This window comes from Liquorilactobacillus sucicola DSM 21376 = JCM 15457, from assembly GCF_000612445.1.
GTDB classification, from domain to species: domain Bacteria; phylum Bacillota; class Bacilli; order Lactobacillales; family Lactobacillaceae; genus Liquorilactobacillus; species Liquorilactobacillus sucicola.
On sequence record NZ_BALC01000001.1, the window covers coordinates 1 to 115,343 of the forward strand.

104 protein-coding genes, 18 tRNA genes, 9 pseudogenes, 1 riboswitch and 2 other annotated features (1 of these 134 running past the window's edge) are annotated in these 115,343 nt (G+C 38.5%); of the genes and pseudogenes, 113 read left to right on the forward strand and 18 right to left on the reverse strand.

What is annotated here, in order from left to right:
• Positions 1-66 precede the first annotated feature (66 nt).
• From JCM15457_RS00005 to JCM15457_RS00105, 21 genes and pseudogenes are all read left to right on the forward strand, one after another.
• Positions 67-142, forward strand: a tRNA-Thr gene (locus JCM15457_RS00005).
• A 6-nt stretch (positions 143-148) separates the two neighbouring features.
• Positions 149-220, forward strand: a tRNA-Gly gene (locus JCM15457_RS00010).
• Positions 221-233: 13 nt separating this feature from the next.
• Positions 234-319, forward strand: a tRNA-Leu gene (locus JCM15457_RS00015).
• Between the two features lie 17 nt (positions 320-336).
• A tRNA-Arg gene (locus JCM15457_RS00020) sits at positions 337-410 on the forward strand.
• A 7-nt stretch (positions 411-417) separates the two neighbouring features.
• Positions 418-491: transfer RNA gene (locus tag JCM15457_RS00025), tRNA-Pro, on the forward strand.
• Between the two features lie 39 nt (positions 492-530).
• Positions 531-604 (forward strand) — tRNA-Met (locus JCM15457_RS00030).
• Between the two features lie 21 nt (positions 605-625).
• Positions 626-699: transfer RNA gene (locus JCM15457_RS00035), tRNA-Ile, on the forward strand.
• Positions 700-749: 50 nt separating this feature from the next.
• Positions 750-839 (forward strand) — tRNA-Ser (locus JCM15457_RS00040).
• Between the two features lie 12 nt (positions 840-851).
• A tRNA-Met gene (locus tag JCM15457_RS00045) sits at positions 852-925 on the forward strand.
• 4 nt (positions 926-929) lie between these two features.
• Positions 930-1,003: transfer RNA gene (locus JCM15457_RS00050), tRNA-Asp, on the forward strand.
• Positions 1,004-1,039: 36 nt separating this feature from the next.
• Positions 1,040-1,112: transfer RNA gene (locus JCM15457_RS00055), tRNA-Phe, on the forward strand.
• 10 nt (positions 1,113-1,122) lie between these two features.
• A tRNA-Gly gene (locus JCM15457_RS00060) sits at positions 1,123-1,193 on the forward strand.
• 15 nt (positions 1,194-1,208) lie between these two features.
• Positions 1,209-1,296: transfer RNA gene (locus tag JCM15457_RS00065), tRNA-Ser, on the forward strand.
• 6 nt (positions 1,297-1,302) lie between these two features.
• A tRNA-Glu gene (locus JCM15457_RS00070) sits at positions 1,303-1,374 on the forward strand.
• A 13-nt stretch (positions 1,375-1,387) separates the two neighbouring features.
• Positions 1,388-1,461: transfer RNA gene (locus JCM15457_RS00075), tRNA-Met, on the forward strand.
• Between the two features lie 4 nt (positions 1,462-1,465).
• Positions 1,466-1,539 (forward strand) — tRNA-Asp (locus tag JCM15457_RS00080).
• A gap of 124 nt (positions 1,540-1,663) precedes the next feature.
• A riboswitch (SMK box riboswitch) is annotated at positions 1,664-1,745 on the forward strand.
• Positions 1,743-2,933: a methionine adenosyltransferase gene (gene metK / locus JCM15457_RS00085; protein WP_034986421.1), complete on the forward strand. Its 1,191-nt coding sequence runs from the start codon at positions 1,743-1,745 to the stop codon at positions 2,931-2,933. It overlaps the preceding riboswitch by 3 nt.
• A 69-nt stretch (positions 2,934-3,002) precedes the next feature.
• Positions 3,003-3,223, forward strand: a binding site (T-box leader).
• A 65-nt stretch (positions 3,224-3,288) separates the two neighbouring features.
• Positions 3,289-5,703 (forward strand): leucine--tRNA ligase, encoded by a 2,415-nt coding sequence (leuS, locus tag JCM15457_RS00090; protein WP_034986423.1) that lies wholly within the window; start codon positions 3,289-3,291, stop codon positions 5,701-5,703.
• Positions 5,704-5,885: 182 nt separating this feature from the next.
• Positions 5,886-7,232 carry an amino acid permease gene (locus JCM15457_RS00095; protein ID WP_034986426.1) on the forward strand — a complete coding sequence of 449 codons (1,347 nt, stop codon included), beginning with the start codon at positions 5,886-5,888 and terminating at the stop codon, positions 7,230-7,232.
• A gap of 285 nt (positions 7,233-7,517) precedes the next feature.
• Positions 7,518-9,190, forward strand: a pseudogene (locus tag JCM15457_RS00100) (putative polysaccharide biosynthesis protein).
• A gap of 11 nt (positions 9,191-9,201) precedes the next feature.
• A complete protein-coding gene (locus JCM15457_RS00105; RefSeq protein ID WP_034986428.1) occupies positions 9,202-9,915 on the forward strand; it encodes a pseudouridine synthase in 714 nt (237 codons plus the stop codon).
• 99 nt (positions 9,916-10,014) lie between these two features.
• Here JCM15457_RS00105 and JCM15457_RS00110 read toward each other — a convergent pair whose 3' ends face one another.
• Positions 10,015-10,866 carry an NAD(P)H-hydrate dehydratase gene (locus JCM15457_RS00110; RefSeq protein ID WP_034986429.1) on the reverse strand — a complete coding sequence of 284 codons (852 nt, stop codon included), beginning with the start codon at positions 10,864-10,866 and terminating at the stop codon, positions 10,015-10,017.
• A 139-nt stretch (positions 10,867-11,005) separates the two neighbouring features.
• Between JCM15457_RS00110 and pepV the strand changes: the two genes are divergently transcribed.
• Both pepV and JCM15457_RS00120 read left to right on the forward strand, forming a co-directional pair.
• The gene (pepV, locus tag JCM15457_RS00115) at positions 11,006-12,406 is read left to right on the forward strand and encodes a dipeptidase PepV (RefSeq protein WP_034986431.1); all 1,401 of its coding nucleotides are present in this window, start codon (positions 11,006-11,008) and stop codon (positions 12,404-12,406) included.
• Positions 12,407-12,640: 234 nt separating this feature from the next.
• Positions 12,641-12,886, forward strand: coding sequence for a hypothetical protein (locus JCM15457_RS00120; RefSeq protein ID WP_034986432.1), 246 nt, complete (start codon positions 12,641-12,643; stop codon positions 12,884-12,886).
• Positions 12,887-13,172: 286 nt separating this feature from the next.
• Here the strand turns inward: JCM15457_RS00120 and JCM15457_RS00125 are convergent, their stop codons facing one another.
• Positions 13,173-13,463, reverse strand: a complete 291-nt coding sequence (locus JCM15457_RS00125) for a hypothetical protein (protein ID WP_152537246.1) — start codon at positions 13,461-13,463, stop codon at positions 13,173-13,175.
• 171 nt (positions 13,464-13,634) lie between these two features.
• Between JCM15457_RS00125 and JCM15457_RS00130 the strand changes: the two genes are divergently transcribed.
• Positions 13,635-13,916: a hypothetical protein gene (locus JCM15457_RS00130; protein WP_034986436.1), complete on the forward strand. Its 282-nt coding sequence runs from the start codon at positions 13,635-13,637 to the stop codon at positions 13,914-13,916.
• A 7-nt stretch (positions 13,917-13,923) separates the two neighbouring features.
• Here JCM15457_RS00130 and JCM15457_RS00135 read toward each other — a convergent pair whose 3' ends face one another.
• From JCM15457_RS00135 to JCM15457_RS00145, 3 genes are all read right to left on the reverse strand, one after another.
• The gene (locus JCM15457_RS00135; RefSeq protein ID WP_235725488.1) at positions 13,924-14,373 is read right to left on the reverse strand and encodes a universal stress protein; all 450 of its coding nucleotides are present in this window, start codon (positions 14,371-14,373) and stop codon (positions 13,924-13,926) included.
• 148 nt (positions 14,374-14,521) lie between these two features.
• Complete coding sequence (locus JCM15457_RS00140) at positions 14,522-14,800, reverse strand: hypothetical protein (protein ID WP_051993200.1); 279 nt, start codon at positions 14,798-14,800, stop codon at positions 14,522-14,524.
• Between the two features lie 468 nt (positions 14,801-15,268).
• On the reverse strand, positions 15,269-16,030 hold the full coding sequence (locus tag JCM15457_RS00145) for a gamma-glutamyl-gamma-aminobutyrate hydrolase family protein (protein ID WP_187325780.1): 762 nt from the start codon (positions 16,028-16,030) through the stop codon (positions 15,269-15,271).
• A gap of 563 nt (positions 16,031-16,593) precedes the next feature.
• On the opposite strand from JCM15457_RS00145, the gene JCM15457_RS00150 reads away from it, so the two are divergent.
• A complete protein-coding gene (locus JCM15457_RS00150; protein ID WP_034986440.1) occupies positions 16,594-18,114 on the forward strand; it encodes a gamma-glutamylcysteine synthetase in 1,521 nt (506 codons plus the stop codon).
• Between the two features lie 314 nt (positions 18,115-18,428).
• Positions 18,429-18,953: a YagU family protein gene (locus JCM15457_RS00155; RefSeq protein ID WP_034986442.1), complete on the forward strand. Its 525-nt coding sequence runs from the start codon at positions 18,429-18,431 to the stop codon at positions 18,951-18,953.
• 216 nt (positions 18,954-19,169) lie between these two features.
• Here the strand turns inward: JCM15457_RS00155 and JCM15457_RS12250 are convergent, their stop codons facing one another.
• The 3 genes from JCM15457_RS12250 to JCM15457_RS00165 all read right to left on the reverse strand — a co-directional run bounded on the left by JCM15457_RS12250 (position 19,170) and on the right by JCM15457_RS00165 (position 21,154).
• Entirely contained in the window at positions 19,170-19,352 is a 183-nt protein-coding gene (locus JCM15457_RS12250) for a tryptophan-rich sensory protein (RefSeq protein ID WP_338040119.1), read from the reverse strand.
• A gap of 822 nt (positions 19,353-20,174) precedes the next feature.
• Positions 20,175-20,759: a TetR/AcrR family transcriptional regulator gene (locus JCM15457_RS00160; RefSeq protein ID WP_081778142.1), complete on the reverse strand. Its 585-nt coding sequence runs from the start codon at positions 20,757-20,759 to the stop codon at positions 20,175-20,177.
• A gap of 311 nt (positions 20,760-21,070) precedes the next feature.
• Positions 21,071-21,154, reverse strand: a tRNA-Leu gene (locus tag JCM15457_RS00165).
• 174 nt (positions 21,155-21,328) lie between these two features.
• Between JCM15457_RS00165 and JCM15457_RS00170 the strand changes: the two genes are divergently transcribed.
• The 6 genes and pseudogenes from JCM15457_RS00170 (at position 21,329) to JCM15457_RS00195 (ending at position 26,324) form a co-directional block, all read left to right on the forward strand.
• Positions 21,329-21,625 (forward strand): hypothetical protein, encoded by a 297-nt coding sequence (locus tag JCM15457_RS00170; protein WP_034986446.1) that lies wholly within the window; start codon positions 21,329-21,331, stop codon positions 21,623-21,625.
• 52 nt (positions 21,626-21,677) lie between these two features.
• A complete protein-coding gene (locus JCM15457_RS00175) occupies positions 21,678-22,124 on the forward strand; it encodes a universal stress protein (protein WP_034986447.1) in 447 nt (148 codons plus the stop codon).
• A 59-nt stretch (positions 22,125-22,183) separates the two neighbouring features.
• Positions 22,184-22,516: a hypothetical protein gene (locus tag JCM15457_RS00180; RefSeq protein ID WP_034986449.1), complete on the forward strand. Its 333-nt coding sequence runs from the start codon at positions 22,184-22,186 to the stop codon at positions 22,514-22,516.
• A gap of 159 nt (positions 22,517-22,675) precedes the next feature.
• Positions 22,676-23,101, forward strand: coding sequence for a hypothetical protein (locus JCM15457_RS00185; RefSeq protein ID WP_034986451.1), 426 nt, complete (start codon positions 22,676-22,678; stop codon positions 23,099-23,101).
• Positions 23,102-23,537: 436 nt separating this feature from the next.
• On the forward strand, positions 23,538-24,992 hold the full coding sequence (locus tag JCM15457_RS00190) for an APC family permease (protein WP_034986453.1): 1,455 nt from the start codon (positions 23,538-23,540) through the stop codon (positions 24,990-24,992).
• A pseudogene (locus JCM15457_RS00195) lies at positions 24,982-26,324 on the forward strand (aspartate aminotransferase family protein). Before JCM15457_RS00190 ends, JCM15457_RS00195 begins: the two are co-directional and overlap by 11 nt.
• Before the next feature lie 375 nt (positions 26,325-26,699).
• Here JCM15457_RS00195 and JCM15457_RS00200 read toward each other — a convergent pair.
• Positions 26,700-27,257, reverse strand: a complete 558-nt coding sequence (locus JCM15457_RS00200; RefSeq protein WP_051993201.1) for a nucleotidyltransferase family protein — start codon at positions 27,255-27,257, stop codon at positions 26,700-26,702.
• Positions 27,258-27,437: 180 nt separating this feature from the next.
• On the opposite strand from JCM15457_RS00200, the gene JCM15457_RS00205 reads away from it, so the two are divergent.
• The 28 genes and pseudogenes from JCM15457_RS00205 (at position 27,438) to JCM15457_RS00340 (ending at position 58,438) form a co-directional block, all read left to right on the forward strand.
• Positions 27,438-28,664, forward strand: coding sequence for an acetate/propionate family kinase (locus JCM15457_RS00205; RefSeq protein ID WP_034986455.1), 1,227 nt, complete (start codon positions 27,438-27,440; stop codon positions 28,662-28,664).
• 167 nt (positions 28,665-28,831) lie between these two features.
• The gene (locus tag JCM15457_RS00210; RefSeq protein WP_034986456.1) at positions 28,832-29,035 is read left to right on the forward strand and encodes a hypothetical protein; all 204 of its coding nucleotides are present in this window, start codon (positions 28,832-28,834) and stop codon (positions 29,033-29,035) included.
• A 311-nt stretch (positions 29,036-29,346) separates the two neighbouring features.
• Complete coding sequence (gene purE, locus JCM15457_RS00215; RefSeq protein ID WP_034987404.1) at positions 29,347-29,811, forward strand: 5-(carboxyamino)imidazole ribonucleotide mutase; 465 nt, start codon at positions 29,347-29,349, stop codon at positions 29,809-29,811.
• On the forward strand, positions 29,804-30,925 hold the full coding sequence (gene purK / locus JCM15457_RS00220; RefSeq protein WP_034986457.1) for a 5-(carboxyamino)imidazole ribonucleotide synthase: 1,122 nt from the start codon (positions 29,804-29,806) through the stop codon (positions 30,923-30,925). Before purE ends, purK begins: the two co-directional genes overlap by 8 nt.
• A 14-nt stretch (positions 30,926-30,939) precedes the next feature.
• Positions 30,940-32,236 (forward strand): annotated as a pseudogene (purB, locus tag JCM15457_RS00225) (adenylosuccinate lyase).
• A gap of 276 nt (positions 32,237-32,512) precedes the next feature.
• Positions 32,513-33,241: a phosphoribosylaminoimidazolesuccinocarboxamide synthase gene (gene purC, locus JCM15457_RS00230; protein WP_034986458.1), complete on the forward strand. Its 729-nt coding sequence runs from the start codon at positions 32,513-32,515 to the stop codon at positions 33,239-33,241.
• Complete coding sequence (purS, locus tag JCM15457_RS00235) at positions 33,234-33,482, forward strand: phosphoribosylformylglycinamidine synthase subunit PurS (RefSeq protein ID WP_034986460.1); 249 nt, start codon at positions 33,234-33,236, stop codon at positions 33,480-33,482. The genes purC and purS overlap by 8 nt, the downstream gene beginning before the upstream one ends.
• Positions 33,482-34,168, forward strand: a complete 687-nt coding sequence (gene purQ / locus JCM15457_RS00240; RefSeq protein WP_034986462.1) for a phosphoribosylformylglycinamidine synthase subunit PurQ — start codon at positions 33,482-33,484, stop codon at positions 34,166-34,168. Before purS ends, purQ begins: the two co-directional genes overlap by 1 nt.
• A complete protein-coding gene (gene purL, locus JCM15457_RS00245; protein WP_161633655.1) occupies positions 34,168-36,393 on the forward strand; it encodes a phosphoribosylformylglycinamidine synthase subunit PurL in 2,226 nt (741 codons plus the stop codon). The genes purQ and purL overlap by 1 nt, the downstream gene beginning before the upstream one ends.
• Entirely contained in the window at positions 36,369-37,823 is a 1,455-nt protein-coding gene (gene purF / locus JCM15457_RS00250; RefSeq protein WP_034986464.1) for an amidophosphoribosyltransferase, read from the forward strand. The genes purL and purF overlap by 25 nt, the downstream gene beginning before the upstream one ends.
• Complete coding sequence (purM, locus tag JCM15457_RS00255; RefSeq protein WP_034986466.1) at positions 37,823-38,860, forward strand: phosphoribosylformylglycinamidine cyclo-ligase; 1,038 nt, start codon at positions 37,823-37,825, stop codon at positions 38,858-38,860. The genes purF and purM overlap by 1 nt, the downstream gene beginning before the upstream one ends.
• A gap of 11 nt (positions 38,861-38,871) precedes the next feature.
• Complete coding sequence (purN, locus tag JCM15457_RS00260) at positions 38,872-39,456, forward strand: phosphoribosylglycinamide formyltransferase (RefSeq protein ID WP_034986468.1); 585 nt, start codon at positions 38,872-38,874, stop codon at positions 39,454-39,456.
• Positions 39,457-39,459: 3 nt separating this feature from the next.
• Complete coding sequence (purH, locus tag JCM15457_RS00265) at positions 39,460-40,998, forward strand: bifunctional phosphoribosylaminoimidazolecarboxamide formyltransferase/IMP cyclohydrolase (RefSeq protein WP_034986470.1); 1,539 nt, start codon at positions 39,460-39,462, stop codon at positions 40,996-40,998.
• A gap of 19 nt (positions 40,999-41,017) precedes the next feature.
• Positions 41,018-42,283, forward strand: coding sequence for a phosphoribosylamine--glycine ligase (gene purD / locus JCM15457_RS00270; RefSeq protein ID WP_034986472.1), 1,266 nt, complete (start codon positions 41,018-41,020; stop codon positions 42,281-42,283).
• A gap of 114 nt (positions 42,284-42,397) precedes the next feature.
• Entirely contained in the window at positions 42,398-43,993 is a 1,596-nt protein-coding gene (locus tag JCM15457_RS00275; protein ID WP_034986474.1) for a putative polysaccharide biosynthesis protein, read from the forward strand.
• 298 nt (positions 43,994-44,291) lie between these two features.
• Complete coding sequence (locus tag JCM15457_RS00280) at positions 44,292-45,200, forward strand: LysR family transcriptional regulator (RefSeq protein ID WP_034986476.1); 909 nt, start codon at positions 44,292-44,294, stop codon at positions 45,198-45,200.
• Between the two features lie 217 nt (positions 45,201-45,417).
• Positions 45,418-46,813, forward strand: a pseudogene (locus JCM15457_RS00285) (MATE family efflux transporter).
• A 102-nt stretch (positions 46,814-46,915) separates the two neighbouring features.
• Entirely contained in the window at positions 46,916-47,122 is a 207-nt protein-coding gene (locus tag JCM15457_RS00290; protein WP_034986478.1) for a hypothetical protein, read from the forward strand.
• Positions 47,123-47,171: 49 nt separating this feature from the next.
• Positions 47,172-47,242, forward strand: a tRNA-Gly gene (locus JCM15457_RS00295).
• Positions 47,243-47,546: 304 nt separating this feature from the next.
• The gene (argS, locus tag JCM15457_RS00300; RefSeq protein WP_034986479.1) at positions 47,547-49,247 is read left to right on the forward strand and encodes an arginine--tRNA ligase; all 1,701 of its coding nucleotides are present in this window, start codon (positions 47,547-47,549) and stop codon (positions 49,245-49,247) included.
• A gap of 332 nt (positions 49,248-49,579) precedes the next feature.
• Positions 49,580-50,290: a Crp/Fnr family transcriptional regulator gene (locus tag JCM15457_RS00305; RefSeq protein ID WP_034986481.1), complete on the forward strand. Its 711-nt coding sequence runs from the start codon at positions 49,580-49,582 to the stop codon at positions 50,288-50,290.
• Between the two features lie 65 nt (positions 50,291-50,355).
• The gene (gene argR, locus JCM15457_RS00310) at positions 50,356-50,826 is read left to right on the forward strand and encodes an arginine repressor (protein WP_034986483.1); all 471 of its coding nucleotides are present in this window, start codon (positions 50,356-50,358) and stop codon (positions 50,824-50,826) included.
• A gap of 97 nt (positions 50,827-50,923) precedes the next feature.
• Positions 50,924-53,051 (forward strand): annotated as a pseudogene (locus tag JCM15457_RS00315) (PBP1A family penicillin-binding protein).
• 77 nt (positions 53,052-53,128) lie between these two features.
• Positions 53,129-53,467: a YlbF family regulator gene (locus tag JCM15457_RS00320; protein WP_034986485.1), complete on the forward strand. Its 339-nt coding sequence runs from the start codon at positions 53,129-53,131 to the stop codon at positions 53,465-53,467.
• Positions 53,468-53,655: 188 nt separating this feature from the next.
• Positions 53,656-54,858: a metallophosphoesterase family protein gene (locus JCM15457_RS00325; protein ID WP_161633649.1), complete on the forward strand. Its 1,203-nt coding sequence runs from the start codon at positions 53,656-53,658 to the stop codon at positions 54,856-54,858.
• Between the two features lie 3 nt (positions 54,859-54,861).
• Positions 54,862-55,536, forward strand: a complete 675-nt coding sequence (locus JCM15457_RS00330) for an AAA family ATPase (RefSeq protein WP_034986487.1) — start codon at positions 54,862-54,864, stop codon at positions 55,534-55,536.
• A 37-nt stretch (positions 55,537-55,573) separates the two neighbouring features.
• Positions 55,574-57,442 (forward strand): ATP-binding protein, encoded by a 1,869-nt coding sequence (locus JCM15457_RS00335; RefSeq protein ID WP_034986489.1) that lies wholly within the window; start codon positions 55,574-55,576, stop codon positions 57,440-57,442.
• A 27-nt stretch (positions 57,443-57,469) separates the two neighbouring features.
• On the forward strand, positions 57,470-58,438 hold the full coding sequence (locus JCM15457_RS00340; RefSeq protein ID WP_034986491.1) for a 3'-5' exoribonuclease YhaM family protein: 969 nt from the start codon (positions 57,470-57,472) through the stop codon (positions 58,436-58,438).
• Between the two features lie 194 nt (positions 58,439-58,632).
• Here the strand turns inward: JCM15457_RS00340 and JCM15457_RS00345 are convergent.
• The 3 genes and pseudogenes from JCM15457_RS00345 to JCM15457_RS00355 all read right to left on the reverse strand — a co-directional run bounded on the left by JCM15457_RS00345 (position 58,633) and on the right by JCM15457_RS00355 (position 60,425).
• Positions 58,633-59,510: pseudogene (locus JCM15457_RS00345) on the reverse strand (peptidylprolyl isomerase PrsA).
• Between the two features lie 168 nt (positions 59,511-59,678).
• Entirely contained in the window at positions 59,679-59,990 is a 312-nt protein-coding gene (locus JCM15457_RS00350; protein WP_034986492.1) for a hypothetical protein, read from the reverse strand.
• 6 nt (positions 59,991-59,996) lie between these two features.
• The gene (locus JCM15457_RS00355; RefSeq protein WP_034986495.1) at positions 59,997-60,425 is read right to left on the reverse strand and encodes an HIT family protein; all 429 of its coding nucleotides are present in this window, start codon (positions 60,423-60,425) and stop codon (positions 59,997-59,999) included.
• A 136-nt stretch (positions 60,426-60,561) separates the two neighbouring features.
• Here JCM15457_RS00355 and JCM15457_RS00360 point away from each other — a divergent pair, with 136 nt between their 5' ends.
• The 4 genes from JCM15457_RS00360 (at position 60,562) to trmB (ending at position 64,195) form a co-directional block, all read left to right on the forward strand.
• Complete coding sequence (locus JCM15457_RS00360; protein ID WP_034986497.1) at positions 60,562-61,302, forward strand: ABC transporter ATP-binding protein; 741 nt, start codon at positions 60,562-60,564, stop codon at positions 61,300-61,302.
• Positions 61,292-62,365: an ABC transporter permease gene (locus JCM15457_RS00365; RefSeq protein ID WP_081778144.1), complete on the forward strand. Its 1,074-nt coding sequence runs from the start codon at positions 61,292-61,294 to the stop codon at positions 62,363-62,365. The genes JCM15457_RS00360 and JCM15457_RS00365 overlap by 11 nt, the downstream gene beginning before the upstream one ends.
• A 206-nt stretch (positions 62,366-62,571) precedes the next feature.
• Positions 62,572-63,366 (forward strand): phosphotransferase family protein, encoded by a 795-nt coding sequence (locus JCM15457_RS00370; RefSeq protein ID WP_034986499.1) that lies wholly within the window; start codon positions 62,572-62,574, stop codon positions 63,364-63,366.
• Positions 63,367-63,532: 166 nt separating this feature from the next.
• Positions 63,533-64,195 (forward strand): tRNA (guanosine(46)-N7)-methyltransferase TrmB, encoded by a 663-nt coding sequence (gene trmB / locus JCM15457_RS00375; RefSeq protein WP_034986501.1) that lies wholly within the window; start codon positions 63,533-63,535, stop codon positions 64,193-64,195.
• Here the strand turns inward: trmB and JCM15457_RS00380 are convergent.
• Positions 64,181-64,507 (reverse strand): membrane protein, encoded by a 327-nt coding sequence (locus tag JCM15457_RS00380; protein WP_034986503.1) that lies wholly within the window; start codon positions 64,505-64,507, stop codon positions 64,181-64,183. The genes trmB and JCM15457_RS00380 overlap by 15 nt on opposite strands.
• A 127-nt stretch (positions 64,508-64,634) precedes the next feature.
• Between JCM15457_RS00380 and JCM15457_RS00385 the strand changes: the two genes are divergently transcribed.
• The 28 genes and pseudogenes from JCM15457_RS00385 to JCM15457_RS00520 all read left to right on the forward strand — a co-directional run bounded on the left by JCM15457_RS00385 (position 64,635) and on the right by JCM15457_RS00520 (position 89,610).
• Positions 64,635-64,982, forward strand: a complete 348-nt coding sequence (locus JCM15457_RS00385; RefSeq protein WP_268870097.1) for a thioredoxin family protein — start codon at positions 64,635-64,637, stop codon at positions 64,980-64,982.
• Positions 64,983-65,176: 194 nt separating this feature from the next.
• Positions 65,177-65,796, forward strand: a pseudogene (gene ytpR, locus JCM15457_RS00390) (YtpR family tRNA-binding protein).
• A 110-nt stretch (positions 65,797-65,906) separates the two neighbouring features.
• The gene (locus JCM15457_RS00395) at positions 65,907-68,279 is read left to right on the forward strand and encodes a DNA translocase FtsK (RefSeq protein ID WP_034986507.1); all 2,373 of its coding nucleotides are present in this window, start codon (positions 65,907-65,909) and stop codon (positions 68,277-68,279) included.
• Positions 68,280-68,360: 81 nt separating this feature from the next.
• Positions 68,361-69,692: a UDP-N-acetylmuramate--L-alanine ligase gene (gene murC / locus JCM15457_RS00400; protein ID WP_034986509.1), complete on the forward strand. Its 1,332-nt coding sequence runs from the start codon at positions 68,361-68,363 to the stop codon at positions 69,690-69,692.
• 189 nt (positions 69,693-69,881) lie between these two features.
• Positions 69,882-70,364: a MaoC/PaaZ C-terminal domain-containing protein gene (locus tag JCM15457_RS00405; RefSeq protein WP_051993204.1), complete on the forward strand. Its 483-nt coding sequence runs from the start codon at positions 69,882-69,884 to the stop codon at positions 70,362-70,364.
• Positions 70,364-71,068 carry a Bax inhibitor-1/YccA family protein gene (locus JCM15457_RS00410; RefSeq protein ID WP_034986511.1) on the forward strand — a complete coding sequence of 235 codons (705 nt, stop codon included), beginning with the start codon at positions 70,364-70,366 and terminating at the stop codon, positions 71,066-71,068. The genes JCM15457_RS00405 and JCM15457_RS00410 overlap by 1 nt, the downstream gene beginning before the upstream one ends.
• 147 nt (positions 71,069-71,215) lie before the next feature.
• Positions 71,216-73,897, forward strand: coding sequence for a DNA polymerase I (gene polA / locus JCM15457_RS00415; RefSeq protein ID WP_187325781.1), 2,682 nt, complete (start codon positions 71,216-71,218; stop codon positions 73,895-73,897).
• Between the two features lie 15 nt (positions 73,898-73,912).
• Positions 73,913-74,740, forward strand: a complete 828-nt coding sequence (mutM, locus tag JCM15457_RS00420; protein WP_034986516.1) for a DNA-formamidopyrimidine glycosylase — start codon at positions 73,913-73,915, stop codon at positions 74,738-74,740.
• Positions 74,741-75,340, forward strand: coding sequence for a dephospho-CoA kinase (gene coaE / locus JCM15457_RS00425; RefSeq protein ID WP_034986518.1), 600 nt, complete (start codon positions 74,741-74,743; stop codon positions 75,338-75,340).
• Positions 75,341-75,379: 39 nt separating this feature from the next.
• Entirely contained in the window at positions 75,380-75,868 is a 489-nt protein-coding gene (nrdR, locus tag JCM15457_RS00430) for a transcriptional regulator NrdR (protein ID WP_034986520.1), read from the forward strand.
• Positions 75,869-75,903: 35 nt separating this feature from the next.
• Positions 75,904-77,292: a replication initiation and membrane attachment family protein gene (locus JCM15457_RS00435; RefSeq protein ID WP_034986522.1), complete on the forward strand. Its 1,389-nt coding sequence runs from the start codon at positions 75,904-75,906 to the stop codon at positions 77,290-77,292.
• 27 nt (positions 77,293-77,319) lie between these two features.
• Entirely contained in the window at positions 77,320-78,249 is a 930-nt protein-coding gene (gene dnaI / locus JCM15457_RS00440) for a primosomal protein DnaI (protein ID WP_034986524.1), read from the forward strand.
• 310 nt (positions 78,250-78,559) lie between these two features.
• Complete coding sequence (thrS, locus tag JCM15457_RS00445) at positions 78,560-80,509, forward strand: threonine--tRNA ligase (protein WP_034986526.1); 1,950 nt, start codon at positions 78,560-78,562, stop codon at positions 80,507-80,509.
• Positions 80,510-80,582: 73 nt separating this feature from the next.
• Positions 80,583-80,715 (forward strand) — a sequence feature (ribosomal protein L20 leader region).
• Between the two features lie 45 nt (positions 80,716-80,760).
• Positions 80,761-81,260, forward strand: a pseudogene (gene infC, locus JCM15457_RS00450) (translation initiation factor IF-3).
• Positions 81,261-81,289: 29 nt separating this feature from the next.
• A complete protein-coding gene (rpmI, locus tag JCM15457_RS00455) occupies positions 81,290-81,490 on the forward strand; it encodes a 50S ribosomal protein L35 (protein ID WP_034986528.1) in 201 nt (66 codons plus the stop codon).
• 152 nt (positions 81,491-81,642) lie between these two features.
• Entirely contained in the window at positions 81,643-82,002 is a 360-nt protein-coding gene (rplT, locus tag JCM15457_RS00460) for a 50S ribosomal protein L20 (protein WP_034986530.1), read from the forward strand.
• A gap of 159 nt (positions 82,003-82,161) precedes the next feature.
• Positions 82,162-82,695: a YqeG family HAD IIIA-type phosphatase gene (locus JCM15457_RS00465; RefSeq protein ID WP_034986532.1), complete on the forward strand. Its 534-nt coding sequence runs from the start codon at positions 82,162-82,164 to the stop codon at positions 82,693-82,695.
• A complete protein-coding gene (yqeH, locus tag JCM15457_RS00470) occupies positions 82,688-83,806 on the forward strand; it encodes a ribosome biogenesis GTPase YqeH (RefSeq protein ID WP_034986533.1) in 1,119 nt (372 codons plus the stop codon). The genes JCM15457_RS00465 and yqeH overlap by 8 nt, the downstream gene beginning before the upstream one ends.
• Before the next feature lie 67 nt (positions 83,807-83,873).
• The gene (locus tag JCM15457_RS00475) at positions 83,874-84,134 is read left to right on the forward strand and encodes a YhbY family RNA-binding protein (protein ID WP_369384600.1); all 261 of its coding nucleotides are present in this window, start codon (positions 83,874-83,876) and stop codon (positions 84,132-84,134) included.
• Between the two features lie 30 nt (positions 84,135-84,164).
• Complete coding sequence (locus JCM15457_RS00480) at positions 84,165-84,794, forward strand: nicotinate-nucleotide adenylyltransferase (protein WP_034987419.1); 630 nt, start codon at positions 84,165-84,167, stop codon at positions 84,792-84,794.
• Positions 84,787-85,383: a bis(5'-nucleosyl)-tetraphosphatase (symmetrical) YqeK gene (gene yqeK, locus JCM15457_RS00485; protein ID WP_034986535.1), complete on the forward strand. Its 597-nt coding sequence runs from the start codon at positions 84,787-84,789 to the stop codon at positions 85,381-85,383. The genes JCM15457_RS00480 and yqeK overlap by 8 nt, the downstream gene beginning before the upstream one ends.
• Before the next feature lie 15 nt (positions 85,384-85,398).
• Positions 85,399-85,755, forward strand: coding sequence for a ribosome silencing factor (rsfS, locus tag JCM15457_RS00490; RefSeq protein WP_034986537.1), 357 nt, complete (start codon positions 85,399-85,401; stop codon positions 85,753-85,755).
• 3 nt (positions 85,756-85,758) lie between these two features.
• Positions 85,759-86,499 carry a class I SAM-dependent DNA methyltransferase gene (locus JCM15457_RS00495; protein ID WP_034986539.1) on the forward strand — a complete coding sequence of 247 codons (741 nt, stop codon included), beginning with the start codon at positions 85,759-85,761 and terminating at the stop codon, positions 86,497-86,499.
• A 13-nt stretch (positions 86,500-86,512) separates the two neighbouring features.
• The gene (locus JCM15457_RS00500) at positions 86,513-87,661 is read left to right on the forward strand and encodes a nucleotidyltransferase (protein WP_034986541.1); all 1,149 of its coding nucleotides are present in this window, start codon (positions 86,513-86,515) and stop codon (positions 87,659-87,661) included.
• A gap of 79 nt (positions 87,662-87,740) precedes the next feature.
• On the forward strand, positions 87,741-88,274 hold the full coding sequence (locus JCM15457_RS00505; RefSeq protein ID WP_034986543.1) for a YceD family protein: 534 nt from the start codon (positions 87,741-87,743) through the stop codon (positions 88,272-88,274).
• Positions 88,275-88,361: 87 nt separating this feature from the next.
• The gene (gene rpmF, locus JCM15457_RS00510; protein ID WP_034986545.1) at positions 88,362-88,541 is read left to right on the forward strand and encodes a 50S ribosomal protein L32; all 180 of its coding nucleotides are present in this window, start codon (positions 88,362-88,364) and stop codon (positions 88,539-88,541) included.
• A gap of 164 nt (positions 88,542-88,705) precedes the next feature.
• Positions 88,706-89,296, forward strand: a complete 591-nt coding sequence (yihA, locus tag JCM15457_RS00515) for a ribosome biogenesis GTP-binding protein YihA/YsxC (RefSeq protein WP_034986547.1) — start codon at positions 88,706-88,708, stop codon at positions 89,294-89,296.
• Positions 89,297-89,310: 14 nt separating this feature from the next.
• Positions 89,311-89,610, forward strand: a complete 300-nt coding sequence (locus tag JCM15457_RS00520) for a nucleoside triphosphate pyrophosphohydrolase family protein (protein ID WP_034986549.1) — start codon at positions 89,311-89,313, stop codon at positions 89,608-89,610.
• A 192-nt stretch (positions 89,611-89,802) separates the two neighbouring features.
• Here the strand turns inward: JCM15457_RS00520 and JCM15457_RS12480 are convergent, their stop codons facing one another.
• Positions 89,803-89,934 carry an SPJ_0845 family protein gene (locus JCM15457_RS12480; RefSeq protein WP_268870085.1) on the reverse strand — a complete coding sequence of 44 codons (132 nt, stop codon included), beginning with the start codon at positions 89,932-89,934 and terminating at the stop codon, positions 89,803-89,805.
• A gap of 220 nt (positions 89,935-90,154) precedes the next feature.
• On the opposite strand from JCM15457_RS12480, the gene JCM15457_RS00525 reads away from it, so the two are divergent.
• From JCM15457_RS00525 to uvrC, 3 genes are all read left to right on the forward strand, one after another.
• Positions 90,155-91,615: an ABC transporter substrate-binding protein/permease gene (locus tag JCM15457_RS00525; RefSeq protein ID WP_034986550.1), complete on the forward strand. Its 1,461-nt coding sequence runs from the start codon at positions 90,155-90,157 to the stop codon at positions 91,613-91,615.
• Entirely contained in the window at positions 91,608-92,345 is a 738-nt protein-coding gene (locus JCM15457_RS00530) for an amino acid ABC transporter ATP-binding protein (protein WP_034986552.1), read from the forward strand. The genes JCM15457_RS00525 and JCM15457_RS00530 overlap by 8 nt, the downstream gene beginning before the upstream one ends.
• Before the next feature lie 159 nt (positions 92,346-92,504).
• Entirely contained in the window at positions 92,505-94,277 is a 1,773-nt protein-coding gene (gene uvrC, locus JCM15457_RS00535; RefSeq protein WP_034986555.1) for an excinuclease ABC subunit UvrC, read from the forward strand.
• Between the two features lie 123 nt (positions 94,278-94,400).
• On the opposite strand, the gene JCM15457_RS00540 is transcribed toward uvrC, so the two are convergent.
• Entirely contained in the window at positions 94,401-95,312 is a 912-nt protein-coding gene (locus tag JCM15457_RS00540) for a cation diffusion facilitator family transporter (RefSeq protein WP_034986557.1), read from the reverse strand.
• 364 nt (positions 95,313-95,676) lie between these two features.
• Here JCM15457_RS00540 and obgE point away from each other — a divergent pair, with 364 nt between their 5' ends.
• Together obgE and JCM15457_RS00550 are read left to right on the forward strand one after the other, a co-directional pair.
• A complete protein-coding gene (gene obgE / locus JCM15457_RS00545; RefSeq protein ID WP_034986559.1) occupies positions 95,677-96,990 on the forward strand; it encodes a GTPase ObgE in 1,314 nt (437 codons plus the stop codon).
• 46 nt (positions 96,991-97,036) lie between these two features.
• Positions 97,037-98,938, forward strand: coding sequence for an acyltransferase family protein (locus JCM15457_RS00550; RefSeq protein WP_034986561.1), 1,902 nt, complete (start codon positions 97,037-97,039; stop codon positions 98,936-98,938).
• Between the two features lie 91 nt (positions 98,939-99,029).
• Here JCM15457_RS00550 and JCM15457_RS00555 read toward each other — a convergent pair whose 3' ends face one another.
• Positions 99,030-99,314: a hypothetical protein gene (locus JCM15457_RS00555; RefSeq protein WP_034986564.1), complete on the reverse strand. Its 285-nt coding sequence runs from the start codon at positions 99,312-99,314 to the stop codon at positions 99,030-99,032.
• 231 nt (positions 99,315-99,545) lie between these two features.
• On the opposite strand from JCM15457_RS00555, the pseudogene rnz reads away from it, so the two are divergent.
• The 7 genes and pseudogenes from rnz (at position 99,546) to JCM15457_RS00585 (ending at position 105,357) form a co-directional block, all read left to right on the forward strand.
• Positions 99,546-100,485 (forward strand): annotated as a pseudogene (gene rnz / locus JCM15457_RS00560) (ribonuclease Z).
• A gap of 14 nt (positions 100,486-100,499) precedes the next feature.
• Positions 100,500-101,309 (forward strand): SDR family NAD(P)-dependent oxidoreductase, encoded by an 810-nt coding sequence (locus JCM15457_RS00565; RefSeq protein WP_034986566.1) that lies wholly within the window; start codon positions 100,500-100,502, stop codon positions 101,307-101,309.
• A gap of 26 nt (positions 101,310-101,335) precedes the next feature.
• On the forward strand, positions 101,336-101,689 hold the full coding sequence (locus JCM15457_RS00570; RefSeq protein ID WP_051993205.1) for a lipopolysaccharide assembly protein LapA domain-containing protein: 354 nt from the start codon (positions 101,336-101,338) through the stop codon (positions 101,687-101,689).
• An 11-nt stretch (positions 101,690-101,700) separates the two neighbouring features.
• Positions 101,701-103,398 carry a single-stranded-DNA-specific exonuclease RecJ gene (recJ, locus tag JCM15457_RS00575; protein ID WP_235725494.1) on the forward strand — a complete coding sequence of 566 codons (1,698 nt, stop codon included), beginning with the start codon at positions 101,701-101,703 and terminating at the stop codon, positions 103,396-103,398.
• On the forward strand, positions 103,395-103,934 hold the full coding sequence (locus JCM15457_RS12255) for a single-stranded-DNA-specific exonuclease C-terminal domain-containing protein (protein WP_235725496.1): 540 nt from the start codon (positions 103,395-103,397) through the stop codon (positions 103,932-103,934). Before recJ ends, JCM15457_RS12255 begins: the two co-directional genes overlap by 4 nt.
• Positions 103,935-104,030: 96 nt before the next feature.
• Entirely contained in the window at positions 104,031-104,549 is a 519-nt protein-coding gene (locus JCM15457_RS00580; RefSeq protein ID WP_034986567.1) for an adenine phosphoribosyltransferase, read from the forward strand.
• Positions 104,550-104,691: 142 nt separating this feature from the next.
• Positions 104,692-105,357: a potassium channel family protein gene (locus tag JCM15457_RS00585; RefSeq protein WP_034987423.1), complete on the forward strand. Its 666-nt coding sequence runs from the start codon at positions 104,692-104,694 to the stop codon at positions 105,355-105,357.
• A 3-nt stretch (positions 105,358-105,360) separates the two neighbouring features.
• Here JCM15457_RS00585 and JCM15457_RS00590 read toward each other — a convergent pair whose 3' ends face one another.
• Positions 105,361-108,012: a YfhO family protein gene (locus tag JCM15457_RS00590; RefSeq protein ID WP_034986569.1), complete on the reverse strand. Its 2,652-nt coding sequence runs from the start codon at positions 108,010-108,012 to the stop codon at positions 105,361-105,363.
• 262 nt (positions 108,013-108,274) lie between these two features.
• On the opposite strand from JCM15457_RS00590, the gene JCM15457_RS00595 reads away from it, so the two are divergent.
• The 7 genes from JCM15457_RS00595 (at position 108,275) to JCM15457_RS00620 (ending at position 113,578) form a co-directional block, all read left to right on the forward strand.
• A complete protein-coding gene (locus JCM15457_RS00595) occupies positions 108,275-110,338 on the forward strand; it encodes a peptidoglycan D,D-transpeptidase FtsI family protein (protein WP_034986571.1) in 2,064 nt (687 codons plus the stop codon).
• A gap of 134 nt (positions 110,339-110,472) precedes the next feature.
• Entirely contained in the window at positions 110,473-110,622 is a 150-nt protein-coding gene (gene rpmG, locus JCM15457_RS11810; RefSeq protein WP_081778145.1) for a 50S ribosomal protein L33, read from the forward strand.
• Positions 110,623-110,675: 53 nt separating this feature from the next.
• The gene (locus JCM15457_RS00600; RefSeq protein WP_051993206.1) at positions 110,676-111,257 is read left to right on the forward strand and encodes a 5-formyltetrahydrofolate cyclo-ligase; all 582 of its coding nucleotides are present in this window, start codon (positions 110,676-110,678) and stop codon (positions 111,255-111,257) included.
• A complete protein-coding gene (locus tag JCM15457_RS00605; protein ID WP_034986572.1) occupies positions 111,238-111,897 on the forward strand; it encodes a rhomboid family intramembrane serine protease in 660 nt (219 codons plus the stop codon). The genes JCM15457_RS00600 and JCM15457_RS00605 overlap by 20 nt, the downstream gene beginning before the upstream one ends.
• A gap of 33 nt (positions 111,898-111,930) precedes the next feature.
• A complete protein-coding gene (locus JCM15457_RS00610) occupies positions 111,931-112,143 on the forward strand; it encodes a YqgQ family protein (protein WP_034986574.1) in 213 nt (70 codons plus the stop codon).
• Positions 112,144-112,158: 15 nt separating this feature from the next.
• The gene (locus tag JCM15457_RS00615; RefSeq protein WP_034986576.1) at positions 112,159-113,115 is read left to right on the forward strand and encodes an ROK family glucokinase; all 957 of its coding nucleotides are present in this window, start codon (positions 112,159-112,161) and stop codon (positions 113,113-113,115) included.
• A gap of 52 nt (positions 113,116-113,167) precedes the next feature.
• On the forward strand, positions 113,168-113,578 hold the full coding sequence (locus JCM15457_RS00620) for a rhodanese-like domain-containing protein (RefSeq protein WP_034986577.1): 411 nt from the start codon (positions 113,168-113,170) through the stop codon (positions 113,576-113,578).
• Positions 113,579-113,653: 75 nt separating this feature from the next.
• Here the strand turns inward: JCM15457_RS00620 and JCM15457_RS11815 are convergent, their stop codons facing one another.
• Positions 113,654-113,830, reverse strand: coding sequence for a DUF3042 family protein (locus JCM15457_RS11815; RefSeq protein ID WP_081778147.1), 177 nt, complete (start codon positions 113,828-113,830; stop codon positions 113,654-113,656).
• Positions 113,831-113,966: 136 nt separating this feature from the next.
• Here JCM15457_RS11815 and miaA point away from each other — a divergent pair, with 136 nt between their 5' ends.
• Together miaA and JCM15457_RS00630 are read left to right on the forward strand one after the other, a co-directional pair.
• Positions 113,967-114,896 carry a tRNA (adenosine(37)-N6)-dimethylallyltransferase MiaA gene (gene miaA / locus JCM15457_RS00625; protein ID WP_034986578.1) on the forward strand — a complete coding sequence of 310 codons (930 nt, stop codon included), beginning with the start codon at positions 113,967-113,969 and terminating at the stop codon, positions 114,894-114,896.
• A 6-nt stretch (positions 114,897-114,902) separates the two neighbouring features.
• Positions 114,903-115,343: the 5' end (the start) of a methionine gamma-lyase family protein gene (locus JCM15457_RS00630; RefSeq protein ID WP_034986579.1), read on the forward strand. It continues 822 nt past the right edge of the window; only the first 441 of its 1,263 coding nucleotides appear in the window; the start codon lies at positions 114,903-114,905; its stop codon lies off the right edge, out of view.

Below are 115,343 nucleotides of genomic sequence, written 5' to 3' on the forward strand. Positions count from 1 at the left end.
ATATTTGACAGCAATGTATATATATGGTAAGATAATTAAGTCGTTTGTGATGGCAAACGTAAGTTTGCCGACTTAGCTCAGTTGGTAGAGCATCTGATTTGTAATCAGAGGGTCGGGCGTTCGAATCGTCTAGTCGGCACCATATTATGCGGAAGTAGTTCAGTGGTAGAACATCACCTTGCCAAGGTGGGGGTCGCGGGTTCGAATCCCGTCTTCCGCTTGTCAATGTTTTTGCCGGGGTGGCGGAACTGGCAGACGCACAGGACTTAAAATCCTGCGGTAAGTGATTACCGTACCGGTTCGATTCCGGTCCTCGGCATTTTCATTTATTACATTGCACCCATAGCGCAATTGGATAGAGTGTCTGACTACGAATCAGAAGGTTGTAGGTTCGACTCCTACTGGGTGCATATTTATCGGGAAGTAGCTCAGCTTGGTAGAGCACCTGGTTTGGGACCAGGGGGTCGCAGGTTCGAATCCTGTCTTCCCGATTAGATGAGAAAACATCTTTTTCTTTGATTAAATCAAATCGCGGTGTAGCTCAGCTGGCTAGAGCGTCCGGTTCATACCCGGGAGGTCGGGGGTTCGATCCCCTTCGCCGCGATAAGTCATTTATATAGAACTTGGACCTTTAGCTCAGTTGGTTAGAGCAGACGGCTCATAACCGTCCGGTCGTAGGTTCGAGTCCTACAAGGTCCATTGTGCTGGTGTATTGATGTATGTCAGGTATGATTGGCGCTTTAATTTATGGAGGATTACCCAAGTCTGGCTGAAGGGAACGGTCTTGAAAACCGTCAGGTGGGTAAAACCACGCAAGAGTTCGAATCTCTTATCCTCCTTTTTAATATTATCGCGGGATGGAGCAGTCTGGTAGCTCGTCGGGCTCATAACCCGAAGGTCGTAGGTTCAAATCCTTCTCCCGCAATTATGGTCCTATGGTGTAGGGGTTTATCACGCCTGCCTGTCACGCAGGAGATCGCCGGTTCAAATCCGGCTAGGACCGCTTATAGTTAAGATGTTTTTGATTATATTTACTTATGGCTCGGTAGCTCAGTCGGTAGAGCAATGGATTGAAGCTCCATGTGTCGGCAGTTCGATTCTGTCCCGCGCCATAAAAATTATGCGGGTGTAGTTTAGTGGTAAAACCACAGCCTTCCAAGCTGTTGTCGCGAGTTCGATTCTCGTCACCCGCTTATAAGTGACAACATGGAGAAGTACTCAAGTGGCTGAAGAGGCGCCCCTGCTAAGGGTGTAGGTCGCGAAAGCGGCGCGAGGGTTCAAATCCCTCCTTCTCCGTTTTTTGACCCGTTGGTCAAGTGGTTAAGACACCGCCCTTTCACGGCGGTAACATGGGTTCAAATCCCGTACGGGTCACTTTAATAATTATCGCGGGATGGAGCAGTCTGGTAGCTCGTCGGGCTCATAACCCGAAGGTCGTAGGTTCAAATCCTTCTCCCGCAATTATGGTCCTATGGTGTAGGGGTTTATCACGCCTGCCTGTCACGCAGGAGATCGCCGGTTCAAATCCGGCTAGGACCGCTTGGGTATTTTTAAGTAGATGCTGTCGATACATACGTATGTGTGTGTTGACAGTTTTTTCGTTTATATTAATTAATTGATCCATATCAATGTTTTAACGAATGATAAGATGTGTTAGAATAAAACATGTTACAGCACATTCCCGATAGGATTCATTTGTGTGAAGATGCCTTGTAACCAAATTATTGAATGGGGGAATTATCGTGTCAGAAAGACATTTATTTACATCGGAATCTGTTTCTGAAGGACATCCAGATAAAATTGCTGATCAAATAAGTGATGCTATCCTAGATGCATTGTTGGAGAAAGATCCTGATGCACGTGTGGCTTGCGAAACAACGGTTACCACAGGTTTAGTGGTTGTTGTAGGTGAAGTTTCTACCAGTGCATACATTGATATTCAGAAAGTTGTTAGAAATACTATCAAGGAAATTGGCTATGTCAACAATAAATATGGTTTTGACGGTGATAATTGTGCCGTGATGACGTCTATTGATGAACAGTCACCAGATATTGCACAAGGTGTTGATCAATCGCTCGAAAGGCGTGAAGGTGAGGCTGATCCTCTAGATCAGATAGGTGCTGGAGATCAGGGGATGATGTTTGGGTATGCTATCGATGAAACACCTGAATTGATGCCCCTGCCGATTTCTTTAAGTCATCAACTGATGCGTAAAATTGCTGAGATTCGAAAAAATCATGGTTTAGATTACTTAGGACCAGATGCTAAAGCTCAAGTTACTGTTGAGTACGATGAAGATAGCAAGCCAGCACGTGTGGATACTGTGGTTATCTCAACACAACATGATGCGGATGTAAGTCTAGAAACGATCCGTAAAGATGTAGTTGAAAAAGTTATTAAAACAGTTATTCCGGAAAAATTCTTGGACGATAAAACGAAGTATTTCGTTAACCCGACTGGTCGGTTTGTTGTTGGAGGTCCACAAGGTGATGCAGGTTTAACTGGTCGCAAGATTATTGTTGATACTTACGGTGGTTATGCGCATCATGGTGGTGGCGCATTTTCCGGTAAAGATGCTACTAAGGTCGATCGCTCCGCAAGTTATGCTGCTAGATACATAGCTAAAAACATTGTTGCGGCTAAGATTGCTTCACAGGTTGAAGTTCAGTTAGCATATGCTATTGGTGTGGCACAACCGGTATCAATTTCAGTTAATTCCTTTGGGACATCAAAAATTTCTGAGAAAGATCTTCAAATTGCTATTCGAAAAGTCTTTGATCTCAGACCAGCGGGAATTATTGAAATGCTTGATTTGAAGAGACCAATTTATAAACAAACTGCTGCTTACGGTCATTTTGGGCGAGCCGACGTAGATTTGCCGTGGGAAAAGACTGACAAAGTGGATGAACTGAAAAAAGCTTTGGAATTGTAGTTTTTACTAAAACAAGTTTTCTAATAATAGCAACTTGCATTTTAAAGCTTGGTTTGCTACGATAATGTAAATAAAACGCTAATAAGGATTAGTAGGGGAGATTGTTATTTCAGAGAGTGTACGTTTGGTGCAAGTATACATGGCAGTCGTTCTGAACTCACCTTTGAGTTTCTTGTTGAAACCTAGTAAATGAGAACGGGTATTTCCGTTAAAAAATAGAGCGCCAGTGACAGATTCAATTTTGGCTGGAATTTAGGTGGTACCGCGAGTCTTTTTTTCTCGTCCTATATGAAGTTTTTGATAGAACTTCTATAGGACTTTTTTGTTTAACTTTATGAAGGGAATGAACAAAACAATGGCTTATAACCATAAATTAATTGAAAAGAAATGGCAACACTACTGGGAAACACACAAAACATTTAAAACTACGGAAAATCCTAAACGCAAGAAGTTCTACTCACTGGATATGTTTCCATATCCATCAGGACAAGGGTTACATGTGGGGCATCCTGAGGGATATACAGCGACAGATATTATTGCACGCATGAAAAGAATGCAGGATTACAATGTTTTGCATCCAATGGGTTGGGATGCATTTGGTCTTCCGGCAGAACAGTATGCGCTCAATACTGGGCACTCACCACGCAAATTTACTAAAGAAAACATTAATAATTTTAGACGACAAATCAAGTCGCTTGGCTTGTCATATGATTGGGATCGCGAGATTAATACGACGGATCCTTCATATTATAAGTGGACACAATGGATCTTTGAAAAACTTTTTGAAAAGGGACTTGCTTATGAGGATGAGGTTGCTGTTAACTGGAGTCCAGATCTCGGAACAGTTGTTGCCAATGAAGAAGTTATTGATGGCAAGACGGAACGCGGTGGTTTTCCGGTTGTTAGGAAACCGATGCGGCAATGGGTGTTGAAGATAACGGCTTATGCGGATCGTTTGATCAAGGATTTAGACGATGTTGATTGGCCAGAAAATATTAAAGAACAACAACGCAACTGGATTGGTAAGTCTGTAGGGGCAAGTATTCGTTTTAAGGTTGCTGGTCATGAGAATAAGGAAATAGAGGTTTTCTCTACTCGTCCAGACACAATTTTTGGAGCAACTGCGCTTGTTTTAGCACCTGAGTTGGACATCGTTAAAGAATTGACAACAGCGGAACAAAAGCAGACTGTAGATGCATATATTCAAAAAGTTTTGCATAAGTCTGATTTGGAAAGAACAGATTTAGCAAAAGAAAAAACAGGTGTTTTCACAGGAAGTTATGTAATCAATCCTGTCAGCGGAGAGAAAGTTCAATTATGGATCGCTGACTACGTGCTTGCTACATATGGGACAGGTGCAGTAATGGTTGTACCTGCGCATGATAGCCGGGATTATGAATTTGCATCCAAATTTGATTTGCCGATTATCCCAGTTATCGAAGGCGGCGATGTTACTAAAGAAGCATATACGGGTGATGGAGTTCACATAAATTCGGGCTTTTTGAATGGGTTGAACAAGGATGATGCTATTAAAGCTATTATTGACTGGCTGAAGGAACATGGGGTTGGCGATGAAAAGGTCAACTATCGGTTACGTGACTGGCTTTTCTCCCGTCAGCGTTATTGGGGGGAGCCGATTCCCGTCATTCACTGGGAGGATGGAGAAACATCTCTTGTACCTGAGGATGAGCTTCCGTTGAGACTGCCACAGGCAAAAGATATTAAACCTTCGGGCACTGGAGAAAGTCCATTAGCCAATCTTGATGATTGGATCAATGTTGTCGATAAGAATGGTCGCAAGGGCAAGCGTGAGACTAACACTATGCCGCAATGGGCCGGCAGTTCATGGTACTTCTTACGTTATGTTGATCCGCATAACCAAGGTGCAATAGCAGATTATGATAAATTAAAGGAATGGATGCCTGTTGATTTGTATGTTGGTGGTGCAGAACATGCTGTGCTTCATTTATTATATGCACGTTTCTGGCATAAGTTCTTGTATGACATTGGTGTTGTTCCTACGAAAGAACCATTCCAAAAGCTGGTAAATCAAGGAATGATTTTAGGAGATAATCATGAAAAAATGTCTAAGTCCAAAGGCAATGTCGTCAATCCAGATGATATTGTTGAAGAATTTGGTGCAGACACACTACGGTTATACGAAATGTTTATGGGGCCATTAGATGCTTCGATTGCTTGGAGTGAAGATGGATTAAATGGAGCCAATCGTTTCATAAATAGGATTTGGCGGCTGATCATCGACGATGAAGATCACCTGCGCGATCGAATTACAACTTTAAATGATGGCCAGCTTGAACGTGTTTATAACCAGACAGTGAAAAAAGTGACAGAAGACTACACAGCAATGCATTTTAATACAGCTATTTCACAGTTAATGGTTTTTGTTAACGAGGCATATAAAGTTGATGCACTGCCGCTTGAATACATTGAAGGTTTCGTTAAGATGATTTCTCCAGTCATACCGCATGTTGCAGAGGAATTGTGGACCAAGTTGGGACATGTTGGAACTATCACTTATGAAGCATGGCCGACTTTCAATCCAGAAAAACTGATTGAAGATACGATTGAGGTAGTAGTTCAAGTAAATGGTAAAGTAAAGCAGCATTTACAAATTACTAAGGGAATTTCAAAAGAAGAATTAGAACAAAAAGCACTAACTGACGAAAAAGTTAAGAAGGCTATCAGCGGTAAAGATGTCAAACGAGTTATCGCTGTTCCTGGAAAACTTGTCAACATCGTTGTTAAATAAACCTTTTATGAAGAACTGTATTGAAGAAGATCAAGCATTTTTTGTAATGCTGGTCTTTTTTTGGTGGCAAAGAAAGTAAAATTTGGTTTGCAACCGAGACGTAAGTTTTATACAATTAAAAATACATGTTATTGAGCTTTAGGTATATTAACTTTTTTTAATCTAGGAGGAATATTAAAGATATGAAGAACGAACTTTCGCGGGCTTTAACTCATCGCCATGTGCAGATGATAGCAATTGGCGGTGCAATAGGAACCGGCTTGTTTCTTGGTTCGGGAACCGCGATACAAAAGGCTGGTCCAGCAATAATTCTAGCATATCTAATTGCTGGTATTATCTGTTTTTTCATGATGCGTGCAATCGGTGAGCTGGTGCTTTCAAACACGAAATTAACCTCATTTATCGACTTCGTACGTGTTTACATGGGTGACGGATGGGAATTTGTGATCGGTTGGACATATTGGCTGTGCTGGGAAAGTTTGGCTATGGCAGATCTAACGGCTAGCGGTATTTATATTGGTTACTGGTTTCCCTTTATTCCTCAATGGGTGACACCTTTGGTTATTATCCTTGTTTTGCTTGGTTTTAATCTATTGAGTGTTGGTATTTACGGTGAGCTTGAATCTTGGTTTGCGAGCATTAAGGTGATGGCTATTATAGCATTAATCGTGACAGGAGTTATTCTGATTTTATTTCAAGCTAATGTCAGCGGGCATCAAGTAAGTATTGGTAACCTGTTTAATTATGGGGGCTTTTTTCCAAAGGGTTGGACAGGCTTTTTGGCAGCTTTTCCAATGGTGATTTTTGCTTTTACTGGAATTGAGATGGTGGGACTGACTTCTGGGGAAACTGAAGATCCCGAAAGAGATATCCCACGTGCCATAAATAGTTTACCAATCAGAATTGGTTTGTTCTATTTAGGATCGATGTTTGTTCTGATGTGTATTTATCCTTGGAATGAAATAACCACTACCTCAAGTCCATTTGTCCAAGTATTTTCTGGAATAGGAATCAAAATTGCAGCTGGAGTCATTAATTTTGTAGTTCTAACGGCCGCTTTATCAGCATGTAATAGTGCAATTTTCAGTACCAGCCGTACACTGTATGTTCTGTCGCACAGTAAAAAAGCACCGCACTCTTTTGGAAATACGAGCAAACGGAGTGTGCCGGTGCACTCGTTAGTATTTTCCTCTATTGCGTTATTTATAATTGTCCTATTAAATTATGTTGTGCCGAAAAGTGTCTTCGAAATTATCTCCGGTGTTGCAACGATCAGCTTTATTTTTGTCTGGGTCGTCTTAGTGATCTGTCATTATAAATATAGACTGCAAAGTAAAAAGCAGAAACGTGTCTTTCCAATGCCACTATATCCTTTCTCGAATATTATCACGATAGTTTTCTTCATTGGGGTTCTGTTCCTTTTGACGTTAAGTAGGAGCACGCTGCTTTCTTTGGTATTTTCCTTTGTTTGGTTTATTGCTCTAGGATTAATCTATCGGTTTGTTTTTAAAAAAAATAAGCTTTTTTGAACTTTTTAGCATTGATGGGTATAAGCTGTAAAAACTTGAAATTACGAACATAGCGAGTCTTTTGCGAATTGAACGAAAAGTTTTGACTTATAAAACATGGTTATACAAAATAAGCAGGGGGATGGATCAAGAACTGACTTTTGACCCAGCCCTCGTTTGTTTTATAAAAATAATGACTAAAGTATAATGGTTACTGGTGTGACTTCTAAATGGAATACATTGCTTGTTATCACAAAACAGTTTAAAATTAACGCAGTTGAATAAGCAAAAAGGTAGGATAAAAAAATGGCAAGATGGTCCACTGCAAAGAATAGTGAAAAAAAGGAATTTAATAAGAGTTCAACGGCGAATAAAACAGCCAAGGAAAAAATGTTGCGAGGATCTGCATGGATGACAGTTGGTAGTATCTTTTCCCGTATTTTGGGTGCGATTTATATTATTCCTTGGTATGGTTGGTTTGGCGCAGATAAACTGCAGGCTAATGCCCTTTATACAAAAGGCTATACAGTCTACAGCATGTTTTTGATGATAGCAATTTCTGGTATTCCTTCAGCTGTTGCCAAGCAGGTTTCTCATTATAATGCCCAAAATGAATACGCTGTTGGGCGCAGATTATTTAAAAAGTCATTACTACTAATGTTGATAATTGGTGTTCTCTGCGCAGTAGCAATGTGGGTTAGTGCACCTTGGATTTCACAAGGAGATGCCAATTTAGTACCTGTCTATCGTTCTTTATCAATTGCCTTGATCGTTATTCCGGTTATGAGTTTGACGCGTGGCTTTTTCCAAGGCTATCAAGATATGTTTCCATCAGCCATGTCACAATTGCTAGAACAAATTGTACGTATTATATATATGCTTGCGGCAACATTTTTAATTATGCGTGTTGTAAAGGGAAGTTATGTGACTGGTGTGGTTCATTCAACTTTTGCTGCATTCGTAGGAGCATTGGGTGGATTATTCATATTGGTGTTATATTTTTTTTCGGCAAAAAAAAACAGATGGATCAGCTGGTTCTACAAAGTGCAAATCAACTAGAAGTGTCTGATCGTCATATTATCAAAGATGTTTTATATGAATCAGTTCCTTTTATTATTATCGGAGTTTCGACAACATTATATAATCTGTTAGATCAATTTACATTTCAACCGGTAATGCAGGGTTTCTCAGCTTTAAATATTCGACAGATAAATGACTGGTTTGCACTCTTTGCGGGTAATGCTAATAAACTAATCATGATTACGATCTCACTAGCTTCAGCGATGGCGATAACTGCTATTCCACTACTGTCCGAAGCATATACAAAGGGGAATAAGAAGCAAATTGCAACTCAAATAAACGATGCCCTTGAATTGTTTTTAATCGTTATGCTCCCTTGTTCGCTGGGCATGGCAGCTGTTGCTAAACCGTTATATGTAATTTTTTATACATATGATCATGTCGGGATTTTTATCTTGAGTTTTGCGTCGTACATTGCTTTGCCGATTGGTTTGTTTATGGTGCTTTCCTCGCTTTTGCAGGGAGTTTATCAAAATAAAGCTGCTATCAAATATTTTTTGATCGGATTTGTCGTTAAATTAATTGTTCAAGTGCCTTTGATTATTTTTTTGAAGGGTTTTGGTCCATTATTGGCAACTGGTATAGGGATGATGGTTTCAAATTGGTTGATGCTACGTTTCTTATACGCTCATTTTGGATTAGCTGGTGATCGAATTGTGAGACGTTTTGATGGGTTACTCTTCTTCTCCTTATTAATGTTTGCAGTTGCTTTTGGAGTCGTTCAGGTCAGTGGCTTTTTCTTTAATCCATACAGTAGAATTCAATCATTGATTGTTTTAGTTTTGGCAGCAGGTTTAGGCGGTTACGTGTATGTTTATTTATGCCTTAAGACAAGAATCGCAGATAAAATACTAGGCGTAAGAGTAGGTTCTTTGCGCCGGTTACTGAGAATTAAGTGAGGTTTTTGAAAATGAGACTTGACAAGTATTTAGCTAATATGGGATTAGGAACACGTTCACAAGTCCGTAAAATAATAAAAGATGGACGTGTTACAGTCAATGGATATATCGTTTATAGCTCTAAAACCCAAGTTGACGAACAAAATGATGAAGTCATGGCTGATAAAGAGCTTCTTAGCTATCAAAATTTTTTCTATTACATGATGAACAAGCCGCAAGATGTTATTTCAGCGACTAATGACGATTCCCAAAAGACGGTGATGGATCTTCTGACCAAAGAGGATCAAAAAAAATCTATGTTTCCCGTTGGACGTTTGGACAAAGATACTACCGGTCTGCTGATAATAACAAATGACGGTAAATTGTCTCATCGTCTTCTTTCACCCGCACACCATGTTAGCAAAGTTTATGAAGTTAAGGTTGCGGGAGTTATTGATGATGAGGCACAAGCGAGTCTTGCAGCTGGCATAACGCTTAAGAACGGAGAACAAACGAAGGCCGCTAAAGTTCAGGTGTTAAAATCAAATGAAAAGAACAGTTGGATTAGATTAACGATAAGCGAAGGAAAATACCATCAAATAAAAAGGATGATAGGAGCGCTCTCAATGCATGTGCTGACCTTGAATAGAATAGAAATGGGGTCGCTCAAGCTAGATACAGATCTCGCGTTAGGGGAGTACCGCAAATTGACTACCACTGAGATAGCGTGTCTTAAAGAAAAGTGAATATTATCATAGAAAAGCTGTACTCCAACTAATTTTCAATAGGAGATTAGTTGGAGTACAGCTTTTTTATGATAAACAAGTAGGATATGTGACCAGAGATCAGCGTGATTGCAGTGAATATTTGTGCATAAATTTTTGAAGCGCGTTAATGATATCGGTGGGTAAAACAACATACTTGGAAGATGCCAATTCCTGTGCTAAAGCACTGTGTGCATAAACTGCACAATCAACAACCTGTTCGTAATTTTTAAAATGGAATTGGCCTAGAAAGGCTGCAATAATACCAGTCAAAGTATCCCCCATTCCGCCAGTACTCATATATGGTCCACCGACACTAAGTTGTGAAATAGAACCATCGGTATGGTAAATAGTTGTGTTGTGTTTTTTTAGAACGATCGTAGCACCTAGTTTTTGCTGCTTAACTGTATTTTTTGTATCATCTTGGTCAGCTATTTTGATACCGCTGAGCCGCTGCCATTCCATCTGATGCGGTGTATAGATTGTTTTTCTGACTGCTAGTGCTTGTATAAGTTCTGCCTCGTGCGCTACTAGAGTGATTGCTGAACCATCTACAATTATGAATTGGTTTGTGTTAGTATTCAAAATTACTTTTCGCAGGATTTTCAGTGCGACAGCATCGTCACCGAGTCCAGGCCCAATGACGAGTACATCAGAAGCATTGATAGCCTTCAATAAATCAATGTCATTGTTATAATTGATGAACATTGCTTCAGGAATGATCGAATGAAGCGCAGTAAGGTTCTTGGAATCTGTAGCACAGCTTACCAAACCGGCACCAGCATGAACGGCAGCTGAAGAAGACATGATGATGGCTCCTCCATAGTGCTCATTTCCGCCGATTGTTAGGATACGGCCAAAGTTTCCCTTATGGCTTTCTAGTGGACGCTGTAGAATGACCTGTTTCAAAATATTTTCTTGTAATTGATAGATATAATCATCTCCCTTAAGGTAACCACAATCATTTACTATAGTTTAGCATAAATATTTTGAGGAACATGTAATTAGTTAGCGAAGTAAATACAAAATATGATAGAATTAGCGCATATTCAATATTTGCAGGAGGAGTATCATGGAAATAAATTGGCAGGGCGAAATAAAAAAAAGGAAAAGTGAACTATTAAATGATTTAAAAGAATTATTGAAAATTGAAAGTGTCCGTGATGAAAGTCAAGCGACAAAGGAAGCGCCTTTTGGACCTGGGCCTAGAAAGGCATTGGATAAGTTTCTTCAAATGGCTAATGATGATGGTTTTAAGACGTTAAATCTTGATGGTTTTGCGGGCCACATCGAATTTGGAACAGGCGAAGAAACTCTGGGAATCTTAGCGCATGTAGATGTCATGCCAGCGGGGAATGGTTGGAGTACTGATCCATTCGTTCCCGTTATTCAGGATGGGCGATTATACGCACGTGGGTCCTCTGATGATAAGGGGCCTTCAATGGCAGCATACTATGGCTTGAAATTGATCAAAGAGCTCAACTTACCGGTCAGCAAAAAAGTTCGTTTCATTTTAGGAACAGACGAAGAAAGCGGCTGGCGTTGTGTTACTCACTACTTTGAGAAAATGCCTTTGCCTGATTTTGGATTTTCACCGGATGCTTTTTTCCCTCTAATAAATGGTGAAAAAGGCAATGTTACGTATAGTGTAAGTTTTTCAGGTGAAAATATTGGAAAGGTGACATTGCTTGATTTTCAGGCAGGATTGCGCGAAAATATGGTACCTAATGAAGCATATTGCCATTTAAGTGGAACAGATTTTGAAATAATTGAGAAAAAATTCAAAGAATTTATCTCACGGAATCCAATTCAGGGCAATGTTAAACAAGAAGACGGGGTAGTAAAGCTTGAAGTAGTCGGTAAGGCTGCTCATGCTCAAGAACCGCGAAATGGAATAAATGCAGGAACATATTTAGCATTATTCTTGAGTGACTTGGATTTAAAAGGTAGTGCTAAAAATTATATCTCATTTGCAGCAAAATCACTGCATAATGATTCCCGGATGAATAATTTTGGCTTGCGCTTTACAGATGATGTGATGGGTGATTTAACGATGAATACTGGAATCTTTAATTTCAAAAATTCAGTTGGTGGGGAAATAGTCCTAAATTTCCGCTTTCCGCGAGGTTTAAAAGCAAGTCAAATAGAGAAAGCATTGTCTGAAGAAGCTGCTATTTTAGGAGGTACGGTCAAGTTGGCAGGAAAACTGCAAGAACCGCACTATGTGCCGTTGGATGATCCGATGGTAGAGACTTTGCTCAAAGTATACGAACGTCAGACGGGAAATAAAGGTCACGGAATAGTTGTTGGCGGAGGGACCTATGGACGATTGATGGAAAGAGGAGTTGCTTTTGGAGCAATGTTTCCAGGAGTACCAGATACTATGCATCAAGTTGATGAATTCATACCAGTAAATGATTTATTAAGAGCTGCTGCAATTTATGCCGAATCGATCTATCTGCTAATCAAGTGAGTTTGGTGGGAAATATGCGATAAATTAGTAAAATTTAAGCAATAACCTGAAAATATAAACATAGTGATTTTTTTATCTAGGTAATTTAAATTCAGATTTACACATTTAATAATAAGCTTTTTGTTTTAAAACAATAACTCAGATATTGTTTTGAATTACAAAATAGCTTTATTTTTTTGAAATTAAAAACAATAAAGCGTACACTTAAGTTAGTGAAGATAAGGAGGCCGTAATATGCAAAAGGGATTTATGCATGAGCTTGAAGCAAATGTTTTGTCGGATAACGATGATTCTAAAGTGTTCTTGGTACCTAGCAAGAAAGAACATCTTGCCGTGAAGATAGACAAGAATGTTTTAGACCGTTTGAAAGATGATGAAAAGCTGGAGCGAATGTTAAAGAATTTATTGAAAATGAACTCCAAGAGAACTACAAAGGAAACGGTTAACATTAATAAAAGAAATTACCGGATTTTTTTATAGTCGGAGATGCCCTTGCATAAAAAGCAAGATCTGGTGAAAATAACTAGAAATTGCGGAAAATTAAGTAAGTTTGGAAATGCCGCCTGCTATTTTTTTATGATGCTGCACAATTGTTTTCAGTGTAGCATTATTTTTAGTTCTTAAACTTTGTTTTATTTTGTCCACACTTATAATTTAGATAATTTAATTTAAACTGATAATTTCACCTTTTAAATTATACAAATAAAAAACTGCGGCTAAAACGAATCACAGCTGCAGTTTTTTATATGAAAAATATAACTTGAGATTAAAGCTTGATGATGCTCTGAACGCTGTTGGTGCTGTAAAGATTATGGTTGTCATCGGCTGAACCAATCGAGAACCAGTCAATATGGGTTAGCATGCATGCAAGATAGCTGAGCATTTCGTCTTTGTTATGAGTTATATGACCTTCTTCGTGCCATTTGGAAAAAGATGTTGAAAAAACTCTTTCTAAATTTCCTTCACTAGGTGTTCCTGCAACACGATAACCGGTAACTATTGTATCGGGATCAATTTGAAGTTTAAGATTATTCGTTAAATTAATATAAAAATGCATTTGATAACCGCCTTTCATTAACCCTAACAGTATACCATATACTGCTTCCTACTGTGAATCATGTTTTTTAGGTTGATGGAAGTGTTGGCAAAATGTAGACTTGTCAAGCCAATTAACTTACTTTAAAATCAGAAGAGTATAAATTCGAAAATAGGAAAGAGTGGGGCAGGAATGTTTTTAACGACACGAGACATAAATAGAACATATATGATTCTAGGGATAGTGAATGCGACTGTAAAACGAACTTTGACAGCGGACAGAATTGATGAAGTTGACCAGTATGACGAGATGTACAATCAGGTTAAAGAAAAACTAATAGAACGTGCAGCAGTTAAAGAAGGAGATGGTGTCATTGGTGTTAATTTTAATTCAGAAATTGTTCGTGTTGCCGTAGGGCCAAAATACATGTTACTGCACGGCTACGGAACAGCTATCAAATTTCCCAAGAAATGAGAACACGTCAGCGCACGCTTAGAACATCACATTTAGCCGTTTTTATGACATGGCTTGAAACTGAACCAACTAAAGCACGCTGAATACGATTTTTTTGGGTTGTTCCTAAAACTATGAGATCATTACGGTACTCTTCCGGAAAATCAGATGATATCACCTTACGGGGATCTCCAAAACGAAGGTGGATATGTGTCTGGTACTCAGAAGAGCCGCTTTCTAGTGCACGGGCTAAAACTCCTTCAAGCTTGTGCATATTTTTTTGTTCAAGTGCATAGATCTTTTGACTTGAGGGTGAAACATCCACATTTCCAAAGCTCAAAAGGGATGAATCAATTACGTGGAGGATGTCAAGCTGAAGATTATTTTCGCGAGTATACATAGTACTCAGTTCTAAAGCCTTTTCAGATGCGGAAGTCCAGTCTATTGCCACTAAGAGCCGCTGATAATTAGTTGTCAATTGCATCATTCCTTTTCATTTAAAAACCTTACCCTAATTGTAATTGGCTAGCGGGAAAAAGCAATAAAAAACTCATATATTGAAAATTAAAATTATTGAGAATGGGAAGTACTTTAAAATTTATAGCGGCTGTGTTAGAGAATTTTTGCTAGTCAACTTCAAGTAGTTTATTATTTGCCAGCAAAGCATTCTTTCCAGCAGGTGTCAAAATTCCGGGGGCCAAGTTCACAAATCTGTCTGCAACACATATCGGCTTATGTGTGGTAAAGGCTGCCTCAAACAAAAGTACCTCAATATATCCTAGTTCGCGCCTACCGACATCGTAGCAAGCTGCAAAATTAATAGTCTCTCTCTCAGTCGGACCAGTACTAGTATTTGATTTATGTATGAAAAGCATAAATTCTCTGATAAAAGCATAGTCAAGCATACCTATCACTTCCTTTAGATAAATTATAACCTAAAAATGATAATAAAGTACACAAATATAAGAAACAATGTGTAAAACGTTTATAATTTGAATATTTACGGTTACAATTATACACTAAAATCTAAAGAGAACAATATTGTGCATCAACTTTATTGACTTGATTATGAAAATATATTTACGTTAAATAATAAAGACTTTCGGAGAAGGATGTATCAAAAGTGGAATTTTGAGATAGTCTATTTTTTATTTCATATAAAGATGTCCTATAAGTCAGAGCTCTACGAATACTGTAAAATTTCTAATTAATAATCAAATTTTGCGACTTATTCTATGCACCATTGCTAAAAAAATTTTAAATTATATGATATAAAGTAGGTAATTAGAAAGTCATATAAATAAAAGAGAAGGCTTACGGCAAAAATATTGTTTTGCTGCAAGCCTTCTCTTTTATCTTTTTTTAGCATGACTCTATGATACTGAGCGAATAAGCGTTGAAGATGGGTTTTCTTTTTGCTTTGCTGCCTTTTCAGTCAAATGACCAAAAATTCGCTCAAAGTCTGAATGTTTTTTAAATAGGCATTCTGGATGAAACTGAACTGCAAAAATATTGCTGTTATTAGATTCTATAGACTCAACAACGCCATCATCACTAACAGCAGCTGCATGCAGACCATGACCAAGCTTTTTCACCGCCTGATGATGGAAAGAATTGACAAATAGACGATGACCAACCAGATTGTCTAGCCAGGAATTCTGCACAGCCGTAATGTGATGAGTCTGGACTTCGAATGCAGTCGGATACTGATTATGCTGTGCAGTTACTCCAAGTTGAAGATGTATGTCTTGGTATAGCGTTCCACCTAAAGCAACATTAATTACTTGTTGTCCACGGCAGATTCCTAAGATAGGTTTATTTGCTCGGAGTGCTTCCTCAACCAAAGAGATTTCAAATTGATCTCGTGCTAAATCAGTTTCGCCCAATTCTTCGATGGGCTTTGCTCCATATAGCTCGGGGGCAACATCCTGACCACCTGCCAGCAGTAAGGCATCAACAGTTTCAATGTATGCTTTAGCCTCATTTTTTTGACCAAGAGGCAAAACAATTGGTAGTCCACCACTTTGACGAACCCCATCAACATAGGCCATTTGGATATAATCAACATAATTTGTTTTGAATTTTTCTGTCGGATGAATCAAATGATTACTTGCAATTCCAATTTTAGGTATCATAGCGTGTCCTCCCTTATTCTTATACGATATAATATAATGAAAATAAAAAACCTTCGTTCCATCATTGACACTTATCAATGATGGGACGAAGGCCACTCCGCGTTACCACCCATTTTTACAGCAGATTCTCGTCTGCTATCTCATCAGCTTCCATAAAAGCTTAGGAAAATAACGATTCCTACCGTCTAGCAAGCTTGCACTAACTAGAAATCAACAGAGCTCATCTTCACCCAGTTCATAAATCCACCCTTACACCATTACAGTGGTCGCTTATAATCCGTAAACTGCGCTACTCTTCTCATAATCTTTTTAATATTGTCCTTATCATACGTGACAGTATTTGCTTTGTCAATAAAAAACTTTCATTTAATCATTTTTTATGAACAATATGTTTTTTTTAGAAGCAAACACGAAAAAATAGTAAACAGTTTGCGTAAACAGTTTTTTTACCATGGACCTGCTCGACGAAAAAATGCATAAAATTATTAATGATGTTTAATACCAAAAATTGATATTTCGGGTATAATGAAATCAAGATACAGTAGTTTGGAGGAATGCATGGGATGCTGGATAATTTATTAGACTTTATTAGAAAAGATGGACTTTCAAAGCAATTAGAGCACAGCTTTTTAGGTATTGAAGTTGAGGAACACAGAATTGATCGAAAGGGACGATTGAGCCGTAACCCCCATCCACAAAAGTTAGGTTCAAGAGATTATCATCCGTATCTGCAATCAGATTTTGCGGAGTCACAAAGTGAAATCATCACCGATCCGCTTTCTTCAGTTGAAGATGTTATGCAACAACTGAATACCCTTCAAACAGTTTTGGCTTATTCCTTACAAAATGATGATAGAATTTGGCCTTTTAGCATGCCACCGGCTCTGGACGAATCGGATCGCCATTTTATCGCCAAGCATTTTGATCGTCCTGCTTATAAGGAATATCGTGATTATCTAATTGAAAAGTACGGCGTCGCACGTAAAATTATTACCGGAGTGCATGTAAATTACAGTATCCCAGATTCTTTTTTTGCACACTTATATCAGCATTATCAGCATGATTTTGAATCTTTGACAAGTTTTAAAAACATGCTTTATTTTCGTATAACCCAAAACTTTGTACTTCATCGCTGGTTATTAACTTATCTTTTTGGGGCAAGTCCCATACCTGAGGCAGGTTTTTTTGCTGATGCTTCTGATCCGTGTTGGACTCATCCGGTGAGAAGTATTCGTAATAGCCGTTTTGGCTATGTAAATGACAGTGCGGATCATGTTAATGTAACTTTGTATTCTTCTTTCGACTCATTTGTTAGCGGAATTGAAACTGCAGTTGAAGACCACCATCTGTTTGGACCCGCCGAGTTTTATGGCCCCGTTAGATTGAGGGGGCAGGAGAGGCTTAATGAGTATCGCTCAAAGGGGATATCTTATCTTGAATTTAGGGTGTTTGATAATGATCCTTTCAGTGCTAATGGCATTAGTCGAGACACACTAGTTTTTCTGAAGATTTTTCTGCTTTATTTATTACTTGCTCCAGTCGATGAACAAAATATTGAGGACAAGTTGAAAGAAGCTTTTGATGAGAATGATCGCGTTGCTTTAGAACGGCCAGATAAACCAACCTTTAAACAAAGAGAAGGAATAGTAATTTTAGAAAAAATGACGAAACTAGTGAAAGATGTAGGTGTTGCTGACCATGACATTTTTACTGTTTTGCAAAAATTTACTGATATTTTAGCTCACCCGCAATTGACTCCTGCTGCGAGACTGTTGCCGTTTGTCAACGACGGCAGTTTACGAGAAAAGGGAGTTGAGATTGCATCTGCTCATAAAAAAGCAATGATAAAATCTGATGCATTACTGCCTTCGCTGTCTAATTTTGCACATCAAACACAAACATTGATTTTTAAGTCAGTAGAGCTAGGGATTCGTTATACTGTTCGAAAGAGTCAGAGTAATAAGGAAGTTGTAAACCTGACATCTGGAGAGATCACGAGAAAACTGAAGTTAGAAGATTATAAAGAAATAACTTTGGACAATTCTGAAAAATATCTAAGGGAGCTTTTTCCTACTTTAAAATAAAATTGACGAATCATGCGGAGAGGAAAAGGGGCCGTAAGTCGGTTAATTTTGAGTATTGACGCGAATTACGAACATGGCGAGTGCTTTACTGCGAATAATTTGAGGCAGATAGAGAACTTTAATTTAATGGAACTCGTTTATACGGAGAGGCTAGGTTAAAATTCAACTTTTGATCCAGGCCTTATCTTATTTTTTGGCACTGATATGTTTAATGAAAGTAAAGGGGTTGAAGTAATAAATTTTTGATGTAGAATGGTTTTGTGCAATGTTGAGCGATTTTAAACACTGCAAATTTATAAAAGAGGTGTGTCACTATGCAGAGTGTCGCAAAGGAATCTGCTGGAACAAAGTTTTGGCGAGCAGTTTATTTAGGTTTGATAGGGGGGATCATTTCTGGTTTTGTTAAAATCGGGTGGGAAGGATTGCTGCCGCCGCGAACGACTATCCGTAATTTAACTAATCCCCCACAAGAATTAATGCAGCAGATGGGGATACCTTATCGAATCACACATGCTTACTTCACTTATTCTGGACAACATGTACAGTTTGTCAGCTTGATTTTACATTTTGGATTTTCGATTGTATTTGCTATTCTTTATTGCTGGTTGGCGGAGTACTGGCTTAAGGTTACATTCTTGCAAGGAACTGTTTATGGTTTTGTGATTTGGATTGCTTTTCATATCATTATTTTACCAGCACTTGGAACGGTGCCTGCTCCTTGGCTGCAGCCATTTGATGAACATTTTTCAGAATTTTTAGGTCATTTAATTTGGGCGTGGACTTTTGAAATTTGTCGACATGATTTTAAGGCACGGATGAAACATGTTGCTGTTGATTAAAAGCGGCAATTGTTGTGCAGTGCAAAATATACTACATTCCAGTCTCACCATTCCAAATCGGTAAGGTAAATGTACTTCACGATCTGCCTTGAGGGAAATGTAGAAACACGTGTGTATGAACAATAAAGGAGTTGGGTTAAGGTTTAAATTCTTTGGCCCAGCTCCTTTTTGCAAAAGTAAATTTTAGATTTATTCACGAGTTGAAGCGGTATAAATTCAGTTTAAGTTGAATAGTGCAACGCTAAAAGTTAAATAAGTTGCAAATAAAATCCAGATAAAATTAATAAATAGCTGAGTTATATATATAATAAAAGCATCAAATTTGGTACTTTTTTCTTCTATTGAAGATTGTAAAAGCAATAAGCCTGAAATGCCAATCATTAAGTATAGGAGGGCCATACTACTTCAAAAATGAAAGTGGATGGTGATAGTGGTGGAAGGTATACATTGTAAATTTTTTTGATGTTGCCCGCAAATAGTGCTGAGAGTAAGCCAAGCAGTTCAATTACGATAATGAATAGCATTAGTTTGAAAAGGCCAGAATGTTTTGAATTTATCGGCATAAAATTATCCCTTTTTAGTGGGTGTAGCACAGCTAATATTTTGCATAATAAATGATGATTTTGGCTTTTACTTTTATAAGAAATTAGCTATATTCCTCTAAAGAAAGATAAAAGAGAAGGTATTAAAAAAATGCAACGAAACATTAGTTTCGCTGCATTTTTGAAATACAATTTTTGTTTTAATACAATCATAGTTTAGAGGTGCTTAAGTTTTAATTTAAGTCTTGTGATGCTTTTTCTTGAGCTTCCGCTGGAGAAAAAGCCTGTACTAAAACATTAGTCATATTCTTTCTATTCTTAACGTCAACTAAATACCATTTCAGCATAGTCTTTCCCCTCCTTTTTTATTTAACTACAATGAAGAATTATATACGTTTTCAAACAAAATTCAAGTATTATGTCTTATTATAAAATATTTATTTAAAAAGTAAATTTTCCTGAACTTTTTGAGAAAGAAAAGCAAGCGAAGTCTGGTATGGCTGCATTATATTTCATGGAGTGGTAAAAAGCTATTTCAGTCTGCCAGTCGAGAGCGTAACTAAGTGTAGTTAATGTTAAGGCTTTGCTTGTTAGCGAGAGGAAGAGATGGTGGTACATTTTTCATAGTTAATAAATTGGTGACTTGTTGCATAATATATAAGTTATGCAGTGAATGTTTTTAGTATTTGAGTTCCTTAACAAAACTACGGATATTCTTAGCTAGGAATTCCTCGTGTGTGATATTTAAAAATGAACTAGTAAAGCGACTCTGAGTTAAAAAAAATCCAAAATTCAGCCATACAAAATTCATTGCTAACATTTCTATATCAAGATCTTGCGAGATTAACCGTTTTTCTTGCATTTTTTTAAGGTAGCTGACAAGGAGAGACTTAAAATGAATTGGAATCTTTTCAACATCTTTATTAACTTCTGGAAGTGAAAAAGATTCACGAAGCCCCACCATAAAGATTGCTTGATGATCGAAAACAAATTTCTGATATTTATCAGCCATAGCGGTCAAATCTTTCTCTAGGTTACCGGTATCTTTTTGTTCCTGCTTTAGACGATCAATATCAGCAAGGTACTGATCAATTGTTGCCTGCAGCAAGCCCCTTTTATCTTTAAAATTGCGAAAAATGGTTGTTTCGTTAACTTGAGCAGACTCAGCAATTTTATGTGTTGTAGCATTGCGGTAGCCGTTTTCAATAAGTAAATCTTTAAAAGCTTTTAGAATACGTTTTTGAGTTGGAGTAAATGACATCATAATCCCTCCGATTGTTATATAATTAAATATAGTTTACCATAAATTACAATGTGCAAGTAATAACTTGCATATTAATTTGAAGTTGCATTTTTCAAGAGAAATGCGCGGTGCTCGAACATAGCAGTGATGTAGACAAATATCTAGTCTACGCGGCTGCAAAATGAATTTGATGTTTTGCTTTTTTTGAGAAGAGCACGAAAACAGATAATATTAGTGCGATGTAGCGGCTATTCTAGCGTACTCTTAAAAACAATAACTAAAAGTCCACAAATGCTTTTATGTCAGCACTTGTGGACTTTTTAATTTTATTATGCCCTCGGCAGGAGTCGAACCTGTACTTGGAAACCCAAACAGCGACCTGAACGCTGCGCGTCTGCCAATTCCGCCACGAGGGCAAATGAACAACACTCCGATAGTATACACTATATAAGCAAAAAATAAAAGGGAAAGTTGAACTGAATTTTAGATATTTTTATAATGGAGTTTTTTTTTCTTGCATTAGGGTAGCTGTTAAACTAAAATTAATAGCAATGTAAGCGAAAACATATATGGAGAATGGGGCTTTGATTATGTCTAAAATAAATAAAGAATACTTAATTGAGAGAGCTAAAATTTATCGTGAAGAGGCACAAAGAGCAATTGAACTTTTTTTATCAGGTGATATATATCGAGCTCAATTGGTGAAAAGAACAATAATTAAGTCCTGCTGCTCCGAATTGAAAAATGGGCAGCAAGAAACGGACGCTTATTACGAATTGCTTGAAAAAATGGCGGCTTTACCAGAAGGTGAAGACAGTTTATTTGAAAATCTTGATTGGATACGGGTTAATTGCCGTGTGTATATAGACAGCGCAAAATGGTCTTAAGGACAAGCGCACCTAATAATGTTATAATTAGTAGAAGAAAGAGGTGGGAGTCATGGTACAAAAATATCAGAAAATACTAGTGCCTGTTGACGGTTCAGAAAACGCAGAGAAATCTTTAGAGCGGGCTATTGCGATTGCTAAGAGAAATGGTGCTCATCTTGATATTTTAAATGTTATTGATGTGAAGCATTTTGCTAGCAATATAGGGGGAGTGATTGACCCGACTGGGGACATTATTTACTCAACTTTCGAAAATGTTCAATCATATTTAAAGGAGTTGGAACAAAAGGTTTTTGAGGCTGGCCATAAGGATGTTTCTGTCCATGCACGCTTTGGCTCACCACGAATGATAATTTCAAAAGAGTTTCCTGATGAATATAATTCGGATTTGATTATTATCAGTAAAACAGGGTTAAATCCCGTTGAGCGAATACTTATGGGCGCTGTAACTGATTATGTTGTTCGGATGGCGCGCTGTGATGTGATGGTCGTTCGCTAACTTTTGTAAATTAAAATGTGGTTATTTTATCACTACTGTTGGTAAAGGGGGATTGATCAATGACGTGGCTTGAAATTATTGCTGTTGGCAGTCTCGCTGTCTTGATTGTGTACAATTTGAAAACGAGTCTGGCGGTAAAAAAGCTTCGGAACAAGGTCAACATCGCTAAAGCCGAAAAAATGGCTGTGACTGAAAATGAAGAGTTGGTGGGTGTGGCTGCCGATAAAAAGCGCTGGCTTCTTTTAGGTCAGGTACTTTTCTGGTTATCTGTTGCTATGGCTTTTTTTGCTTCATTAATAGAAGTGGTATACTTTTTAGATTTGTACACAATCACGTCGATTTACGTTAATCATTTGGATGAAAAAGTAATTAAAACAATCAACAAAGCATAACCTTAAGGTAACAAAACTTGTGGTGCGCAAGTACAGGTTGTCTTAAGGTTACTTTTTTTTAAAGTCTGCTTGAACTTGCTAATGGCAGGTTCTTTTTTATGATAAAATACTTGAGTATCTTTTAGAAAAAACATAGGTGAATGAATTGGAGACTTTAAAATGAATATTATGAAAGAGTACGGCTTATCACTTGTGAAAGCGCTAGGTTCTTTTATTGTTTTGCTTTTATTGCTCAATCTAGTTAAAAATACCGAATGGAAACTGCTTTTGAATTATTATCTGATTAGTAACTATATTATGCTTTATCCCTTTAATCAGCGGTTCTTTGAAAAAAAAGAGGGCCAAAAAGAAGAGGCTACGGAGCAACTATCACGAACCCAGCGAAAAAATTACACAGAAAGCGATCATGCTGCTGAGGAAGAGCCAAAAACAATGTCACGCGCAAAAGCAGCACAGGCAAATAAAAATGATCCCAGAGAGCTGCTGCTGAGCATTGGGCTTAGCTTTGTAAAATATGTATTTTTGATTATATGTGCCCCAATAATTTTTATGCAGTACTATCTGTTGGGAAAGGACAATTACTGAAGCTTGAGATCCAATTACAGACGGGCTTGACCGCAAGTGCTGGCTTAATTATTGAAGAACGGTAATTTGTATATATAATGCAGGATTTAAAATAACCGAACTATGGTTTTTGATCAAATTCTTTTCAGTATTTGAACAGTGTGTATGGTTAAGTAAAGAGAAGAGTGGCAAGTTGTTTAAAATAACTAAGCTATTATTAACCACTGAGAGAATAGTGTATTTTTTAAATAAGTATAAGACGCGATTGAAATTGTTGATTAGATTTTACCACCAATTATTTAATCTTTGATTAATGAACAAAGACTAATCTGCTTGGAATACCAAGGCTACGTGACTTCTTGATAGTGTGTGACATTGACTTTTCTAATATATTTGTTATAATTTCTCTAACTTGTTATAGTTTTTATAATTTTATTTATATTGTGGAGGAATACATATGAAAAAATTCATAAAGAGGCTCTTCTTGAAAGAAGACCCAAATGTCTATCAAGATAAAGATTCTCATTTAAAACGTGTCTTAACTGTCAAGGATTTTCTAGCATTGGGTGTTGGTACTATTGTATCAACTGCTATCTTTACGTTGCCGGGTGTTGTAGCAGCTTCGCATGCTGGCCCCGCTGTTGCGTTGTCTTTTTTAGCTGCTGCTATTGTAGCAGGATTGGTTGCATTTGCGTACGCTGAAATGTCATCTGCCATGCCTTTTGCCGGATCGGCGTATTCGTGGATTAATGTCGTTTTTGGAGAATTTTTTGGTTGGATAGCTGGTTGGGCCTTGCTAGCAGAGTACTTTATTGCTGTGGCTTTTGTTGCTTCTGGGTTATCAGCAAATTTTAGAGGACTAGTAGAGCCGCTTGGTTTTAAACTCCCAAATTATTTAGCAAATGCTTTTGGAACTGATGGCGGCTTTATTGATATCATTGCTGTTATTGTTGTTATATTGGTTGCATTGTTGTTGTCACAAGGAGTTTCAGATGCAGCCCGCGTAGAGAATGTTTTAGTTGTGCTGAAGGTTTTAGCAATTTTAGTTTTTATTTTTGTCGGAGTGACGGCCTTACATAAGGCAAACTATACCCCTTTTATTCCTGAGTACCATAAAAACCCTGATGGAACAGCTTTTGGCGGCTGGCAAGGAATTTATGCAGGAGTTTCATCGATTTTTCTTTCTTATATTGGTTTTGACTCAATTGCAGCTAACTCTGCGGAAGCAAAAAATCCGCAAAAAACCATGCCGCGCGGGATCTTAGGTTCACTTTTGATTGCTGTTGTTCTCTTTGTGGCTGTTTCATTAGTGTTAGTAGGTATGTTCCACTATTCTAGTTATGCTAATAATGCTGAACCAGTTGGCTGGGCTTTACGTCAAAGCGGGCATCCGATTGTTGCCTCAGTTGTTCAGGCTGTTGCAGTTATAGGAATGTTCACTGCATTAATTGGAATGATGTTAGCTGGTTCGCGTCTGCTGTATTCGTTTGGACGTGACGGTATGCTGCCAAAATGGCTAGGTGTCTTGAATAGCAAGAAACTTCCAAATCGCTCGTTATTAGTTTTAGGAATAATTGGTGTCGTTTTAGGAGCTCTTTTCCCATTCGCTTTTCTAGCTCAGTTAATATCGGCAGGAACACTGATTGCATTTATGTTTGTTTCTCTTGGCATTTATGCTTTACGTTCGCGTGAAGGTAAAGACATTCCAGAACCTGCCTTCAAAATGCCCCTTTATCCGGTCTTACCAGCAGTTGCATTTTTGTTTACTTTAATTGTATTCTGGGGTCTGGATTATGATGCTAAAGTTTACTCGTTAGGCTGGTTTGCTCTAGGTCTGGTTATTTACTTTGTTTACGGTATTCACCATTCATATCTTAGCAAACGAGCGGGTGATTCTGAAGATGAGCACTAATAGTAATAGAAAATTATTAGCTGAGGAAGCTGAAGCACTGGCGGATGCGGCAAGAATCAATTATTTTAATATCGTGATTGAATCTGGCAAGGAGCCGTTGTTAAGGATATAGAGGGTAAGCAGTATATTGATTTGCTGTCCAGTGCTTCAGCAACAAACACGGGACATGCACATCCGCATGTTGTGCGTGCCATTCAAGAACAGGCAGCAAAATTAATTCAATACACGCCTGCATATTTTGCCAATGAGCCGGCAGCAAAATTAGCTCAACGCTTATGTGCTCTGGCTCCTATAAGTGGCTCTAAGAAGTTGGCTTGGGGAAATTCGGGTTCAGATGCCAATGATGGAATTATCAAATTTGCACGTGCTTATACAAAACGTCCATACCTTGTCAGTTTTATGGGAGCTTATCACGGGTCCACCTACGGTTCAATGTCCTTATCTGCTGTTAGTTTAAATATGACGCGTAATATTGGACCATTGTTACCAGGTGTAATTAAAGTTCCGTATCCAGATCCGTGGCAAAGATTAAAAGGTGAAAGCGAAGATGATTTTGTGACCAGAATGTTTGCTGAGTTCAAGCGACCATTCGAGACATTTCTTCCTGCCGAAGAAACGGCATTAATTATTATTGAACCGATTCAAGGAGATGGTGGAATTGTTAAGGCACCAACGGCCTTTGTCCGCAAAGTTGCTGAGTTTGCACACTCGCATGGAATTTTGTTCGCTGTTGATGAAGTAAATCAAGGTTTAGGAAGAACTGGAAAGTGGTGGTCGATCCAGCATTTTGATATAGAACCGGATTTGATATCTGTGGGTAAGTCGCTCGCGTCAGGTCTTCCGCTCAGTGCAGTTATAGGGCGTGCTGAAATAATGGATTCTTTAGGTGCCCCAGCTCATTTATTTACCACTTCTGGGAATCCGGTCACAACGGCTGCTGCAATGGCTACTTTGGACGTAATTGAAGATGAACAATTGGTACAGCGCTCAGCTGATCTTGGAAAAGAAGCAAAAGAGTTTTTTGAGGCTGAACAGGCTAAGTACGATTTTATTGGACAATGTCGAATGTACGGTTTAGATGGTGGGATAGATATCGTCGATCCGCAGACGCAGAAACCGGATCCGGTAGCGACTACTAAGTTAATTTATCGCATTTTCGAGCTGGGAGCAATCATGATTAGTCTCAAGACTAATGTTTTGCGTTTTCAGCCACCATTAGTTATAACAGAAAAGCAGCTACACCAAGCTTTCAAAATTATAGCACAAGCTTTTTCGGAATTGGACGAAGGAAAATTAACTCTTCCACATAATGCGGACAATATCGGCTGGTGACAAAACGCTCCCTTGATTGGTTAAGCGACTAATTAAGCATTATTAGATTCTAAAATGGGAGTGTGCCATAAGTCGGAAAATTTTGCTTATGGAACACGTTTATACGAAATAAAAAGAGGAGCTGTGCCAAAAGTTAACTTTTGGCACAGCTCCGTTTGTGTTTTATTGCTTGAAGTGAGCACTCCTCGCTGATACCTTGTGGGTTTTGGTAAGAAGCAAGAACTGTTTGTGTGCTTGACAAACACTTGCACTTTATCAATAAAAAAGAGTTGACAAGTACAAACAAATTTTTTACTGTTCCAGTTAAATTGTAAGCGCACGAAACATAAGAAACAAAATAACAACGAGCTTATTTGCTACTAGTTATTAAATGTACTAGTTGTCAAAAATTATTGCCTCTGACCAGTTTTGAGGCCAGTTTTTTCTAAGCATTCGTCTGCGGTACAGCTGTAATTTCTTAGGATCATTCATAAAAGAAGAAGTGGGATGAGCTTCAAAGTTAAAAAGGTCATCTAAACCATAAGGTGCGATAATTTTAACTTGCATATTTTCCAGACGAATGCCGACGGCACTGCAAGTTTCAGGAATAGACGAAATAGCAGTCAATAAATTTTTGCCATAGGGTGCACCGCTATCAGCAGCATTCAAAGCCGCGTTCTGAAAATTCCAGAGACAAGTTGAATTTTTTTGTGAAATAATTGCTTGTTTGGTCAGATACTGTTCATAGGATTCGGAATGATCACTATAGAGAACATCAATATTATTCTGTAGTATTGAGTATGGGCGCTGAGTTAATTGGCACCATACAAGGTTTCTGATAGTGCCAGCACAAAGTGCCCAATCCTTCAGCCCTAAGCTATTTATGAGCTGCAGTAGCGTCATCAGTTCTGGTGTTTCTTCGATAATTTTTTTTAATTCTTGTTTATATTTCATATTGTTCCTCCAACAAAGTTCTAACAACCATTGTAATTTGTTTCCTTAAATAATAAAAGTCTGTTTTTTAACTAACATACTAAATAAAATGCTTGATTATTCAGATATTAGTGAATTTTGTCGCAAAATTTGTTATATTGTATATGAAAGCGGTTTAAATAAGAGCTGGGAGGAATTGTTATGTCAAAAATCATCGCAATTAATGCTGGAAGTTCGAGTTTAAAGTTCAAACTATTTGAGATGCCTGCAGAAACAGTCATTGCTAAGGGCCTTTTTGATAGAATAGGACTAGATGAAGGAAAAATAAAAATAAAATATGATAATACACAAAGTTTTGAAAGCGCAGAACATATCGAAAATCATTCTGTTGCGGTCAAAAGGTTACTGGATTTATTGCTGAAGTTGGATATTATAAAGGATTATGGCGAAATTTCTGGAGTTGGTCACAGGGTTGTTGCTGGAGGTGAATTTTTCAAGAAATCTGTCGTTATTAATACAAAGGTAATGCATCGAATAAACGAACTGGCAGAATATGCACCAATTCATAACCCAGCCAACTTAATGGGGATCAAAGCTTTTAAAAAAATACTACCCAAGGCAATTTCGGTGGCAGTCTTCGATACTTCATTTCATCAAACAATGCCTAAAACAAATTTTCTTTTTAGTGTTCCGTATGAATGGTATCATAATTATGGTGTGAGAAGGTACGGAGCGCATGGGACAAGCCATCGTTATGTTGCAAAAGTTGCAGCCAAAATGATAAAAAAACCGATTGAAGAACTTAAGATTATCACTTGCCATTTAGGGGCTGGCGCTTCAATTTGTGCCATCAAAAAGGGTAAATCTTTCGATACCTCAATGGGGTTCACTCCTCTTACAGGGATAACTATGGGGACCCGTTCAGGGGATACAGATGTTGCAATGATATCTTTCATGATGCAGAAGTTGAAAATGCATTCGATGCCTGAAATTATTTATGACCTGAATAAGAAATCTGGCTTGCTTGGTATCTCTGGTATTTCTTCAGATATGCGCGACATTGAAGAACAGAAGAAAACAAATGAACGAGCGCAGCTTGCAGAAGATATTTTTGTCAAGGATGTTGTTAAGTATATAGGTGCCTATACAGCGGAAATGGGCGGAGTTGATGCAATTGTTTTTACAGCAGGAATTGGCGAAAATTCAGCCCAAATCAGAGAACTTGTGATGAAACGACTTGCTTACATGGGGATAACAATTGACGAGGAAAAAAATAAGCAAGGTGGCCAAGCAGAATTTGTGTCAGGAGCGGAATCAAAAGTTGATGTGTTGATGATTCCAACGGATGAAGAGTTGATGATAGCGCGTGATGTTCAAACGCTGGCCAGTAAAGTCAGAGAGAGTCATGCGAAGAATTATGTTAGATAAAGGGAGTTGTGGTGTAGTTTAAGATTAGGAAATAGTTGGTTTTTTAATTAGTTATTTTTTTGACAATCAACTGTAAACTAATCGTAACATAAAAAGGTTCACAAACATGCCAAAACGTGTTAGATTAGTCAAGTCATCTAATCAACTAATTTTTAGGGGGTTTTGTCATGAGCAATAAATTTGATATTTTAGAAGAGTATCAGGCTGCAGAAGCAAAGATTGCTGAACTTAATGATGTTTGCGAAAAAATAACTCATAGCAGCCGCGGACGTCATCTTTTGAATGCTTACGATGAAAAAAGACGCAATGTGCAAGCAGAGCGAGATCGCCTAGGAGTTATACTGGAAGCTATGTCCGCAGCGGAAGATTAAAAAACAAATAAGTGATTTCTCTAAAAGGTTGTGACTAAATTTTTTTGGTTGCAGCCTTTTTGTTTTGTACAAAATGATGTATTAGGTTGCAAGAAGTGATGTTATTTGTTGTATACACGAATTAGTTTATTTTTTTATTTGAGTGTAAAAAAGAGGTTATAAATAGTTAACTAAAAAAGTTTTGAAAATAATACGTACGAATTATATAATATCAATGAAATAGTTCGATTTTTGTTTTGACATTCATTTTTTGATTTGTTAAGCTAAATAAAAATGGAGGGATAGATGTGAGTAATGAAATAAGCATTATTATGGGCAGTATTTCGGATTGGAAAACCATGAAAGAGGCGGCTCTTGTTTTAGATCAGTTTCAGGTTGCTTACGATAAACGTGTGATTTCAGCCCATCGTATGCCAACTGAAATGTTCGCTTTTTCTAAAGAGGCTTCATCTAAAGGAGTTAAAGTTATTATTGCAGGTGCTGGCGGTGCAGCACATTTGCCTGGAATGGTTGCTGCCAATACGATTTTACCGGTTCTTGGTGTCCCTATTCAAAGCCATGCGCTTAATGGGCTTGATTCATTATTATCAATCGTTCAAATGCCAGCCGGAGTCCCAGTCGCAACAACTGCGATCGGCACGGCTGGTGCCAAAAATGCGGCTTTGTTAGCAATTCAAATACTAGCTTTAAATAATGCAAACTTGCAGAGTGCGTTAAATACTTTTCGGCAAAAGCAGCATGATAGTTCTGTAGAAAGTGGTGAAAAACTTGACTAAATTTGTTGCACAAGGAAAAACGATCGGCATCATTGGCGGTGGACAACTTGGTCAAATGCTAACTTTTTCTGCAAAGAAAGCTGGTTTCCGTGTACTTATTTTGGATCCAAACCCTGATTGTTCTGCCGGTCAAGCTGCTGATGATCAAATAGTAGCACCCTATGCGGATTTAAGCGCAATCGAGGAACTAGCACAGCGTTCGGATGTGCTTACGTATGAATTTGAAAATGTTGATTTGCAAGCTTTGGAAGATGCAAAAAAGCTGGTTTCTATCCCTCAAGGAACGAAATTGTTAGCTATTACTAAAGACCGAATAAAAGAAAAGACGTTTTTAAAAGAACATGGATTGAAAGTAGCACCTTTTGAAGCTGTCGATAATATGGTAGATTTAAAGAGAGCTGTTGAAAAAATAGGGTATCCTGCGGTACTTAAGACATGTCAAGGTGGATATGATGGTAAAGCACAGCTGGTAGTCAAACAGGAAAAGGACTTGTCAGAAGCGGTTGAACTTTTAGAAAAAGGACACTGCATTTTAGAAGGCTGGGTCCACTTTGAAAAGGAATGTTCAGTCATGATAGGACGGAGCATAAGTGGTGAGATCTCTGTTTTTCCTGTGAGTGAAAATATTCATCGTAATCAAATTTTGCATGAGAGCATTGTTCCGGCACGCCTGCCTAAGAAGGTGCAACAAAAGGCCCAACTGATGGCAAAAAAGATAGCTGCGGGAATTGATCTCTGTGGAATTCTGGGTGTTGAGATGTTTGTCAGTGCTGAAGGAGAGATCTTCATCAATGAACTTGCGCCCAGACCGCATAATTCAGGGCATTATTCAATTGAGGCATGTAATTTTTCACAGTTTGACATTCATAATAGGGCGATTTGTGATTGGCCAATGCCTAAGGTGGAATTGCTGAAGTCGGTCGTAATGGTAAATATTTTGGGGCAGCATGTTGCTGGAAGTGAGCGACTGGTTAAAGAAAAGCAGCAATGGAATTTTCATGACTACGGTAAGGGCGAGATTCGCCAAGATCGCAAAATGGGACACATAACGATTTTGACAACTAGTATTGCAGATACATTGGAAGAAATCGATGCTACAAAAGTTTGGGATTAAAAGGAGAAAAAAAGATGATTTCGAGATATTCACGACCGGAAATGGCTGCAAAATGGACTGATGAAAAAAAATACAACTGTTGGCTTGAAGTTGAAATTGCGGCTGACGAGGCATGGTCTAAACTTGGTCATATACCAGAGGAAGATGTGAACAAGATCCGAAGAAATGCAAGTTTTGATGTTGAACGTATTCAGGAAATTGAACAAACAACTCACCATGATGTTATTGCTTTTACCCGCTGTGTTTCTGAATCTTTGGGATCGGAAAAGAAGTGGGTGCACTATGGCCTGACGAGTACAGATGTTGTGGACACGGCATATGGGTATCAATTAAAACAAGTAAATGAGTTGTTACGGCAGGATCTAGCTCAGTTTAAAGCAATCGTGGCAAAAAAAGCGCTAGAGTACAAATATACGGTGATGATGGGACGGACACATGGTGTTCATGCCGAACCAACAACCTTTGGACTAAAGCTTGCACGCTGGTATTCTGAAGTAAAAAGAGATATTGAACGCTTTGAACACGCTGCTGCAGGAATAGAAGCAGGAAAAATTAGTGGAGCTGTAGGTACTTTTGCTAATATTGACCCTTACGTTGAAAAGTATGTTTGCCAAAAGTTGGGAATCAGAGCGCAGGAAATTTCAAGTCAAGTGTTACCACGTGATTTACATGCTGAATACATATCTGCATTGGCATTAATTGCAACGAGCTTGGAAAAATTTGCAACTGAAATTCGCGGTTTGCAGAAATCTGAAACACGTGAAGTTGAGGAACACTTTGCCAAAGGACAGAAGTTCATCGGCTATGCCACATAAAAGAAACCCAATTGGTTCAGAAAACATTTGTGGTTTAGCGAGAGTGATACGTGGGCATATGGTTACAGCCTTTGAAGATGTTACTTTATGGCATGAACGTGATATCTCACATTCATCTGCTGAACGAATCATTTTGCCAGATACAACAATTCTGCTTGACTATATGCTTCATCGTTTTGGAAAAATATTAGATACTTTGACCGTCTTTCCCAACAATATGAAGCGTAACATGAAGCGGACATTTGGTTTAATTTATAGTGGACGAGTCTTACTCAAACTAATTGATACTGGAATGAGTCGGGAAGAGGCTTATGATCTGATCCAACCTAAAACCGCTGAAGCATGGGATAAACAGATTCAGTTTAGACCGTTACTTGAAGCAGATTCTAACATTATGAAAAATTTAACTCAAAAAGATCTTGATGATGCCTTTGATTATCATTGGCATTTACGTCATGTTGATGATATTTTTGAACGTGTTGGTTTAGGTGACTAAGGTATAAAAAAATAACAAAACAAACTACGACAAAATAAACATTTTGTCGTAGTTTTTTTGTTGTTCGTCTTTGAAACTGCTTTTTAGGATTCTTTTTTTAATTTTTTGAAAAATATGCCAATAACAATAACTTTTTTATAATATATTTTGTTGAAAGTTCGGCATCTTACTATTGACTATTAATTGAATAATTGTTAATCTTTAAAGTAAATAGCGATTGTTTAAAGTTAATTTAGAATATATAATTCGCTTTTTATACAGAGGAGACGATTTTTTATGACGGATAAGCTTATTTATTCTGGAAAAGCCAAACAAATGTGGACGACTGATGATGAAGATGTGTTGCGTGTTATTTATATGGATCAAGCAACAGCATTGAATGGCAAAAAGAAAGATAAGATAGTGGGAAAGGGTCGGCTTAATAATAAAATTTCCAGTTTGATTTTTGAATATCTCAAGAAAAATGGTATAAAGACTCATTTTGTTCAAAAGATTTCAGAAACAGAAGAATTAGTTAAGAAGGTTAAGATTGTTCCGTTGGAAATGGTCACACGTAATGTCGCAGCTGGACATTTTTCAACTCGCTTTGGCGTGAAAGAAGGCTTGATTTTCGAGTCCCCTGTTGAAGAAATGTATTTCAAGAGTGACGAGCTGGATGACCCCTTTATAAATGAATCGCAAACGCATGCTTTAAAGATCGCAACTCATGAGGAATTAAATACTATGTGGGAGATTTCACGCAAAGTAAATAGACTGTTAACAGATCTTTTTGAATCAATTGGTCTCCAATTAGTGGATTTTAAACTTGAATTTGGAAAAACTAAAGAACAGGAAATAATTTTGGCAGATGAATTTTCACCTGATAATTGTCGTTTATGGGATTTGAAGAGCAAACAACATATGGATAAAGATGTTTATCGACGTGATTTAGGCAGTTTAACTTCGGTTTATAAAGAAGTGCTTGAACGTTTGCAGAAAAAATTAGGAGGGCCGTCAAATGACTAATGTTCGGATATTTGTGACTTATAAGGAATCAGTTTTTGACCCACAGGGAGAGACAATTACTGAAGCAATTCACAGTTTAGGACATGATGAGGTTAAAAGAGTTCAAGTTGGAAAGTTTTTCGATGTTCAGGTCGATACCAATCAAAAAGATGTGAAAGAGACAGTTGCTGAGATTTCCGAACAGTTGCTGGTTAACTTTAACTTGGAGACTTACCGCTATGAAATTATGGAGGAAGCTTAATGAAGATCGCTGTTATTGTGTTTCCTGGTTCAAATTGTGATGTAGATCTTTACGAAGCGCTGCATACAGTATGTCATGCAGATGTTGAGTACGTATCACATAAGCAAGAAAGTTTAGCAGGTTTTGATGCGGTTATGCTTCCTGGTGGTTTTTCTTATGGTGATTATTTACGCAGTGGTGCAATTGCACGTTTTAGCAATATAATGCCTGCAATCATTCAATTTGCGAATGAAGGCAAGTTTGTATTTGGAACCTGTAATGGATTTCAGATATTGACCGAAGCAGGCTTACTTCCAGGTGCACTGAAGCGAAATGATAGTTTAAAGTTTATTTGCAAAACGGTCAAACTCGAAGTTGTTAATAATCAAACGGCATTCACTACTCACTATCAGCCTGGAGAGCATATTGAATTACCGATTGCACATGCCGATGGTAGCTTCTATGCGGAAAAGAGTGTCTTGGAAAAGCTTGAAAAAAATGGGCAAATTGTTTTTCGTTATGCAGGTGAGAATCCAAACGGCAGTTTAAATGATATTGCGGGCATTACCAATGAACGGGGAAATGTTTTGGGAATGATGCCTCATCCTGAAAGGGCCGTCGAAGCATTGCTTGGTAATGAAGATGGTCTGCCACTTTTTCGTTCTTTACTCGCCAATGTCAAAAAAGAAGAGGAGGCCGCACGTTGATCGCTACAGAAATGAGTTCACAGGAGATAAAGGAACAGAAACCGTATTTAGAATGGGGATTAAGCGAAAAAGAGTATGATTACATTTGTGAAAAATTGCTTAAACGTCTTCCTAACTACACTGAAACAGGACTTTTTGCGGTTATGTGGAGTGAACATTGCTCATACAAAAAATCCAAACCAGTTTTGCGCGAATTTCCAAGCAAGAATGAACGTGTTCTGCAAGGACCAGGTGAAGGAGCTGGAATTGTTGATATTGGTGACGGACAAGCGGTTGTCTTCAAAGCGGAAAGCCATAATCATCCCTCAGCAGTAGAACCTTATGAGGGAGCAGCTACAGGGGTCGGTGGCATTATCCGTGATATTTTCAGTATGGGTGCCCGCCCAATAGCTGCACTTGATTCTTTGCATTTTGGTGAGATTAACCAAGCAAGGACAAAGTACTTGATTAATGAGGTAGTAGCTGGAATTGGTGGTTACGGCAATTGTATGGGTATTCCGACCGTTGGTGGAGAAATGACCTTTGATGAGTGTTATACGGGAAATCCACTGGTTAATGCGATGTGTGTGGGTTTGATGGAACAAAAAGACATGCAGGTTGGACGCGCACAAGGAATTGGAAACGCGGTGATGTATGTCGGTGCGAAAACCGGACGAGATGGTATCCACGGTGCGACCTTTGCTTCGGCTGATTTTAGTGATGAGAAAGAAACACAACGTTCTGCAGTGCAAGTAGGCGATCCTTTTATGGAAAAACTACTGATGGAAGCATGTTTAGAACTAACTAATAAGCATGCAAGTTGGTTGGTAGGAATTCAGGATATGGGGGCTGCAGGGCTTGTTTCTTCTAGTTGTGAAATGGCTTCTAAGGCTGGAAGCGGATTGGAGTTAATATTAGATAACGTTCCACAGCGTGAACCAGAGATGTCTGCTTATGAAATCATGCTGAGTGAATCGCAAGAAAGAATGCTGCTGTGTATTCGTGCAGGATTTGAGGAAAATGTTAAGCGGCTTTTTGAAAATTACGGGCTTGAAGCTGTTGTAATCGGCCGAGTGGTCACGGGACAACAATATCTTTTAAAGCATAAGGGTCGAACTGTGGCCGACATCCCAGTCAGCAGCTTAACCGATGATGTTTTGGAAGAAACAAGTCAAGAAAAAGTGCCTGAACGAATTTTAGAAGCACAAAGAAATCAAAATTGGGCTCCGCAAATTAGCGATGTAGCTGATACTTTGAAAAAAATTTTGCAACAGCCAACGATTGCTTCTAAAAAAATGTTTACACAAACATATGATTCGCAGGTGAGAACTAACACGGTTGTTGGACCTGGTAGTGATGCAGCTGTTCTACGTGTTCGTGGTACGAAAAAGGCACTAGCAATGACTACGGATGGCAATGGTCGTTTTGTTTATCTTGATCCGAAGATTGGTGGCAAAATGGCGGTCATCGAGGCGGCTGCAAATTTAATTGCTAGCGGGGCGCTTCCTTTAGCTGTGACGGATTGCCTAAACTATGGCGATCCCAATGATCCTGAAATCTACTGGGAGCTTCATCAGTCAGTTTTGGGGATGGCAGAAGCTTGTCGAACTTTAGATACACCGGTTATTTCGGGAAATGTTTCCCTGTACAATGAGAACAATGGAGAAGCTATTTATCCAACGCCAATGATTGGTATGGTGGGGTTGATTAACAACCTCAAAAATATTATTCCCTCATTTGTCCAGCACCAAGATGATCTTGTCTTTATTGTTGGCAGGACAAGAGCCGATTTTGCAGGTTCAGAGCTACAAAAACTGCTGACTGGAGATATAGGCGGGAGTTTGAATGAGGTTAACCTTAAAGAAATCGAGCTACGCATGACGAAACTCTTAAGAGCAATGGAGAAGGGATTAGTTGAAAGTGCACATGACTTGAGCGAAGGCGGTCTTGCTGTTGCGCTTGCAGAAACGACATTTGGAACAAAGTATGGTCTCAATATCAAAACGACCTTGAGCGGAGAAGAACTTTTTAGTGAAACGGCGGGAAGATTTGTTGTGACTGTTGCGCCAGAGAAAAAGCAACAATTTTTAGCAGAAATGGAAGATGAGGCAGTTTATGTGGGGCAAGTTACCGAGGATAAGCAATTAAAGATTGCTTACCGTAACGGACAATTTGGTTTAGATCTGGAAGCAGCTGAAGGATTGTGGGAGGAAGCAATACCATGTCTTATGAAATCAAAGGATTGAATGAAGAGTGCGGTGTTTTTGGGGCTTGGGGAACTTCAGAAGCAAGCCATCTGACGTATTTTGGACTCCATAGTCTGCAACATCGAGGCCAAGAAGGCGCAGGAATAGTTGCCAGTAATGGTAGTGATTTGCAGCAATTTAGAGGCCGCGGTCTTCTTGCGGAAGTTTTTTCTAACAAAGCTGATTTAGAAAACTTAAAAGGTAATGCAGCAATTGGACATGTACGTTATGGAACAAGTGGCAACAATACGCTGGCAAATGTTCAACCTTTTCTATTTCATTTTCACGATGGTGACGTTGCTCTAGCACATAATGGTAATTTGACTAATGCAGCTTCTTTGAAAAGAAAATTAGAGGATGATGGTGCCATATTCCAATCGACTTCTGATACGGAAATTTTGATTCATCTTATTCGTCAGAAAAAAGACATGAATTTTGTTACTGCTCTGAAGAAAAGTTTAAATCAAATACATGGTGGTTTTGCCTTTGTTATTTTGCGTAAGGACAGTTTGATAGCTGCTCTTGATCCAAATGGTTTCCGCCCCCTTTCAATTGGACGTTTGGATAATGGTGCATATGTTGTGGCGAGTGAGACCTGTGCATTTGATATGATCGGCGCAAAATTTGTCAGAGATGTTCAGCCGGGCGAACTAATTATTATTGACAAAAATGGATTACACATTGACCATTACACGCAGGAAACCCAGCTTTCGATCTGCTCAATGGAATACATTTATTTTGCTAGACCGGATTCGATTATTCATGGTGTAACTGTTCATAACGCACGCAAAAAAATGGGCCGATTATTAGCGAGACAGGCCCCTGTAGATGCCGATATGGTGATCGGGGTCCCTAATTCATCGTTGTCAGCAGCCAGTGGCTTTGCTGAAGAAAGCGGGCTACCTTATGAAATGGGATTGATTAAGAGTCAATACATTGCACGAACATTTATTCAGCCAACACAAGAGTTACGTGAACGGGGCGTCAAAATGAAGCTATCTGCCGTGAGAGGTGTCGTTGAGGGGAAGAAAGTTGCTATTGTGGATGATTCGATTGTGCGCGGAACTACGAGCAAACAATTGGTTCATCTGCTCAAAGAAGCTGGAGCAAAAGAGGTGCATATGCGAATAGCCTCACCCCCATTACGTTTCCCATGTTTTTATGGTATTGATATTTCAACCCGTTCAGAATTGATGGCTGCAAATTATACGGTTGATCAGATGTGTGCAATTATGGAGGCAGACTCGCTTTCCTTTTTGAATGTTGAAAACTTGATCGCAGCTATTGGTTTGAAAGACGCTAAAGATGCACCAAACGGCGGACTATGTGTAGCTTATTTTGATGGCAAGTATCCAACACCGTTATATGATTATGAAGCTGGTTATTTGAAATCATTGAAAGAACAACGAACACGGGAGGTTATTAGTTAATGAGTCGTTATCAAGATGCGGGTGTAGATGTCAACGCAGGCTATGAACTTGTGCGAAAAATAAAAAAGGATGTTGCAAGAACAAAGAGACCTGGAGTTATGGGAGCTATAGGTGGATTTGGCGGTTTGTTCGATTTAAGTACCATTAATGTGAAGGAACCGGTACTAGTTTCAGGAACTGATGGTGTAGGAACCAAATTAATGATAGCACAAGGTATGCAGCAACATGATTCTATTGGAATTGATTGCGTTGCAATGTGTGTTAATGATATTTTAGCTCAAGGAGCTCAACCACTGTTTTTTTTGGATTATATTGCAACAGGGCATAATGATCCTGCGAAAATTGCCAAAATTGTTCATGGGGTGACAGAAGGCTGTCAGCAATCTGAAGCAGCACTTATTGGTGGGGAGACAGCTGAAATGCCTGATATGTACGCATCCGATGAATATGATCTGGCTGGTTTTGCAGTTGGAGTGGCTGAAAAAAGAAAATTGTTAACCCAAGCAACACCGCAAGCAGGAGACTTCCTGCTGGGGCTTCCTTCGAGTGGATTGCATTCTAATGGTTTTTCATTAGTAAGAAAGATTTGTTTTAAGGACAATGAGCTTGAGCTTGGTGACAGACTGGAACAGCTCTCAGGGGAAAAACTGGGGGATGTTTTGTTGGAACCAACCAGAATCTATGTCAAAGCAGTTTTGCCATTGATAAGAAAGAGCTTGTTACATGGAATCAGTCACATAACAGGTGGTGGTTTGATTGAAAACCTTCCACGAATGTTCGGCGATGAGCTTCAAGCTGTCGTTAAGAGTGCTGAGTGGCCAGTATTGCCTATTTTTGAATATTTAGCTGAACTTGGAGATTTGAGCGTTCAGGATTGTTATGAGACATTTAATATGGGATTAGGGATGGTTTTAGCAGTTGAGGCGGATAAGTTGGATGCAGTTGAGAATCTTTTGAAGAGTGAGAATGAGCAATTTTATCGAATTGGAAAATTAGTTGAACGTCCAGAAAATGAGGGTAAAATAAAGATCAAGTGAGGAATAAAATGATGAAAGTTGCAATTTTGGCTTCAGGCAATGGAACAAATTTTGAAATTCTTGCAAAAAAATTTGAAAGCAATGAATTAGCAGGAAAGTTGGCCCTACTGTTTTGTGACCACCCAGACGCGCCTGTTGTCAAGCGAGCCGAAAAGTACCAAGTCCCGGTCAGAACTTTCACTGTTAAGGAATGTGGTGGAAAGCTTCCCTATGAAGAACGGATAATGAAAATTCTGAAAGAATTTCAAATCGATTTTATCGTTTTAGCAGGATACTTGCGAGTTATCGGCCCTACGATTTTGCAAAATTATGAAGGCAAAATCGTAAATTTACATCCTGCTTATCTTCCAGAATACCCCGGATTACATTCGATTGAGCGAGCTTTTGCCGATCATAGGAAACAAACGGGTGTCACGGTTCATTTTGTTGATGATGGGCTTGATTCAGGGCCTATTATTAGGCAAGAGCACGTTCCTATTCTGTCAACAGATACCGTTGAGACGTTAGAACAACGAGTGCATGAATGTGAGCATCGGCTCTATCCGCAAGTTATCAAGGAAATTCTACCAAAATTCACTAAGAAGGAGCAGAATTAAGCAATGAAAAGAGCATTAGTCAGTGTTTCAGATAAGAAAAATCTAGTTCCCTTTGTCAGCAAGCTCGCAAAATACGGGTTTGAAATAATTTCGACTGGTGGCACAAAACGTGTTTTGGAGGAAGCTGGTATTGAAACAGTTTCAGTTGAGTCAGTAACAGGCTTTCCTGAAATTCTCGATGGACGTGTCAAAACATTGAATCCATTTATTCATGGGGGCCTTTTGGGTAGACGCGACCTCCCCGAACACGTTGCAACCATGGAAAAACTGCATATTAAACCGATTGATCTTGTGTGTGTTAACCTATACCCCTTTAAGGAAACTATTGAAAAACCAGATGTTGACCTTGAGACTGCGATCGAAAATATTGATATCGGTGGTCCGAGTATGTTGCGTAGTGCCGCAAAAAACTTTCATGATGTAACAGTTGTTGTTGATACGGCAGATTATGCTTCTATTATCAAAGAAATAGATGAACAGGGGGAAACAAGTCTCGAGACAAGAGCAAAACTTTCCGCAAAGGTGTTTAGACACACTGCAGCCTATGATACATTGATAGCTACTTATCTTTCCGAACAGGTAGGTGTTGAAGCTCCAGAAAAGCTGACCCTGACTTATGAACTAGAAGATACAATGCGCTACGGTGAAAATAGTCATCAGAAGGCTTGGTTTTACCATGATGTCTTGCCTAAGGAATATTCGATTGCTAATGCTGACCAGCTGCATGGCAAAAAACTTTCCTACAATAATATCAAAGATGCCGATGCGGCTATTAGAATTGCCCGTGAATTTTCGGAACCAACGGTTGTTGCTTTAAAACATATGAATCCTTGCGGTATTGGGCGGGCAGATAAGCTTGAACAAGCATGGGATCTTGCGTATAAGGCCGATCCTATCTCGATTTTTGGTGGTGTTATTGTACTGAATCGTAAAGTAGATTTGAACACGGCAGAGAAGATGCACAAATTGTTTTTGGAAATTATCATTGCTCCCGCTTTCGATGATGATGCTTACGAGGTTTTGGCTAAAAAGAAAAATCTGCGGCTCTTGACCCTGAACTTTGCTAAAAAAGACGAACTTATGAAAAAAGAGCTTGTTTCGGTCATGGGTGGGGTGCTGGTCCAAGAACAGGATGTTTTACAGGAAGATCCACAAAAGTGGGAAGTTGTTACACAGACCGCACCAACTCAAACACAGCTGCAAACATTGTTATTCGCTTGGAAGGCGGTCAAACACACTAAAAGTAATGCAATCGTAATAGCCGATCAAAATAGAACACTAGGAATAGGGGCAGGGCAACCTAATCGCATTGATTCAACTAAGATAGCTGTTAAACATGCTCATGGTTTTATTAATGATGAAACAGTCATGGCAAGCGATGCATTTTTCCCAATGGATGATTGTGTTCAGTATGCAGCTGAACACGGTATCAAGGCGATTGTTCAGCCTGGAGGAAGCATTCGGGATAAGGATTCAATTGCGATGGCAGATAAATATGGAATTTCAATGGTGACAACAGGTATCCGTCATTTTAGACATTGATTTGGGAGGATAAGGGCTGATGAAGGAAAAGATCAAAGTATTAGTTGTTGGATCCGGCGGTCGCGAGCACGCAATATGCAAGTCTTTTCTCAAGAGTCAGTATATCGAAAAAGTTTACTGTGCTCCGGGGAATCCTGGAATGAAAGCAGATGGGATTGAAATTACTGCTATTTCAGAACTTGATTTTGAAGGATTGAAAGAATTTGTTAAAGAAAAGGCAATTAGTTGGACTTTTGTTGGTCCTGAAGATGCTCTTGTCGCAGGGATTGTGAATTCATTTAAAAAAGAGAACTTGAAAATATTTGGTCCTAATGCTGCTGCTGCTCAGTTAGAAGGGTCAAAGGATACAGCACTTCAATTCATGAGGACATATCAGGTACCAACAGCGGCATTTGCTGCATACAATAGTGCTGCAAATGCTCTGAAAGGATTACAGCAGTTTGATTCACCCGTGGTAATCAAGGTTGACGGTCTAGCAGCCGGTAAGGGTGTGACAATTGCGCAGAATATAGAGCAAGCACAAGCAAAAATTAATGAGCTGTTCAATGATGGGCAGAAAAAGATTGTCTTAGAGGAATTCTTAGAAGGACCTGAGTATTCACTTTTTGTAGTGGTTAATGACAAAGATTATCGCATACTTCCGGTCGCACAGGATCATAAGCGTGCCTATGACGCTGATAAGGGGCCTAATACTGGCGGAATGGGCGCGTATAGTCCAGTTCCACAATTAGCAGAAACAGATTATCAACGTATGCTGACTGAGGTCGTTGAACCTTCAATTAATGGTTTGCGAGAAGCTCGGCTTGACTATTGTGGTATTTTGTACATTGGACTTATTTTGACTGCTAAGGGGCCGAAGGTGATTGAATATAATGTTCGCTTGGGAGACCCAGAAACACAAGTCATTTTGCCGCGCTTAAGAAGTGATTTTGCTGAATTGATCGATGCTTGTATCAACAATAAAAAACTGCCTGAGATCTCAGTTTCACCAACTGCTTGTTTAGGAGTTGTTATTGCAGCAAACGGTTATCCGCAAAAACCTATTAAAAATCAGCAACTGCCTGATTTTTCTGATTATGCTAAAATTACAGTCGATTATGCGAATGTTAAAGGAGAGTTGCCCAACTTAAGAGGGAATGGCGGACGTATTCTGACAGTTTTGAGTGAGGATAGGACAATTGCGGAGGCGCAGGCTGGTGTTTATCGCTACCTCGAAAAAAAAGTGTTTGACAATTGTTTTTACCGCAAGGATATCGGGAAAAAAGCGACTGGTACGACTTATTAAGGATAGACAAAATGATATTTACAAAATATTTACAAAATTTGGGATAATTTTCTAAAATAGGCTCTGCAAAATGTTAAAATGAGCTTTGATTTGCAAAATAGGAGTTATCTTATAATGAAAAATAAATTAATATCTGGTGCTTTTTGGATGTCTTTTGGAAGCATTTTTTCGCGGATCTTAGGTATCGTTTACTTAATCCCATGGTTGTTAATGTTTGGAAATGATCAGAATCAAGCACAGGCTGTTTTTAACTCAGCTTATACACCATACTCATTGTTTTTGGCTTTAGGGACGGCTGGGTTTCCGACCGCGATTGCACGGCAAGTAGCTTCCTATAATTCGCAGAATAGGTTTCGTAACAGTGTTCATGTATTTAGATATGGTTTTATTTTTATGGTGCTAACTGGTGCGTTTTGCGGTTTATTACTGTATCTTGCAGCGCCACTTATTGCGGCACACAGCGCTGTAGTTTCAAAAGATTCGGCGACTACTGCTATCTATTGCTTAGTGCCAACGATGGTTATTTTGCCGCCGATGAGTTTTATCAGAGGATTTTTTCAAGGAAATCAGGACATGAAGCCCTTTGGGGTCTCACAGCTCTGGGAACAGTTTGTGCGTGTCCTTTTTATCTTAGGAGCATCTTTTGTTGTACTTAGAGTTTTGCATAAAAGTTACACTGTAGCTGTTAATTATAGTACGTTTGCTACTTTTGTCGGGACAATCGCAAGTTATATTTACCTATTGAATTATGCTCGACGAAAGATGCCTGAGTACCGCTACTTTTACCAAGAGAGCCAACCACTGCAAAAGCAGAACATTGCAAAACTATTTCGTAATATTATTGCAGATGCCTTACCGTTTGTTTTTATTGGCTCGGGAATCACAATCACGCAGTTTTTTGATCAAATTACGTTTAAGAGCATCGTAACGAATCTTCTCGGCGCAACTGTACAGCAGGCAGAGTTGATGTATACATACTTTGCTGCCAATCCTAATAAAATAACGATAGTAGTTGTTTCATTGACGATTGCTATTTCAGAAACTACTCTGCCTTTACTTGCACGTTACTACGAGCAAAATGACAAACGAAAGATCAGCGAGATCATCGGTCAGAACATTGATTTGATGTTTTTGGTGCTTACGCCAGCAGTGACACTACTGTTAGCTTTATCATGGGAAGTGAATGGGATCTTTTTCCAATTTGATACTTACGCAGCAAAGTTACTTGCGGTAGCACTAGTTTCAAGCATCAGCCTGGCTTTATTTACAGATTTCTTTACTATAATACAGGCCATGGGCAAGCATCGGATAGCTATCCGTTACCTGGTTGTGGGGTTGATCTTGAAACTGGTGCTGCAAATTCCATGTGTAGTGTTAGGTGGAGCTTTTGGTGCAATCATAAGTACAATGACTGCGTTTCTAGCAGTTAGTTTGTTAGCATTCAAAAAAATAAGTGAAGATAATCTAGTACCAGGACAATTAAAAAACACTAGAAGAATTCTTGTTGTGAATATTTTGTTGTGCTGTGGAACTTTGATGGTTAAATATTTAATGAATTTGCTGTATGTACCACAGACCAAAATAATAGCGTTTCTGTACGCAGGTATTTTTGCGTTTCTTTTTGTCACTGTATATGTTCTGCTACTTGACAAGACCAAACTTTCACAAGCTGTTATGGGGAAGACTTTCATTTTAAAAAGAAAACATTGATAGAACTATTAACGCACGGCTAAGTGAAAAACATTTCGTTAATATAGTGCAAAAATCAAATAGGAAGGACTAGTTCAAAAATAAATTTTTGATCCAGGTCTTCCTTATTTTTGGATACAGGTATATAAAATAACGAAGAGATAACCTCAATTTTTAACTTTCAAAAAAATACAGGCTAATTTTTAAGGAAAATAGTTTGCATTTTGAAATTTTTGAGTGTACCTTTGTTCCTATGATAAGAGTAACTCATTTATCTTTAGCCAAGAATGAAATTGATTCGTTATAAGGAGAGTACAGAATGTCAACATTTGCTTATGAAGTATTTAGTGAAGTAGCAAAGCAAAAGACCTTTTTTGCTGCTGCAACACAGCTTAGTGTTACGCCGTCTGCAATTAGCCATTCAATCGCAGGATTAGAAAAAGATCTCGGCTTTTCGCTTTTTATTCGCAGCCGTACAGGTGTTAGGTTAACTCCCGATGGTCAAAAAATATTGCCAATCATTCAGGGAATTTTGAATGCAGAGGTAAAGCTGACAGAAGAAGCGGCCCGCATTAATGGGTTAAACGAAGGTCGGATCAGAATTGGAGCATTTAGTAGTGTCTGTATCAACTGGCTGCCTGATATTATTCGAAGTTTTAAGAAAAAGTATCCGAAAATTGAATTGTCAGTCACTCAAGGAAATTTTAACGAGGTAGCGGAACAGGTCAGGGTAGGGACACTAGATATTGGCTTTAGTGCTCTGCCAATTAAAGAAAAACTTGAAGTGATTCCTCTTCATCGAGATCCGATATATTGCATAGCACCTGAAAGCTTCAAGCCGCAAGAGAATAAAATTGTCACACGAAAAGATATCAAAGATAAGAGTTTTATTCTGCAACAGATTGATTATGATCGTGATACCAAAAGAGCGTTGGATGCATACGATGTGTCAGTTAATTCAATTCACTATAGTATTGATGACGCTTCTATTATTGCAATGGTTGAAAGTGGATTGGGCTTAGGAATTTTGCCGGAACTTGCGTTGCAGAAGTTATCTGGAAATGTCAATCAGTACCCTTTCAAAGAAAGGTTTTACCGGACAATTTGTCTTGTGTCACACTCAGAAGCACATCAAACGCCCTCCACGCGTGCTTTTGTAAGGGTTATTCAGAAATATTTATTAGGGCGTTATGGTGATGAGGGTCAGGTATTGCAACAAAATTTTTAGAAGTAAAAACATAGCTTGCCAAATTATTGGCGGTAAATGAACCTGAATTAAGACCTCTTTAAATGTGTATATTACATTTTCTTTTCAATCAAAAAAACTGACTACATTTACTATCGCTAGACGAGCAATTGTGTTATCATTTGAAATTGTGATTTTCAGAAGATTAGACGAAAATGTTTGTTTATGTAGGGATGTTTGATGAATAGGGAGGTAAAAGGTGAAAGAATTAACTGAAGGAAACCCGATAAAACTTATTTTAATGTTTACTCTGCCGCTGTTAGTTGGAAATTTGTTTCAGCAGCTGTATAGTATCTCAGATACCTTGATTGTTGGACAGACTCTTGGTGTTAATGAACTTGCGGCAGTTGGTGCGACAGGAAGTATTCAATTCCTGATTATTGGGTTTGCACAGGGCTTGACAGCTGGTTTATCGATAATGACAGCACAATATTTTGGAGCTCATGACTATAGAAAGGTTAGGGTGAGTTTTGCAGCAAGCATTATCATTTGCATAGGTGCAACTGTGATCCTGACTTTTTTGAGTTTGTTTTTTGTTAATGACATATTGAACTTGATGCAGACACCAGCTGCAATAAAGCAGGATGCGCAATTGTTTATCTCAATCATTTTTGCGGGTATCTTTTCTTCTATGGCATTTAACTTGCTTGCAAATATTATTCGTGCTCTTGGTGATAGCAGAACCCCGCTTTACTTTCTAATAATTGCTGCAGTGATCAACGTCATACTTGAATTGATTTTTATTCTTGTATTTCATATGGGTGTTGAAGGTGCGGGTTTTGCAACAGTCGTTGCGCAAATTTTTTCAGTGGTACTTTGTATTTTATATATTATAAGGAAAATGCCATTATTGCAGGTCAAAAAAAAGTGATTTTAAAAAGGTAACTAAGCAAGAATTGCGGCGTCACCTATATGTAGGACTGCCGATGGCATTTCAAACTTCGATTATTGCTATCGGGTCAATAATGATTCAGGCAGCTTTGAACAGTTTAGGTACAACAGCAGTTGCGGCGACGACCGCTGCAAGCAAAATAGATCAGGTTGCAATCCAGCCGATGATGTCATTTGGGATTGCAATGGCAACTTTCACCGCTCAAAATTTTGGAGCACATAAGTATGAACGCATACTGAAAGGTGTGAAACAAAGTCTTTTAGTTTCTGGAACATTCAGTATCGGTGCGGGTTTATTAGTTATCTTGTTTGGTAAGGACTTGGTTGTACTTTTTGTTGGAAAATCAGCGGTAGAAGTTTTAAATCTGTCGCAAATCTATTTCAATGTTAATGGTTCATTTTATTTGATGCTTGCAACGCTCTTTATTCTGCGTTATACGCTCCAAGGACTGGGGGAGAGTATTATTCCGACACTTGCCGGGATAGTTGAACTGTTGATGCGCTGTTTAGCAGCCCTTTTGCTAGCTACTTCTGTCGGGTATGTCGGAACCTGCTTTGCGAATCCATTAGCATGGTTAGGTTCGTGTTCGGTTTTGATAATCTCTTATTTAAAAGCAATGAAGATGTTGAAACAGAAACAAGGCATTGTCAGTGAAGAGCAGCAAGTGAGAGCCAGAGCACGCCAAGTTGAGTTGCGTCAATGAAAAAATGATAGTAATAGCTTATTATTGATATTAATTAAAAAAGTTGCGTCTGTATTTTATATTTGATATTATGCTTAAGATATAAGAAATGAAGGTGAATCAATGGAAGCAAAGTTTGAAATTGGAGAGAAAGTTAAATGCAAAAAATTTGGTGCATTAAATCATGATTTTGTCGGATCAATAGAAAAAATATACGAAAATTCTGCAATGGTTTCAATAATTGAACACGATGATTCTGACGAGCTAGCAGTTAGTGATTTTCATAAAAGAGCGATTGTCCGTTTAAAAAGTATGAAAAAGATTTCTTGAAAATGAAGCTGACACATCTGTAGTTTTGTGATATACTACTGTGTGTTGTGCGGGTGTAGTTTAGTGGTAAAATTCCAGCTTCCCAAGCTGATGTCGCGAGTTCGATTCTCGTCACCCGCTTTATTCGATTTATTACGTCCTTGGATGGGCGTTTTTATTTTATCTTTGTACTATGCACTAAATGTTTTTTTTGGTACAATTAGGCAGAGTTTAAGAGAAAAGAATAGTAAGTTATCTAAGTTTGAAGCGAGCCTAGGGTGATGGGAGCTAGGTAGCGGCAATAACCAAAACGCGCTTTTCTGGGTTGATAATTATATAATTGAGTGGATCGCTGATCAATTAGAGTGGTACCGCGGGAGTTATCTCGTCTCTTACATTTTATTTAGTGTAGGAGTTTTTTTATTGTCAAAACAAGGAGGAAATTATGAATTATAGAAATTTTGTTGTTAATGCACTGGCTGATGTATTGGAAGGACAACTAGAAAAAGATACAATCAACAAGACGATTGAAAAACCTAAAAGCTTAGCATTAGGGGACTATGCTTTTCCAACGTTTCCTTTAGCAAAAATACTCAAAAAGGCGCCTCAGATTATAGCAAGTGAAATTGCGGCAAAAATTGATCATAAGGAATTTGATAAAGTTCAGGCGGTAGGACCGTATATCAACTTTTTTTTAAATAAGAAAAAGTACAGCGACAGTATCCTGCGGCAGATTTTGGTTGAAGGATCAGCTTATGGAAATCAGAATTTGGGCGATAATGGCAATGTTCCCATTGACATGTCTTCACCAAACATTGCTAAGCCGATTTCTATGGGGCATTTGCGTTCAACAGTGATTGGTAACTCAATTGCAAAACTTTTGGCAAAAACTAATTACCACCCCATTAAGATAAATCATTTAGGGGATTGGGGAACTCAGTTTGGTAAACTAATTGAGGCTTATAAGCTCTGGGGAAGCGAAGAAGAAGTTAAGGCAGATCCAATTAATAAATTACTTGAATATTATGTTCGTTTCCATAAAGAAGATGTTGAACATCCGGAACTTGATGATGAAGCTCGCGCATGGTTCAAACGTCTTGAAGATGGAGATCCAGAAGCAGTTAGTTTGTGGAAATGGTTCCGCTCGGAGTCGCTGAAATCTTTTATGAAGATTTATAATAAACTGGGCGTTAAGTTTGATTCGTTTAACGGAGAAGCTTTTTACAATGACAAGATGGATGAAGTGGTTACACTTCTAGAACAAAAAGATTTGCTTCAGGAAAGCAGAGGGGCTCAAATTGTAGATCTGAGCAAGTACAACTTGAATCCGGCACTAATCAAAAAGACCGATGGGGCTACTTTGTATATTACGCGTGATCTGGCAGCAGCGATTTATCGGAAACGAACATATAGCTTCGTTCAATCGCTTTATGTAGTTGGAAATGAGCAAACCAATCATTTTAAGCAGCTAAAGGCAGTTTTAAAAGAGTTAGGCGAAGAATGGTCAGACGATATCCACCACATTCCTTTCGGACTGATAACTCAGGGTGGCAAAAAGCTTTCAACACGGGCTGGTCGTGTAATTCTTTTGGATGAGGTCTTAGACGATGCAGTTCAACTTGCCGAGCAACAAATTGAGGAAAAAAATCCAGATCTTAAAGATAAAGAAACAGTAGCCAAGCAAGTAGGTGTAGGGGCTGTTATCTTTCATGATCTTAAAAATGAAAGAATGAACAATTTTGATTTTAACTTAGAGGAAGTTGTCCGTTTTGAAGGTGAAACGGGACCGTATGTTCAGTATTCGCATGCACGTGCAATGAGTATTTTGCGCAAGGCAAAAGCCCAAAACGCAGGGGAAGTTCCAGAACCTGATTATCAACTGAGTGATGAGGAATCGTGGGAAGTTTTGCGTTTGTTAGGATCATTTTCAGCAATCATTAAACGAGCAGTTGAAGAGTATGAACCTTCGGTAATTGCTAAGTATTCGCTGCACTTGGCCAAGTCCTTTAACAAGTATTATGCACATACTAAGGTTTTGAAAGAAGATGCGCAGTTGTCAGCTAGGTTGGCACTTGTTGAAAGCGTAGCTATAGTGTTAAAAGAGTCTTTGAGACTTTTAGGTGTCCAAGCACCTGAAGAGATGTAGCGCTGCTAATGAAAAGTCCATTGATGCTTTAGTTATAGAAATTTTAGTTAATTTAAATGTGGCTAGGTCAAAGTTCTTTTTGACCTAGCCATATTTATTATCATAGTTTAACCAAGTTGCGTATATTTTAAATAGGTAAATAAGCTGAATCATTGAGTAGTATGGGAGCAAGAGAAAAAGCAAGGTTAATTATAATAGTCTGGTTGCAAAAAAATTCCCTAAAAAATTAAGGAAGCGCTTTCTAAAAGCTTACGAATATTGTAAAATATCTATGTAATATAATTTATTTTTATTGGTTTTAATAAAAAGCGAATAAGCTGGAGAGTAACTATATGAAAAAAATGCAGCAAACTTTGATAAAAGAAAAATTAAAATTTTTGAAAATTGGTTCATTACTTGATCAGAAATCAATTGATGAAGTCATAGCTATCAGTACTTTTAAAGAATTCGAACATAAAAGTAATATGGGATACAGATTGGGGGATTTTTCTAAAGTTTACCTCATAGTAGAAGGGATCGTAAGCGTGAAAATCAGTAATGAAAAGGGGAGAAATACACGCGGCTTTTTGTTGGGAAAGAACGATTTTTTTCCCATTATTATGTTTACTGAAAATGTTCATGAAAATATTCTTTTTGAAATAAGTACATGTTCTCGTGTACAAGTTTTAATTATACCTGTTAGAGAAATTAAAAAAATGACTAAGAGAAACAAAAAAATTCATAGTTTGCACATGCAAATGAAAGATGAACTGATTGAGGAACGAGCTAGTCATGCCATTGATTTGTCTGCACCGCAAATGAGCGAGCGTGTAATCGAAGAACTTCTCTTTATTGGTAAAAAGTTTGGTGAAACTTGTGCAGAAGGGGTTAAAATTAAAAATCACTGGATTACACGAGAAATTCTGGGCTACGTGGTTGGAACAACACCTAAAACGGTCAACACGACTTTCTCTAAATTAGAAAAAGATGCTTTAATAATATTATCGCGCCATGTCTGGATTCTAAAAGCAAAATTCTTTGAAAAGTATGAGTACTTGCAGTAATCACTCGTTTAAAGCGAAGAGGTTTGATATAATAGCTCTAAAATAGTGATGAAAAAAGGTGCGTTATGAAAAAAGAGCAAAGACAAGCTAAGATAGAGCAAATAATCACACAGAATGAAATTGCAACTCAAGACGAACTGATGAAGGCATTGTCAAATGTTGGTATTAAAGCAACGCAAGCGACAATTTCACGAGATATTCGGGAAATGAGGATAATTAAAGAACAAGATGCTAATGGTCAGGTACACTATGTGATCTTTAAGGGCAACCGTCAATCTGAAGAAGAAAAACTTTTTGAAAACATTCATGAAATGGTCACGGATATCACACAGGTTGAATTCATAAACATAATCCACACTTTGCCGCGGAATGCTAACGTGTTGACAGCGATTATTGATGATTTGAATCTTAAAGAAGTTGTGGGAACGATGGCTGGTTATGATACGATTTTGATTATCAGCAAATCCCGCGAAGATGCTAGGACTGTCAGTGATTTATTTAAAAAGTATATTGATGAAAATAATGTGGCAGACTGATCTTTTAATTATACGTTAAACTTATCCTTTTCAAGCTGATAAATAAAGCGATGTGGTAAAATGTAATAAATTATCTACGAAGAGGTTAAATACAATTATGAAGTATGATTCATGGATTGATCTGATCAAAGAAAGAACCAAAAAAACTTGGGGTCATATAAAAAATTGGATTAAACGAAAATTTTGGCGTTACCAGATTTGGCGCTGGTTGGCGGTTATTTTTCTGAGTGTATTTTTAAGTGCCAGCATTTATCTCATTTTTGTAGCTAAAACAGCTGATGTTGGGAATCTTAAGGCTGAATTGGAACAATCAACCGAGATTTATGATCACCAAGGTAAAAAAGCTGGGTATTTGTATTCTCAAAAGGGTACATGGAAATCACTTGATAATATTTCGATTAATATGCAAAATGCTGTTTTATCAACAGAGGATCGTAATTTTTATCACGAATATGGTTTTTCGTTTAAGGGGATCGGACGCGCAGGTGTTCTGTATCTCAAAAATAAACTGTTGGGGCGCAGTTATATCAGCGGTGGTGGAAGTACACTAACGCAGCAGTTAGTGAAAAATGCTTTTTTGTCGCAAGAACAAACATTTTCGCGTAAGGCAAAAGAAATTTTTATTGCAATGCAAGTTGAAAATGAATATTCAAAAAAAGAAATATTAACAATGTATCTGAATAATGCATATTTTGGAAATGGCGTGTGGGGGGTAGAAGATGCCGCCAAGAAGTATTTTGGTGTTAGCGCCAGTCAGTTGAGTGTTGCTCAAGCAGCAACTCTAGCAGGTATGTTGACTAATCCGAGTGGATTTAATCCGCTTGATCATCCTCAAAGTTCCAAGCAGCGACGTAACGTAGTCATTGACTTAATGGCAGAAAATGAAAAAATTTCAACGGCACAAGCCAAAGTATATAAAGAGCAGCGAATGACGGTGAACGACGCATACCACTACGAATCTGGGTATAAATACCCTTATTATTTTGATGCAGTGATTAATGAAGCAATAAAAAAATATGGCCTAACTGAATCTCAAGTAATGAATAGGGGCTACAAGATTTATACATCGTTAAACCAAAATTATCAGTCTAGCCTGCAAGATAGTTTTGCCGATTCAAGTTTATTCCCGTATGATGCTGAAGATGGAACTGAAGCGCAGAGCATCGGTTGCAATGGATCCGCAAACTGGAGGTGTAGCTGCTGTTGTGGGAGGACGTTCTGAATCACATGTTTTTAGAGGTTACAATCGGGGAACGCAACTTGTCAGATCACCGGGTTCAACGATCAAGCCAATTGCGGTGTATACCCCTGCACTTGAAGCGGGATATCATTATGATTCGATCCTGTATGACAACTTCAGATCCTATGGAACAAACAAATATACGCCGCATAATTGGAATAATGTTTATGATGGAAAAATTCCAATGTATAAAGCTTTAGCAGAGAGCAAAAATGCAGCAGCTGTTTGGCTCTTGAACAAAATAGGCGTCCAGTCGGGTTATGATATGGTCAAAAAGTTTGGCTTAGGTGTTACAAAAGATGATAATAATCTTAGTTTAGGATTGGGTGGCATTACAAAGGGTGAATCTCCCTATGAAATGGCGAGTGCCTACACAACTTTTGCGAATAATGGAGTCAAGAATGATCCACATTTTATTACGAAAATCGTAGATGCTTCTGGAAAAGTGATTGTTGATAATACGACATCATCGTCTAAAAGAGTTATAAGTGCTAAAAATGCAAAAGAAATGACGAGTATGATGATGGATGTTTATAATATTGGAACTGGTGCAGATGCTAAACCTAGCGGTTATACGATTGCGGGTAAGACAGGCAGTACGCAGAGTGCTGATGGGACCTCAACGAACGATAAAGATCATTGGTACATTGGATACACTCCTGATATAGTGCTTGCAACTTGGGTTGGTTTTGACTCAGCAAAGCATTCTTTAAGCAACGAAGGAGTTCGAGGAGGATCGGCACTGTTCAAAAACGAGATGGAGTCGGTGCTTCCAGCAACTAAGCAAACCTCTTTCGGCGTGAAGAGTGCATCAAGTATGGTAGCTGCATCTGAAAAAAAGAATAGTAATTTATGGGACAGTTTAAAAGATGCTGGTCAAAGTGTCGGTGAGGATGTTTCAAAATCAACTTCTGGTATCAAAAAGAAGGCTGCGGATTTGTTTGATTCTGGCAAACAGAAGATTCAGAACTGGTTTGGACAATAATTACGCTATGGAAGAGCAGGATATAATGTTACAATTAAAATGCGCTGATAAGAAGTGTTAAATGAGGAGGAGCTTTTATGATCAATATATACGATTATGCTAATCAATTAGAACAAAACCTTCGTCAAACAGAGGAATATCAAGAACTGAAGAAGGCCTATGCGGATGTTAAAGCAGATGAAAATTCATATAAGGAATTCAAGAAGTTTCAGGAGGCTCAGATGGAGTTTCAAAACAAGCAGGCAAAAGGCGAGTTAACAGATAGCGATGTTGATAAGATCAAAAGTTTAGGTGAAAAAATCGAAAAAAAGAAAGTTATTATGACTTTGATGGAAAAGGAACGCAAACTTGCTCAGGTGATGGATGAGATCAACAAGATAATGTTCAAACCTGTAAATGAATTATACCAAGACTAGATGTGGAAAATCTGTGAACACATAAATAACGTGCAGTAATGGGTGATGTTCACTTGGTCGCTATCTGAGCGTTACAACTTTAAACTCGATTAAAAAGCACGAATTATTTTTAGTTGATATAATTCGTGCTTTTTGTGTTCATTAAATGGAAGAGTACAGCGGATAATTTTTTAGAGAGGATGATGGCAGTGAAGTTTATTCACACGGCAGATCTTCATTTGGACAGCCCTTTTGAGGGATTGAAAAGTATTCCAGATAATTTTGCAAAGAGATTGTATTCTGCTTCAATGACTGCGTTTGCGGAAATCGTAGAGGCAGCGATTAAAAGACAAGTTGATTTTGTACTGATTGCGGGAGATCTATATGATAGTCCACATCCGAGCGTTGCTGCTCAGCTTTTTTTGCAAAAAGAGTTTTTAAAACTTCAGCAGTCTGAGATACCAGTTTATCTTTGCCTAGGCAATCATGATTTCCTTAATTTAGAAAATACGACACTTGTTTATCCAGAAAATGTGTATGTTTTTCCTAATCAAGTTACGACCAAAAGATTTTTTGTCGATGGACAGTCTGTCAGTTTAACAAGTTTTAGTTATGGAAAACAGTGGATTGAGGGGCAGATTGACGGCTTTCCTTTGAAAGGCTCTGAAAGATGGCATCTAGGAATGGTGCACGGCGAAATCAGCACCGATTATAAAAATGCCAAGTATGCACCTTTTTCATTGACGCAATTAAAGAGCAAGAACTATGATTACTGGGCGCTGGGACATATACACAAAAGAGAAGTGTTGAGTAGTACACCATTGATTATTTATCCGGGGAATATTCAAGGCAAAAGTATCAAAGAAACTGGAGTGAAAGGTTACTATTTTGTCACAGATAAAGATAACAAGTTAGTTGCAGATTTTTGCCCAGTAGCGGGTATACAGTGGATTGAAATACCACTTGAGTTTGAAGAAAATGACACGTTCGAAAAATTGAAAAATAAAATTGAAAACAAACTGGTTGAGATTAAACAGAACTTTTCCTCTGTACAGGCATTTATTGTTAGGATAAGTTTAAAGGCTTCTTCCGATTTAGAACCAAGTTTAAAGGAACGGATCATAAAGGGAGTATTGCTGGGGCAACTGCAAAATGACATTCAGAGTGATGATAACTTATTTTTGTATGATGTCCTCTTGAAGAATGCTCAAATACAGCAAAATAACTTTTGGGATAAGGAAGTAGAAAGCAAGGCTAAGGAATTGGTTTTTCAAAGAGACAACCTCTATAAATTAGCTGATAATCTAGTGAAATATCGTTTTATTGATGAACACTTTATCCAGTCTTCAATAACGGAAAGTATTGGAAATAAAGCAATGACCTATCTAGAGGAAGAAATGGGTGGAGATTAACTGATGAAAATCATATCTGTTCAAATTTATGGTTTTGGAAAATGGAGCGATGCATCGTTTGAGTTAAATCAAAACCTGAAAATTATTTATGGAAACAACGAAGCAGGAAAAACAACATTAAGGGCTTTTATAGCGAGCATCTTGTTTGGCTTTGCAACTAAACGCACCCCCTTTGAACAATATTGTCCCAAGGATGGTTCAAAATATGGAGGAGCGCTTAAAGTAGAAACTACTGATGGTCGGTTCATCATTGAAAGAATTGAAGGGGATCACGGTGGTAAGGTAAAAATAACTGAAGAACAGACGGGGCAAATTTGGCCTGAAAGTTTTCTTGAAAAATGGCTTGGTCCTGTCACAATCGAACTTTTCAGAGAAGTATATTTTTTTGATCAGGATTCGCTCCAGCAAATCGGTTTATTGGAACCAGAAGAGCTTGAAAAAAGTTTATTGAGTGTCGGAATTAGCGGAAGTCAAAGGGTTTTTGAAATGCAAAAGAGATTTCAAAAAAAAGCAGATGAAGTGTATAAGCCAACTGGACGCGTTCCGGTGCTTAACAAATTATTAAAGCTGTATAACCAAAAAAAACAGGCTATTGCTGAAATGAGATCAAAAACAAGTATTTTTAATGAAATAAGTCAAGATATACAAGAAAAACTAGAAAGCAAAAAAAAGTCTTGAAAACCAACTAAAAAAGTCCGAGAATAAATTAGTAAAATTGCGAAAAGCACAAAGTCTATGGCCAATATACATTCAGTATCAGGAGCTCAAAGCTAAAAAGACTAATAAGACTAACGAAGCAGAAATAGATAAAGCGGGGTACCAAGAGCTTAGAGAACTAGTTTTAACACTTACCAGTGAGAAAAAAATGCTGCAACTTGCTGAAGATAAGATTGAATCATTAATTCAAGAAAAACAAAAGATAGAGTCTGCAAACTTGGATTATTATAATTTACATGAAGATGAATTCAAGAATGTTTTTCAGTTACTTGACAATAAAACTGGGACAGTTCAGCGATTAGACCAGCTAACAAGTCAGCTCAGGGATTTACAACAAGAGCGCAAACGACTTATCCAAAGAAACAACTGGCAAGATGATATGTTGCGGTCTTTCTCACAGATAGACGGTAAACATCTGTTATTTCTCTTGGAACAAAATAATGTTGACGAAAGTAGAATGGTCAAAAATGAATCGCGTTCAGGCCAACGTAGCCGAAGAAACAAGATCGTAAAAGAGAGTAAAGCATATCCCCTGTTACTTGGGGGCAGTGTAGGGCTGTTATTATTAGTTGTTTTTTTTACGGTCCCATTTTTCTGGGCTAGAGGATTATCTTTGGTTGGTTTGTTGATTGTAGTTTCATGGTTGTTTGTAGAATTTTTTAATAAGCCTGCGGCCAACAAAGAGCCTCTTTCTAGTACTAAAACAAATATAGATGAGATAAAAGAAGTATTAGCAGATGCTAATTGTAAAATGTCGTATGAAGTTTTAAGTGCTAGTCGAGCGGATCTTCAACAATGGTTTGAACTGACAGACAAGATTAGTACATGTCATACAGAATTACTTGATGTCGAAGAACAGTTGACTCAAGTAAAAAAAGAAACGATTTTTTGCGAAGAAAAACTTCTCTTATCAATGAACATTGTACAGAGAGTTGAACAACTGCAGGCATACAGAAGAAAGATTGCACCTGCAATACGGGAACAGCAGGAACATTTACACTTAATTAACTACTATGAAAATGAGAAGAAGAAAAGACTTGATAAAATAACACCGCTTACTGATGAGATGGCGCAAAAACTTAAAATCTATGGAACAGAGAGTATTACTGATTTTGAAGCGAAGTATGCAGCTCAAAATGATGAGGCTGCAGATGATATCAAGCTTGAAAGTCTGAAGCAACAGTTGGACTTACAAATAATCGATGTTCTAAAAACTAACCAAGACTTGAGCGAAATTGAGCAAAAAAGTGAAGCAGCAGCAAAAGAACTAGAAAATGAAAAAAGAAGATTAAGTGAACTTATTACTTTCATAACGGAGAAAAGGGTTCGCCTTGAACAATTGGGACAATATGACAAACTTCAGATGATGGAGCAGGATTTAACAAATCTTCAAACTGAGATTGTTGACCAAGCAGAAAACTGGGTTGCTTTTAATGCAATAAAACAGTGGCTTAAGCGTATTTTAGAACTGTCCTCACAAAATACTTTACCAGAAGTGATTCAGCTGGCAGAAAAGTATTTTTCACGTTTAACAAATCAGCACTTTAAGCAAATATTACTTGTTAAGGGAAGTTTAAAACTTGTTTCAAATGAAAAAATCAATTATGAGGTTGGTGAGCTTTCACGAGCAACAACAGAACAACTATATATAGCTTTGCGTTTTGCGTTCATTGTTAAGGCAAATAAAAGATATCGACTACCGCTTATGGTGGATGATGCCTTTGTGAATTTCGATAAGCAGCGAAAAGAGAATATGATCTCTTTGTTAAAAGAAATCAGTAAAGAAACACAAGTTTTGTGTTTTGCAGTCGACATTGAACCATTCTGTGATAAAGTTAGTGAGGAAGAAATTTTAACGATCGGTTAGTTTGAGAATGGAGAGGCAGGAACGAAAATGAAGCAAAAGAAGATCTATGACTATGCGGTTGATGAAAATGTAGAGTTATTCGTTTTGATCAAATCTGCGGATGTAAGAATAGCGAAAAACGGGAAAAAATTTATCGCTTTTAATTTTTCAGACAGCTCGGGTGAAATAAGTGCCAAATTTTGGGACGCATCTGAGGAAGATATCGCGAACTTTGAGCCCGGCAAAATTGTTTTTTTGAAGGGTAAGAGGGAAGTATACCAAAATAATCCGCAAATAAAAATTTATCATATGCGGCAAGCGGCGACTGATGAGCCTGCAAATCCAGAACTTTTTGTTAAAAAAGCTCCACTTTCAAAGGATGACATGGAAAAGGAAATCAATCAAGCGCTTTTTGAAATCACTAACCCAAATTGGAACAGAGTCGTAAGATTTTTGCTGCACGAGCATCACGATGCTTTTTTCAGTTTTCCGGCTGCTAAAAAAAATCATCATGCCTTTGATGGCGGATTAGCTTATCACACACTGTCAATGTTGCGTTTGGCTCATTCGATTGCAAGGCAGTATTCCGACATAATCAATGCTCCTTTACTATATGCAGGAACTATTCTCCATGATTTAGGGAAGACAATAGAGTTATCAGGACCGATTGCAACTAGATATACACTTGAAGGCAATCTCATTGGGCACATTATTATAATCGATGAGGAAATTGTCAAAGCTTGTCAGCAGCTAAAGATTGATCTTGATAGTGAGGACATGATCTTATTGCGGCACATGATCCTCGCCCATCATGGTTTATTGGAATATGGATCCCCAGTGCGGCCACATTTACTTGAAGCAGAGGTCTTGCATCAAATTGATGAGCTGGATGCCTCTATTCAGATGTTAAGAGGTACTTTGGCCCATACAGAACCCGGACAGTTTTCTGAACGTATTTTTGGAATGGATGGGCGCAATTTTTATCGGCCAGAAGGAAATATACAGTCAGATGAATAACCAAAAGATAGTTGTTCGTGCAGCATGATTATTTAGCTTGTTATCAAGTGACAGGACAGCTGAAAAGTTATAGTTTAGAAAAAAACAATGAGCTAAGTCAAAACACTGTTTTGACTTAGCTCATTGTTTTAAATTACTTATTATACTCGACCTGTTGCTTAAAGCTAATTAACTGGAACCAAACAAGAGTATTCTTAGTTGGCGGAGCTTGAGGTTGAAAGATAGTTGGAAAGTACGTCTTTCAGGTCTTTATCTTTGATCGAAACATTCCCCTTCTTCAAAACCTTCGAAACTATGCTCTGGAGAGAAGAAGAATCATTCATCTTGTTGTCGATAATCTGTGTCTTCAAAGTTGCTGTGTGGTCAGACATCTTGCCTTTGGCCGGTTTTTTAACAGCTTGATAACATGATAACCATAACTTGTTTTGACAGGTTCCTTTGTGTACTCGCCTTGTTTCAGAGCGAAAGCGGCCTTTTTAAAAGTTGAATCTAAAGAAGTGTCGGTATTATCGAAAGCAGTAAGCTTGCCACCCTTACTTTTTGAAGCCGTATCAGTTGAATATTCTTTAGCAAGTTTGCTGAAATCTTCCCCGCTTTGCAGTTTCTTTATAACGTCTTGTGCGGTCGATTTCTTTGCTACAAGAATATGAGCGACCGTTGTCTTGGGCTCATATGATTTCCATTGTTTTTCAAGTTCTTTGTTGGTAATCTTCGTGTTTGCCTTTACAGCTTCACGAAGTAGAAGACTTGAGCGAATTTGCTTTTTTAAGCTGGATTTTGTCATTCCATTCTGTGATAAGACAGAACTGAATGATGAGCCGTACTGATTTTTATAAGTGTTATACTGCTGTGTAACTTTCTTATCAGAAACCTTATCACCATACTGTTTCTCAAGCACTTTGTCCAAGATCATCTGCTGCAGAATCTGCTTACCGGACGAAGTCTTTTTCATGCTATCATAATACTCACTTTCGGTTATCTTACCACCGGAAGTTGTTGCAACTGTTTTTGAGCATGCTGCAAGACTTAATGTCATAAGAACTCCTGCTACACCAAGAACCCATTTTTTCATTATAGAAAACACATCCCATTCATATTTTTCTTTGTACACTCAGGTAAAAAAGCATACAAACTAACGATAACGATAATAACTATAACACAATCACAATAAAAGATTGGTCAAAATGAAAAAGTTTACCAAAATTTCAGTTTTCAACCAGTCTTTCTGAAAACTGTGCAGTCAGCTTTGATATTTTGACTGTTCTTTGTCTAGTTTATCAAGATGGGGTTTTATGAGAAATTGGAATTCGTTGATTTCATCCATCACTTCCTCGAAAACAGGTGAATACTTATCAATGTCATGTGCAAGATTCTTAAAATTGTTAGAAACTTGACCGGTTTTTTCGATCATTGCATGTAGATTATTTTTTAGGTCAGTATACTGCTTCTTGGCCTTCTCACCGCGGAGTCTTAATTGACGACGTGAACAATACACCGCAAACGATGTGCCGGCAACAGCGCTGATCAGTGTTAGTTTTGTAATTGTCTTCAAGTAGGATCACTCCTTAAATTGTTTTTTTATTTGTGCTGCGATGTGGTTTAGTTTTTCTTGCTTGTACTTGTCAGAGTTGTCTGTAAAATTCATTTTAAAGTCATCTTTTTCCGAATAACGTGGAATAAGATGGAAATGGGAATGAAAAACTGATTGATATGCGATAGCCCCATTATTGTTTACAATATTCATTCCCTTGATGGAAGTGTTGCTGTTTTTTATTGCTCGTGCAATTTTGGGAATTCGTTGAAAAACAGTAGCCGCAAGGTTTGTATCATATTCAAAGATATCAGCAACATGTTTTTTAGGAACGACTAATGTATGACCTGGTGTTGTTTGTGAGATATCTAGAAAGGCTTTAACAGATTCATCTTCATATATAGTTGTGCTTGGAATTTCGCCAGCGATAATTTTACAAAAAATACAGTTTTCCATACTATTGCCTTCTTTCAAAGTTATTCACAATAAGTATACACTAAATAGCGGTCTACATGGGTTTCTTTTGAACTAGACTTCATAAAATATATGCTATAATACCACTAAGAAAAAACTTGAAAGGAATACAATTGTAATGACATTAAAAATTAATGGCTTGGTTGGAGGATACTCGCAAGTACCTGTTTTAAAAAATATCTCATTTGAAGTTCGCGCTGGTCAGGTAGTTGGGCTTATTGGTTTGAATGGTGCAGGGAAGTCAACGACAATCAATCATGTTATTGGTTTGCTGACACCGCAAAAGGGGAGTATTACGATTGATGGAGTTACTTTATTGGCGAGCCCAGAAAAGTATAAAAGTAAAATGGCATACATCCCAGAAATACCAGTGTTGTATCAAGAATTGACATTAAAGGAACACATAGAGTTAACAATAATGGCATATGGTATGAATAAAGAAAAAGCTTGGGCACGCGCTCGAAAACTTCTCAAGACGTTTAGGCTCTCTAATAAGCTTGAATGGTTTCCCGCCAACTTTTCAAAGGGTATGAAACAAAAAGTGATGATTGTATGTGCTTTTTTAACTGAGGCAGATTTTTATGTGATCGATGAACCTTTTTTAGGTTTGGATCCATTAGCGACTAGAGATTTATTGAATCTGATTGAAAAGGAAAGAAAAAGGGGAGCGGCTATCTTGATGTCGACACATGTTTTAAGTACGGCACAGGAATATTGCAATTATTTTGTGCTTCTTCATCAGGGAAAGATAAGAACACAAGGAACATTTGAAGAGCTGAGAAACTCGTATCAGGATCAGCAAGCAAGTTTGACAGATATATATCTTGGTTTGACACAGGAAGTGACAGATGATGAATAAATTGTGGACGAAACGTTTGAAAAAGTATCAAAAGTTGCTCCTTCATTATTCAAGATTCGTGTTGAATGATCATTTTGTACTTGCGCTGCTTTTTTTTGTAGGCGGATTAGGGTTAGGTTATTCTAATTTTTTAAGATCACTGCCGAGTACCTCCGAATGGTGGAGCAAACCATTAATGATCGTTGTGTTAGTGATTGTGCTGCAATTTGGGAGCTTTATATCACTTCTAGATGAACCTGATACGATATTCCTTCTGCCCTTAGAAAGCAAAATGATCATTCTTTTGAAACAAGCATTCAAACATTCTTATTTAATTGCAGCTTTGTTCCAATCTGTTTGCTTCCTGCTAGCAGTTCCTTTTTTGCAAAAGGGCCTTCATCTAACTGGTATAGAGATGCTTTTGCTCTGGCTAGTGCAGCTTCTCTTAAAAGCGGTCTATCTCGAACGTTTCCTTATTATCAGTTACGCTGTCAATTTTGATAAATGGTGGATAAAGGTATTATGTGAAATTGCTGGTCCGATATTGATATTGATAGTGGCTCTTTATGGCGGAGTGATCTGGGCGTTGTTGCTTACCTTGTTTGCATTGTTTACGCTTTTTACTTTAGCTCAAAGAGCTACAGTTAAAAATGTATTACGCTGGAAACGTATGTTGCAGATTGAGAATCAGCGAATGATGACTCTTTACAGATTCATCAATCTTTTTACGGATGTGCCACAGGTCAAAGGCAAGGTTCATCGCTTCAGATTATTTGATGCATACTTACCAAAAATGAAAACGCCAAAAGATGTTTTTAAGTTTCTCTATTGGCGTGCGTTAGTCAGAAAAGGTGAATACAGTAGCTTATATTTGCGACTTACGTTACTAGGCGTTGTAGTTTTAATATTTGTTCCAAACTTAATTTTGACGATGGTTTTGCTAGCTCTTTTTTTGTACTTAATAGGTTTTCAGCTGTTGCCACTTTACAATGATCATGATGATATTGTGTTCACACATATCTATCCCCTAAAAAGGCTGAACGTCTCGCCAATTTTAGGTGGGTACTGCGAGTTTTATTATTAGCGACAGGTGTTCTTCTAGTTGGCGCAAGTGCTTTTGCAGGGCATTCTATGATTGAAACTATGGAGATTTCAGCTGTTGCAATCATAATGATTGTTTTTTTAACGGGCAATTTTTTGACAAAGTACGCAGCTAAAAGTGCTTGACACACAGTAATGAAATTTGTAGACTATTACTAGTTAGGTATCGTGTAGAGGAGATTGGCCAATATGGATTTCAGACTGGATGACGGTTGGCAGATTCGTCCGATTGGCGGTAATACCGGAATGGCGTATGTAGGGACAAAGGAGCAGGAGAAGCTTTTTATAAAGCGTAATACATCCCCTTTTTTGGCAGCTCTCTCGTTAGAAGAGATAACCCCACGCTTGGTATGGACAAGGCATATTTCAACTGGAGATACTTTGACAGCACAAGAGTGGCTTAACGGACGCAGCTTAACTCGTGAAGAGATGAAGGGTGAGCGAGTTGTGGCTCTGTTGTCACGAGTGCACAGCTCAAAAGTACTCAAGAAGATGTTGCTTCAGGTAGGGGGTTGCTATGTTTTCCCAGAAGATTTGTTAGCAAATTATTTTCGGGGATTAAGCAGCTCTTTGAGACAGCATCCTTTGTTGAAGGATGTCGCTAATAGGTTGAGGTCTTGCCAACCAAAGTTTGATCATCGAGATTATCGTGTTTGTCATGGTGATCTGAATCACAAAAATTGGTTATTATCAGATTCGAATCGACTGTATTTGGTTGACTGGGAGTCAGCAACACTGGCTGACCCAGTCATGGATCTGAGTATGTTAATGTGTCAGTATGTCCCACGTAAGGATTGGAAAACATGGTTGACAGTTAATTTTGAGAAGAAGTTAACGAGTACATTTCAACAGCGGATGATGTGGTATTGCATGTTGAACTTATTATTGTCGATCAAACATCAGTGCGAGCGTGGTCATTTCATCGAAATGAACCAAGACATCTTAAAGCTTGCTGACATATCAAAAGAGCAGAAATTTATCTAACATCGTAGGGTTGAGTTGTTAAAGACAGTGTCTTTGATGAAGACTATGAGGATTTATTTCTGACTAGAATTACAGTTTTAATGTTATAGTAAGCTGAAACAAATTGAGCTTTTGTTCCGGCTTTTTTATTTTCAAATAATTATTGTAGTTTTATGGGAGGAAAAGTATGCGTTTACGCAATAAGCCATGGGCAAAGCCCTTAATCGAAGCTAATCCAGAGTTCATTGCAACCGATCCTAAAAAGTATCGAGGCGTGTGGCAAGATCGCTTCAACAAAAAGGCCCCACTCTACATCGAAATCGGAATGGGGAAAGGGCAGTTCATTATTGAGATGGCCCAAAAGTACCCTGCACGTAATTTTATCGGTATCGAATTGCAGACCTCTGTGGCAGCGGTTGTTTTGAAAAAACAGCTCGAATTGAAATTGAAAAATTTGCAATTAGTCTGTGCCAATGGCAGTGGGGTCAGTGAATATTTTGAGACTGGCGAAGTAACAGGAATTTACCTGAATTTTTCAGATCCTTGGCCAAAAAAGAGACAAGCCAAGAGAAGATTAACGTACCCATCATTTTTAAAACAGTACCAAACTATATTGCGAGAAGAAGGCCGTCTGGAATTCAAAACAGACAATCGTGGTTTGTTTGAGTATTCCGTGAAAAGTATGAATAATTTTGGCATGACTTTCGACAACGTTTTGTTGGATCTTCACCAGAGTGAGGAAACAGAGGACAACATCATGACTGAATATGAGGAAAAGTTCAGTAAAAGGGGCCAAGTGATATACAAACTTGAGGCTCATTTCAAGGGCAACGAATCACAGACGTTGTAGATCGAGGACGCCACCGGTTTTAGCATCAGCCAAAAACTTATATTGGATAAGCTGGTGGTCCTCTAGACGTGACAAACCACCACTGTAAACTTCAGTTTTGAAAGCAAATTTTTGGAATGGCTTAGTGGAAGTACTGATCCAAGCGCCTTGGATAGGCGTTTCTTCTCGGAAGATTTTCTTAACTTTTTTGAGAATTTTTTGAGGTGACGCAGCATTTTTTCTTCTAGCTAACTCATTAGTGTATATGCCAGTGGCAAAACCTAACAAAATTCCTAAAAATAGTGGTAAATTATTTGATTTGAAAGCTGTCATATTTTTTCTCCTGAAAATTAATTTAATAATCAAAGTATAGCACCATCAATTGCGAAAAAAAACGTTTTAGACTGTTACCATAAACAAATAATTTTTTTTAATTGCAAAACAAGTTATAATCAACAGTATAAAGCTTGCTCAATGGGAGGATATTATGAAAATTTTAGAAAAAATAGATGCTGCGGCGTTGGAAAACCAGCTGGACAAAGGACTGTACATACTTTTCTTTACGGCTGACTGGTGTCCAGATTGCCGATTTATCAAACCAGCAATGCCCCAGATTGAGGAAAAATATAAGGACTATACTTTCATCCAGGTCGATCGGGATGAGAATATCGATTTATGTCAAGAATTGGGAATAATGGGTATCCCTAGTTTCGTTGTTTATCGTGATGGAAAAGAGATCGCTCGTTTTGTTAACAAAGATCGAAAAACCAAGGCTGAAGTGGAACATTTTTTAGATCAAATAGCTTAAACAGCAATGCTTTTTGCGTATAAACCAGTGTAATCGGGAATAGTTAATTCATGTGAATAGAGTTCAAAATAAATCATTTACCATCTGTGTCAACAAAAGTTTATTTAGCGAATATCTTTTTTTGAGGCTGACAGTTGAGTCTAACTGTGGTTTCAGTAAGATTGCACTGCGAGAAGAAGGAGAATAATGTGTAAATGTTGATTGCTAGTTACAATCCTCAAAGTTGGGGAGATGTATTGGTCGCAGTTGTGCACGAAGATGCGGCACAACAGAAAATAGAAAAAAAAGGTAACATTGTTTGTATCAAGGATGCAGATAGCGGTGTTGTTTTGGGATATAATTTTTTTAATGTTTCTAGTATTATTGGGGCGATGAATGTGAGTGGTCAAGTGAAATTAGAAGACAAACAGCTTGCAGCCTTAATAGAGCATTGGTTAACACAGGTTTCGAAGATAAATTGGTCGCTGATGATACTCCAAAATTTGTTGTTGGTTTTGTACAAGAATTAAGTGACCATCCAGACTCAGATCATTTGCACATTACCAAAACAAAAGTCGATAATGGGGAAACTTTGCAGATTGTTTGTGGTGCACCAAACATTGCTCAGGGGCAGATGGTTGTTGTGGCAAAAGTTGGCGCGATGATGCCAGATGGTCAAATTATCTGGCCTGGCAAATTACGTGGTGTTCAAAGCGAAGGTATGATTTGTTCTGCAAGGGAACTTGCCTTACCGAATGCACCAGAAAAAAGAGGAATTCTAGTGCTTGAGCCTGAAAAGTATGCTGTAGGTGCCGAATTTATTTTAAAGAATTAGTACGTTTTGATAACTTAAAAGATAGATTGAGTTTTCTATGATAGAATGGGCTAGTAGAGATGGATTATACATTGAAGCTAGCCCAATTTTTAGTGTTAGGATGAGAAACGATGCAACATTACGATGGTCCGGCTTTTTATCGTATGCAAAAAGCCAGAGAAAAAAATGAAAAAAATACTAATAACCTTATGCGTGCACGCACGAAAAGTTATAAAAATGTAAAAAGTGAAGGTACAAAGATATTTGATGTAAAGCTGAAAAAGGATGGGCGAAGTAGCGGACGCTTATTTCGCCCGACATATGTTCCCCCTTCAATTACAACAGTGCATAGATTTACGAGTGAAGAGGCAAGGTACGAACATCTTTTTGGACAGTTGAAAAAGAAAAAAGAAACATATTTTCTTTTAGGTGGTGAGGAAGAAAGTGACAGCAAGGTAATAATTCTTGCAGATGAAAATACTGAAACAGGAATTGAACCAATTGTGGAGCAGCGAGAAGAGCATAAAGGGACTGGGAAGAATAGCGAATTTAACCAATCAATACGAGTTCCAAGTTTGAATACAGATAATACAGATAATGACGATCAGAATGATATATTTCAAAAAGAAAATGCTTCTTTCCAAGAAGAACATACTACTTCGTTCACGAATAAGAGTGAGGTCCAAGACAGTCCAATTGATGATAGGCTAAGCAAAAAAAATAGCAATCAAACAGGCATTACGATGTGCGAACAACAGACGACAAAGGCAATAGCGGCTGATCACAGCACTGAGTTGCAAGTCCCTGTAGTTAACACGGTTAAAAAACAAATTTCAAAGGACTTAGTTCCAGCTGGAGAAGAGAGTAAAAACAGTGTAATTGAAACAAAATTTGAACAAGTAACGGCAGATTCGGAAAATAACAAGGTCCGTGAAGCACGACCACGAGTGCACCCACATAAAACAACGGACGTATCCGAAACAGACAGTTTTCTGCAAGACCAAACGGCCGTCAAACTAGAGGCAGAGAAAAAGAATAAAATAAATGGTCATGTGGGGCAAAATATACTTGATGAAACAACCATGAACGGTGAGTATCATACCCCTCCTATCTCGCTTCTGCCAGCTCCAGTAAAAAATGAAGATGAGTCTATGGATGAGTGGGTACTAACCCAAATCGATGTTTTGAACGAAACTTTTAAATCTTTTAATGTAAAAGCTAATGTGAAGGATTGGACGATCGGTCCAGCAGTGACACAGTTTGAAGTAGTTTTAGGTCGTGGCGTCAAAGTTAACAAAATTACTAATTTGAGTGATGATTTAAAGTTAGCTTTAGCAGCAAAGGATATTCGGATTGAAGCGCCTATTCCTGGAAAGAGCAGCGTTGGTGTTGAGATTCCTAACTTGCATTCACGTCCTGTCATGTTATCAGAAGTTTTAACATCAACTGCATTTACCCAAAAAGAATCGCCGCTGACGGTTGCTCTAGGAGTCGATTTGTTTGGGTGCGCTCAAGTTACAGATTTGAGAAAAATGCCGCACGGACTAATTGCTGGAGCCACTGGTTCAGGAAAGTCAGTTTTTATCAACAGTATTTTGGTTTCATTACTGTATAAAGCGACCCCAGCACAAGTAAAGTTGCTGTTGATTGATCCCAAGGCGGTTGAACTAGCTCCTTATCATGAGATTCCACATCTACTATCGCCTGTTATTTCTGATCCAGCTGCCGCTGCTGCCGCATTAAAATGGGCAGTAGAGGAAATGGAAGAACGCTATCAGCGTTTAGCGGCTGGTGGGGCACGTAATATAGAAGCTTTTAATGCAAAAGCCGAAAAACATGGCGATTTTGGTTTGAAAATGCCATATATTGTAATTATAATTGACGAATTAGCTGACCTCATGATGGCCGCCTCGTCTGAGGTGCAAGATTATATCGCACGTATTACACAAAAAGCTCGAGCGGCGGGAATACATTTAATTATAGCGACTCAGCGCCCAAGTGTTGATGTGATAACAGGAACGATAAAAAACAACATCCCTACGCGTGTTGCATTTATGGTTTCAAGTCAAGTTGATTCCAGAACTATCTTGGACTGTTCTGGTGCGGAGCGTTTGCTGGGACGTGGCGATATGCTGTATCTTGGTAATGGAGCAAGCCAACCCAGACGTCTCCAAGGGACTTTTGTTGAAAACGAAATTGATCAGATTACTGATTTTGTTCGCACTCAAGGAAAACCCCAATATGCGTTTGATCCCGATGGGCTTAAACAGGAAGTTGAACGAAGTGATCAGGAGGATGAACTCTTTCCACGTGTGCTAGACTATATCGTGAGTGAAGAGAACATCTCAACGTCTAAATTACAAAGAGTTTTTTCAATCGGGTATAATCGGGCAGCTAACATTATTGATGAACTTGAGCATAAAAGGTATATTTCACCTGCTAGAGGTTCAAAACCGCGCGATGTTTTTCTAACCCAAACAGGACTAGATAAGTTAAGGGATTGAATAAGATATTCTGAGTTTTAAAACAAATACTACATATTTTGTGGTAAACTATGCAGTGATTGCAATGAAGAAAAGAGGATAATGACAATGGACACCACTTACTATTTTGTTGGGATCAAGGGTACAGGAATGAGTTCACTGGCCTTGCTCCTGCACGACCAAGGATTAAAAGTTACGGGTTCCGACATTGAAAAGTATACATTTACTCAGCGCGGATTAGAGCTGGCGGGTATTAAAATTCTACCTTTTAACAAAGATAATATTCATGAAGGTATGACAGTTGTAGCTGGAAATGCTTTTGATGACAATCAAGAAGAAATCAAACAAGCTCGCGCGATGGGGTTGAAAGTAATTCGCTACCCGGATCTTGTGGAGAAACTAATAGAACAAACCACAAGTATTGGAATTGCTGGTGCACATGGAAAGACGAGTACAACTGGTTTACTGGCGCATGTTTTGGGTGGTGTTTCACCTACAAATTACCTTGTAGGAGATGGTTCGGGTAAGGGAGTCCCTAATGCTCGTTTCTTTGTGTTTGAAGCTGATGAATATCGACGTCATTTCGTTGCTTATCATCCAGATTACGTGATTATGACAAATATTGATTTTGACCATCCAGATTATTTTACTGGAATTGAAGATGTTTGTGATGCATTTTCGACACTGGCTTCACAGACTAAAAAGGGAATTTTTGCTTGGGGCGAAGACAAGCATTTACGCAAGATAAAAGCAGAAGTTCCAGTTCATTATTACGGCACTGAAGACAATGATGAATTCAGGGCTGTCAACATAAAACGAACAACAAAGGGTTCTTCTTTTGATGTCTATCGGCATGATGACTTTTTAGGTAATTATCAGATTCCCTTATTTGGAGAACATAATGTTTTAAATAGTTTGGCAGTGATAGCCGTTTCATATTTCGAAAAAGTTGATCAAGAAGAAATAAAACATGAACTTTTAAGCTTTAAGGGCGTAAAGAGACGTTTCACCGAAAAGTATGTAGCGGACATGACGATTATTGATGATTATGCACATCATCCTTCAGAGATAAAGGCAACACTTGATGCTGCACGGCAAAAATATCCTAAGAAAAAAATTATCGCTGTTTTCCAGCCACATACATTCAGTCGTACAATTGCGTTGATGGACGACTTTGCGGCAAGTTTAAGTATGGCTGATCAAGTCTTTCTAACAGATATTTTCAGTTCAATCCGTGAACACGGTGGCAATGTTTCCAGCAGTGATTTGGGAAGTAAAATTACTAAGGGCGGAGAAGTCCTTAAATTGGATAATATGTCACCGTTACTGGATTTCCATGATGCTGTTGTCATCTTTATGGGTGCAGGTGACATTCAAAAATATGAGTATGCATATGAAAAACTGCTAAGCAGCTTAAGTTATAAAAACAATTAGACAGGAAGCTAGGTCAATTTAACTTTTGATTTAGTTTCGGATGGGGTATGCTTCTAGAGTGATTTGGACTTTAGAGGTATACCCCCTTCTGCTATCTTGAGAGGCCAGCTTTATTTGGCACATATACGTTGAGCACATGAAAGTGGTATGCTAAAATATATATAAGACTATATGGAGGTGGCGTGATCTATGTCAGAAGATACGCATAGGAAGGGTAAAACAATTGATGAGATAGCGGAGGGAGACTCACTTACAGTTAATGAGAGTCTCTCGGACCGAGATATATTGCTTTATCTAGGAATGACAAATGACAATAATCCTTTGTATATCCAAAATGAATATGCAAGAGAAATTGGGTACAAGGGTCCTGTTGTGCCACCAGTTTTGTTGACTGGCATTATTACCAGTTCTATCTCAAAACTTTTACCGGGGCCTGGGAGTGAAGTTGTTAATTTGTCCGTCAATTTTATGCTTCCTGTGTATCACGACGAAAACGTAACTTTTATTTTTGAAGTTATTAAAGTCGACACAATGAAAGAAGTTATTACGCTTTCTGTCACTGGAACAAAAAATGAAGATGATCGCGTGGTGGATGCCATTGTGATGGTAAAGCCTCCTAGAAAAAGATTAGATTCATTCAGTGGGATAAATATTGAAGAGGTGAATGCTTAATGAATAATGGGCAACAAGTAGTAAATCAAAGCCGTGAAGGTTTGAATAGTTTTCTAACAAGGATGTATGGCTTCATGGCTGGAGCTGTCGGAATATCTGCGGTAGTGGCATATCTTATTTCTAATGTTTACTATCAGCAAACGATGAGTTTCATGGAGCAGAACCGTTACATTATGTGGGTTCTGATAGCAGTTCAGTTTGGCATTGCAATTGGAATGTCATTTAAGGCTGACCGCTCACCGATTGCTAGCGGTGCAGGTTTAGTGCTGTTTGCGATAATTGAAGGGCTGTTTTTTGGAGTAATTCTGACAGCATATGCTTCGCAGGATGTCACGATGGCTTTTGTTTCTGCAGCAGCAGTTTTCGTGGTATTGGCTGTCATTGGAACGACGACTAAGCGTGATTTATCACGTATTGGAACGCAGGCTTTGGCAGCTCTTATAGGTTTGATCGTTGTTTCGGTCATTAATATTTTCCTTCAAAGTCCAATGATTGCGTTCGTATTTTCTTTTGTGGGAGTAATTATATTCACGGCATTAATTGCGTGGGATGCACAGAAATTCAAGCTGCTTTATCATCAGACAGCTGGTCAGGTTAACGTTAATAGTTTGGCCCTGATGGGGGCCTTGCAGCTATATCTTGATTTTGTTAACTTGTTTATCAACTTGTTGAATATTTTTTCTGGGTTTGGCAGCAAAAATTAACTTACTAAAATCAGCTAAGGAGGCTAGGGCGTATTAATATGTTGCCCTAGCCTTATTTAATTTTTTAGAGAAAGAAACCTTGGCTCTGAACATCTCAAAGTTGGCTTACTTAGTGACAGTGAAATAATTGATTAAAGGAGTTTTGAAGTGGTGAAAGAAAATAAAAAATTGTTATTGATTGATGGAAATAGTGTGGCATTTAGGGCTTTCTTTGCTTTACATCAGTCGTTGGAAAGATTTGTAAACCATAACGGTTTGCATACTAATGCAGTATATGGCTTCAAGACGATGTTGGACAATATTATTGAAAGCGTCAACCCAACTCATGTCTTAGTAGCTTTTGATGCTGGTAGGAAAACATTCCGCAATGAGAAGTATGCTGATTACAAAGGCGGACGTGCTAAAACACCAACGGAACTGTCTGAACAATTTCCCTATGTAAAAAAACTGTTGGAAGCATATGGCATGAAATATTATGAACTTCAAAACTATGAAGCAGATGATATTATTGGAACATTAGCAAAGCAAGGTGAAGAGCAAGATTTCGAAACGACAATTGTTACCGGAGATCGTGATTTGACTCAATTAGCTACTGAAAAAACAACTGTTGCAGTAACACAAAAAGGTGTAACTGAAGTTGAAAGATATACGCCGAAACATGTTGAAGCAAAATACGGCCTGTCACCGGCACAGATTATTGATATGAAGGGCTTGGTCGGAGACAATTCAGACAATTATCCAGGGGTTGCTAAAGTCGGTGAGAAAACAGCAATTAAATTGCTAAAACAATTTAAGTCGATTGAAGGTATCTATGAAAACATTGATGAATTAAAAAAATCAAAAATGAAAGAACATCTGATAGAAGACAAAGAAATTGCATTTATGTGTAAGGACCTAGCGCGTATTAGATGTGATGTTCCTCTTGAAGTAGAGTTGACGGATACTGTCTGGAATGGTAGTGAACACCAGAAGTTAGTTGAGTTTTTCCAAGAGATGGATTTCAAGCGTTTCTTGGAAAAAATAAGCGCAGCTACACAGGACGATCCTGCGCAAAAAATTATTGAAGATATTAAGTTCACTGCCTTGACAAAGGATAATGTAAATCAGTTCAATTTTGATGCCGAAGCTGTTGAAGGGGTATCATTTTACTTAGAAATGATGGGAGATAACTACCATACGGCTCCTCTTGTTGGATTTGCATTTAACGTTGGGACTAAGTATTTTGCTTCAAGAGACACGGAACTACTAAAGTACCCCAATTTACGTAAACTTTTAGAAAATGAAAACATCGACGTTGATTTATTCGATGGTAAAAGGACCTTCGTAGGTCTTAATCGCTTGGGCATTCATTTAACTGACATAAGATTTGATTTGCTGTTAGTCTCATATCTGCTTGATACGAGCGACAATAGTAATGACTTAGGAAAATTGGCACAGCAGCATGATTACACAGAAGTCCTTGAGGATGAGCAAGTGTATGGCAAGGGCGCAAAAATCAAAATTCCGGAAAATGATGCAGAATATTATAGCCATTTATGTAATAAAGTGCGGACAATAAAAAAACTAAGAACACCTTTAATGAAGAAGCTTGAAACCAATAAGCAAGAAGAACTTTACATCAAGATTGAAAGGCCTTTAGCAATTGTTTTGGCTGAAATGGAGATAGATGGAATTACAGTTGATACACAAAGACTAGAAGAAATGGGGAGCGAGTTTAAAGAAAGAATCAGTGAAATCAAGCAAACAATTTATCAAGAAGCAGGTGAAAAATTCAATCTCAACTCACCTAAACAGCTAGGTGTGATTCTGTTTGAGAAAATGAAACTTCCAGTCATAAAAAAAACAAAAACAGGTTATTCGACTGCAGTCAGTGTTTTAGAAAAGCTCCGTGGAATGGCACCGATAATCGATAATATTTTGAAGTACCGGCAGATTGCAAAAATACAGTCGACCTATATTGAAGGTTTATTGAAGGTAACTTTTGAAAAAGACAGCAAAGTACACACACGTTATACACAGACCTTGACTTCAACAGGCAGGCTCTCATCCGTTGATCCTAATCTCCAAAACATTCCAATACGCTTGGCAGAGGGTAAAAAAATTCGTCAAGCATTTATTCCGCAAAAAACAGGTTGGCAGATCTTTTCATCTGATTATTCACAGATTGAATTACGTGTTTTAGCACACATTTCTCATGATGCTAATATGCAGAAAGCATTTGCAGAGGGACAGGATATTCATGCTAATACAGCAATGAATATTTTTGAACTCGATTCACCTGCAGATGTTACAAGTAATATGCGCCGCCAGGCTAAAGCTGTTAATTTCGGGATTGTTTATGGCATCAGTGACTATGGTCTAGCTCAAAATATCGGAATTACGCGCAAGCAAGCGAAGTTATTTATTGAGAAGTATTTTAAAATTTTCCCGGGTGTCAAGGAATATATGGAAAAAATCGTTATAAGTGCTCGTGAAAAGGGTTATGTGGAGACGCTATTCAAACGGCGGCGCTATTTACCAGATATTAGTAGCCGCAATTATAATATACGTTCTTTTGCAGAGAGAACGGCTATGAACACACCCATTCAGGGCAGTGCAGCTGACATTATTAAAGTTGCTATGATCAATATGCAAAAAATGTTAAAAGAAAAAAAGCTGGAGGCAAGAATGCTCTTGCAGGTGCATGATGAACTTATTTTCGAAGCTCCCAGCAAAGAAATACCAATTTTAGAAGAGGTTGTTCCACAAGTTATGGATGCAGCGGTTTCACTCGATATACCATTAAAAGTTGAGAGCTCATATGGAAAAACTTGGTTTGATGCAAAGTAAGGGGAAGTGTAACAAATGCCAGAATTACCGGAAGTTGAAACGGTTCGTCGCGGTTTAGAAAAAATGATTTTGGGTGCTAAAATTGAACATGTTAAAGTGCTGTATCCTAAGATAATCAATGGGGATCCTAGTGATTTTTGTCGACTTTTGCAAGAACGTGAGATTCTCTCACTCGATAGGCGTGGCAAGTATTTGATCTTTAATTTTAGTGGAGATCTCTCAATGATTTCCCATCTCAGAATGGAAGGCAAATATTTTGTAAAAAAAAGTAGCGACCCGTTGGAGAAGCATACACATATTGTTTTTTTTCTGCATAATGGGCGGCAGTTGCGCTACAATGATGTTCGCAAGTTTGGTCGAATGGAATTAGTGCCAACTGTCCAAAGGTATGAGGTAGCAGGAATAAAAAAACTGGGGCCGGAGCCAACCGCCGCTCTTTTTGATGCGACGAGCTTTTTTGCCAATTTGAGAAAGAAAAAGAAGGTTATCAAAACAACTCTTTTGGACCAAACCTTGGTGGCAGGTTTAGGAAATATCTATGCAGATGAGGTTTTATGGCTCAGTCGTATTCATCCTGAAACACCAGCCTGCAATTTAACTGAAGATGATGCGAAATTGCTGCATGATAATATTATTGCAGAACTTGCAAAAGCTATCAAAGCAGGAGGAACGACTATCAAAACATACACTGATGCTTTTCAGCATTCAGGGTCGTTCCAGTTTGATCTGCATGTTTATGGGAAAAAGGGTAAACCTTGTGAACGTTGTGGGACTTCTATCGAAAAAATAGTTGTCGGGCAGCGAGGTACACATTTTTGCCCTTCCTGTCAGAAGGTCAAGTGAATGACATATATATTAGGTTTAACTGGCGGAATTGCAAGTGGTAAATCAACGGTCAGTGCTTTTTTGAAAGAAAAGGGCGCGGTCGTGCTCGATGGCGATATTATTGCACGTCAGGTCATTGAACCTGGCACGCCGGGGTTAGCAAAACTAAAAGCAGCTTTTGGTGCTGAAATTATTCAAGAAGATGGTTCTTTAAATAGAAAGTTGCTGGGACAGCGAGTCTTTAACAATGAAAAGCAATTGCAAAAATTGAATGCAATCATGGGGCCCTTGATTCGACAAAAATTTGAAGAAGGAATCGAACAAGCACGACAGTTAAAAACCAAGCTCCTTGTGCTGGAGATACCGCTTCTTTTTGAAGGACATTATGAACAATATTGTGATAGTGTTATGACTGTTTCTGTTCCGCATGCAATACAGGTAGAACGGCTAATGGAAAGAAATAAATTAAACAGGCATGAGGCTGAAAGAAGAATTCGGGCACAAATGGATCAAATAGAACGAAATAGACGTGCAGATATAGTTATTGATAACTCTAAACAAGTTGAAGAAACCTTGGCGCAAGTGATAAAATGGCTTATAATGAATAAGTTTGCATAACACAAGAATTAAATAATTCTTTTTAATGAGGTGAAGGATATGAGATGTCCCCATTGCCATCATAACGGTTCACGCGTTGTTGACAGTCGCCCAGCTGATGACGGGCACGTGATTAGGCGTCGGCGCGAATGTGAGGCTTGTGGATTCAGATTTACAACTTTTGAAAGAGTTGAAGCCACACCGTTATTAGTTATCAAAAAAAATGGTACACGTGAAGAGTTTAATCGGGAGAAAATACTTCGGGGTGTAATTCGTTCGGCTGAAAAAAGACCTGTTGGAATGGATGCAATTACCCGAATTGTTGATGAAGTTGAAAATAAAGTGAGATCACTTGGCGAAAATGAGGTTTCTAGTCAATTAATCGGCGAATATGTAATGGGTTTATTGGCTGATGTTGATGAGATTGCATATATTCGATTTGCAAGTGTCTATCGTCAATTCAAGGATATGGGTGTTTTTTTAAAAGAACTACAGGAAATAATGGCGCGTGATAAGAAAAATAAGAATAGCAAAAATAGCAAGAAATAAGTAGACGATGGTAAGAAGTAAAGGATGTGTTTGCCGTGGACACAGGATGGAAAGATCTATCTCCCAAAGACGGATTCATAGTTGTTTCAAATGAAAGAATCTTTGACAGTGATTTGGATGTTGTGTTGCGTCTCTATCAACCGCTGATAGGTGTAACGGCGTTCGGTTTGTATTCACTGCTGCGGACACAGATTGAGATGAGACCGCAGCTTTCCGCTCGTCAAATGCATGTGAAATTACTTGATTTATTAGGTGTAGGATTGCGTCCCCTTTTTGAAGCTCGAAACAAACTTGAGGCAGTAGGATTGTTGCGCACATTCGAAAGAAAAGATGAGTTAGGAAAACTGAATGTTTATGTTATCCAAGCACCGCAGAGACCTTCTGCCTTTTTTAAGGATGATCTGTTACGTGCACTGCTGCTAGAAACCGTTGGTGAGAATTACTTCAATGAACTGCAAAAGACTTACTTGCCAGGTAGATTGACTGATCTCAAAGCACATGAAACAACAAAACATTTTCTAGATGTTTTTTCGCTGCAAACACAAGCACTGCAGAATGCAGCGATCGCCACTCAAGCTTTTGAACATTCTGATGAGGAAAATCGGGGAATAATTCTAGATGAGGACAGTAGTGGTTTTGATATCTCATTTTTGCAGAAGATGCTAGCCAAATCATTTCTTGATGCTGAACAGGTGTTGCAACAGAAAGAAAAAATTATGGTGGCTCATACAGTATATGGCCTTGATGAGCTTGAGGTAATGAAACTTTTGGAAAAAGCGGTTAACGTACAAACCAATGCAGTTGACTTTAAGCTATTCATGTCTCTGCTGCATAAGAAGTACAGCACACGTGAACAAGCGCAAATAAATACTACTGCAAACCAAGAAGAGACAACTGAAAAAGCGTTAAAACCGAGCCAAAACAGTGGCTTCAGCAAATCTGATCAAGCTTTGCTGAATGCATGTCAAGCCTATGCCCCTGCAGAATTTTTACAGGTTTTGAAGTCTGAAAAGGGTACATTTGTCACAACTGCAGAGAGGAATACGCTGGAATGGGTCGTGGGGAAGAACTTATTTGATACCGCGGTTGTTAATGTTTTGATTCACTATATGATAGTTGATCGCGGAATGTCTGTATTAAACCGTGCTTTTTTTGAGTCTGTCGTCGCAGACTGGGCACAAAAAAGAATTAAAAATCCAAAGGATGCAATGCAGCAAGTACGTTCATTTAATTCTCAGAAAAAGCAAGGAAGTTATACTGGCTCGTCTTATATAAACAAAAAGTATCGTTCTAAAATAATTCAAAAAGAAAAACTGCCGGATTGGGCACAGGATGGTTATAAGCCCAAGACGGTTTCAAACGTAAGTGATGCAGAACGGAAAAAAATCAAGGAACAGCTGAGCAAGTTTCGTAAAAAGAAATAGAGTTTGAGGTTGAAAGGAGATGATGGAATGAAAGATGTTGGTGAGCAATTAGCAGAACGTTTAAAGAAACTTAACTGGAACAAGGACTATCGTCAACTGATTAATGATGCGTTTAACGATGTGGAAGTTAAGGAGTTTATTAAAGAAAACCAAGGAGAACTTTCACAAGAGGACATAGCTAGGAGTGCTAGTAAAGTCTACGAATTCGTTAGTGTGAAAAATAAAATAAAGCGCGGTGAAGAAACGCATGCACCAGGCTATGATCCACAACTAACCCTTAATAATCATCTGATAGATGTTACCTATATTCCTAGTGAAGCACTACTCTTGCAAAAAAAACAGCAGGCTATTCACAATCGTGTTCGCTCAATCAATATGCCTAAAGATATTCGGGATGCAGAATTGGCTGACTATGATTTAGAAGGGCGTGAGCTAGCAGCTCAGGCAGCCGGACGATTTATAGATGAATATAGCAGTGCTCCAAAAAAGTTTCATCGTGCAATGTATTTGCAAGGGAGCTTTGGAGTCGGGAAAACCTATCTTCTAGGTGCAATTGCAAATGGTTTGGCAGAGGAGGGTTTTACTTCTACTTTGTTGCATTTCCCAAGCTTTGCAGTTGAAATGAAAAATTCAATTGGAAATAACGGGACAATGAAAATGGTGGATGAGGTTAAGCGAACTCCGATCTTGATGCTGGATGATATTGGTGCTGATCAGCTTTCAAGTTGGATTAGAGATGACATTTTAGGTGTTATCCTGCAATATCGAATGCAAGAAGAGTTACCGACCTTTTTTAGTTCCAATCTAGATATGGTCAACCTTGAAAAACAATACTTAACAACGAATAACCGTGGAGAAGCTGAACCGCTTAAGGCTAAAAGAATTATGGAGCGCATTCGGTTCTTAGCGAAAGAGTTCAGAATAATAGGGCGTAATCGACGTCAATTTAAAAATTAATTTTTTGACTTGAACGACAAGTTTATTAGTGGTTTAATATTAGGTAGTTGATGTAGAAGATAAACGGTTTATGAATTCAGGGATGGGTGATCTTGACTGTAAATCACTCGAGCGGTAAGCTTACCACTTCTATTTTTTATCTGGTGAAAAGTCAGGTCGGGTAGCGTCCGTTAGCAACGCACTTGAGGAGATCTGCAGTTTTACTGCAAGTCTTGAATTTGGGTGGAACCGCGTTATGAACGTCCCTAATGTGTTTAAGGCACATTAGAGGCGTTTTTATTTTATCTTAATACAAGTTGGAGGAAAGATTATGGGAAAAATCAAAGTTACATTTCCAGATGGAGCAGTTAAGGAATTTGAAAAGGGGATAACGACTGAAGCAATTGCTAAAACAATTAGCACGAGCCTGGCTAAAAAGGCTGTAGCAGGAAGTTTTAATGATCAACTGATTGATTACCAGCAAGAATTGGTCGAAGATGGGGAATTGAAGATCATTACTAAGGATTCTTCTGAAGGGTTACAAGTTTTATGGCAAACGGGGGCAATTCTATTAGCGAGTGCATTGTCTGAATTATATCCTGAGATGCACTTTGGCGAAGGCAATGTAACAGAACATGGCTTCTATTTCGATACGGATAATGTTGATGGTCAAATTGCGGAAACTGAATTCGAAAAGATTTCACAAAAAATGAAAGAGTATGTGAAAGCAAACAAGACAATTGAGTATAAGAACCTTAGTGAGAAAGAAGCCTTGGCCGCAGTCGACGGTGACCCTTATCGAATGGAGTTGGTCAAGGAAATAGCAGAGAAAAATGACGGACACGTAGCTGTGCATATTTTAGAAAACTTCGTAGATGTCTCACGTGGTGCAAAGCTGGCAAGTACCAAGGGCGTTAAAATTTTCCAACTACTTTCAGTTGCTGGAGCATACTGGAAGGGTGTCTCGAGTAATCCTATGCTACAGCGTGTCTACGGCACCTCTTTCTTTAAGCAAAAAGATCTTGATGCAGAATTAAAGCGCCGTCAAGAAGCACGTGAACGTGATCACCGTGTTATTGGTAATGACCTTGATTTGTTCTTTGTTGATCCCAAGGTGGGGGCTGGGTTACCATATTGGATGCCAAAAGGGGCGACAATTAGAAGAACGATTGAGCGTTATATTATTGATAAGGAAGTTTCACGCGGCTATGAGCATGTCTACACACCTGTATTAGCAAATCTTGACTTATACAAGCAGTCAGGTCATTGGGATCACTATCGTGAAGATATGTTTCCACCAATGGACATGGGCGATGGTGAGATGCTCGAGTTACGTCCAATGAATTGCCCGTCGCATATTCAGATCTATAATCGCCATATTCGGTCTTATCGTGATCTTCCACTTCGAATCGCTGAATTAGGGATGATGCACCGTTATGAAAAATCAGGTGCTTTAACGGGATTATCACGTGTACGCGAAATGACATTGAATGATGGGCATACATTTGTCACGCCAGACCAGATTGAGGAAGAATTTAAACAGACTCTTCAACTTATGGTCTCAGTTTACAAGGACTTTGACATCACAGATTATCGCTTCCGTCTTAGCTATCGTGATCCTAACAATACACATAAATACTTTGATGATGATGAGATGTGGGAAAAATCACAAAAAATGCTGAAGGCAGCAATGGACGACCTTGATCTTGACTATTATGAAGCAGAAGGTGAAGCGGCATTTTACGGTCCTAAGTTAGATGTTCAGACTAAAACAGCTCTTGGTGGTGAAGAGACGCTCTCAACTATCCAATTAGACTTTTTGCTACCTGAAAAATTTGATTTGCATTATATTGGGGCTGACGGTGAAGAACATCGTCCAGTTATGATTCATCGTGGAATTGTTTCGACGATGGAACGATTTACGGCATATTTGACAGAAATTTATAAGGGAGCATTTCCTACTTGGTTAGCACCGCAACAAGTTACGATTATTCCTGTAAAAAATGACTTGCATTTGCAGTATTGTGAACAATTACGTGATCGGTTGGTTGCAAGTAATGTTAGAGTTAACATTGATGCTAGAAATGAAAAAATGGGCTATAAAGTTAGACAAGCTCAGGTCAACAAAATACCATATATTTTAGTTGTTGGGGATAAGGAAGTAGCTGAAGATGGTGTGGCAGTTCGCCGTTACGGACAAGCTAATAGCAAAGAAGTAAGTACGAGTGAATTTGTAAGTGAAATTCTAGCTGATATTGCAAGTTATAGTCGCAACGAATAATTAACGGCTTTTATATCCATTTAGAATTAATCCTTGACCAAATGAACAAACAATGATATTATATTTTAAGTTGAGAAAAAAGCAGAAGCACCCGCTTCTCGCCTTGCGAACGAAATAGTTCCCGGGCACTTATATAGTAGGTTTCGGATTGAACGAAGTGAAGAAAGCGGGGGGCTTAGCAATGAGTCTCCCGTTTTTTCTGCATTTTCTCTGATTATATTTGGAGGTGAAACACCATAGCAGTTGATAAAATGGTAAACGAAGGTATTCGAGCACGTGAAGTGCGTCTGATTGCTAGTGATGGCTCTCAGCTTGGTGTTAAGTCCAAGCAGGAGCTTTACGCTTAGCTGAACAGTCGAATTTGGATCTAGTTTTAGTTGCACCGAAAGCAAAACCACCAGTTGCCAGAGTCATGGATTATGGAAAGTATCGCTTTGAACTGCAGAAGAAGCAGCGCGAGGCGCGGAAAAAGCAAAAAGTCATTAATGTTAAAGAAGTTCGTTTAAGCCCAACGATCGACACTAATGATTTTAACACTAAGATGAAGAATGCACGTAAGTTCCTGTCCAAAGGGGATAAGGTGAAGGTGTCTATTCGTTTTAAGGGTCGTGCAATCACACATAAGGAAATCGGTTATGATGTATTGAATCGCTTTTCTAAAGCGACTAACGATATTGCAACGGTTGAATCAAGGGCTAAAATGGATGGTCGTAGCATGTTTTTAATGTTAGCGCCTAAAGCCGAGAAATAGGCTTTATAACATAGGAGGAAGAAAGTATTATGCCAAAACAAAAAACACATCGCGCATCAGTAAAACGTTTCAAACGAACAGGAAATGGTGGATTAAAGCGCTCGAACGCCTTTACAAGTCACCGTTTTCATGGGAAAACAAAGAAGCAACGTCGTCAATTGCGCAAGGCATCAATGGTGTCTGCTTCAGATATGAAGCGTATTAAGCAAATGATTTCACAAGTTAAATAATTAAGTGTTTTACGGAGTTTTTTGAGAATAAAATGGGATTGCATATGCAATCAGTGATGTATCTTGAGAGAGATATGTGTTCTAAGGGCAGTCCGCTTATCGCGAATAATACTTTGATTTATACCCTTAGATCAATTTAAGGAGGAATTTTCATGCCACGTGTTAAAGGTGGAACAGTTACACGCCAACGTCGTAAAAAAGTAATTAAATTAGCAAAAGGATACAGAGGATCAAAACATATCCAGTTTAAGGTTGCTAAGCAACAAGTTATGAAGTCTTATCAATATGCTTTCCGCGATCGTCGGAAGACTAAGTCAAATTTCCGCAAATTATGGATTGCTCGAATCAATGCTGCTGCTCGAATCAATGATATTAGCTACAGCAAGCTGATGCATGGTTTGAAACTTGCAGAAATTGAAGTAAATCGTAAAATGTTAGCAGATTTGGCAATTAATGACAGTGCTGCTTTCACTTCTATTGTTGAAGAAGCAAAGAAAGCTTTAGCTAAGTAAGTAACCTAAACGAGAAGAGAGAGTCTAGGACAATTTTGTTCTAGACTTTTGTTATATCTAGGTTGTTTTAGCGCAAAAATAATTGTAATTGTATTTTTTGCGTAACCTGCTAGAAGTGGCATATAATAAGTGAGTCAAGAAAAAATAGGAGTGTATTGTATGTTTGCACGTTTCAAGCCAACATGGCTACTCGAATCAATATATGAGTTGACCCCAGCAGAGTTAAGAAAAAATGGAATCAAAGTTATATTAACAGATCTAGATAACACTTTGATTGCGTGGAATAATCCTGATGGAACACCTGAGTTAAAACGCTGGTTGGAAGTTATGCAGGAAGAAGCGATTCCTGTAATTGTTGTCTCAAATAATAGTAAAAAACGTGTTGCGAAGGCAGTGGCGCCATTGCAGTTAGCGTTTATTGCACGTGCGCTAAAACCTTTTTCTTACGGAATAGAAGAAGCAAAAAAAAGATTTAAACTTAAAAACACTGAAGTAGTGTTGGTAGGAGATCAGCTAGTGACAGATATTGCTGCTGCAAACGCAGCCGGCATCAAAAGTATTCTTGTTAAGCCGATTATTGAGACAGATGCATGGAATACAAAAATAAATCGTTTTTTTGAAAGGATAATTAAAAAAAATTTGGTAAAGAATAAAGTTATTTCATCCACATGGGGGCATTCGCTAGATGACTAAAGAAAATGAAGAATTGTATTGTATCGGCTGTGGGGCAATGATTCAAAGTGCTGACCCCCAAGAAGTTGGTTATGTCCCAGCTGCGGCAATTCAAAAAAATGATGAAGGAGAGGATCTTTATTGCAAGCGTTGCTTTAGACTTCGTCATTATAACGAAATAGCTGATGTAGCACTAACAGATGATGATTTTCTGAAAATATTGACTCAAATTGGAGAAACAGACTCATTGATTGTTAATGTGGTCGATCTCTTTGATTTTAGTGGGTCTATTATTCCAGGACTGCAGCGGTTCGTTGGAAAAAATCCTATCCTGATCGTTGGCAATAAGGAAGATTTACTGCCGAAATCTTTAAAGAGATCCAAATTGCGCGATTGGATCAGACAGAATGCTAATATGCAAGGGTTGCGCCCAGTTGATGTAGCATTAGTCAGTGCAAAAAAAAATCATATGATAGCTTCGTTATTAAGTATGATTGATAAGTATCGTGCCAACCGTGATGTGTATGTTGTTGGCGTTACTAACGTTGGAAAGTCAACTTTAATTAATCAGATTATCAAGCAAAAGACAGGGATTGCCGAGTTGATCACAACTTCGCGTTTTCCAGGGACAACGCTTGATAAAATTGAGATTCCCTTTGATGATGAGCATTTCTTGATTGATACACCAGGTGTAATCCATCAGCACCAGATGACTCATTTTCTTTCTGGAAAAGAATTGAATATTGCTGTGCCACAAAAGGAAATCAAACCTAAAGTTTATCAATTAGGAAATGAGCAAACACTCTTTTTGGGGGCTTTAGCGCGTTTTGATTATTTGAAAGGCGAACGAAAAGGTGTAGTTGTATATGTTGACAATAGTTTGATGATTCATCGGACAAAAACAGCAAACGCCGACAGTTTTTATGCTAAGCACGCTGGAGAATTGTTACAGCCTCCGTTTTCTGAAAATATTGAGAAACTACCGCGACTTGTCCGTTTTGAATTTAAAGCAACTCAGAAGAGTGACTTAGTTTTTTCAGGGTTAGGCTGGATAACGGTTAATGCAGGTGCGGTCGTTGCAGGCTGGGCACCTGAAGGTGTTGCTGTCACACTAAGAAGAGCAATGATATAAGTGTTAAGGAGGAAGTCATGACGTTAACAGGAAAAGAAAAGCGCTTTTTGAGGGCGCAAGCCACTCGATGCGGCCACTTTTTCAAATTGGAAAGGATGGCATCAATCCCGTTTGGATCGAGCAGGTGAAAAATGCACTAAATAAAAGAGAATTGATAAAGGTCAACCTTTTACAAAGCTCACCACTAGAGGCTGATGAAGCACATGAGTATCTAGAAAACAAGACAGATATTCATGTGGTACAGGAAATAGGACATATCTTAGTTCTGTACCGACAGTCTGAAAATAAAGAAAACCGAGCTATTTCGAATAGTTTAAAGGAACTGTAAGTAATTGTTTTGGAGGTGTGGAATTTGACTGTGCAAACGGTTAGGGAACCGCAAGTCTTGCCGATGACTGAAAATGACTTTGGCGGTCATAGAAGAAGAATTGGTATCCTAGGGGGAACATTTAATCCGCCTCACTTAGGTCATTTGATCATTGCCGAGCAGGTTGCTGATCAGTTAGGTTTGGAGCGTGTATTTTTTATGCCAGATGATACTCCACCGCATGTTGATCATAAAGATTCGATTGCGGCATCTGATCGTAAACAGATGGTCGCATTAAGTATAGAAAACAATCCGCTGTTTGAAATGGAAAAATGTGAGATAGAGCGCGGTGGTATAAGCTATACCTACGATAGTATCAAATTTTTAAAAGAACGTCATCCTGATTATGAGATCTACTTTATTATTGGCGGAGATATGGTTGCCTATCTTCCAAAATGGCATAAAATCGATCAACTAGTAAAGATGGTACATTTTGTTGGAGTAGCGCGGCATGGTTATCCCAAAACAAGTCAGTATCCGCTTATGTGGGTTGACATTCCGCTGATTGAAATCAGTTCGACTTTAATTCGCCAAAAATTGAGTCAACATTGTTCTATCAGGTACCTGGTGCCTCCTGCGGTTGAGAAGTACATTAAAGAAAGGGGTTTGTACAATGACTGAGTTGGAATACCAAAAAGGCTATTTTGATGGAACGCGAAGGGAGCTTCTTGCAAAGGTTCAGCAAAGTGTTGGTGAAAAACGATATCGCCATATTTTAGGAGTCGAGAGTGCCGCGGTTGAACTCGCGCGCCTAAATGATGTTGATGTTGAAAAGGCAAGCATTGCAGCTCTAGTTCATGACTACGCTAAAGAACGAAGCGCTGAAGAATTTAAAAAAGTTATTCATCAAAAAAATTTAGATAAAGATTTGTTGAATTGGGGCAATTTTATATGGCACGGTGTCGTTGGAGCAGAAATCATTGCAAACGAGCTTATGATAAATGATATAGAAATATTGAACGCTGTCAGGCGGCACACTGTTGGGGCCATCACAATGACTCAGTTGGATAAGGTGGTGTATGTGGCTGATTTTGTTGAAAAAGGACGTAATTTTCCAGATGTCGACATCGCGCGTACTATTGCTTTTAACGACTTGGATCAGGCTGTTTCTTTTGAAACTAAACATACATTGCAGTACTTATTGGCAGCAAATAAAGTGATTTATCCTGCGGCAATAAAGACTTATAATCGTTGGGTAACAGCACAGTAAATTAAGGAGAATTAAATGGATAGTAAAGATATTTTGAAAGTGGTTGTAGAAGCAGCTGATAGCAAGAAAGCAGATGATATTGTTGCACTTGATGTCCAAAAAATAAGTTATGTAGCAGACTACTTTGTAATCATGCAGGCGGACTCTGAGCGCCAGGTGAAAGCAATTGCTGATATAATTGAAGAAAGGGCTACCGAAAATGGTATCGTGATCAAGCAAGTTGAAGGTAAAAATAGTGGAAACTGGATATTGATTGACTTGGCAGATGTGATTGTACATGTTTTCAAAACGGAAACACGGCGCTTTTATAACTTGGAGAAACTCTGGTCAGAAGCATCAATTGTCGATACTTCGAAGTGGCTGGTAGACTAACCAATGAATTATACGACGTTTGCTCAATTATATGATGAATTGATGGAACCTAAAATGTACACGCGCTGGTGCGAATTTATTGAGCAACAGGTTCCAGAACTGACATCTGCCCAAATACTTGATCTTGCGTGTGGAACTGGGAGAATGGCTATTTTACTTGCACAAAAAGGGTATAAAGTCGCAGGAGCTGATCTGTCTGCCGATATGCTGTCTCTAGCTGAAGAAAGAGCACGAAAAGCACGGGTTGAAGTGCCGTTGATAGAAGCTGATATGTTAGATCTAGCGGGACTGCCTAAGTTTGATGTTATTACTTGTTGCTTGGATTCTTTGTGTTATTTGAAAGACAAGGCTTCAATGGTGCGAGTTTTCAAGCAAGTTTATAAGCATCTGCAAAAGGGAGGAAACTTTATCTTCGACGTGATTTCTCCGTATCAAACTGATGTCGTGTATCCTGGATATATGTATAACTATACAGATGATAAGCAGGCTTTTATTTGGAAAAGTTATGATGGTGCGGAGCTGCACAGTGTGATCCATGATCTGACGTTCTTTGTTTCAGATAACACAGGTGACAAGTATGAGCGTTTGGAAGAAACTCATTATGAGCGGACTTATCCATTGAATGTGTACCTGGAGATGCTAGATGAAGCTGGGTTTGAGAGTGTTAGAGAGTTTGGTGATTTCGGATGTTCTGAAATTACCCAGACGACAAGAAGATGGTTCTTTAGTTGTCATAAAATGTAGGGAGAGAAATGTAGTGACGGTAGTTGGGATAATTGCTGAATACAATCCTTTTCACAATGGGCATCTGTACCAGCTTGAACAGGCACGTGCGAAGTTTCCTGATGCAACGATTGTTGTTGCAATGAGCGGTAATTTTCTGGAGAGAGGGGAACCTGCTTGCGTTGATAAATGGACACGGGCGAGACAGGCAATAATTGCTGGCGTAGATGTGATAGTCGAACTTCCCCTAGTGTTTTGCGTTCAACCAGCTGACCGTTTTGCATTAGGTGCTGTGAAGATATTGAAACAATTAGGTGTTGAGAAGCTTTTTTTTGGTGCAGAGCATGCCACATATGATTTTAACGCAATGGCTCAAAAGACTTTGGATGTTCATGGGGATTTCTCCAAGTACAATGAATCTTACGCTGCTGCATATCAACGAGTTGTTCAGGAAAAACTGGGCTACAGCGTAGATCAACCAAATGATCTTTTAGGGTTGGCCTATGCAAAGGCAAATCTGCGTGTGGGTTCTCCCTTTGAGATGGTACCGTTGCAACGTGTGGTTGCAGGGCACCATGATCTGACCTTAAAAAAAACGCAGCGTATTGCAAGCGCATCAGCAATCAGGAAGCAACTTGTAATGCACAATGAAACAGAAACCAGAAATTATGTTCCGCTTGCAACTTATGAAACCTTATCTGCGCAAAAAATAGTCTCTTGGGCGAATTTTTGGTTATTACTACGGTATCAATTAGAAACGAGTTCTTTAGGTGATATAAGAAGACTGTACGATGTTTCGGCTGGGCTTGAGTATCGAATGAAACAGCAATTGGAGCCACTCGCAAAGGATGCGACATTCGATGATTGGATCAAGGCGGTCAAATCAAAGCGCTATACTTATACTCGTTTGGCACGTTTGGCCGTGACCATACTTGTACAGGTTACAAATGAGGATGTCAGAAAGATTGAAACAAATCCTTATATTAGATTGTTGGGTTTCAGCAGTCGCGGACAGCTACATTTGAATAAGGTAAAAAAGAATTGTAGTTATCCTATTATTGTGAAAGTTGACAAAAAGAACAAAGAAAACTTGTTGTGTGTTGATTATCGTGCAGGAAATGTCTATGCATTGGCAAGTGGTGTTTCGCAGGATTTGAAACGTGCTCCGATACGTTTTCAATGAAGTGCTGTCAAGGAAAAAACGTTGACATTGTTTTGAGAGACAGGTATAATTACGGTTGTTGCATTGGGAGGAGATTTGTATGAAATGGTCTCTGAGTGAACTGAGTCAGAATGGTTCAAAGCCTCTTCATGTTGATGCGATTGTTGATATTGCTGTGTCAATCAAGGAGCGAGATAGTGATGTTCTGGCTATTTCACCAGTAAGCGTACAGGGCTTGTTTTCGATGGATAGTCTAGGCTTGCTGGGTTACTTGAAGATAACTGCAACGGTCACAGTGCCGTCGACAAGATCATTAGAACCAGTTGAACTTCCGCTCAGTTTCGATGTTAGTGAGTACTATGTCAGCCATCATGAATCTAATTTAGAGCGTTTTGATGATGACGATGTTGTTATTGTTTTGGAGAATGATGTCGTTGATTTGAATCAAATAGTTGAAGACAACATTCTATTGCAAATTCCGATGAAGGTCTTAACTGCCGAGGAAAAGCAACATGCTGCAAATTTGCAGGGTGACGATTGGAGTCTGTTGGATGAAGATCATAAAGCTAATGGTAGTGATGCCATTGATCCCCGCATGGCCAAGTTGAAGGATTATTTCAGAACCGACGATTGAGGCGACGGTGGGTTGCAAAATTAGGGAATACAAAGTACAATTCTTCTTGTTGAATATTTTTTATTAATTTAAAGGAGGTGGCTGTCAGTGGCAGTACCAGCACGTAAAACTTCAAAAACACGTAAGAGATTACGCCGTACACATTACAAGCTACAAGTGCCAGGAATGAGTGCTTGTCCAAATTGTGGCGAATTGAGAAAATCGCACCATGTATGTTCAAGCTGTGGTTACTATGGCGACAAAGAAGTCGTTAAGGTTTCAAAATAAGGCGAATTTCAATTACATGAAATAGCAGCATTCCAGGCTTAGATGTCGTGGAGTGCTTTTTTATTGCTGTGTTTCCGACTGAACTTAATAGAAATTAACTTCTAACAGCGCTAAAAGTAAAAACTATGGTAGAATTTAACAAGGCAAAGGAGGGCACAAATTAGATGAAAGTACACAATGTTGAATTAACAATCAGCGCGGTTAAACCGGAACAATATCCGAATAATGGGTTTCCAGAAATTGCTTTGGTCGGTCGCTCTAACGTAGGGAAATCATCATTAATCAATACTCTCATTGACCGAAGAAGCTATGCCCGTACTTCTGGTCAGCCCGGGAAAACACAGACACTAAATTTCTATAAAGTTGAGGAAAAAATGTACTTAGTTGATGTTCCGGGATATGGGTATGCAAAAGTTTCAAAAAAAGAGCGGGAAAAATGGGGACGTATGATTGAAACTTATTTGACACAGCGTCCAAATCTTAAGGGCGTAATATCGCTAATTGATGCACGCCATGAGCCAACTGAACTTGATCTTCAAATGCTGGAGTTCCTGCATTACTACCAATTACCGGTCTTGGCTGTTGGTACAAAAATAGATAAGGTCCCACGCTCGAAGTGGAATAAAGTTGCCAGTAATGCCTTACGAAAGACGGATTTTTTGAATAGTGATAACTATGTCTTGTTTTCTGCTGTTAGCAAAATAGGCAAAGATTCAGTTTGGGACTGGATTGATCAAATGATAGAAAAAGATTGAAGGGAATGTAGTCTATGGAATTTAATGAGTATCAAGAAGCTGCTAAAAGAACACTGTACGGTAACGAACAGGTCTTAACAAACTGTGCTTTAGGATTAGCCGGCGAAAGTGGTCAAGTGATTGATCTGATTAAAAATTACACTTTTAAGGGGAAAGACTTGGACCGTGCAGAAATGGTCCATGAGCTCGGAGATGTGCTTTGGTATTTATCGCAAATTGCTGCTTGGGCAGATATCTCATTTGATGAAATAGCTGAAAATAACATTCAAACACTTAATAAGCGTTATCCGCATGGATTTGCACAAGATAAGTAATTGAGGGCAACAGCCTTACATAAGGGTACACTTAATTATGCTATTTATTAGGATGATAGATTAATAAAAAATCTCAAACGAATCAGACGTTGATTGTCAAACTAGAAGGTGGACCTCCGGATTTGACTAAAACGTGCGCTTTCGTTTGAGTTTTTTATTTTGAGATAGTATGCTTGCTAAACTTGCAACTGCCTATTTCTTCTGTTTTTCTTTTTTTTCTTCTTTAGAATTATTTTCTTTGCTTTTCGGAGGTTGAACAGGGTCAACTGCAAGTTTTTCAAACAGTTTGTCTAGTTGGTTTTGACGATTTACTGTAAGTCCCATGAGGAAAGATCACTCCCTTGCTTTATATGTCTAGATACTCACCAAAGGATACCAGTTTTTTGAAAATATTTCAATTAATTAATTTGCTGCATAAAAAAGAATATATTATGATTTTTATGAGTAAATAGCACACATTATTCAATCATATTGCATAATAATTCTAAATGGAGTATACTGCTTTTGGTAGTAGTTTATGTTATTCCAGAAGGGGAAAGTCTGTATGAAGAAAAAAAGTTTTTTTCTAGTTATAATTGTTTTTTTATTAGCACTTATTATACCCGTTACGCATGCAAAAGCTGCAAATGACAATTACTTGCAGAAAGTAAAAGATAAGGGGACTTTGGTTGTCGGGACAAGTGCCGATTATCCGCCATATGAATTTACAGCAAAAGAAAACGGCAAAACTAAATATGTCGGGCTTGATATCTCGCTTGCAGAGAAGTTTGCGAAAGATATTGGGGTAAAGTTAGAAGTTAAGAACATGAATTTTGATTCACTTCTCGTTGCCTTGGAAACTCATAAGATTGATATGGTAATTGCTGGGATGAACCCAACACCCGAAAGACAAAAAAGCGTATCTTTTTCTAAAATCTACTATACTGGTGATCAGTATATGCTTATCAACAAAAAAGATGCAGCACACTTTAGGAAAATCAAGGATTTCAAAGGTAAAACGATTGGTGCTCAAACCGGTTCATTGCAGTATTCATTGGTTAAACAGCAGATGAAGGGTAATGATGTCAAGGGATTAGCCAAATTAAACGACTTGGTGATTGCTCTTCAATCACAAAAAGTCAATGCAGTTGCAATGGAAGAGGCAACCGCTAAGGCATTTGCCGAAAATAATCGTAATTTGAAAGTGATTGATCCGGGTTTTGATATTGATGCAAGCCAGACAGGTTCTGCAATCGGCTTCTCAAAGGGCGCAGATAGCCTTGTTAATGCGGCTAATAAAACTATAGATGAAGTAAAAAAGGATAATCTCATTAACAAGGAGTATATTCCGGCAGCAGCTAAAAACATGACCACAAATGGCAAGAAAAATTCAATGCTGAATTACTGGACTTACTTCGCCAAGGGAATTGAATATACTTTAATAATTACGGTCGTTTCTGTCTTCTTTGGTTTTGTTTTAGGTACATTGTTTGCCCTTATGCGGCTGTCGCGTAATAAACTAACACACGGTTTAGCAGTTTCATATATTGAATTTGTCCGTGGAACACCGTTAATGGTTCAGGTCATGTTTGTTTATTTCGGAATAGGTGCAGTTATTCAATCTTTACCAGCTTTGATTGCAGGAATTATTGCGGTTTCTTTAAACTCAGCCGCTTATGTAGCAGAGGTTATTCGGTCAGGAATCGAATCAATACCCGCAGGACAAACTGAGGCTTCAAGAAGTCTGGGGTTATCACAAAAAGAGACCTATCGTTATATAATTATTCCGCAGGCACTGAAAAATATCTGGCCTGCTTTGGGCAATGAGTTCGTTACCCTAATCAAAGAAAGTTCCATTGTTTCAATAATTGGTGTAACTGATATCATGTATCAAATGCAGCTTGTTCAATCTGCAACTTACAAAGGTGTCATTCCAATTTTCATCGCGATGATTATATACTTTATTATGACATTTGGTTTATCTAAGGTTTTAGGGTATTTTGAAGGGAAGATGAAACATGCCTAATTTAATTGAAGTTCAAAATTTAGGAAAATCTTTTGGCGACAATGAAGTACTTAAAGATATTAATGAAGTTGTTAAAAAGGGACAAGTAATTTGTGTGATTGGCCCTTCAGGTTCAGGGAAAAGTACTTTTTTAAGATGCTTAAATGTTCTTGAAGAACCAACCGCAGGTAAAGTTTTGTTTGAGGGAAATAGTTTAACCGGAATCAGTGAAAATGAACTGAATAATCTTCGTGAGAAAATGGGAATGGTTTTTCAGAGTTTTAATCTTTTTCCAAATATGAATGTTATTGAAAACATTAAACTAGCTCCGCTTAGAGTAAAAAAATTATCTGATGACGAGGCAACAAAACAAGCACAGGATCTGCTTGAAAGGGTTGGTTTGGCTGACAAGGCAGAGCAATATCCGCAGAGTTTGTCCGGTGGTCAACAACAAAGGGTGGCTATTGCACGCGCGCTGGCAATGAATCCAGAAGTTATGCTTTTTGATGAACCAACTTCAGCACTTGACCCTGAGATGGTGGGTGAAGTCTTGAAGGTTATGAAGGATCTGGCCGAGTCCGGGATGACCATGGTCGTTGTGACACATGAAATGGGCTTTGCCAAAAGCGTGGCAGATGAAATTTGGTTTATGGCAGATGGAGCCATTCAAGAAAAGGGCAATCCTGAAACATTTTTTAACGCGCCAAAAACAGAAAGAGCGCAGGATTTTCTGTCAAAAATTTTGATTTAAAGCTAGGCAAGATAATCAACAGAGAGTTGTGTAGACAACATTTTCATTTTTTTGAAAATGTTGTCTTTTTGTTGAAAAATACTTTTTTTGTCCTATAAAGTAAAAAAAGGCTGTAATATAATGGGAGAGTGGCTTAAATAGTGAAAGGATGTTCTTAAAGTGGCAACAATGCATATTGAAAAGAAATTAAAATTATTGCCCGATTTGCCAGGCTGCTATGTAATGAAGGATATCAACAGTCGTATCATTTATGTTGGAAAGGCAAAAAATCTAAAAAACAGAGTGCGCTCTTATTTTAAAAGTGCGCATGAGGGGAAAACAGCTAAATTAGTTTCTGAAATCAGGGATTTTGAAACGATTATTACCTCGACTGATAAAGAAGCTTTTTTACTTGAAATAACGCTTATCCAAAAGCATAAACCATATTACAACATTAAGTTAAAGCGCGGGACTGGTTATCCATATATCAAAATAACCAATGAGAAAGATCCGATGATAAAAATCGTTAGCCAAGTAAAGAAGGATGGCGGTTATTATTTCGGACCGTATCCCAATGTTTATGCAGCTGAAGAAACAATGCAACTTCTACAGAAAGTATACCCATTACGGCGTTGTAATGGGTATCAAAAACGTCCATGTTTGTACTATCACATGGGGCAGTGTTTGGGAGCTTGTTTTAAAGAAGTTCCTATGGAGGAGTATGCTGCTCAAATTAAAAAAATAAAATCTTTCCTGAACGGAAATGTTGGACGGATTAAACAGACACTGACTAAAAAAATGAAGCAGGCATCTGAAGGACTGGATTTTGAAAGAGCTGCTGAACTCAGAGATCAAATCCATTATGTTGAGATCACGGTCGAAAAGCAGCAGATTATTTCGAACGATAATACACCGCGTGATCTATTTAATTTTTACTTAGATAAGGGCTGGATCTCCATCCAAGTTTTCTTCATCAGACAGGCTAGACTGATAAAGCGTGAAAAGCGGATTTTCCCTTGTATTGACACACCGGAAGCAGAATTAGAATCGTTTATACTACAATTTTACAACCGCAAAAATAATGTGATGCCTAAAGAAATCTTAGTTCCAGAGACATTAGATAAGGAGGTTTTGACCGAAATTCTGCATCGACCTGTCAGAACTCCATATCGCGGACAAAAAAGGGAACTCTTGAATTTAGCAGAAAAGAATGCCCGTTTAGTGCTGGAAGAGAAGTTTAGACTGCTTGAATTGGATGATCGTAAGACTACAGGCGCAATGGATGAGATTATGAAAGCTTTAGAGCTTCCACAAGGACATAGAGTCGAAGCTTTTGATCATTCACATCTTCAAGGGACAGACATTGTTTCTGCAATGGTTTGTTTTATTGATGGACGCCCGGAAAAGAGCGAGTATCGCAAGTATAAATTGCGTACTGTCGATCACGCTGACGAGGCAGCAAGTACGCGTGAAGTTGTTAGAAGACGGTATACGCGCTTATTGAAGGAACATGCTCAAATGCCTGATCTGATTTTGATGGATGGTGCAGAAATTCAGATTGAGGCAGCAAGAGATGTTTTGGAAAATGAACTGGGATTGTCAATTCCCGTAGCGGGGATGGTTAAGAATGAACATCATAAAACTGCAGATCTGATGAATGATAAATTCATTAAAGTACCGCTTGATCCGAAAAGCGAAGCCTTTTACTTACTGCAACGGATACAGGATGAAGTCCACAGGTTTGTTATTACGTTTCATCGAAAAACACATTCTAAACATTCATTGGCCTCAAGACTAGACTTGATTCCTGGTGTGGGACCTAAGTCACGCGTGAAATTGCTACGCAAATTTGGTTCAATGAAAAAAATAGAAATGGCAACTGTTAGTGAATTACAGACTGCTGGGATTTCAAAAAAAGTTGCGCAAACTATTAAACTTAGTTTGAAAAAATAAAGAGTGCTTTGTACATTATGCATGATACAAACTTAATGTAGATGACCAAGCACCGACTGTATCACCGAAAATGTGGCTGAGTCAAAAATTAAATTGCAACATAAAAATAGTCACTAGCGGTTGCTAGTGGCTATTTAGTTCATTTGGACGAGTTAGTTCGTAGTCAACATCCCATGGTTCTACGTGAACATCGGTGTCTAGAACACCAAACTTGCGACGTAGGAGACTTTCAACTTTTTCAGTGATATGATGACTTTCTCGTACAGACATTTGGGGATCGACCCAAATTATGATATCAACAAAAATATTTGCACCATATGAACGACCTTGAATATTATGAACAAGTTCAACTCCAGGAATTTCATTAACAGCATTTGTATATTTTGCTAAAAGCTCATCATCGAATCCATCGGACAAAGAGAAAGCACTATCAGAAAAAATATTATAGGCGGTTTTAAGTATAGTGAGACCAATTAGAAGTGCCACGATACTGTCCAGCCAGGGCATTTTAAAATTGGCTCCAATAATTGTGATCGAAGTTGCTAAACTCGTCAGAGCGTCATTACGAGTGTCCTTGGCAATTGCAAGCAGGGAATCCGAATTAATTTTCTTGGCGAGGTAGGAATTATGAAGATAAACTCCAAACATAATACAGCCACTGAATAATCCGACGAAAAGGGCATAAATGTCTGGGACTTCCTTATTACCCGCTATAAAATCACTAACAGAAGAATAAAGTACACTCAAACCAACTAGAAGCATGATAAATGAAGTTATCAGAGTTGCTAGTGTTTCTGCACGCCAATGACCATACTGGTGATTTTCATCTGGGGGACGTTGAGCTAAACGTAAACCAATCATAATTGCGCATGAAGAAAAAATGTCGGTTACATTGCCGGAACCATCAGCCAGTAGAGCTTCAGAATGGCTAATCTGACCAATAATAATTTTTAAGAGCGAAAGTGTAATGTAAGCAGCTAAGCTCACAATAACACCTCTTTGAGCAATTTTTAAGTTTTGATAACGTTGTTGCATAATAAAAGCTCCTTGGTAAGTTAATATCAGTAGAAGTTCGAAATAATCAGTAAATAAACTCAAATAATCTGCAGCGACACATGCAGTCTACTAACACACTCTAGTATACTATATAATTGATTATAGAATAATTTTGGGGCAAAGCAATAGCAGTCTGTTTCGCTTGTGAAAAAAGGATTAAAGTAGTGCTGAATTTAGTGTGCAAATTTTGACCAAGAAGGGGAAAACTGTTATAGTGATGCAAGGCAGTTTAGTGTTCCATGGCTGTCAGATGGATTTTTTACCTATTTAAAATAAATGAAAATAAAATGATTATGATAGTTTTTTATCAAGTCCCCCATCTAAAGAAAGGTGAGTTGTTTACGTGTTTGTAGATCAAGTGAAAATAAATGTTAAAGCCGGAGATGGTGGCGACGGAATGGTTGCTTTTAGAAGAGAAAAGTATGTTCCCAATGGCGGACCAGCTGGTGGTGATGGTGGAAAAGGCGGAAGCGTTGTGCTAAAGGTCGATGAAGGCTTGCATACTCTGATGGACTTTAGGTACCATCGCCACTTTAAAGCCAAGAGCGGCGGAAAGGGCATGATAAAGGGAATGTATGGCAGAGGTGCTAAGGACCTTTACATTTCTGTGCCAGAAGGGACAACTGTGACAGATGCTGAAACTGGAGAAGTTTTAGGAGATTTATTACATGACGGGGATGAGTTGACCGTGGCACATGGTGGTCGTGGTGGTCGCGGCAATATTCACTTTGCCAGTCCACGGAATCCGGCACCTGAGATTGCGGAAAATGGTGAGCCGGGAGTTGAACGTGTTTTAAAGCTTGAATTAAAAGTGTTAGCAGATGTTGGATTAGTTGGCTTCCCGTCTGTTGGAAAATCGACATTGCTTGCAGCTGTGACTAGTGCTAGGCCAAAAATTGCCGAGTATCATTTTACAACATTGGTTCCTAATTTGGGAATGGTACGTTTAGATGATGGTCGTGATTTTGTCTTGGCTGATTTACCAGGCTTGATTGAAGGTGCCTCCCAAGGAGTTGGTTTAGGAATTCAATTTTTGCGTCACGTTGAAAGAACAAGAGTTATTTTGCATGTAATTGATATGAGCGGAACTGATGGTAGAGATCCCTATGACGATTTTCTCAAAATAAATCAAGAATTGGTCAACTATGACAGCACTTTATTAGAAAGGCCTCAAATCATTGTTGCAAGTAAAATGGACTTAACAGATGCGCAAGAGAATCTAAAAAAGTTTAAAAATATGATGCAACAGGATCATACCCTTGAAGAAACACCAGGGATAATGGAAGTCTCATCTGTCACACGTACTGGCCTGAAGCAACTTCTTCTTAAAACAGCTGATATTTTGGATAAAACACCTGTTTTCCCAACATTAGCAGAACGCACACAATTGAAGCAAAAAGAAGTTGCCGAATATGTCTATCAGGAAGAAAGCAACAAGACATTTGAAATAACACGCGACTCGGATGCAACATGGGTGTTGAGTGGTGAAAAAATTGAAAAATTATTTAAAATGACAAATCTTGATCATGATGAAAGCGTGATGCGTTTTGCACGTCAGCTTCGTGGTATGGGTGTTGATGATGCTTTGCGGCAAAAGGGTGCTCAGCAAGGAGATCTTGTCCGAATTGGGAAATTTACATTTGAATTTGTTGAGTAGAATAACGATATCTTAAACGTGTTAAATTTTGAGGTTGATTAAAAGAATGGATAGAAGATTAAAAAAACGCCGTTATATTAATGGTTTTGATGGCATTCGTACTTTAGCTGTAGTTGGGGTAATTTTATTTCATTTGATGCCTTATGATGTTCAAGGCGGCTATTTAGGAGTCCCCATTTTCTTTGTTTTATCAGGATATTTGATTACAGATTTGCTGAATCAGGAAATGCAGCAAAATGGGCGTATTGATATTCCAGCTTTTTATAAACGACGGATAAAACGGCTTTACCCAGGACTTGTAACGATGATTTTGGTTACTGTTTCGTACATTACGCTTTTTCAGCGGGAACTTTTGACAAATATTCGACAAATTATGTTGACGAATTTTGTGTATGTTTATAATTGGTTTCAAGTTGTTCACCGCGAGTCCTATTTCGATAGGTTTGGTCCCCAGTCTCCTTTTACGCATTTGTGGTCTCTTTCGATTGAAGGACAGTTTTATCTGGTTTGGCCTTTGCTACTGACTTTTTTATGGGTCGTTATTCGCAAAAGACAGCCAGTTTTTGACATTATTTTTATTGGAGCCTTTATTTCAGCACTTTTGATGGCCTTGCTTTATAAAGAAGGGCAGGATCCATCAAGAGTTTATTATGGAACTGACACACGAATGTTTTCAATTTTATTGGGTGCAGCATTATCTGTTATTTGGCCAAGTACTTCGTTAAAGGCAGAACTACCTAATGTGGCAAAGCATGTCTTGAATATCACAGGGATAATTTCACTGATACTGATTATATGGATGTTTTTCAGCATGCCGGGAGAAAGTGGTCTGACTTATCACGGAGGTATGTTCTTCTTCTCTTTGCTCGCACTGATTTTTATTGCGACCGTTGCTCATCCAGGTGCAGATATGAACCGGTTAATGTCTAATCGTCTTTTTTCATGGTTAGGGAAAAGAAGTTACGGCATATATTTATATCAGTATCCAGTCATGATTTTTTATGAAGCACATGTTACTAATATTGCCGCTCATCCTTGGTTTCATGCACTGGTTGAAATTGCCCTTATTGTTGCTATCAGTCACTTTTCATATGTCTATATAGAGCGGCCTTTGCAGCATTTTGATTATGCGCGTACAAAAGAATTTGTGACAGAGTTTTTTAAGCAAAATTCACGTTATGGTTGGCGGAGACTCTGGGGAACAGGTGTACTTGCTCTTGTTTTGCTCGCATTGCTGGGAATTATTCAGCAACCGGGTGCAAGTGCTGCTAAGGGTGATCAGAAATTGCAGGACGCCCTCCAGAAAAACGAACAGAAAGTAGCCAAAAATAATAAAAAAGATGAATTAGAAAAAGGTAAAAAAAGGGAAGATGGATCAGCTGTCAAAAGTTCAGCGGCGCAAGCCAATGATGAACAGAAAGCCAGCAATGAGGGTGAAAAGCAAGCAGATGGCTTAAGTGAAGTGCAGAAGAAAAGGGCACAGACGTTACAAGTTACGGCTGTGGGCGATTCAGTCCTAGCAGATGGATCTGTTAAACTACAAGATATATTTCCGCAGATGTATATTGATGCTAAGGTAGGGCGCCAAATTCCTGATGCGATTGCGGTACTTCAAAGTTTAGCAAACAATGGAAAGTTAGCGGATGTAGTGTTACTCAGTATAGGGACAAACGGTCCCTTTACGGACGAGCAGCTGAGTTCCATCATGAGTATTGCAGGAAAAAGGAAGGTCTATTGGATTAATACACATGTTCCAACACGACGCTGGCAAGATCAGGTCAATGAGTCCTTGAGTACTGCTTCGAAAAAGTATCACAATTTAAAGATCATTGATTGGTACACTTACAGTAAAGATCAAACAGCTTGGTTTTATGACGACAATGTCCATCCCAACGAATATGGCTTGAAGTATTACAGTACCTACATAGCTAAAAATATCTTGAAATAGGACTGGGTGTTACTAATTAACATGTTTATATTTTTTTAAGGACTTGGCAATTGAACGATTGCCGGTCTTTTCTATTTTATTGTGGACTATTCTAAGAAATAAGGATTTTTGTTTGAGTTAACCTATAACCAAAAACTAAATGTTCTTGACCTGCACTTGCAATCAATACTTGTGCATGATCATCCGTAAGTGAAAGAAAGCCTTTGGACAGTTGCTCAAGAGTCAATGGAGTGCCTACGGGCACTGCTGAAAGAACCACACCTTGTGTCATTCTTTTGATTGAAACGATGGGCAATAGTTGTCCTTGTGATTCGAAAAAAATTTGAAAGTTGTTTTTTAGGTTTGCGAGGGAAAGTTCAAAATCGGCTAAGCGCATTCAGTAATCTCCTTAAAATTTGTTTAATTTTAGTTTATGATGATATTATAATATTCAGCAGGATGGCAAACAAGATACGCGAATTTTTAGTTGCAATTAGCGTATAATTTTGAATGTAGTATAATCTTTGTTGTGGGTAAGACCGTACGCTTTTCTTTTACGGAGATTATCTTAATTAAAAAATGGACATTGCTTTTAATAGAGCTGTGGCCAATTAGATTGGAATATGGTATGGAATTAGAATTTTTAGGAACAGGCGCTGGATCTCCAGCGAAAACACGTAATGTAACTGGAATTGCATTGAAATTACTTGAAGAGATTAATGAGGTTTGGCTTTTTGATGTTGGTGAGGGGACACAGCATCAAATATTGCGGACCACGATTCGTCCACGTAAAATCAGTCGTATTTTTATTACGCATTTGCATGGAGACCATATCTTTGGGCTGCCAGGTTTTTTGAGTAGCCGATCTTTTCAAGGAGCTCAAAAAAAGTGAACCACTGACAATTTATGGGCCGAAAGGAATTCAAGACTTTGTTCTGACAAGTTTGCGGGTGTCACAAACTAAATTGTCTTATAAAATAAATTTTGTTGTTTTGGATGAAGAGAAAACTATTTTTGAGAACGAACGGTTTCTAGTGGTTGCGAAACATTTGGATCATCGCATTGAATGCTTTGGTTTTAGAATCGAAGAAAAAGACTATCCTGGAGAGTTGCTGGTCGATCGTTTAAGAGCTGCTCATGTCCCATCTGGACCCTTGTATGGGCAGTTAAAAGCTGGGAAGACAGTAAAGCTTCAAGATGGTCGAGTTATTAAAGGACAAGATTATCTAGGAACCCCTAAGAAAGGGCGCACAGTTACTATTTTAGGTGATACGCGGCAAACTGCGAATATTGCCTTGTTAGCGCAAAATGCAGATGTGCTAGTACATGAGAGTACTTTTGCAAGAAATGAAGATCAGCTTGCATATAACTATTATCATTCGACTTGCATTCAAGCCGCACGTGTTGCTAAACATGCGAATGTAAAAAAGCTTATTTTAACTCATATTTCAGCGCGTTATGTCGGACAAAAGGCGAACTTGCTTGAAAAAGACGCGCGTAAAATATTTAAGAATACGAAACTAGCAAATGATTTTGATGTTTTTAAAGTACCATTTTCAAAAGAATAAGGGGGCTGGAACAAATGCAGAATTATAGGCATTTGAAAGATTTACGAAACCGAGTAGCGCTTGTTACAGGCGCATCTTCAGGTTTGGGTGAGCAAATCGCTTATCAATTGGCCCGAAAAGGCGCTATTGTGGTTGTGTGTGCACGACGAAAAGACCGTTTAGAAGTTGTTAGTCGCAAGTGTCAAGAGCTTTCTGGTCGTTTGTCAATGGCAGTGAAACTAGACATTGCGCAGCCTGATCAAATTGAACGGGCCGTGCAAAAAGTTGAGAATCAGTTGGGTCCGATTGATGTTCTAGTCAACGATGCTGGTTTCGGCTTGATGGAAGAATTTCTGGATTTTAAGATGGAAGTTGCAGAAAAAATGTTTCGGGTGAATGTTTTGGGGCTGATGTACATGACCAAATATGTTGCATTGAGGATGGCAAGTCGTAACCGTGGAGCAATCATCAATATCGCGTCTGTTGCAGGAAAAATAGCAACGCCGAAATCTGCTGTCTATTCTGCTACCAAAGCTGCAGTTTTGGGGTATTCGAACGCCTTGCGTTTGGAACTGAAGCCACTTGGAATAAGTGTATTAACGGTTAATCCAGGACCGATAAAGACTGATTTCTTTAATATTGCAGATAAAACTGGGCATTATCTGGATAATATCGGACTGCTCGTTTTGAGTTCAGAGAAAACAGCTAGAAAAATTGTGCAGGCAATTGGAACTTCGCGCCGAGAGTTAAATGTGCCTTATGTTTTCGAAGTTATACATCATTTTTATCAATTGTTCCCTTGGGTAGGAGATTATTTAGCAGGTAGTTTGTTTAATAAAAAATAAAAAGCAAGAAAGAGGGAGTAACGAATATGAAAAACCAAGGACGGTTTCTAACTGCTTTAGTTGTGGCATTATTGATTGTTATCTTTGCTTTGCTTAATACGCAGTCGGTTGAAATCAGTTTTGGCTTTTGGAGGTTCAGCTTACCGTTAGTTTTGGTACTTATAGTTTCAGTACTACTAGGTGTACTTATAACGGTTTTAATGTCCACAGTTGCAACATTACGGTTGAAGTCTGAGCTCAAAGAAAGTCGTAAAAAGATTGATGAGATAAAACAAGCTGAAAGAAAAAACTATGAGGAAAAACTGGCAAAAGTTACCTCAGAATATCAGCGTAGAATGAATAAGCGCAGCACAAAAGATTCACAAACAGATATTAAGTAGGAGTTGGTTTTTTGTTTGAAGCACAATATGCTTGGAAGTTTGCTCAAACCGAATTCGGGGATACTGAAAAAAAGTTAGCTAGAACAATGAATCTATCTCCATTAGTTGTTCACCTTCTGTTGAGTAGAGGTTTTAAAACAACTGCACAGATAAAGAGTTTTTTGAACCCAACAGTCACAGATTTAAGTGATCCTTTTTTAATGCATGATATGCAAAAGGCTGTTGAAAGGCTCCAAAGGGCTATTGTAGATGCTCAGAAAATCGTTATCTATGGTGACTACGATGCAGACGGAATTACTAGTACAACCTTGATTTATGAAACACTTGAACAGTTAGGTGCAGATGTTGAGTATTATATTCCTGATCGTTTCAAAGATGGTTATGGCCCTAATAAAGATGCGTATCAGCGACTGATTGAAAATGGGGCTGAGCTAATTTTAACAGTCGATAATGGTGTTTCAGGAATTGATGCAATTCGGTATGCGAATTCAAAAAATGTAGATGTGATTATCACTGACCATCATGAACTGCCTGAAAAACTGCCGCAAGCTTATGCAATCGTGCATCCAAGATATCCAGGACAAGAGTATCCTTTTGGACAGCTGGCTGGGGTAGGGGTCGCTTTCAAATTAGCTTGTGCTCTACTTGATGAAGTTCCGCAAGAAATGCTTGATTTAGTTGCGATTGGCACGGTCGCTGATTTAGTTCCTTTGGTCAATGAAAATAGAGCTTTAGTTGCATTTGGGTTGAGTGCATTGCAAAATACCCAACGTCTAGGACTGGAAGCTCTATTTAAAGTCGCAGGGCTGACACAATCAATGATAAATGAAGAAAATATCGGTTTCGCAATCGCACCACGTCTAAATTCATTAGGGAGGTTAAAAACTGGTGCTCTTGGTGTGGAGTTATTAACAACCCTAGATGAGGAGGCTGCGCAAAAAATTGCTGCGGAAGTGCAACAATTGAATCAAACACGACAAGGTTTGGTTGAGAAAATCACAGATGAAGCTTTGGATGTACTCAAAAGAAGAGGCAAGCATCTTGTTAATGTGGTTTGTCAAGAAGACTGGCATGAAGGTGTGCTAGGAATTGTTGCCAGCCACTTAGTTGAGAAAACAGGCAAACCTTCGCTTGTTTTGAAAGTTTCTGGTGAAAATGCAAAAGGGTCAGGCAGGTCAATTGAGGCCTTTCAGCTTTTCGAGGCTTTGGACGGGCATAGAGACCTGATGAAAAATTTTGGTGGGCACCATATGGCTTGTGGTTTGACCATTTCACTAGATAAGCTGGATGAATTGCAGGACGTACTTGATCAAGAAGCGAAGAAGCAAAAACTTGATACAGTCTCAAAACCAAGCTTACAGATCGATGCTGAGTTGTCTTTTGACGATATCAATCTGGACTTAATTAATGACCTTAAAAAGCTGGCGCCTTATGGTAATGGAAATCCCAAACCGATTTTTGCGTTTAGCAACTATCAAATTTATGAGGCGAAGCTGATCGGCAAAAAGAAAAACCATTTAAAAATTTCACTAGGACAAAAAAACAATAAAATTGATGCGCTTGCCTTTTCTGTAGGGGAAAGAGGGCAAGAGATTGTTAGGGATACTGCCCCTCTAAGATTTGTAGGACGGTTAGGTCAGAATGTTTGGCGAGGCAAGGTCAAACCGCAAATCCTGATTTCTGATCTTGCTTATCAAGGCTACCGGTGATTGATCAGCGAACCGCAAAGCTTCAAAAAAGAATGTTTGCGGCAACTGGAACTTATATTTTTTTCAATGAAAAACTGTATTATCAGTTGCGGGATTATCTTCCAACAAAAGCTGACACAGTGGTGGGCAGTGATGTTGTTAGTGCTGAGGTAAAAACATCTAATTTGATTTTTGTCGATTGTCCACCATCATTAGATGTTTTTGCAACAATTCTCAAAAGAGTTTCGGCTGCGACAGTAACGCTGATTTTTTATCCTTATCGGCAGCAAAAGGCTTATTTGGAGGGAATGCCAACAAGAAACGATTTTGCAAAAGTTTATCGTTTTGTTATGACACACCCTGGAATTGATATCAAAAAAAATCTGGCGCAACTGGCAGCATATCTCAAGATTAAAAAAGGAATGTTGATTTTCATGTTGCAGGTGTTTTTTGAGGTTGGATTTGTTAAAATGGATAATGGATTGATGACGGGATACAGCGGAAGTAAAACCGTTGATCTCAAAGAAGCACCCAGCTATCACTCTAGCAGCAATTGATTGAAGCCGAAAACCTACTGTTAACAAGTAGACCTGATGAGTTGAAACGATGGGTTCTCCAGCACACAACAGTTGAAAATTAAAGGAGCGTTCTTAATGGCATTAGATTTGACAAAATATGTGGCCAGTATACCCGATTATCCGGAAAAGGGAATTATTTTCCGAGACATTTCCCCTCTGATGGCTGATGGTGAGGCTTATAAGCAGGCAACAGCACAGATCGTGCAGTTTGCGCGTGATAAGGGTGTTCAGATGATAGTGGGTCCTGAGGCACGCGGCTTCATTGTTGGCTGCCCAGTAGCGTATGAACTTGGCGTAGGATTTGCTCCGGCACGAAAAAAAGGAAAGCTGCCTCGTGAGACAGTTAAGGCAACTTATAACTTGGAATATGGAACATCGGAGCTATATATGCATAAAGATGCTGTTAAACCAGGGCAGCATGTCTTGGTGACAGATGATTTACTGGCTACAGGAGGAACAATCGGGGCTACGATCGACTTGGTTGAACAGTTGGGCGGCATTGTCGTTGGCTGCGCATTTATCATTGAACTCGATGCATTGAAAGGACATGAAAAAATAAAGGATTATGATGTATTGACTTTAATGCATTATTAAAATTAATTTCAAACAAATAAAGAAGGGAAGAAACAAAGAAATTTGTATCTTGCCCTTCTTTATTATATTCTTTGTGTTTTAGACGCATAAGTGATTAAAATTAAGTAGAAGTAGTATCTTTTTAGAAGGGAAGCTATTGCCAGTGACAAAACAAAACTTTGCAATCATCGGCTTGGGCCGATTTGGCGGAAGCATCTGCCAAACTTTGATTTCTGCTGGTGCAGAGGTTTTAGTGATCGATAAAGATGAGGCACGAATCAATGACTACAAGAATATTGCAACACAGGCAGTTATTGCTGATGCCCAAGATGAAAATACACTAAAAGCGCTTGGAATCCGTAACTTTGATCACGTTGTAATCGCGATTGGCGAGGATATCCAAGCAAGTATTTTAGTGACATTAATGGTGAAAGAATTAGGAGTCAAATATGTTACTGCTAAAGCTCAAAATGAATACCATGCTAGAGTCTTGACAAAATTAGGTGTGGACAAGGTCGTCCATCCAGAACGTGACATGGGGGTGCGGATTGGACGCAACCTGATTTCAAAGAATATGCTGGATTATCTTGATCTTTCTTCTGACATTAAGGTGGCCGAAATTCGTATAACTAGCAAGAAATTTGTTGATAAATCACTCGAAGCACTTAATTTTCGCAGTAAATACGCATTAAATGTGATCGCCATTCGACGAGAGAAAAAGGTTGAGATAGCTCCTCAGGCCACAATGGCACTTGAACTAGGTGACAGTTTGCTTGTTGTCGGGCGTAAAAAAGATGTCGATAATTTTGATAAGCTGATGGAACAATAAGACTTATTTTGTCTTACTTTTTTTAAAACTAGCCTTTCTTTTCCAACTCATAAATAATAGACCAAGTAAAACAAATACGGAAATTAGCAGACCAATACCAAAATAAGGGGGCCAGTAACTCAGCTGTATCCGGTTCTTCCCTTTTTGGAGATTGAACCCAAGAAAAGTGCCTTGAATCTTATATGGTTGAACTCTTTGACCATTAATCTTTACATGCCAGCCTTCACTATAAGGAATAGTAGAAGCAAAAATTTGATTATGTGCTGCAACATTTACGGTACCAGTCAGTGACCGTTGTGAAGTTTGAGTGATGTGTACCTGTTGCTTTTTGACATGTGCTAATTGTTTCTTTACCAACTTGTTATTCATCTGGTATAACACAAAGTTGTTAAGCCAGAGTGACGGTTTCTTGAATTTAGCAGTTAGAACGATTTCACTGCCTTTTGCATGATTGGCGACATTAACGATGACTGTGTGTCTAAAGGTATTGTATTGATTAAGTTGTCGATTGTTAAGATAGAAAGTAACATTATCTGAATCTAAAGAAGATCCGAGCGTTAGGTAATAAGAATCATTAGTTTGCGGTGTGAACTTAAAAACAACTTGCGCATCTTTTGCAAGATTGTTACGCCGCAACGTTGCATCGGTCAAGTTGATTTGTTGATTGACATTCTGGAAAACAACCTCATTGAAATCAACAGCTGTGAAATATCTTACCTTGTCTGATGAAGCGGTGATGTCGGAGAGCCACTGTGTTTGATAATTAATGGGATTATCATAGAATTTCGGTAGTGCTTTCAGTTTTTTATCAGAAACATACCCCAAGCTGACAGCATTAGGGTTACGGTAAGTTCTGGTCAACTTATTGCTCAAGACAGATTTATAAGTTTCGAGATCAGGTTTTTCTGTCAAGGGTGCAAGTGGTTGTTTATTTGCAACCTCACCCTCATTTTTAGCTGTTATAAAATACTTCATGTTCAAGAGAGCATCTGAAATGATAGTTCCATTGGAGTAGGTAACATAATTGTCTCCGTCGGGGTTACCCAGCATGCCATAAAAATCAGGGATCGACTTTTCAAGCGCAGAGCTGAAATAAGATCCGCTGTTCAAACCATTAGACAAACCATCATTTTTGGTACGGCTATATACTTGACCGGTACGATATAGAGACGAGTCATATTTTTGCAACGCATGACTGTTCTTATTCAAAGCAACAGCTGGGATGCTGTATTCTTCCTGTGATAGGTAACTAAGATTGTTTAGCGAGTACACTGCATTTACACTAACTTCAATTACTGAAATCAGTAAAAGCAAGCAAGGCATGATTTTAAGATACTTGGTATTTGCGTGAGAAAAAGCACCTAAGGTAAGTAATATCAAAACTGCAAAAAGAGTTGTGAGTGAAAGAGCTTGTTTTGAAATAAAAGTGAACTTTTTGATGTTGTCTAAAACATACCAAATTATTCCGCCGTATATGAAAGCTGCTAACCAAATTTTCCAAACCTGTGGCAGATGCATTTGTGTCAACGACCTTGCGGCCAGATATATCATCCAAAAGCTAATGATGAATGAAAAACGATAGGGGTACCAAACTGGAAATTGAAAACCATGCCATAATAAATCAAGTGGTTCAAAACACAAAGACAGAATCAAAAAAATCGTTATAATAAGTGCTGTCAGACGCTCTTTTAGTTTAAATTTACCGTCCATAAAATATAACAGGAAACCAATCAATGCTAACGAACCAATGAAAAGGTTCGGGTAACCTGAAGGCATTTGTTCAAAATTAAATGAGCCTATAACAAGTTTAGATAATATTTTCAAAGGTTGGTATTCAAACTTAAAACCGATTGATTCTTGTGTGTATTGCCCCTTACTGTCGAGCAAGGAAAAGAATGTTGGGAGTAAGACGACAGCTGCAAGACACACTGCAGCTATTGAATGCAATATGAAAAGCCAGAGGTGTTTAACAATGGTTCGAATATTCTGATAATGAGCCATTTCATGCCACCAGAAGAAAAGAACTAAAAAAATACAGATCATATAACCCATGTAGTAATTATCAATCAGCATTAAGCCAAGTAATAGAATGTACACCTTGCCTTTACCCTTAGTAAGCAGCTGTAATAGCCCGTAGACAATAAGTGGTAAAAATATCGCTGCGTCCAGCCAGAGAAGATTGAGCTGATTAGCAATAAACCAACCCATGAGTGCATAGCTGGTTGAAAATAGCGGTAAGGCGATTCCGTGCTGTATGTTTGTTTTTTTGAGAAGAAATCCAAAAGCCATACCAGCACAACCATATTTAATAAGTGTCAGTAGCATTATGCCGGCTGTAAGAGTTTTGCCAGGGAAAAAAAGAAGTAATAGGTTAAAGGGACTCATTAGATAATATGCCCATTCACCGAGCATTCCGCCACCAAGAGCTTTAGAGAAAGAATAAAAAAAGTTGCTTGGATCATGTAAGAGTGTTCTACGGAAAAAAGCAAAAAAATCAATGTACTGTTGCCCTAAATCAACGGTAAGAAGGCTGCTTTTGCCGAACGGATACATTTGACGAAAAATAAAATAGCCTAGCATGATAATAATAGGTAAAAGAAAGCTGAGTACTAAGGCATAATTTTTTTTGAAAAAGTTGCGTAAATTTTTAATCATACATAGCTCCTAAGAAAAAATATTTTAGCTCGCACCATAATTTGAATATAGCTTAATACAAACTCTACCTAAAGTTTAGCATAAGCACATAAGTTTTATTAAATTTTACATGATTAAAGATTCAATTTATAGCCGTTTATGGTAGGATATAACTTGAGCTGTTGGGAACAGGCTTTAATATGTTTATGGTCTGTTGCAGCACTATGAGTATTTATTTGAGGATTTTTTTATGAATTTATAGTTACAGTAAGGGGTACGAACGGTGAAGTTTTTAAGAAAAACAACTAAAAAAAATAAACAAGGAAAATCACAGATACCATTTCGGTTAAATTTTCTTTTCTTTGTAGTCTTTCTTCTTTTTGCAGCACTAATTGCACAATTAGCATATCTTCAAATCATAAACGGAACGAGATTTGAATCAGAGGTCAGCAGTACGGATACGAAAACAGAGACCAAAAATGTTCAGCGGGGGATGATCTATGACACTACAGGCAAAGTTTTGGTTGCAAACAATGCTTCGCGCGCTATTACCTATACTAAATCCTTAAGTGTGACCGCAATGCAAATGTACAATATTGCTAATGATTTAGTGCAGTATGTTGATATCGAGACCAGTACCTTAACCCCATCTAACAAAGCAGATTATTATTTAGCAGTTCCACAGCATCTGAAGGATGTGCAAAAAAGGATCCCCGGGTACAAAAAAATGGGTGATAGTGAGCTTTATCGGGCTGCGGTCGACTACGTCAAAAGACATAAGTTAGTTAAGGATATGAGCCAGAAAGAAAAAGAAGCAGCTATTGTATATTCGAAGATGAATGGAGCATACTCTCTTTCAACGGTATACATTAAGTACAGCGGTGTAACAGATGCTGAAATGTCACAAGTTGGCGAACATCTCGCAGCAATGCCTGGCATCAAGGTTGGGACTAGCTGGTCACGCAGCTATCCAAATGGTGAATCAGTCAAGAGTGTTATCGGAACCGTTACTAGTGAGAAACAAGGTTTGCCCAGCGACCAAATAAATAGTCTGTTGGCGCAAGGATATTCACGTGATGACAGTGTGGGTTCTAGCTATATTGAGTCGCAGTATGAGAATATTCTAAAAGGGACGAAATCAGTTACAACACTTGAAACTCAGAATAATAAGATCACACGTGAAATTAAAACTTATGGCGGCAAAAAAGGTGATAATGTTGTTTTAACTATTAATGCTGAATTTCAGAAAAAAGTTCAAGATATCATGAAAAGTTCTGTTGAAAGTGTTGGTGGGGGCAATCCATATCTACCGGGTGCTTATGCCGTTGTTATGAATCCCAACACAGGAGGTATCTATGCGTTGGCTGGTGTCAGCCGTGATCTTGAAACTGGGAAAGTGTCTGAAAATGCATTAGGAGCGATTAACCAATCTTTTGTTATGGGATCTGTCGTTAAGGGGGCAACTGTCATGGGCGGCTTGATGTCAGGTGCTATTACTCCTGAAAATAATACAATGGTCGATGAACCTATCAAACTGCAAGGAACAGCAACCAAGTCATCTTGGTTTAATAGCTCGGGGGCTAATAATATGTCTTTGAGTGCTTCAAATGCATTGATGGTTTCTTCCAACTCGTATATGATGCAATTGGCAATGCGAGAGGGCGGTTTTAAATATAGTTCTGGTGCAGCATTGAGTATGCCGACATCAGTGTTTAGTAAACTGCGTGGTAATTTTAATCAATTTGGTTTGGGTGTTAAAACGGGCATTGATATTCCTGGCGAATCGACCGGCTATGAAGGACCAGCAAACCAAGCCAATATAGGTAAATCGCTTGACCTGTCCTTCGGAAACTATGATTCTTACACGACTATTCAGTTGGCACAATATATTTCAACGATCGCAAATGGTGGGTATAGATTGCAGCCACATGTGCTCCAGTCTGTTCATGGAACCAACAAGGATGGCACACTGGGGCAGGCTAAGGCAGAAGTTTCACCAAATGTTTTGAATGTTGTTGGCGCCAATCAGGACCAGTGGGATGTTGTTAAGACAGGCTTATGGCGTGTAGTTCATGGATCTAGTACTTACAGAACCGGTGGTACAATGGCCGATGTTAAGCCACAGATTGCTGCTAAAACTGGTACGGCACAGACTTTCCATGGGGAAACCCCAACGGAAACATTAAGTGCTGTTTCATACGCACCAGCCAAGAATCCGCAGGTTGCAGTTGCGCTGGTTTTCCCTGGGATGGCGGATAGTACGACAAGTCATGTCAATACGCAGGCAGTTGCGTCAATATATTCTGCTTTTTGGAAATATGTTCAGTCTAGCGATGGACTTGAATAACTTTTAAAAACTCTGTCAAGGATTATTCCTTAACAATTTCTAAAAAAGTCTAGCATCGTACAAGAAAAAATGATATGATATTAGCGTTGAAGGCTGAGCGCCTTATTGAATGAGTGTAGTTTGGAGGTTTGAAAATGCGTGTAAACATTACATTGGAATGTACTGAATGTCATGAACGGACATACCTATCAAGTAAGAACAAACGTAATAGTCCTGATCGTTTGGAACTTAAGAAGTTTTGTCCCCGTGACAATAAAGTAACATTGCATCGTGAAACAAAGTAGCAACAGGATTTTTCCTGTTGTTTTTTGTTATAGTGCAGAAGGGATATAATTGTTTGGAAACGAAAGAAACGATTAGAAGGCTGCAATTAGAAAGACTTTTAAAACTGAGCGGGACGTGGGCAAAGATGGCTAACGAGTTGGAGCTGTATGAGGCTCTTTTTGCGACTTCAATCTGGCAAAAAGCTCATAGAATCGGTGTAACGATTAGTTCTAGTATTGAAATTGATACCAAACCGATTATTTTACAGGCACGGCTGCAGTCGAAGGAAGTATATGTACCCCGTACCCTTCCCAATCGTCAGATGTCTTTTTTTAAATTGAAACGAAATACTGTAATTGAAAAAAATAGTTTTGGAATATATGAACCACAGATTGATGCGGAGTTGGTTCGAAAAGAAGAGCTTGATCTCCTGCTGGTTCCTGGATTAGCCTTTTCTTTGCAAGGAGACAGAATAGGTTTTGGGGGCGGCTATTATGATCGCTATTTGGCGGATTATAGAGGTGTTTCGGTTTCTTTGGTTGATCCGCAGCGACTATTTGAGGAATGTGCTTGGAAAAAAGAAGAGACTGATCAGCAGATAAATAAAATTGTAACAGTAGGAAGTGGGGTTCTAAATGGCATCATGGACGCGTAAACCATACATAACATATGGTTTAATTGTTATTAATGTAATCGTTTTTTTGTTAATGACTCTTTTAGGTGGAAGCGAAAATGTTTCTACATTAATAGCTTTTGGGGCCAAAGTAAATACCTTGATTCTTGAAGGACAGTGGTGGCGCTTTATCACACCTATGTTTCTGCATATCGGGTTTGAACACATTCTGCTTAACATGATAACCTTATATTTTATTGGAACTCAAATTGAAGCTTTCTTTGGGAGCGGCCGATTTTTGGCGCTTTATTTGCTCAGCGGTATTGGGGGCAATATTGCAAGTTTTACTTTTAATCCGACCGCGCTTTCAGCTGGTGCAAGTACCGCGCTTTTTGGGCTCTTCGGTGCTTTCTTAATGTTGGGAGAGTCATTTAGAGAGAATCCGTATATTCGTGCAATGTCACGTCAATTTCTACTACTGGTTATTTTAAATGTTATTTTCGGGTTTTCTGGTAATGTTGACTTAGCAGGGCATCTTGGCGGTCTTGCTACAGGCTTTTTGGCGGCTTATGTAGTCGGGGTTCCAATGATTGGCAAAGTGCCTCTGATGAAGCGGCTTGTAAGTTTGTTGGCAATTATTTTTGTTGGTGGTCTTTTGTTGATAATGGGTTTTAAAATATAAGAAGATCCATTATAATTGGTTGGAGAGGTTTCCATGAAAACACTTTATGATGTACAGCAATTACTAAAGAGATTCGGGATATTTGTTTATGTTGGGAAACGTTTGTGGGATATTGAATTGATGGCACTTGAGCTTGATCATTTGCATCAGACTGATGTGATTGATAATCACACTTTTATCGCTGCAAAATTGGTATTAGCACGTGAGCATAAAATTGAAGAGAATAAAGAGCAAAATTGTAACTGACGACGGAGGTATCTTATGGATAAGAAGATAATAGGTGTTGACCTTGGTGGGACAACAATTAAGTTTGCCATTCTAACTAAGGAGGGAGATATCCAGCAAAAATGGAGTATCGAGACCAACATCCTTGACGACGGGGCACACATTGTACCTGATATCGTAAATTCGATTAATCATCATTTAAAATTATATCAAATGAAGCCAGAGCAATTCATTGGAATTGGAATGGGTTCGCCGGGGACTGTTGACATTAAACGTGGTACCGTTACGGGCGCTTATAATTTAAATTGGAAAAGTGTTCAAGAGGTTAAAAAAATCGTGGAACATGATACCCAGATCAATTTTACGATTGATAATGATGCTAACGTTGCGGCTTTAGGAGAACGTTGGAAGGGTGCTGGCGAAAATGATGCTGATGTTGCTTTTATCACATTAGGAACTGGTGTCGGTGGCGGAATCGTCTCAAACGGTTCCTTGGTACATGGTGTTGGTGCAGCTGGTGAGGTTGGCCACATGAATGTCGAGCCGAACGGTTATTTATGTACATGTGGTAATCATGGCTGCCTTGAAACTTATGCATCAGCTACGGGAGTTGTTAGAGTTGCACGCGACATGGCTGAAGAATTTTCTGGAGATTCTCAATTGAAGAAACAATTAGATGATGGGCAAGAGATCACAGCCAAAATTGTCTTTGATTTAGCAAAGCAGAACGATATTTTGGCCAAAATGGTAATTGATCGGGTATGTCACTATTTGGGAGTGGCTTGTGCGAACATTGGCAACCTGTTAAATCCATCATTTGTTGTTATTGGGGGCGGAGTATCAGCTGCTGGTACATTTTTGTTAAATAATGTTGAAGAACATTTTGCTAAATATGCATTTCCGTCGGTTCGTAAAACAACACATTTACGATTGGCACAACTTGGCAATGAAGCTGGTGTTGTGGGTGCCGCTTCACTTGCTTTATCTCTGTGATACAGCTTGATTCAGTGGTATTTTGATTTTATGTGAGGGGAAGATCTAGAATATGGCTTTACAGAAAATATCGGTTTTAGGGATTGTTAATATTGTATTGTTGGTAATTCTTCTGGCTATTATTGGCAATCAATTGTATCTCTGGTTGAAAGGGCGCAAGGTTGCCAAAATAGTTGAGAATGATGAATTTAAAAAGGGAATGCATAGAGCTCAATTAATTGATTTGCGCGAGAAAGATAACTTTAATGCTGGTCACATTATGGGAGCAAGAAACATTCCTTTTGGTCAGTTCCGTGTTATGAAAGATTCAATTCGGAAAGATATGCCTGTTTACCTTTATGACCAGGGAAAATCTCTGAGTACGCGAGTGGCAATCAAGTTACATAAGGACGGCTATCAGGATATTTACATTTTGAAGTCAGGATTCGAGCGGTGGGATGGCCGTGTCAAGAAGAGTAAGTGAGTTTGTTTGACAAAAAATGCGAATTATTTGCCGCGGCAAATAATTCGCATTTTTATTCGGAGTAAAGAGTCCGCTTTAATATTGATGAGCTGAGTGCCGTTTACGAATAGCACGACGTCGATGTTCATCGATCTCAGCTTCCTTTTCCTCAATGGGATCAACAATTGTTTTTTTAAAAGCATAGAAGCAACCAGCAGTTACACCAACAGTAGCTGCTACTCCAACAAAGATTCCTTTAGCAAAATTTTTCATATATTACCCTCCTCAACCTGCTACTACATGATACATTATGAATGATTTTAGAACAAATATCCAGTTTTATGTATTACTGTGTTAATTGAAATGAAGCGATTTATCCAAAAATAAATATGCGAAGAGGGTTGAGATAATGAGCAAAAAAATACTTCTTATTGTTGGACCGACAGCAGTTGGAAAAACGGAGCTTTCAATTGAAATAGCACAAAGATTTAATGGTGCTGTTATTTCAGGTGATTCGATGCAATTTTATCGAAAACTTGATATTGGGACTGCTAAAATAAAAAAAAGTGAAATGCAAGGTATTACGCACTATATGATTGACATTAGGAACGTCGATGAGCGCTTTTCAGTTGCTGACTTTGTCAGAAATTGCCGTCAAAAAATTGATGAGATCTTAGCTCAAGGAAAACTTCCGCTAATTGTAGGAGGGACAGGCTTTTATTTGCAAGCCCTCTTGGATAATTTTCAATTAGGAGATGATTCATATGATAATGCGTTATCTTTGCGTTCAAAGTGGCATAAGTACGCATTAGAAATGGGCAAACTTGAACTGTGGAAGAGATTAGAAGAGATTGACCCTCAAGCTGCTGCAAAAATTCCACCAAATAATGAAAGAAGAGTAGTTCGGGCGTTAGAGGTCTTTGAAAAAACAGGTAAACTTTTTTCAAGTCAAAATGATCAGGCAAATGCTGAATTTGATCCCTTGCTTATAGGACTGACAACCGACCGACGCTTGTTATATGAACGAATAAATAAACGTGTTGACTTGATGTTAAACGCAGGTTTGGCTGCCGAAGCTCGTTGGCTTTTTGAAAGTGGCGGAGAAAACCTTCCAGCGGGACGTGGAATAGGTTACAAGGAACTTTATGAATATTTTGAAGGGAAGATTGAGTTAGAAAATGCGATTACTGAAATAAAGAAAAATTCCAGACATTACGCTAAAAGACAGTTGACATGGTTTAGAAATAAAATGGAAGTTAATTGGTTTGATATTTTAAACAACCCAACGGATAAAAAGCTGATAACTGAAAAAGTCCAAAAATGGTTAGTTAAGGAGTAGATAAAAATGGCATTTTCATGGAAAGAAAAATTACCAGAGGAACTACAACAAAAAATTACGGATGTTGAAAAGCAGATAGCAGGCAAACTACACGAAATAGATGAACAAGTTGTTTATAATCAAATGCGGGTTTTGGAATGTTTTCGGAAACATCATGTTGCAGAAGAAGATTTTGCCGGTTCTACTGGTTACGGGTATGATGATTTAGGACGTGCTAAGCTTGATGCTATTTATGCTGACTATTTTCATACTGATGATGCAATTGTTAGGCCACAATTGATTTCTGGTACACATGCGATAACAACTAGTTTATTTGGTGTTTTACGACCTAACGACACACTTTTTTATTTAACTGGAATGCCTTACGATACAATCCAACAGGTTATAGGAGTTGTTGGCAATGAAGCGGGGAACATGAAGGATTATAAGATAGATTTTGATTACGCA

Coding starts and splice junctions, on each gene's coding strand:
- JCM15457_RS00395 (WP_034986507.1), top strand. CDS start 65,907: ATGCAACATTACGATGGTCCGGCTTTTTATCGTATGCAAAAAGCCAGA.
- JCM15457_RS00505 (WP_034986543.1), top strand. CDS start 87,741: ATGAAATGGTCTCTGAGTGAACTGAGTCAGAATGGTTCAAAGCCTCTT.
- JCM15457_RS00125 (WP_152537246.1), bottom strand. CDS start 13,463: ATGCATTTTTATATTAATTTAACGAATAATCTTAAACTTCAAATTGAT.
- JCM15457_RS00610 (WP_034986574.1), top strand. CDS start 111,931: ATGAAAACACTTTATGATGTACAGCAATTACTAAAGAGATTCGGGATA.
- JCM15457_RS00275 (WP_034986474.1), top strand. CDS start 42,398: ATGAAAAATAAATTAATATCTGGTGCTTTTTGGATGTCTTTTGGAAGC.
- JCM15457_RS12250 (WP_338040119.1), bottom strand. CDS start 19,352: ATGGCCCTCCTATACTTAATGATTGGCATTTCAGGCTTATTGCTTTTA.
- JCM15457_RS00555 (WP_034986564.1), bottom strand. CDS start 99,314: ATGCGCTTAGCCGATTTTGAACTTTCCCTCGCAAACCTAAAAAACAAC.
- JCM15457_RS00355 (WP_034986495.1), bottom strand. CDS start 60,425: ATGGAAAACTGTATTTTTTGTAAAATTATCGCTGGCGAAATTCCAAGC.
- JCM15457_RS00205 (WP_034986455.1), top strand. CDS start 27,438: ATGTCAAAAATCATCGCAATTAATGCTGGAAGTTCGAGTTTAAAGTTC.
- coaE (WP_034986518.1), top strand. CDS start 74,741: ATGACATATATATTAGGTTTAACTGGCGGAATTGCAAGTGGTAAATCA.
- JCM15457_RS00615 (WP_034986576.1), top strand. CDS start 112,159: ATGGATAAGAAGATAATAGGTGTTGACCTTGGTGGGACAACAATTAAG.
- JCM15457_RS00370 (WP_034986499.1), top strand. CDS start 62,572: ATGGATTTCAGACTGGATGACGGTTGGCAGATTCGTCCGATTGGCGGT.
- yqeK (WP_034986535.1), top strand. CDS start 84,787: ATGACTGAGTTGGAATACCAAAAAGGCTATTTTGATGGAACGCGAAGG.
- argS (WP_034986479.1), top strand. CDS start 47,547: ATGAATTATAGAAATTTTGTTGTTAATGCACTGGCTGATGTATTGGAA.
- JCM15457_RS00145 (WP_187325780.1), bottom strand. CDS start 16,030: ATGATACCTAAAATTGGAATTGCAAGTAATCATTTGATTCATCCGACA.
- JCM15457_RS00410 (WP_034986511.1), top strand. CDS start 70,364: ATGAATAATGGGCAACAAGTAGTAAATCAAAGCCGTGAAGGTTTGAAT.
- JCM15457_RS00365 (WP_081778144.1), top strand. CDS start 61,292: ATGATGAATAAATTGTGGACGAAACGTTTGAAAAAGTATCAAAAGTTG.
- JCM15457_RS00570 (WP_051993205.1), top strand. CDS start 101,336: ATGAAAAACCAAGGACGGTTTCTAACTGCTTTAGTTGTGGCATTATTG.
- yihA (WP_034986547.1), top strand. CDS start 88,706: ATGAAAGTACACAATGTTGAATTAACAATCAGCGCGGTTAAACCGGAA.
- purM (WP_034986466.1), top strand. CDS start 37,823: ATGAGTCGTTATCAAGATGCGGGTGTAGATGTCAACGCAGGCTATGAA.
- purD (WP_034986472.1), top strand. CDS start 41,018: ATGAAGGAAAAGATCAAAGTATTAGTTGTTGGATCCGGCGGTCGCGAG.
- rplT (WP_034986530.1), top strand. CDS start 81,643: ATGCCACGTGTTAAAGGTGGAACAGTTACACGCCAACGTCGTAAAAAA.
- JCM15457_RS00120 (WP_034986432.1), top strand. CDS start 12,641: ATGCAAAAGGGATTTATGCATGAGCTTGAAGCAAATGTTTTGTCGGAT.
- JCM15457_RS00475 (WP_369384600.1), top strand. CDS start 83,874: ATGCGGCCACTTTTTCAAATTGGAAAGGATGGCATCAATCCCGTTTGG.
- JCM15457_RS12480 (WP_268870085.1), bottom strand. CDS start 89,934: ATGGGACTTACAGTAAATCGTCAAAACCAACTAGACAAACTGTTTGAA.
- JCM15457_RS00320 (WP_034986485.1), top strand. CDS start 53,129: ATGATCAATATATACGATTATGCTAATCAATTAGAACAAAACCTTCGT.
- purE (WP_034987404.1), top strand. CDS start 29,347: ATGGGCAGTATTTCGGATTGGAAAACCATGAAAGAGGCGGCTCTTGTT.
- JCM15457_RS00465 (WP_034986532.1), top strand. CDS start 82,162: ATGTTTGCACGTTTCAAGCCAACATGGCTACTCGAATCAATATATGAG.
- JCM15457_RS00495 (WP_034986539.1), top strand. CDS start 85,759: ATGAATTATACGACGTTTGCTCAATTATATGATGAATTGATGGAACCT.
- JCM15457_RS00565 (WP_034986566.1), top strand. CDS start 100,500: ATGCAGAATTATAGGCATTTGAAAGATTTACGAAACCGAGTAGCGCTT.
- JCM15457_RS00185 (WP_034986451.1), top strand. CDS start 22,676: ATGAATATTATGAAAGAGTACGGCTTATCACTTGTGAAAGCGCTAGGT.
- JCM15457_RS00175 (WP_034986447.1), top strand. CDS start 21,678: ATGGTACAAAAATATCAGAAAATACTAGTGCCTGTTGACGGTTCAGAA.
- dnaI (WP_034986524.1), top strand. CDS start 77,320: ATGAAAGATGTTGGTGAGCAATTAGCAGAACGTTTAAAGAAACTTAAC.
- JCM15457_RS00130 (WP_034986436.1), top strand. CDS start 13,635: ATGTTTTTAACGACACGAGACATAAATAGAACATATATGATTCTAGGG.
- mutM (WP_034986516.1), top strand. CDS start 73,913: ATGCCAGAATTACCGGAAGTTGAAACGGTTCGTCGCGGTTTAGAAAAA.
- rpmG (WP_081778145.1), top strand. CDS start 110,473: ATGCGTGTAAACATTACATTGGAATGTACTGAATGTCATGAACGGACA.
- JCM15457_RS00280 (WP_034986476.1), top strand. CDS start 44,292: ATGTCAACATTTGCTTATGAAGTATTTAGTGAAGTAGCAAAGCAAAAG.
- JCM15457_RS00190 (WP_034986453.1), top strand. CDS start 23,538: ATGAAAAAATTCATAAAGAGGCTCTTCTTGAAAGAAGACCCAAATGTC.
- purN (WP_034986468.1), top strand. CDS start 38,872: ATGAAAGTTGCAATTTTGGCTTCAGGCAATGGAACAAATTTTGAAATT.
- murC (WP_034986509.1), top strand. CDS start 68,361: ATGACAATGGACACCACTTACTATTTTGTTGGGATCAAGGGTACAGGA.
- purH (WP_034986470.1), top strand. CDS start 39,460: ATGAAAAGAGCATTAGTCAGTGTTTCAGATAAGAAAAATCTAGTTCCC.
- JCM15457_RS00155 (WP_034986442.1), top strand. CDS start 18,429: ATGCAGAGTGTCGCAAAGGAATCTGCTGGAACAAAGTTTTGGCGAGCA.
- thrS (WP_034986526.1), top strand. CDS start 78,560: ATGGGAAAAATCAAAGTTACATTTCCAGATGGAGCAGTTAAGGAATTT.
- JCM15457_RS00520 (WP_034986549.1), top strand. CDS start 89,311: ATGGAATTTAATGAGTATCAAGAAGCTGCTAAAAGAACACTGTACGGT.
- JCM15457_RS11815 (WP_081778147.1), bottom strand. CDS start 113,830: ATGAAAAATTTTGCTAAAGGAATCTTTGTTGGAGTAGCAGCTACTGTT.
- JCM15457_RS00305 (WP_034986481.1), top strand. CDS start 49,580: ATGAAAAAAATGCAGCAAACTTTGATAAAAGAAAAATTAAAATTTTTG.
- purQ (WP_034986462.1), top strand. CDS start 33,482: ATGAAGATCGCTGTTATTGTGTTTCCTGGTTCAAATTGTGATGTAGAT.
- JCM15457_RS00540 (WP_034986557.1), bottom strand. CDS start 95,312: ATGCAACAACGTTATCAAAACTTAAAAATTGCTCAAAGAGGTGTTATT.
- pepV (WP_034986431.1), top strand. CDS start 11,006: ATGGAAATAAATTGGCAGGGCGAAATAAAAAAAAGGAAAAGTGAACTA.
- JCM15457_RS00380 (WP_034986503.1), bottom strand. CDS start 64,507: ATGACAGCTTTCAAATCAAATAATTTACCACTATTTTTAGGAATTTTG.
- JCM15457_RS00605 (WP_034986572.1), top strand. CDS start 111,238: ATGGCATCATGGACGCGTAAACCATACATAACATATGGTTTAATTGTT.
- JCM15457_RS00550 (WP_034986561.1), top strand. CDS start 97,037: ATGGATAGAAGATTAAAAAAACGCCGTTATATTAATGGTTTTGATGGC.
- JCM15457_RS00330 (WP_034986487.1), top strand. CDS start 54,862: ATGAAAATCATATCTGTTCAAATTTATGGTTTTGGAAAATGGAGCGAT.
- purS (WP_034986460.1), top strand. CDS start 33,234: ATGACTAATGTTCGGATATTTGTGACTTATAAGGAATCAGTTTTTGAC.
- miaA (WP_034986578.1), top strand. CDS start 113,967: ATGAGCAAAAAAATACTTCTTATTGTTGGACCGACAGCAGTTGGAAAA.
- JCM15457_RS00530 (WP_034986552.1), top strand. CDS start 91,608: ATGCCTAATTTAATTGAAGTTCAAAATTTAGGAAAATCTTTTGGCGAC.
- JCM15457_RS00200 (WP_051993201.1), bottom strand. CDS start 27,257: ATGAAATATAAACAAGAATTAAAAAAAATTATCGAAGAAACACCAGAA.
- yqeH (WP_034986533.1), top strand. CDS start 82,688: ATGACTAAAGAAAATGAAGAATTGTATTGTATCGGCTGTGGGGCAATG.
- JCM15457_RS00180 (WP_034986449.1), top strand. CDS start 22,184: ATGACGTGGCTTGAAATTATTGCTGTTGGCAGTCTCGCTGTCTTGATT.
- JCM15457_RS00340 (WP_034986491.1), top strand. CDS start 57,470: ATGAAGCAAAAGAAGATCTATGACTATGCGGTTGATGAAAATGTAGAG.
- JCM15457_RS00160 (WP_081778142.1), bottom strand. CDS start 20,759: ATGATGTCATTTACTCCAACTCAAAAACGTATTCTAAAAGCTTTTAAA.
- JCM15457_RS00525 (WP_034986550.1), top strand. CDS start 90,155: ATGAAGAAAAAAAGTTTTTTTCTAGTTATAATTGTTTTTTTATTAGCA.
- JCM15457_RS00405 (WP_051993204.1), top strand. CDS start 69,882: ATGTCAGAAGATACGCATAGGAAGGGTAAAACAATTGATGAGATAGCG.
- JCM15457_RS00095 (WP_034986426.1), top strand. CDS start 5,886: ATGAAGAACGAACTTTCGCGGGCTTTAACTCATCGCCATGTGCAGATG.
- JCM15457_RS00360 (WP_034986497.1), top strand. CDS start 60,562: ATGACATTAAAAATTAATGGCTTGGTTGGAGGATACTCGCAAGTACCT.
- JCM15457_RS00170 (WP_034986446.1), top strand. CDS start 21,329: ATGTCTAAAATAAATAAAGAATACTTAATTGAGAGAGCTAAAATTTAT.
- leuS (WP_034986423.1), top strand. CDS start 3,289: ATGGCTTATAACCATAAATTAATTGAAAAGAAATGGCAACACTACTGG.
- JCM15457_RS00620 (WP_034986577.1), top strand. CDS start 113,168: ATGGCTTTACAGAAAATATCGGTTTTAGGGATTGTTAATATTGTATTG.
- purC (WP_034986458.1), top strand. CDS start 32,513: ATGACGGATAAGCTTATTTATTCTGGAAAAGCCAAACAAATGTGGACG.
- JCM15457_RS00140 (WP_051993200.1), bottom strand. CDS start 14,800: ATGCTTGACTATGCTTTTATCAGAGAATTTATGCTTTTCATACATAAA.
- JCM15457_RS00105 (WP_034986428.1), top strand. CDS start 9,202: ATGAGACTTGACAAGTATTTAGCTAATATGGGATTAGGAACACGTTCA.
- argR (WP_034986483.1), top strand. CDS start 50,356: ATGAAAAAAGAGCAAAGACAAGCTAAGATAGAGCAAATAATCACACAG.
- JCM15457_RS00210 (WP_034986456.1), top strand. CDS start 28,832: ATGAGCAATAAATTTGATATTTTAGAAGAGTATCAGGCTGCAGAAGCA.
- JCM15457_RS00290 (WP_034986478.1), top strand. CDS start 46,916: ATGGAAGCAAAGTTTGAAATTGGAGAGAAAGTTAAATGCAAAAAATTT.
- trmB (WP_034986501.1), top strand. CDS start 63,533: ATGCGTTTACGCAATAAGCCATGGGCAAAGCCCTTAATCGAAGCTAAT.
- JCM15457_RS00580 (WP_034986567.1), top strand. CDS start 104,031: ATGGCATTAGATTTGACAAAATATGTGGCCAGTATACCCGATTATCCG.
- JCM15457_RS00150 (WP_034986440.1), top strand. CDS start 16,594: ATGCTGGATAATTTATTAGACTTTATTAGAAAAGATGGACTTTCAAAG.
- purF (WP_034986464.1), top strand. CDS start 36,369: ATGTCTTATGAAATCAAAGGATTGAATGAAGAGTGCGGTGTTTTTGGG.
- rpmI (WP_034986528.1), top strand. CDS start 81,290: ATGCCAAAACAAAAAACACATCGCGCATCAGTAAAACGTTTCAAACGA.
- nrdR (WP_034986520.1), top strand. CDS start 75,380: ATGAGATGTCCCCATTGCCATCATAACGGTTCACGCGTTGTTGACAGT.
- JCM15457_RS00590 (WP_034986569.1), bottom strand. CDS start 108,012: ATGATTAAAAATTTACGCAACTTTTTCAAAAAAAATTATGCCTTAGTA.
- rsfS (WP_034986537.1), top strand. CDS start 85,399: ATGGATAGTAAAGATATTTTGAAAGTGGTTGTAGAAGCAGCTGATAGC.